The sequence below is a fragment of the Salarchaeum japonicum genome (genome assembly GCF_049705945.1).
In the GTDB taxonomy this organism is placed as follows: Archaea; Halobacteriota; Halobacteria; order Halobacteriales; family Halobacteriaceae; genus Salarchaeum; species Salarchaeum japonicum_A.
Genome location: NZ_JBNAMV010000004.1, coordinates 159,180 through 269,849, shown reverse-complemented (window position 1 = coordinate 269,849; position 110,670 = coordinate 159,180). Strand labels below are relative to the sequence as shown.

Below are 110,670 nucleotides of genomic sequence, written 5' to 3'. Positions count from 1 at the left end.
AGCGCCTTCGCCCCACACTGGTAATCAGACAGGGAGACCGGAAGGAGGAGTCGGCTCCCCCACGCGAACGCGTCACCGAGCTTCCGCCGCACCACGCTCTGATGCGTTCGAATCGTCGACGCGGGATGGCGCCGCGACCCGACCGCCACATCCGCGGAATCGAGCGCATCGACTACGTCCGCTATCGACTCCGCGGGCGTACTCCCGTCCGCGTCCGCGAACGCCAGCACGTCCGTGTCAAGCGCGTCAAACCCCTGCGTGATAGCGAGCCCCTTCCCCCGGCGCTCCCGCACGACATTGACCTCTACTGCGTCGTAGTCGGGAAAGGCCAAGCTGGAGCCACCGGGCGCGTCCAATTCAACACGCACGACAGCCGGCTGCAGCACGTCGCGGAGGGCATCCACGTACGACCGGAGCGTCTCCGTGTCCGGCTCGTACACAGGGAGGACCAAACCAACCGTCACACTCCCGCGTATTCGGACTCAGCGAATAAGAATTGTGTTCTGGGAGGGCCGGGCGTTATTCGAATGTGATGACCACGACAGTACCGTATGCGTTGTTCGTTGCGGTGGCGACGACGCGGTATTCTCGATTGAGTGTGTCAAGTTCGCTGGGACGAAGTATCGCAGCCGGGTATCCCGAGTAGTCGTGGTTGGAGACGACGGCGGCGTTCCCTCCGGTGTAGAACGTGTATGGGAACAGCGGACCTGAGATGTCGTCGGAGAGCGCGACCACCGCGTCGTGGGAAACGACTGTCGCGGTCTGCTCTCCGAGTTGTTTCTGCTGGGCGTTCCAGGTCAAGTCAGCGTCCCCGTTTCCACCTGTTGGAGAAAGAACTGCACAGGGAGCCGCCAACCCAGTAATAAGAACGAGTGCAAGTACGCCGCCCAGAACGGTACGCACGTCGTACGAGAGTACATTTGAGAGAGCAATATCCACTTCGGAAATTACGATAGCCGCTAGTGGGAGCGAGATAGCGACGGCAATGAATACAGCACCGGTAGGGACGTTCCCACCGATAACAGCGTTATCAAGCTGTTCTGCGGCGAATGGGAGTGGAAGGGTGTCGAGCGCTATGCCGGGAAGCCTGTACGAAAACAATCCAAAAACGACCAGGCCGCAGAAGATCCCGTACCGAGCGAGTCGATTACGAACGGTATCGCGGAACAAGAGCGCGACGAGTAGAGCGGTCGCGGGGAACATCGGAAGTACGTACCAACTGTGGTTCCCAGTTAGGGCGAAGAACACGAAGACTATGCAGACCCACCATGTGAGAAACCCGAGTGTTCGCAGTTGTTTCCATCGGTTCGTTCTGTACGCGGTGTATCCGAGTACGAGGACGGCGAACGGAACGTAGTAGATCCATGGGTCGAGCGCTATCGGGAGGAGTTTGACGTACGGGTACTGCATGAATCCGAACAACGCCCACGACCCGCTCGACGAAAGGCTGCCGGACGCTCGTCCGAGAACTTGCGTGATGAAGATATCGTGGATGAACCGAGAGCCGAAATGCACGTACATCGCAGCCGCCCACGGGAGAGTAATACTGATAGTTACGGCAACCATTCCGGCTCCGTGACGTGTGAGGAATCGACGTAGTGTGGACGCGACGATGGGAAGGACGATTAGAACGAATATCCCTGCTGCGAATCCCTTCGTCAACACCGCAAGCCCTCCTGCAATTCCAGCGACCCATAGCCAATGTTGTTCGTCGTCGGCCACTGTTCGCCACACCGAATACACGAACAGTGTCCCGAACAACAGCATCTCCATGTCTACGCCACCTGTTCGTCCAGCATTTTGTCCGGCATACACGAACGGCGTCGTGAAGAACACGACACCTGCAAGTAAGCCCGCCCAGTCATCACGGAGCCGTCGACCGAACGAGTACACCACAATACCGGTACCCACGGTGGCCAGCGTTGACGGCAACCGAACCGCGAATTCACTTGGCCCGAGAACACTGATTGAGGCCCCTTCTATCCAGAACGCGAGCGGTGGTTTCAGTAGGAATGGTCCGACTGAACCACCCCAGAGACCTGAGGGAATCAGCCAATGCCCGCCGTCCGCCGCTCGGAGCGCGATAACCGCGTAAATCCCCTCATCCCACGACTGCAACGGATACGATCCGAGGTCCCAGACGAACAGATACAGCGCCGCGAGTAACAACGTGGCGAGGAACACACTGGTTCGCCGTGTCAGTGCGCTTCGTTCGACCCTCCCGAAGACCATTACCCGGAATCGTCGGTACGGTCATAATAACTTCGCGGTTCGACTCAGCAAACCACAACTTTACTACGGAGTCAGGGAATTCAAACGCACGTGCGTCCCGACATCTCCGCCGCCCTCTCTCGAATCCGCTCACACCTCCTCGGACTTGTCCACGCAGACCGGTTCACGCGTTTCCTCTCAGTCGGCGCTCTCGGTGCACTCGTCGACAACGGCGTCCTCTTCTTCCTCGTCAACGGTATCGGTCTAAGCTTGGTCCCATCGTCTCTCGCTGCGAAAGAGCTCTCCATCACCGTAATGTTCGTCATTAACGACTTCTGGACGTTCGCCGATTTCGGGGAGAGTACACTCCGCAGCCGACTCAAACGATATGTAACCTCAAACATCGTCCGGGCCGCGGGTGCGCTCGTCGGAACTGCTGTTCTCTACATAGTCACTACGCACTTCGACACGTGGTACATCCTCGCCAATATCATCGGTATCGGTGCAGGGTTCGTATTCAACTACGTTCTCGAAAGTCTCGCCACGTGGCGGACAAGCACGAGACGATAACGACCCGAGATCGTCTCCTCAGTGCTCTCCCGTCTCCCGTACGCACCATACCTATGTGGGATACCTTCTGCCGCCCTTGGAATCTGTCTAAAACGCTCAAGCGCCGTACCGGACTTCGCTGAGGTGGTCCCAGACTTCGACGCAGCCAGAGTCGTACTCGACGTTTCGGAGGTATTCGGGACGCGCACCCCCGAAGTCACTCGTCGGAGTCTCTGTGGTCCGGGGTGGGTTGCGGAAGAGGGCGTCGGGGATGAGTGCGAGGGCGACGACCGAACTCACGCTGAGGGCGAGCGTGCTTGATGCAGGAGTGAGTCCGGCGGCGCCGACGCCGGTGAGGACGGCTGCCGCGATGGCTGTGAGCGTGTAGTCGGGGCGTTCGAGCCGACTGGCGGTCGCTCGGAGCGGGTCGCGGCGACTCATGGGTGTCGTGGCGTATGCGGTGTGAAAAAACGTTGTGGGTTAGACGAGGCTTTGGCCGTCGAACGCGCGGGTGTCGTAGTCGACGTCCAGCAGGTCGAGGAGGGTGGGCGTGATGTCGTAGAGGTTCGCGCCCGCGAGGTCGGCGGTGGCGTCTTCGACGAACAGCGTGGTGTCGTCAAAGGAGTGCATGCCATTCCGAGGGCCAGTGGAGAATACGTCCTCGCGGCCGTTGAATCCGGCCTTGAGGTCGAAACCTTCTGCGGGGATGGCGACGAGGTCGGGCGCGATGTCGTCGTGCGTGCCGTCGAACGCTGCTTCCTTCTCGACGACGCGCTCGACGACCGGCTCACCGTCCGGCCCCTCGAGACTCTCGATAGCGGTCTTGAGTTCGTCGCGAATCTCGTGGTACTCCGATTCGGGGACGCTTCCGCGCGGTTCGCGGCTGTCGAGGTTCAGGTAGAATCGGCCGGGAATGAACGAGTACGCCCGGGTGTCATCGCTGATGTCGTCGAGGTTTTCCGGGTCGTCGGTCTCGTAGTCGAGCCAGCCCTCGCGCTGGAGCCACGCGTTCAGGTGGACTTCGTAGCGTTCGGGCTGGAAGCCGTGGTCGGACGCGACGACGAGCGTCACGTCGTCGGGAATCTGGTCGCGTAGTCGGCCGATGTAGTCGTCCACTTTTTCGTAGAACTTGAGGAACTCTTCCTTGTACTCGCCGTCGTTGGCGTAGTCCCCGTAGAGGAAGTGATTCACTCGGTCTGTAGTCATGAACACCCCGAAGAACAGGTCCCAGTCGTCTTCCTGGATGTAGTGGCTGAACGCCTCGTAGCGCGCGTCCAACGTCTCGTGCGCGTTCTCAAGGAACTCCGTCTTGTCCTCTTGGTGTCCGAGTTTCGCGTTCGCGTCGATTTTGTAGTCGATGGATTCCAGATACTCCGCGACTGTCGAGTCAGACGACGCCCTCTCGATGTCGGGTGAGAGGAATCCGGACACCATCCGCTGGACGTTCCGCTGCGGCGGGAACGTCACAGGAACGTTCAGGACGGTGGCGTCACGGCCTGCATCGGTGACACGGTCCCAGACGCGTGTCGCTTGGACGTCGTTACTCATCGGCACGTACGTCTCGTACGTGCCGCTCTCGCGGTCTTGGAAGCCGTACACGCCCGTCTCACCGGGGTTCACGCCCGTCGTGAGGGACGGCCAGCACGCACTCGATTCGGGTGGAACGATACTCTCGATTTCGCCACTCGCGCCGTCGTCCGCGAGCGCGTGGAGGTTCGGGAACGTCTCGGGATTGTTCTCGATGAGGCTGTAGGGGACGCCGTCGATACCGATGAACGCAACTCGAGGGTCGTCGCTGTCGCCGCGGAGTTTGTCGAACAGCCCCATCGTTACATGTACCCGAGGTCGCGCAGGCGCTCCATCAGGTCTTCTTTGTCCTGTGCGCGGCCCGCGCGCTCGGTCGTCTCCTCGAGGTCTTGGAGCCACGCCGGCTCCTCCTCGGCCTTCTCCGTGCTGACCTCGCTCCCGAGACTGCGGAAGCCCTCGAAGTACTTCGGACTAATCGGGATGTCCGCGTGCGTCAGGTCGTTCGGGAGGTCGTCGTAGCTCTGCGGGACGTAGCCATCGTCCGGGAAGCCCTCGACAGTCTCTGGAACGACGTAGTACCAGAACGCGTCCCAGACGGCGCGCTCATCGAACTGAAGGATCGGCTGAATGCGATCGTGGGGCGGATAGATGTCGGGGTCGTGGCGCGGGCTGAAGAACGTCTCGTCCGCCCGCGCGTCCTGCTCGTCCCACCGAATCCCACTGAAGATACCGTCGACGTCGTACTCTTCGAGCGCGTCGTTCAGCGCGACCGTCTTCAGGAGGTGATTCCCGACGTACGTGTCGAGGAGGAATGGAAAGCTGTCTTCCTCGTACTCCAAGAGGTCGCGGACGTGATGCTGATTGTGTTCGTTCAGGGCGTCGATGGGGATGTCGTCGCCCGGCGTAAGATCGTGCTCGTCTACATACTCGCCGACATCCTCGTTCCGCGCGAAAATGACTTCGAGATCCCACTCGTCAGCCCAGTGCTCGACGAAATCGAGGAGCTCGTCGAAATGCTGGAAATGATCGATGAAAATCGTCGGCGGCATCTCGTACCCGAATTCCTCCACCACTTCATTCACGAAGTAGAGCGTGAGCGTCGAGTCCTTCCCACCCGTCCACATAATCGCGGGGTTCTCGTACTCCTCAAGACCCTGCAGGGTAATCTCAACAGCCTTCTCGATTTTGTCCTCCAAGGATGGATAGTCCTCTGGACTCTCGTTCTCGCCATCTGTGTAGTCGATATCGAGATATTCGGGGAACGAAGTCATGTGACTCTACCGGCGTGGTGGTGTGGTGAGGATAAAGGTTTGTTCATGGTTGAACGGACTGACGGCGCTCTCCTCGATTCACAAACTGTTATCACGCCCCGGGGCGGAGAGTCAGGGAACTGGCCGACAGGGAACTACGATGAAAATCATTCAGGTCACGCCTCGATACGCACCGAACAGCGGAGGTGTGGAGACACACGTCCAGGAGATTAGCGAGCGGTTCGTGGAGCGGGGTCACGACGTCGTCGTTCTCACGGCAGATTACAGTTCGGACTGTCCGTCGGTCGAAAGTCAAGCAGGCGTCAAGATTCGACGCCACCGAAGCGTGGCTCCCGGAGGGGCGTTTCATCTCGCTCCGGGGATCGTCTCGTCGATACGACAGGTGGAGGGGGACGTCGTTCACGCCCACAACTATCACTCGCTCCCCGTGTTCTTCACGGCGCTTGCTGTCCGTGACGAACGGTTCGTCGCCACTCCACATTACCACGGTGGGAGTGCGAGCGATTTCAGGGACGTTCTCATCTCGTTCTACCGGCCGCTCGGCTCTTTTGCCCTTCAGGCTGCAGACCGAGTAGTCGCGGTGAGCGAGTGGGAACGGAATCGGCTCCGGGAGGATTTCGGAATCGAAGCGACAATCATCCCGAACGGGCTCAACCCCGACCAGTTCCGGAACGCGGAGCCATACGCGCACGACCGACCGTACCTCCTGACGGTAGGGCGCCTCGAAGCGTATAAAGGCGTCCAACACGTGATTCGAGCACTCCCGGACCTTCCCGGGTTCGACCTCCTCGTCGCGGGAAGTGGACCATATCGTGACGAACTCGAACGAATCGCAATAGATACTGAGGTAGGCGAGCGTGTCGAGTTTCTCGGATACGTATCAGAGGAGAAGCTCCCCCGATTGTACGCGGGTGCAGACGTCTTCGTCACGCTCTCGGAATTCGAGGCGTACGGAATGACCGTCGCTGAAGCACTCGCAGCGGGAACGCCGTGTGTCGTCCGCGAGGCCGGCGCCCTGACGGAATGGGCCGAAAACCCCTCGGTCATTGGAGTGCCCGAGGGATCACCTCTCCGGATCTCCAATGCGATCTGCGAGGCCCTCCACGCAGAACCACACAGCTGGTCGCCGTCCACTTGGGATGACGTGACGACGCACCTCAAACGAGTATACTCAGCGTCCGACCCGTAGGGCACGTCTGGATGCGCAGGGTCTAAATCCATTCCGGGTCAACGACGAGCATGTACCTCGTTTGGGCGGCTGTTGTTCTCGCCGTCATCACGGCCATCCCGTACGTCCTCTATCTTGGACTGTACGCGTGGATTCGCCCCTCCGGTTCGCCAGCAGACAAACAGCCAGCCGAACCGATGGTAAGCATCGTCCTCCCCACCTACAACGAGGAACGCATCGTGGAGAAGAAACTCGACGACCTACTCGAACTCGACTACCCGATGGAGAACATTGAGGTCGTTGTCGTCGACTCGTCCGACGATGCCACCCGTGAGATTATCCGGGACTACTTCAAGGACCTTGACGCGCCGTCCCTGACTCTCATCGAAGAAGACGAACGGAGGGGACTCGCACCCGCACTCAATGACGCGTACGCCGCTGCGGAAAACGAGATGGTCGTCAAGACAGACTGCGACTCATACCTCCCGAATGACGTACTCCGGGAAGCCGCCGCGAACTTGGCTGACGACGATGTCGCAGCGATCACTGGTCGAAACGTCGAAGTCCTCGGTGGAAGCGGTGTCGAAGAGGGATATCGAGGGATTCAGGGGCACATCCAGACACTCGAATCACACCTCGATTCCACCTTCATCTTCCACGGTCCGTTCAGCGCATTCGACAACGACGCACTGCTACCCATCGATTCAAACTCGCTCGCCGACGACACAGAATTGGCACTTCGGATTCGTCGAGAAACCGGCAAACGGGTGATTTTCGATCCCGCAGTCCAGTACAAGGAAGCCTCTCACTCCGGGTTCGTAAAACGCCGAAAACAGAAGGACCGCCGCGGCATGGGACTGATTCGACTGCTAGTGCAGCACCGAGCTGCGCTCGGAAACTGCGGGAACTACGGACGAATCGTGTTACCGTTCAACTGGTGGTTCATGATCGTCTCGCCGTGGTGTACGATGACGACGATTATCTTTGCTTCTCTGGGAGCAGTCTCCGTGAGCGGGATTGCGGGATTATCTATCCCTATCCTTCTCGGAGTGTTCGTGTTTCTGGGTCAACGTGACGTACTGGGGCCGCTGCAAGCGATTTATTCGCTGTTCGATACCCAGGTCTCTCTCTTCAGGGCAAGTATCGACTTACTTCTCGGGAATGGAGACGGAACGTGGGAAGTCGACACCGAACTGAGAGAAGCTTTCGATTAGAATAGGTACGGTACTACCGGCCCGTCATTTTACAGCACGTACGTGATAGATCGATCCGTCCGTTTCCTTGAATCGTTGAACGTCGGTGAAGCCTGCGTCGACGAGGAGTTCTTCCACCACTCCAGGGTTTCCTTGAATCCGGTCAGGATGTACCTCTACATAGACCAGTCTCACCGATTCATTCAACATTCGATCGAGGCCTCGAAGTGCGTTGATCTCCTCTCCCTCAATGTCGATCTTCACAATTGTAGGATTCGGGATGGCGTTCTCAACAGCGATCGAATCTCCCTTTACGAGCTCTACTGGATCTCCGGTCCCGTCACCACCTTCTTGGACTTCCCATCCAGCCATCTCCCCTTTCTCATCGCGATCGGATACGGCGTGCGGAAGAACTGTAACATTACTTAGCTCATTGTGTGCCACGTTTGAATTGAGGCGCTGACGCATCGTTGGATTCGGTTCGAACGCAACGACCTCGCCCCGATCGAGGACACTCCCCACGAGACACGTGTAAATCCCGATATGGGCTCCCACGTCCCAAAAAACGTCTTTCGGGCTGGTTTTCTCTACTACATCTCGTATAATACCTTCTTCGAATTCGGAATCCAGATGGCGGAAATCGTTCCAGTCTACTGGCCAAAATTCGCTTCGCGCGTCTCCGATCTCCAACTCGATCTTTTCACTATTACTCACCCACCATGCAACACGCCAATAGGTCCGATACACGACATCAAGAACTCCTATCGAGTCGAGAACTCCAGTAATTCCGAGCTTGTTCGAAATCCTTCGAGCTCGGTCCAAGAGCGAGTATACTACCATATCTATAACAGTGCCGCGGATATTAAGTCTTTTCCGACACTCTCCGACTCTGATAGAATTGACAATAATCCCGCAGGTAACTCAATAGAACAATAACCGTAGACTCCAATAACTCCTTGGTGAATGTCAATTCATATTTTGGTATACTTCACCTACTCCTTGACGAGGGCTTCGAAGAGAGACTCGTATTTTTCGGCAATAGCGGACCACGAGTAGGATTCTGCACGCGACCGCGCGTTCTCACCGAGGCAAGAAACGAGATCGGGATGACGGGAGAGGTCGTCCAGTACATTCGCAAGTTCGTCAGGTTCCGGCTCCACTACACGGCCGATTTCAGAATCGACGAAATCTGTTGCTGCTCTCGGTGAAGCAACAACCGGAGTTCCCGACGCAGCTGCCTCAAGAACAGTGAGTGGCATGCCCTCGTAGGAAGACGGAAGAACGTAGACATCGCTCTTCGCGTACCGCTCGGGTAATTCGTCGTCGGGAACGTATCCGAGAAATTCGATTCGACTACCGACTTCGAGGTCCTCTGCTCGCTTTTCTAGATCCTCCCTCAGTGGACCGTCCCCTCCGATTGTCACTCGCCACGTCCCGTTTGACTTCGCGACTGCATCAATCAGTACACCGGGATTCTTCATCTCAACGAGCCGCCCCTGAAAGTGAACCGTGAATTCGCTGTACCGTTCGTCAACTGGGTGGAATCGCTCAACATCAACTCCATTCGGTATTGAGTGAATCTTTTCCTCGATGTCGGCGATGCGACGAATATCCTCTTTCATCCCCGGGGAGATGCTAATTATTGCATCAGACTTCTCCGCTATTTTGTTTTCCATCTGCCGATAGAGCAAAGATTGTGGTTTCTTGAATAGTATATCGTTAATCGGATTATGTCGGTTACACCACCCATGCCACACGAAATGGAATACCATCACTGTGGGTATAGGCAAATCGACAGCCCTCCACGCACTCCCATCGGTTAGGAGGGCAACATCGGATGCTTGCGTGGCGTCAAACGCTCTCTGTGCTAAAATAATCTCGGCAATGGGGTTAATATCGAAGGGGACTTGATATTCTATGATTTTGAGGTCTGAAATGCCTGGCCTTCTATATTTTGGTGTCGAGGTATGTATCACCACACTATGGCCTAGCCTCTGGAGTGCTCGAGCTAGATTTTCGGTGTGGATTTCGCCGCCGCCAGCACCTTTGGAAGCAAATCGAGTCTGTATAATTGATATCTCCACAGGTCAACCCTCACTTTAGTATGACCTGCGTTAAGCGCTTCGGGCTGTTGACTACATCGTGCTCAACATGATTCGAGAGTTGCTGAGAAAACCGTAAGAGTGTCTGATGCGTAGTCGGGTTTAATCACCCTAGTGGAGCTATTAATGAATAACGAACCAACAGTTTCGGTAATCATTCCGAATTACCAGACAGACGAATACCTCGGCAAAGCAGTTGACTCTGTTCGTGATCAAACGTACTCAAGGACAGAGATCATTCTCGTAGACAGTTCTGGGACAAAAAAAGCTGAACAAATAGCAGATGGGGAAAAAACGACCTACGTATATCAGGATCCAGAAGGATTAGCAGCCGCTCGTAATCGGGGAGTTACTGAATCCTCGGGGGACATCATCGCATTCCTCGACGCTGATGATTGGTTACCCCCGGATTCGTTAGAAAAGCGAGTTAGAGCCCTCGAGAAACACGAGGCGTGTGCTGTTTATACTGACTGGTACACCGCTACTGAAGAAGGCAAGAAGACAGAAGTTCACTCCGCAATAGATTTGAAGAAAAACGGACAGCATTTTGTTGACTTTTTCCTCAATGAAGGTATCCGCGTTCCCACCGTCGCAGTACGGCGTGCCGCACTGGAAAAATTGGAAGGTCCATTCAATGAGTCTCTCAAGGCTGCAGAGGATTTCCATTGCTGGACAAGGCTTTTTGCGGAGTCTGAACACCCTCCTGTCAAAATCGACGACCCTCTAGCTGTGTATCGTATTCGCGATAACTCTCTCTCGCACGGAAACAGAGTGCAGTTCTTCAACGAGAAACGCAAGGCCGTTAATGAATTGATTGAACAGTATCCGGAGCTTGCTAGAGTAGCACGAAAGCGACGAAGCATTGACGACTACAGTCGTGCAAGAGCTGCTCTTCTTGATGATGACCTCGACGAAGCCCGATCATTTATCTGGAGATCAGTCTCTGAAGATCCCACTCAACTTAAGTCATATGTGTTGCTACTAATATCGGTGATACCCAATGACGCACTTCAAAAATGGAGTCAAACTTCCGCCGAATCATTATATCAACATATTAAGCAATCGGAGTAGGCTATCCTAAGACGATACAAGTTTATTTTGTTATAATCCACTTTAATTTATGGCTTCTATTGTTGTTCTGGACATCTTTCGACGTGACAACTTCCAGGAGAATACCTCTGAGCTAAGCGAGAACTCACGGGATAGAGCCGGGTGCGGAGACGGCAAGTGTGCACCAAGAAGCCCCCCCTCATTGAGAATCGTGCGTCCGCTGACTACTCTGCTCTCCTCTGAGTTCACACGCAATAATAGTCTCGTAGTCCTTGACCACCGCCAGCTACTTCTACATATATTTTTATTCCTCGAAATTAAGTCTTTGAATATAGGGACAAGAATAATCTGCGAAAGATTGAAATGCAGTTTACGACAGTAACAAGGGAACTCTTGGCAGGGCGCCAAAATATTGTTTGACGGTCACAACAGGGAATACGCAGTCTCGTAAATTAAGCCGCATATTCGGAAGTGGACTGGATCCGTTACCTTCCAAGGAGTTGTGAAATTGATCTAATTGGATATTCTGGTCGGTTATCTACCCGGGCCGGGTGTCACAAACCTTTTGCAGAGCGTATGCATAATTCGGCCATGTCGAACTTGCCACTTGTGAGCATAGTAATCCCGACTTATAACCGACCTGATATTTTCCGCGAAACTGTCGCTTCAGCTGATGCGCAATCGTATTCCAATATTGAAATAATCTGTATCGATGATTCCGACTCTGAATATGGAGCATCAGTTGATGTAGACAACTTTGTCCATATTACGGACCACCCACACCAAAACTATGGGGATGCACTTAACACGGGATTAGACTATGCAACAGGTGAATACGTAATGATATTAGACGACGATGACACCGTTTCGGAGGATCACGTTCAGACAATGATGGATGGACTGTCGAATGGTGATTATGAGGGGGCGTTCGCTAATCTGAATTTAGTTGACTCAAGCGGGGATGTCATCGGAGTTCAGGACATCGCAGAAGAAATAGAACTCCAGCCACCACTAAAAGAGTTGCTGCGTGGACGCCAGGTGTATCGAACGCTTTCCGGGTTCGTTGTCAATCGCAATGTAGTCGAATCGATGGGGGGTTTCATGACGGAGATACCGTATTGGATAGACCTTGAATTCTATATCAGATTTTTATCCCGACACTCGATTTACGTCTCTGACACCCGCTCAATCAACTATCGGATTCACGAAAAGCAAATCAGCGGAACGCTATCACTCGAAGAGAAATTGGAAGGGTATCAGACGATAGTTGATCGGAACCGAGATACGTTCGATTCTTTCGGAAAGGACTACTATCGGTACTGTCGAGCGAGGCACTACTTGTTGGTCGCCCTTGACGCGAGTGAGAAATCAAGGATGGCTGCCCTTCCGTACTTGATTAAGATGCTGAGAGTGTATCCGGAGCAGTTGATAAACCCAGACAACTGGAAAATGAATGCCTATCATATATATGCGTATATACTATCAGTTGAGAACGATAACGAATTCGAACTCCGTCCCATACCGTGAGTCGGTCGCTTCGTAGCATACTGTCGTCCGGACGCAACGTATCCATGAAGTCCTCTCTGAACAATGTGGGGCGGTAAACCCAATCGTTATACTCTCTCCCTTTCAATTGTTACTATGGTTGGACTTCAACGCAGTACAAACGCTCGGATCACACTATTTGAGCGCTCCTAACAGCTATGAGCACTCCTCCGAACGTCCTACTCATCGTCTTAGACTCCGTCCGACGGGACTCGGTCAGTGCTTACGGATACGAGCGCGAAACCACTCCGTTTCTCGAAAAGTTCACGAAGTCAGCGACTATCTACACCGAAGCCCGCTCCTCAGCTCGGTGGAGCCTCCCTTCCCACGTTAGCATGTTCACGGGACGTAACCCGTACGAACATCAGGCATTCGAAACACCGACGTCTATCGATACGAGTCAATTTGTCTTTTCGAATCTTCCGACGGCGTACCAGACTGGTTTGTTCACCTACAACCCACATCTTACCAGCTGGGCAATTCCGCAAGCGTTCGACACGGCGGCCACATTTGAGTACGAACTTCCGTTTCCTGAAGCTCGGGATCCGCAGGCCGAGACTACACTTTTCGACCTCGCAACCGGTGAAGCACCCGTTCGAAGTCTACTGAACCAAGCGTATCTCAAAGCGTTCTGGGACTATCCGTGGCTTGTGGATCGATACCCGCCACAGGACAAGTATATCCCACGGGAAGTGAATAAATGGATCCGGGAGAGGGAGCGCCCTTGGTTCGCGTGCGTGAACCTGATGGACGCCCACAGCCCATATACGCCCGAACCGGAGTACGACCGCTGGTCTGATGGGGCTTCGTTCGACCAGTTGTTCGAAACTTCAGAAGCTCCCTACGATATGCAATACTACCGCGGAAAATTCTCCGACGAAACGGTCCGTACAGCGAAGAACCTGTATGACGGTGCAATTCGACAAGCGGATGCACGGGTCGAAAGCATCATTGACACGCTTCGAGACACAGATGCTTACGATGACACGCTCATTATCGTCACGTCGGACCACGGCGAAGGATTCGCTGACGCATCCCATCTGTATCCGGAGAGCGTTGACATCTGGGCACACCATGTCGGGTGCCACGAACGACACTTGGAAGTCCCACTCTTGGTGAAGCATCCGGGACAAAGAGACGGTAATCAGATAGACGAATTAAGCGCCCTCGAAGAGTTCCCGTCGGTTTTTATTGATGCTATTGACGGGATTAACTCTGACTTCACAACTTCCAGACTGTACGCGTATTCGAACGGCATTCATGCCGTCAAAGAGTGGTTTCCGGCCATTGAGGGGCCCTACGACACCCCGATGCTGATAAAGTACGAAACCGCCGAAGGCCGTTTAACGCGTAAATCCCACTGGGATGGGCAGTCGGGAGTGTTGGATATCTCCACGGGTATGTTTGAGTTCCGCGACACTGTTACAGGGGAGTTACAAGAGGACTTTGACCGTATGGAGGTTCGTCCTATTACGTCGGATTCAGCCGAGATGGATGTGCAGACCCAGGAGCGGTTGAAAGACTTGGGGTACTTATAGAGCGGAACATCTCTTTCGGTCGCTAAGATTTTCGTAAGGTTAGTTCAATTCATCGAGGCAGTTGAGCCAGTCTATCATGTACTCGCCGACGTGGTTGAAGAATTCGCCATTATTATATTCGCTCCAGTCGCCGTCTGCAAGAGTCTCGCCCGCGGTGGCGAAGAACTCTGCATAATCGTCCGCGTCCTCCCCGACACTGTCTACAATCTCCCAGAGGTGTTCGTTAAGTTCGAGTCCTGGAACTTCGTTGTTCAGGTCGTCGAATGTGGAGCGCGGTGCTTTGTTGTGCTCGCACAGTGGTGCACCGTTGTAGATCTGTTTGCCAAAGATGTCCGCGGCGCGTTTGAGGAAGACTCCCGACCAGATATCGTCGAATCGACCCACGGCCCATTTATTGTCGTCCATCGGGAGCTGGTAGAACGCCGGAATCACTTCGCGCTCGAATGCGAGATTCATTGAGCAGACGGTGAGGTACTGCCCGGAACCGGCGACAAAGTCACGCTCGAAATCTTCGACGCTCGTTCGGGTTTGCGCTTGGCCTTGGAGGTCGCCGTCCATGAGAATCCGAACCGCGTCAAGGTCCGGGACGTTCGTCCAAAGCCCCTGTGATGCGATAACGTCGTTAACGACAGTCGTGTCTGTTTCGACCGTTTCGTTCATCGCCGCGTATGGATACCCACGGGGGTACAGCTCCCCATCGTAGTTCTGATAGAGAACATTCACCCAGCTTGAATCGGACTGTACACGCTCTATCTCGCCATTGAAATGGAGATTATCGAAGTGTCTTCCGAAGAAGTCGAACTCGTCTATCGGGAGTGTATCGTCGTCAATAAAGAACCCGTACTCGAACTGAGGATTCGCCCACATGTAGAGAAGTCCGAAACTGGTTTCGGCGTGACTTGCTGCCGGGACGACATCCGCGTAGTCAGAGATTTCGTGGGCATCGTACCACTCTTCTCGGCGTGTTCCGTCGAAGACCTCTCCGGAAACTCCTTCGTCGTCAAGCATCGCCTTCATTTCTTCTGTGTCGCAGAAATCCTCGGTTACGAGAAGGACGTGCACCCGACTAAGATCAAAGTCGTGGGTGCGCGCGTTCTCGAAGTACATCCGCATGTTCTCGTACTCTCGAATAGTTGGCACGATGACGCAGGTGTCTTGAATGGCCATCCGTGTTCGGTTTAGCTGAGAAACCAAGAGACTGCGCTCTACTGACGAAGTTATCGGCGTAGACCGCGTGGGGAGAGGTTGTGCTGAAGGAACTCTCCCCGGACCTCATACGACGGCGGCTCACTTCCCTGTTTCCAGCCGAACGTATCGAAGACATCGCGCGCGAGCGCGATGTCGTCCAACGCCACCGGACAATCGACATCACGATGCTCGTTTGGACGCTCATCATGGGCTTCGCCGTCGATGGCGAAGCCCGTACCATCGCCGGATTTCAACGGGCGTACTCCGCAGCAACCAACCAGACCGTTGCCCGCTCCAGCTTCTACGACCGGTTCACGCCGGCACTCGCAGCACTGTTGAGCGACCTCCTCGAGCACGCTCTCGAGGAGGTCGCGGTTCCTCACACGATCGCGCCACAGTTCGAGCTGTTTCGAGAAGTGCTGATCGCCGATGCAACCGTCTTCAGGTTGCATCGGCTCCTCAACGAGTTTCCGGCGACTCACGCGGATCAATCCGGCGCGAAACTCCACCTCGTGCAGAACGCGACCAAGCAGACGATCGAGCAGTTCCAGCTCACCGATGAACGCACCCACGAGAGCAGCCAACTCCGCACCGGGAGTTGGCTGCGAGGGCGGCTGTTACTGTTCGATCTGGGCTTCTACAGTTTCCGCCGGTTCGCGTTGATCGAAGAGAACGGCGGCTTCTTCCTGACTCGGCTGAAGTCGAACGCAAACCCATTGATCGTCGGAGAGCGGCGGAAATGGCGCGGGCGCGCCATTTCCTTGCCAGAGCGTCGTCTTCGGGACGTTCTAGGAGATCTCAGTCGGGAGATTATCGACGTAACCGTGGAGATCGAGTTCAAACGGCGGGCATACGCTGGGAAGCAGTCAACCGATTCGGTGGAGTTTCGCGTCGTCGGTGTCCGCAACGAGGACACCGACGACTACCACCTGTACGTGACGAATCTACCCGATGAGTTCACTCCAAGGCAGGTCGCAGCGCTGTACGGGTTGCGGTGGGAAGTGGAGTTGCTGTTCCGGGAACTGAAGTCGCTGTATGGGCTGGAGAAGTTCCAGACGAGTGATCCAGCAATCGTTCACCTGCTGGTGGTGGCGGCTCTGCTGACGCTGACGGTCAGCAGAGCCTTACTCGGCGTGTTTCAAGAGCTATTCCCGGAGACGGTGTTTCCCCGCGAACGCTGGGCGAAGACCTTCCGGTCTGTCGCCCAGATCATTCTCGAAGATTTGGCCCAGTCGTTCGGACATCCACCGCCGAATCTGCCGGAGTTGATGTTCCGTGACGCTCGCCAGCCAGAGAAATCACGCCTCTTACTCGGCGAACGAGTGGCTGAAGCCTTCATGAGGCGATCCAGTGCTTAACCGAACACCGATGCTTGAATGGCCATAGGTTGATTTCGACCGAGGTCTCTGAATTGCTTTTCGAATCTGTTTACTCTCCGGTGCGATGCTTGAACTGCTCTCTGACGACGACCTCGTCCAAGAGATGGTTCGAAACGCTTGCGAGAAAATAGTGGGGTCACGATTACGCTAACATCGGACAATACCTCGAAATCTACCGGATGTTAGCGATGTCCGGAACCCCCCTCTTACTAAACACCAGCACTGCAAAAATGCGCACAATGGCCCCTCTATTCCAATTTAGCGATCCAATTTGCGGCCGGAGTGTCGAACCATTAAGCCTATTTTCCGAGACTAACGCTGGAATCCGAGTACTCTGCGGTTCTGGAGGTACAAGTCAGAGGTACACATGAGCGCAGGTGAGGCGGACTTTGGATTCGAAATCTCGAAGGGCGTGATCGCCAAGTTCCTTATGGGGGCGATCGGTTTCGCGGGCTCAGTTGTATTCGCCCGTGTTCTCGGTCCCGCAGGATACGGAGCGTTCTACGTCGTCCTCACGCTCGTCGATGTCCTGGACAACCCCGTAACGGGCTGGGGGATGGCGTGCAAGAAACGGCTAACGGAGGTTGACTTCCCACTCGGGGAAGCACTCGGGTCCAGTCTCTTGGGAGCGCTCCTCTTCCCGATAGTGATTCTGCCAGCAGCGTATCTCCTCCACCGATCCACAGAACTATACGACCTGTCGGGGCTGTTCGTCCCGTTTAGTGTTCTCTTCGTTACGCTCTGTCTGTTCGTCGTCTCTACTCAAATCCTCTCAGCGCGCGCGAATTTCTCCGCAGTACAATGGGCGGATACACTCCGTTCGATCTTCACGACGCCGCTCCAATTGGCGTTCGTCCTTCTTGGATTCGGTGCAGCAGGGATGGTGTACGGACTCGCTGTCGCTACAGCGCTCACGGTTCCGTATGTCCTCTACCGAATCGATGTCCATCCGGTTCTTCCAACTCGCTCGTCCGTATTTCGCATCGCGTCGTACGCGAAGTACAGCGTCCCGAACGGATTCATCGGGACTACACAGTCACGCATCGACATCCTCCTACTCGGAGCACTCCTCACGTCCGCCTCGGTCGGGAAGTATCAGGTCGCGATGCAACTCACGTTGGCGGGTACCTTCATCGGAGAGGTCACGTCGACGGGGCTGATGGCGCGAGTGAGCGAATACTGGAGTCGGGACGACGTGTCCGCGACCAGTAACGATGTGGCGAACGCGCTCGGATTCGCGAGCATTCTCGCGATACCGCTCTTCTTCGGTGCTGCCGCGATGCCGAACGACTTGCTGGTGGCCGTGTTCGGACCGCAGTACGGTGGCGTCGGAATAGTTCTTGTCGGTATCGCGTTCTTCCGGGTGGTGAATATGCAATCGATCCAGCTCGGCTCGACAGTCGCTGGGTTAGACCGCCCTGACCTCAATACCCGGATCGGACTAGTCGGACTCGTCCTCAACGTCGGACTCGGCTACCTCTTGCTGCTCGAGTTCGGCATCGCCGGCGTCGTCGCCGCGACCATCGTTTCCGAACTCGTGAAGTACTTGATTCTCGAGTACGTCGTCAAACAATACCTCCCTGAAGTCCCACTTCTCACCCGGCCGCTCCGACACCAACTCCTCTCCGGCGCGATTATGTTTGCGGTGGTCGACGGTCTGCATTCACTTATGTTCGTCTCGTGGTGGGGTGACCTCGTTGTCCTTGTGGGGGTTGGTGCCGCAGTGTATTCCGTCACCCTCACAGCTATCAGCGAACCCGTGCGAACCACTGCTCGAGGAATTCTCTCTGACGCACTCGACCGATAATCTCCCACGCTTTCACAAACCTTATCCTCGCTTTCCCCGACGCACGTGTATGAGCGACGACGACGGTCAGTCCAGCGAGGCTCTCCAGCGCGCTGGTGGCTGGCTCAGACAGTATTATCAGTATCCTGCGCTCTTGCTCGTTCTGGCGTTCATGTTCTGGGTGCGGGCGAAGTCGTGGGATGCGTTCACGCAGAATGGTGAGGTGTATTTCTCGGGGAACGACGCGTGGTATCACTTCCGGATGGTTGAGTATACGGTAAGTGAGTGGCCGTCAACGATGCCGTTTGACCCGTGGACGTACTATCCGTTCGGGACGACGACGAGCCAGTTCGGGACGTTGTTCGACCAGCTTATCGCGACGGCGGCTCTCGTAATCGGTCTCGGAAGTCCGAGCGAGAACACGGTCGCATTGAGCGTGCTGTTCGCACCACCCGTCTTCGGGACGTTCATCGCGGTTCCGACGTACTTTATCGGAAAGCGACTTAGCGGGCGTCTCGGCGGCGTTATCTCAGCGGTCATTCTCGGCCTCCTGCCAGGACTGTTCCTTTCTCGCTCCCTGGTGGGGTCGGCGGACCACAACATCGCGGAGCCGCTGTTCATGTCCGTCGCGGTGCTCGCGATGATGGTTGCACTCTCAGTTGCGGAGCGCGAACGCCCTGTCTGGGAGCAGGTCGTGGAACGCGAGTTCGCCCCGCTCCGCAAGCCCCTCGGCTGGAGCGTTCTCGCCGGAATCGCGACCGCGCTCTACCTTTTCGTCTGGCCACCGGGCGTCCTCCTCATCGGCATCTTCGGCGCGTTCTTCGTTCTCCAGCTCTGCTCAGACTACTACAACAGCACCAGTCCCGATCACGTCGCGTTCGTCGGCGCGGTAAGTATGACGACAACTGGACTCTTTGCGCTGATGCCTCTCGGATACGTTGGCTTCGGTGCCGTCCAGAACTCTCTCCTCCAGCCGCTGTTCGCGTTCGCGGTCGCGTTCGGCGCGGTCTTCATGGCGTGGCTCGCCCGGCACTGGGACGCAGAAAATATCGATACCTCTCTCTACCCGGTGACGGTCGCGGGCGTCATCGTCGTCGGCAGCGGACTCGTCGCGGTCGCGCTCCCGAGCCTGTTCTCGATGGTGCAGTCGAACCTCCTCCGCTTCGTCGGATTCGGCGCGGGCGCGGCCCAGCGCACCATCAGCGAGGCGCAGCCGTTCCTCTCGCAGGCGAGCCGGTTCGGTATCAGCGACTTCGCGGTCATCTTCCTCGATTACGGTTTGACGTTCTTCATCGCGGTGCTCGCGGGCGCGTGGCTGCTGTGGCGGCCGACGTTCCGTTCCCGTAACCTGAACCGCGTCGGATTCGCAATCGGCTCCGCGCTCGTCGTGATCGGGATTCTGGCGTTCCCGGGCGTGATGCAGGGTCTCGGAGACTTCGTGGGCGTCGAGTCCCAGCTCATCGGCGTCGCGGTCATCGGCCTGATTCTCGCGGTGTCCGCCATCATGGACGACCGGCCGGCCGAACACCTCCTCATCGTCGTCTGGGGCGTGTTCCTCACGTCCGCGGCGTTCACGCAGGTGCGGTTCAACTACTATCTCGCGGTTCCGGTCGCAGTCCTGAGCGGGTTCGCGGCGGTCGAAATCCTCCGGATGGTCGGCGCGAACGCGAGCGCGATGCAGCGCCTCGAAAACGTGGACGCGAGCCAAGTGTTCGCGGTCGCGCTCGTCCTGCTCGTACTCGTCGTGCCGCTCGCGGTGCCGTTCACGTTCCAGAGCACGACGTACGGGAACGTCTCCTCCAGTACGGCCGTCGCCACCGGCGACACGGGGCCGAGTTCGTCCGTGCTGTCCTGGGATTCGCTGCTCGACTGGATGAACGAGAACACGCCCGCCGAAGGGAACTTCGGCGGTGCGGACAACGCGGACCAACTCGACTACTACGGGACGTACGCACAGACCGACGATTACGCGTATCCGAACGGGTCCTATGGCGTGATGAGCTGGTGGGACTACGGCCACTGGATCACGGTGGAGGGCGAACGCATCCCGAACGCGAACCCGTTCCAGCAGGGCGCGGGAACGGCCGCGAACTACCTTTTGAGTCAGACCGAGGCGGACGCGAACGACATCCTCCAGAACCTCGGAAGTCCGGGTGAGGAGACGCGGTACGTCGCGGTGGACTGGCAGATGGCGTCCCTGAGCGCGAAGTTCAGTGCGCCCACGCAGTTCGCGGACAACACCAGCGCGTACGACTTCTACAGTCCGTTCTACGTCCTGAACAGCGAGGGCGCAGTGCAGCAGCAGACCCAGCTTCGGAGTCAGGCGTACTACGAGAGCATGATGGTGCGGCTCTACCGCTACCACGGCAGCCGGGTGGAAGCGACCGGTACCACGGTCATCGACTGGGACCGTAACATCCCGCTGTCCGACGGCGGCTACCTCCGCGTGTACGAACCCGACGGCGCGAACGACTCCCCGACGCGGTCGTTCGACACGCGCGCCGAAGCTGAGGCGTTCGTCGCGAACGACTCGACGAGTCAGGGCCAGCCCACCAGCCAGATCGGCGGGCTCGGCGGGACACCCGTCGAGGACGTGGAAGCCCTGGACCATTACCGGCTCGTCGGCACCAGCGAGGCCTCGGTGAGCTTCCAGCAGATCCTCCGGGGGTCGCAGTTCACGAACCTCCCGAGCGCGGTGAAGCTGTTCGAGAAGGTTCCGGGCGCGACCGTTCAAGGCACTGGGCCCGCGAACACGACCGTGACGGCGTCCGTGACGCTGAACGCGACGACCTACCAGGGCAATCAGCTCATCGGGAACCAGACGACGTACACCCAGCAGGTCACCACGGACGAGAACGGCGAGTTCACGATGACGCTCCCGTACTCGACGACGGGCTACAGCGAGTGGGGGCCGGAGAACGGCCATACGAACGTGAGCGTTCGCGCGGCCGGTCCGTACACGTTCAGCACGCCCGCGACCGTGAACGACTCCGCGTACACGGTGGCGTACAACGCGACCGAACACGTCTCCGAGGGCGCAGTTATCGGTGAGACCGAGCAGACGGTTGAGGTCGAACTGACGAAGGAAGTCCTCGACACGCCCGGCGGCGCGGAGAACGACACCAGCGAGAACGACAGTACGAACACGTCCAGCCTCGTCTCGCCGTCCACGCTCGATGCGTTCGAGACGAACGGCGACGCATCGACGACGACCGCGGTCGCGTCCGTCGACACCACCGCGTTCGCCGCGCGGCCCGCGTAGATGTCCGCGCGCGACTGGGTCGCCGTCTACCTGAAGGGCGTCGCGATGGGGGCCGCTGACGCCGTTCCGGGTGTCTCCGGCGGCACCATCGCGCTCATCACGGGCATCTACGACCGCCTCATCTCGGCGCTTGCGGGACTCGACCCGCGCGAGGCGTGGGCGCTCCTCCCGTTCCTCGCGCGCGTCCACCAGGACGACGCCCGCTCGGAACTCCGCGCCGGTCTCGGCGTGCTCGACGTACCGTTCCTCGTCGTGCTGGGATTGGGCGTCGTCTCCGCCGCGGTGACGGTCGCGAACATCGTCGAAGCCGCGAGAACGACCGCGCCAGCGCTGACGTACGCTTTCTTCTTCGGCCTCATCGCGGCCTCCGTGGTCGTCCTGTGGAGCGAACTCGACCTCAGCACGCAAAACAGGAAGTTCGTCGCGCTGCTCGGGTTCGCGCTCGCGTTCGCGGTGAGCGGCGAGGCGTCCGCGACGCTCCCGACCGGCCTCGCGACGATGTTCGTCGCGGGCGCCATCGCCATCTGCGCGATGGTGCTCCCCGGCGTCTCCGGCAGCCTCCTCCTCCTCACGCTCGGCCAGTACCACGTCGTCACGGGCGCGGTCGAAACCGCCACCGACGCCGTGCTCGGCGGAAATATCGGTGACGCGATTGACCCGGTAACGACGCTCGCGGCGTTCGCGGCCGGCGCGGCCGTCGGCATCGTGTCGTTCGCGCGCGTCGTCGCGTGGGGGCTCGACACCTACCGTGCCGCCACCCTCACCTTCCTCGTGATGCTGATGGCGGGCGCGCTCCGCGCCCCCGCAGAAGTCGTCATCGACGAAACCGCCGCGTGGACCGCGGAGACCGTGCTCGCGCTCCTCGCCGTCGCCGCGGTCGGCGCGCTCGCCGTGGTCGCGCTCGAACGCGCCACCGGCGACATCACGTACTGAGCACGTCCGAATCCGCCGGCCCGCCCGCGTCGAACTCCCGAACGAACGAATCCAGTTTCTCCGCGTCGTCCGCGCCCGGTAGGCGCTCCTCAGCGGTTCGACAGTCCGCATCGACGCCCAGTCGGTGGGTGACGTGGTCGGCGGTCGCTTCCGCCATCAAGCGATACGTGGTGAGTTTCCCGCCGACGACGCTCGTCAGACCCCGCATTCCGTCGCGCTCCGCGTGGTCGAGCACGAAGAACCCGCGACTGATTCCTCTGCCTTCGGCCATTCCGCTCGGTTCGTAGAGCGGCCGCACCCCCCAGTAGGCGTGATCGAGCGGCGCGTCGGCGACCACGGGGAGGAGCGCCGAGCACTCCGCGCGCATCCGCTCTACCTCCTCGCTGTCCTCCAAGTTCCCGTCGGGGTCGTCGACCTCGACGCTCGTCGTCCCCAACACGACCGTATTATCGTGGGGAACGATAATGTCGCCGTCCGCGGGCGGCCGACACCGATTCAGCACGGTATCGAGGGCGTCGTACTCCACGGTCACCATCGCGCCCTTGGTCGGCGTCATCTCCAGTTCGATGTCGGCGGTGGCGGCGAGGTCGCCCGCCCACGCGCCCGTCGCGTTCACCACGTGCTCCGCGCGAATCTCTCCGTCCGGGGTGGACGCGCCCACGACGGTGTCGCCGCTGGTGAGAAGTCCGTCGATTGGCGTGTGCGTCAGGATGCGAGCGCCGTGCTCGCGCGCGCTCGCGGCGGTCGCGGCCACGAGACGCGACGGATAGATGACCGCGTCCGGAACGTCCATCGCGCGCTCGACGGTGTCGGGGAGGCCCGGGACGAGGTCGCGGGCGTCGTCGCCGTCGTGGACGGTCGCGGGAATCGAGAGGTCGCGACACGCCGCGAGCTTCTCGTCGAAAAAACCGGGGTCGTCCGATTCGAGTTGGACGAACAATCCTCGCGTGTCGCGAACCGCGTCGCCCGCGATGTCCCTGAGGACGCGGTTCTCCCGGATGCACTCGCGCGCGCCGTCCGGGTCGTGCTCGGCGTACCGCGCGCCCGAGTGCAGGAGGCCGTGCGACCGCCCGCTCGTCCCCGCGTTCAGCCCGCCGCGCTCCGCGAGCACCACGTCCACGCCGCGCATCGCGAGGTCGCGCGCGACCCCCACGCCAGTCGCGCCGCCGCCCACGACCAGTACTTCGGTGTCCATATCGGGGATGGCGTCGCCAGCACCTTAGAGGCCGCCGTCACGCGCCGCGGGACCCGATGAAGTCGGCGTAGATGCCGCGCACTGTTTCGCGGTGGAATCGCGAGACGGCGAACAGCACGAGGAAGTAGACAATCGCGCCGAGACCGACGACGGCGACGACGGCGGGCCACCCGGCCAACGGCACGACGGATTTCGCCGCGAGAACGACGACGCCCATCACTGCACCCGCGCCGATTTGTGCGAGGAACGGCCGCGTCACGACTGTTTCGACGTCCGTCAGTCGGCGGACGAGCACGGTGTTCGCGACGTACGCGAACGCCTGCGTCACCACCGTCGCCGCGACGATGCCGAGCGGGCCGTACGCGTACCAGAGCGCGAGCCCGAGCGCGACGTTGATGGTGAGTTCGGCGAGCGACACCCAGAACCCGAGGTCGGGGCGGTCGAGGCCGCCGAGCACGGCGCCCCCGGGGTGCGGTCTGCGTTTCGAGGAGCCGGTAGGCCGCGAGACCGACGAGGAACGCGCCCGCGCCCGCGTACGCTCCGCCGAACGCCGTCACGACGATGCGCTCCGTGAGCACGAGACTCCCGACGAAGATGGGGACAGCGAGGACGCTCCCGGTCGAGAGCGCGTTCCGGAAGTCGGGCGTCCAGTCGCCGTCGGTTCGGCCCGCGAGCGCCGACACCCGCCCCATCAACCCCGCCGTGATAGCGCCGGAGACGAACGTCGCGGGCATCGACACCTTGAGCGCGACCTGATAGTTTCCGGCCGCGCCCGCCGCCGCCAGCCACCCGAGGAGCACCACGTCCATCTGGGACAGCCCCGTGCCGACGAACCCGCGCGGAATCGACCACTTCGAGAAGGTCCCCACCGACCGCAGCGACTTCCGGGAGGGGAGACGCGCCCGTACACCGAGCCAGCGGTACACGACCGGCAGCACGACCACTGCGCCCGTGACGGCGCCGCCGACCATCCCCCAGAGGCCGAACCCGAGCAGAACGAACGCGACCTGCGCGAGCGTCGTCACCGCGGTTTCGACGACGAGAGCCCACTCGGCGAGCGCGAAATTCGCCCGCCCCGACAGCAGGGTCGTGGACGCTCGGTACGCCGCGAGTGGCACGAACAGAGCCGGAACCGCCAGCGGAAGCACCGGGTTCGCCGTCAGCGCGTCCACCACGACGTACCCCAGTGGCGCGCCGAGGACGGCGAGCACGGCCACCGCGAGCACGAGCGACCCCACCGCCTCGTCCGCCGCGAACCCCGGTTCAGTCAGGCGCTTCTTACACGCCGTCGCCCATCCGTTCACGGGGTTCTCGAAGAACGCGGCGACGCTGAGCGCGACGTAGAACAGACCGTAATCGCTCGGCCCCAAGGCGCGCGCTAGGAACACCGACCCGACAAGTCCAACGACGGCCGTCGCGGCCTTCCCCGCGAACCCGAACCCGGCCTGCACGCCGAACGCGGTGTCCCCGATGTCGCCCTCGTCGCTCATTCGAACGCGGGTTCGAGAGCGAGACGGATATGAATACCCGTCCGCCGCGACGGCCAACTGCTGAAAAAACAGATTAGGACTCTTTCCGTACGTCGGTCGCGTCGAACACGCCCTGCATTTCAGTCGCCGTTGCGGTGACCTGGAGTTCGTCGCCTTCCTCGTACTCGTCGTCGGTGATGACGGTCACGGCCTCGATGGGGTCGCGGCGGAGGAACGCGAGGACCCGGTCGAGCAGGGACGGCGTCCCGCCCTTCCGAACGACGAGGACGTAGCGGTCCTCGCTGATGCGTTCGAGGTAGGGCGTGAGGTCGTGGTCGTCGCGCTCGTCGGGCCCGACGACGTGCATGACTTCCGCGCTGAACGTGGTCATTCTGGTCGATAGGGGTTGGTGGCGTTCGTGAGTCGATACACGTCGTCCGCGGCGTCGAAGTCGTCGTCGAACGCGTACAGGTAGCCCAGGCCCTCGGACTGCATGTACGCGACGAGGCTCGCGTCGACGAACGAGAATCCGGAATACTGGCGGAAGACGGATTTCGCCGCCGCGCGGCCGTCCGCGGTCAGGGCGTCGACGTGGACGCGCGCGTTCTCCTCGATTCTGTCGAGGAAGTCCACCGCAGCGTCGTGGCCGGCGTGCGCGGTGAGGCCGTTCAGGGTCTCCGCGAGCACGTAGTCGAGGACGACGGCCTCGGGGAGCGTGCCGCCGTCGATGCCGCGGAGGATCGGGAGCGCGTCCTCGTGGCGGGCGTCGCGGCGATACGCCGCGGCGAACAGCACGGACGTATCGACGAGCGCTCGCGGCATCTACTCGGGTGAGACGCCCCACGCGTCGTGGTCGGCGGTGGCGTCGGTGTCCGTCGCGCCGTCGTACCCCTCGAACTCGCTGAACGTTCCGGTTCGGCGCTGCACGACCGCGACGCGGACCTCGCCGTCCTCGACGTGCCAGCGGAGTTTGTCGCCGTCGTCGATGTCGAGTGCGCGGCGGACCCGCGCGGGGATGTTCGCCTGATTCCCCGACACCTTGCTCTCCGCGTCGACTCGGTCGCTACTCATACGCTCCGATTCGCCTGCCAGCGCTAAAAACCTAGTGTGATGGCACACTACTCCCCGGCTTTATCCGGGTTCGGTGCGCGTCCACGGGTATGTACGTCGGGGCGATAGACCAGGGGACGACGGGCACGCGCTTCCTGGTGTTCGACCGGGACGCGTCCGTCGTCGCGAGCGCGTACGAGACGCACGAACAGCAGTATCCGGAGCCGGGTTGGGTGGAGCACGACCCGAGCGAACTCTGGGCGAACACGAAGCACGTGGTGGAGTCGGCTCTCGCGGACGCCGGAATCGCGCCCGGCGACCTCGCCGCTATCGGCGTGACGAACCAGCGCGAGACCACCGTGCTCTGGGACGCCGAAACCGGTGAGCCCGTTCACGACGCCATCGTCTGGCAGGACCGCCGCACCACGGACCGAATCGAAGGGCTGCGCGACGAACTCGGCGACTACATCCAGTCGACGACGGGGTTGGAGCCGGACGCGTACTTCTCCGCGTCGAAACTGGAGTGGTTGCTGGAGAACGCCGACCCCATCGAGCCGACGCGCTCGGCCACCCGGAGCGTCCGCGAGCGCGCCGAATCCGGGGACGTGCTGTTCGGCACGGTCGATTCGTGGCTTATCTACAACCTCACCGGCGCGCACGTCACCGACGTGACGAACGCCAGCCGGACGATGCTGTACGACATCCACGACTGCGCGTGGGACGACCGCCTGCTCGCGGAGTTCGACGTGCCGCGCGCCTGCCTCCCCGAGGTCCGGCCGTCATCGGACGACGAGTTCTACGGATACACCGACGCCGACGGCTTCCTCGGTGCGCGCATCCCGGTCGCGGGCGCGCTCGGCGACCAGCAGGCCGCCCTGTTCGGCCAGACGTGCTTCGACCCCGGGGACGCCAAGAACACCTACGGAACCGGCTCCTTCTTCCTCCTCAACACCGGCGAGACGCCCGTCGAATCCACGCACGGCCTCCTCACGACCGTCGGCTTCCAGCGCAGCGGCGAACCCGTGCAGTACGCGCTCGAAGGCTCCATCTTCGCGACCGGCGCGGCCATCGAGTGGCTGAACGACGTGTCCCTCGTCACGGACGCGGGCGAGACGGAATCGCTCGCGCGCGCCGTCGACGGCACCGACGGGGTGTACGTCGTCCCCGCGTTCACAGGACTGGGCGCGCCGCACTGGGACCCGCGCGCTCGCGGCACCATCGTCGGCCTCACCCGCGGCACGCGCCGCGAACACATCGTGCGCGCGACGCTCGAAGCCATCGCGTACCAGACGCGGGACGTTGCGGAGGCGATGCTCGCGGACAGCGACGTGTCCCTCTCCCGCCTCCGCGTGGACGGCGGTGCGGTGAAAAACGACTTCCTCTGCCAGCTCCTCGCAGACGTGCTCCAAACCGACATCGACCGCCCCGTCGTGGACGAGACGACCGCGCTCGGCGCGGCGTACGCCGCCGGACTGGCCGCCGACTACTGGCGCGACCTCGACGAACTCCGAGAGAACCGCCGCACTGACCGCGCGTTCACCCCACGGAACGGGGACTGGGACGCGAAGTACGACCGCTGGGGGGACGCCGTCGACCGGGCGCGCGACTGGGCGACAGAACAGCCTTAAACAGGTACGAGGTCGCTAGACGCGATTTACCCATACCTCCAGAAAACGCTTAAACTGGAAGGAAATGCAATCAGGTACGGCGTGCGAACCTGCCTCCCCCCGGGGCGTCCGCACCCGTCAACCATTGGTACACCGCGCCCACTTCGGGCGCTTTTCGCGTCAGTCGAAGTCCGGGAGGTCGTCCGGCGCCTCGTACTCCGCGTTCCAGTCCACGTAGTCCGCCTTCAAGCGGTCCGAGACCGTGCGGCCGAGTTCCGTGAGCGAGGCGTTGATGGCGGAGACGGTGCTCCAAGAGTCGAGGTCGGGATGAAGGTCGCGTTCCTGCCAGTCCTCGGGCAGGCCGGGTGCGTGGTACCCGACCCGGTCCGCGAAGTCGTCCCAGAAGAAGTCGAAGGCATCGAGCATGTCGAGGTCGAGGACGATTTGGTAGTCCTCCTCGGTGAGGTCGGTGTGTTCGGCCCACTCCGCGAACGCCTCCTCCCACGCGCCCTCCCGGAGGAAGGTTTCGAGGTCCTCGCGGTGGTAGTCGTTTCCACCCACGTCGAGGTCCTCGTAGTCGTCCACGTCGGCTTCCGTGTCGAGTTCCGGCGGGTCCGGCACCTCGCCCGTCGGGATGTCGAGACTCATTCTCCTTCGCCCTCCAGCGCGACCTCGCGGTACTCTTCGCCCTCCGCGGTCTCGACGATGAGGTCGGGGACCGTGGTCGGCCGTCCCTCGTCGTTCACCGCGACGTACACGAAGTAGGACTCGGTGGTCTGCTCGCACTCGCTCGTCCGCGGGTTCTCCCGGAACGCCCGCAGGCGAACGCGCATGCTCGTCGACCCGGCCGCGTACACGTACGCCTCGATAAGCGCCGTGTCCCCCACGGGAATGGGGCGGTCGAAGTTCACCTGATTCATGCGCGCCGTCACGACCTCCTCGCCCGCAAAGCGCATCGCGCTCATCGCGCCGATCTCGTCCATCCACTTCATCACGTTCCCGCCGTGCGCGGTGCCGTGCGTGTTCGCGTGGTTCGGCTGCACCATCTCCCGGTTCTCCACGTACGTTTCCATCACCGAAGGCATACCCCGGTTTACTGGCGTCGGCGGGAAGAACGTGCCGACCCCCGACCGACACCTGTAAGGCCCGCCGACCGACTACTCCACCGTAATGAGCGACGAGTCCCGCGAGGGGTCGGTCCACCTCGTCGGCACGGCGCACGTCTCCTCCGAGTCCGTCGAAACCGTCGAACGCGAAATCGAGGAACGCGACCCGGACGTGGTCGCCGTCGAGCTAGACGAGGGCCGCTACCGGCAGATGAAGGGCGACGCGCCCGACGACATCGACCCGAAGGACCTCCTCCGCGGGAGCATGGCGTTCCAGTTCCTCGCGTACTGGCTGCTCTCCTACGTCCAACAGCGGATGGGCGAACGGTTCGACGTGAGCCCGGGCGCGGACATGCTCGCCGCCGTCGACACCGCGGAAGCGCTCGGCATCGACGTCGCCCTGGTGGACCGGAACATCCAGGTGACGATTCAGCGGTTCTGGACGCGCATGGGGTTCGTCGAGAAACTCCGGATGGTCGGCGGTCTCGCGTTCGGCCTCGCCGACCCGTGGACGCTCGGCCTGGCGCTCGGGTTCACCGGCGGCGGCCTGCTTGGACTCGCTGTCGAACTGCTTGCAGGCCCGTTCGTGCTCGCGGGCGGCGGCCTGCTCGGCGTGCTCACGATGCTCGTCGAAGTCGTCGCCATCGCCGCGGGCGGCGCGCTCGTCGGCGGTGCCGTACTCGGCCTGCTGTTCGCGCGCACCGGCGCGGACGACGAGTACGAGGAACTCGACATGGAGGACCTCACCGACACGGACGTGGTGAGCGCGATGATGGAGGAGTTCCGGCGGTTCAGCCCCCGGGGCGCAGAAGCCCTCATCGACGAACGCGACGCCTACCTCGCGCACAACATCCTCGCGCTCCGCCAGCAGGGCAAGGACGTGCTCGCCGTCATCGGCGCGGGCCACGTCGAGGGCGTCAAGGGCTACCTCGACAACCCCGAGACCCTGCCGCCGATGGAGAGCCTGCAGGGCCGCGAGGAGAAACGGTTCTCGATAGCGCGACTTATCGGCGCGCTGATGTCCGTGAGCGTGCTCGTGTTCTTCGTTCTGATGGCGATGTCCGGCCTGAGCACGGACATCCTCCTCAAGGCCTTCGGCGTGTGGTTCATCGTCAATGCCATCTTCGCCGGCGGGTTCGCCCTCGCAGCCGGTGCACACCCGTTCAGCACGCTCGCGGGCGCGGGAAGCGCGTGGCTGACGAGTCTCGAACCGACCCTCGCTCCGGGCTGGATCGCGGGCTACGTGGAGCTCCGCTACACGCCGGTATCTATCAGCGACATTAGCACTCTCAACGAAATAATGAGCGACGAGCAAGCCCCGATTCGGGATCTCCTCGCTCGAATGCGCGAAGTCCCTCTGTTCAAACTCATTGCTATCGTCGCGCTCACGAACGTCGGTAGCATGATCGGTTCGCCGGTCGCACTCGCGCTCATGACGGGTGTCAGCCCGAAAATAGATTCGTTCGGTGAAATCAAGCACTACCTCGGGCAGGGATTCAACAACATCGCGGACATACTCTTGGCGCTCATATGAACTACAGCCGGCGCGAACTCAAGGACCTCGCCGTCGCGTGGCTGGCGCTCGGCCTCGCGTTCGGCCTCCTGCTCTCCCCGATTAGCGCCACCAGCCTCGACGTCGTGGTGTCGGCGGAGTTCGTGTTCCTGTTCGCCGTGAGCCTCGTCACCGCCGGCGTCGGCTTCCTCGGGCACGAACTCGCGCACAAGGCCGTCGCCGTCCACTTCGGTCAGCACGCCGAGTTCCGCGCCGACTACGGTATGCTCCTCCTCGCCATCGCGGGCGGCCTCGCCGGCTTCCTGTTCGCCGCGCCCGGCGCCGTCCACCACGCCGGCCGCATCACGCCCCGACAGCGCGGCCTCGTCGCGCTCGCCGGCCCCGTCTCGAACCTCGCGATGGCCGCCGTCTTCTGGGCGCTCACCCCGCTCTCCGCCATCGCCGAGTACGGCGTCCTCATCAACGTCCTCCTCGCTGGATTCAACATGCTCCCGTTCGGCCCGCTCGACGGCAACACCGTCCGAAAATGGAGTCTCGGAGCGTATCTCGCGGTCGCCGTTCCCTCGATACTGCTCGCGCTCAGGCTGCTCGGCTTCCTCTAGCTGTTCTCCTCGCCGAATTCGCTCAGCCGCTCCCAACCGAGTTCGTCCCCGATATTCTGGATTACCTCGGTGACGCTCGACTCCGCAGTGCTCCGCGTCGACTCCGTGACTTCGGAGAGCAGCTGGCGCTCCACGTCGGTCTCCGCGCGGAACACCTCGTTGCGCTCGCGGTCGAGGAACACGGGCATCCCGGGCGCGCCCTCCGTACCCGTGGTCGCGGTGGTGCCGAGCCACTCGACGTCGTGCCGGTGTTGCTCCTCGAACTCCCACTCGTCGTACTGCGGTCGGTCTGACATATTCTCGGCTACCGCACGAAGCGTGTAAACGGTTGTGGCGGCACGACGCACTCGTGCATACACCGGTGGGTTTTTCGCCACGTCCTACCCATCGTCGTGTATGACTGACGAGGAGGAACTCACGTACGCCGACGCCGGAGTCGACATCGACGCGAGCGAGGCCGCGACCGCCGCGCTCGTCTCCGCCGTCGGCGGGAACGACACCACCGAGTACGCCGGCCTCATCGACATCGGCGACCGATACCTCGCGCTCGCCACCGACGGCGTCGGCACCAAACTCCTCGTCGCCGACGCGCTCGCCGACTACTCCACCGTCGGCATCGACTGCATCGCGATGAACGTCAACGACCTCGTCGCCGCCGGCGTCACCCCGGTCGCGTTCGTGGACTACCTCGCCGTCGACGAACCCAGCGAGACGTTCTCCGAACAGGTCGGCCGCGGCCTCTCCCAGGGCGCGGAGGACGCCGGGGTCGCGCTCGTCGGCGGCGAAACCGCCGTGATGCCTGAAGTCGTCTCCGGCCTCGACCTCGCCGGCACCGCCGCCGGCCTCGCGACCGATGACGAGGTGTTCCCCGGAGAGGCGGAGGCGGGCGACGTGCTCGTCGGCTTCGAATCCTCCGGCATCCACTCGAACGGCCTCACGCTCGCCCGCGAGGCCGCGACCCGGGACGGCGACTACACCGACCCCTATCCCTACGACGGCTACGACACCGTCGGGGAGGCGCTGCTCGAACCGACCCGGCTCTACACGTACCTTCTCGATGACCTCCACGCGCACGACGTGCACGCCGCCGCGCACGTCACCGGCGGCGGGTGGACGAACCTCTCTCGGATGGGAGAGTACAGATATTCGATTCTCGACCCGTTCGACGCGCAGGACGTGTTCACGTTCGTCCAGGAGCGCGGGAACGTCTCCGACGCCGAGATGCATCGGACGTTCAACATGGGGACCGGATTCGTCGTCGCGCTCCCGCCCGAGGACGCGGAATCGCTCGCGGACGCGACGGACGGCCGCATCATCGGCTCCGTAGAAGAGGGCGAGGGCGTGGCGGTTCGTGGCCTCACGCTCGACTGAGGGACCCGCGAACGCGCTCGCGGAACACCCAGACCGCACCCCCGACTAGGCCGAGCGCGGCGACGATGACGGCGGCCATCGTGTAGTCGCCGGCGGCGGCGTTCGACCCGGCGAGCGCCGCGAGGAAGAACCCGGGAAGCCGGCCGAGCGCGGCGGCGGCGGTCATTTTCTTCAGGTCGAGGTCGGTGAGGCCAGCGACGAAACAGAGTACGTCGTCCGGGAGACCGGGAATCAGGAAGACGAGGAACAGTGCGAGCAGTCCGTTGTCGTCCGTCACTGTCTCGAACCAGTCGAAGGCGTCCTCGGCCACCACGCGCTCGACGTACGGCCGGCCGTAGGTCCGGGAGAGACAGAACGCGGCGTAACTCCCGATACTCGCGCCGAGCACGCTGTACGCGGTCCCCCAGAGCGGGCCGAAGAGGTAGCCGGAGACGAACGTGAGGACTTGCCCGGGAACGGGCGCTGCCACCACCTGCACGGCCTGCAGGACGACGAACGCAACCGGGGTCGCCGGGCCGAACGCGGCCAGGAACGCCTTGATTTCCGCGGGCGTCGAGAGCGCGTCGAACTGGGAGAGCACCGCCGCGAACACGATAAGAACCGCGAGCACCGCGGTGAGCGCGACGAGCGCGCTCCGCCGCGCCTCGTGCGACTGGAACAGTCGAATCGACCGCATCCTCTACGAGACGCGGGCCGCCACGTCCGCCTGCGTGATGATGCCCACCGAGGACCCCTCCTCGGTGACGATGACGGCCGTGTAGTGGTCAAGGAGGCTCGACACTTCCTCGAGCGTCGCGTCCGGGGAGACGGTCGGGAAGCTCTCGCTCATCACGTCCCGAACGGGCTGTTCACCGACGTCCTCGCCCGCGTGCACGATGTCGCTCTCGCTGATGCTGCCCACGGGCACGCCGTTCGTGATAACCGGGAGTTGGCTGTACCCGGCGTCCTGCATCTTCTCCACGGCGCGCTTCACGGGGTCGTCGGGGTCGACGTGCACGACCTCGTCGTGCATGAGCGTCCGGGCACGCACCACGTCGCCTTCCGCCTCGTTCAGCGCGTCGACGATGCGACGCAGGGTCGACAGCCGCGGGTCCACGTCGCCGCCCTCGATGCGGGCGATGAGGGGCTGAGAGACACCCGCGCGGTCCGCGAGTTCGCTCTGCGTGAGCTCCAGGGCGTTCCGACGTTCCCGGAGGTCCTGGGGGGTCGGCAGATGCATACCCGTGATTACTCGAGGTTATCAATAAAGGTTTGGTCGTCCGCGCGCCGCCGCCCGTGCCGGCTTACCGCTCGTCGTCCTCGGTGTCTTCGGCCTCCTCGACGACCTCGATGACTTCGAGGGGAACGTCGCGGAGCGCGCCGCCGACCTCGGACTTCGCGATGCGGGACGCGTGCTCCTCCGAGTCCGCGCTGAACACGGTGAGTTCGAGCACCAGTCCGACCAGCGCCGTGCTCGCCGCGAGGAACGACGCGTCCAGCGGCTCGCCGCACGCGGGACAGCTCGTCAGCCCCGCCTCAACCTCGACGTAATCGAGGTCCTGTTGGTTCAGTCGCTTCCCCGCTTCGCTCACGGCGACACCGATGGCGTCGTCCGAGTTGTCAACGTCACGAACCAGCCACGCAGCCTCCATCGCCACGACGTAGTTGCTCATACGTACAGATTTCGCGCCGGGTAGTCGTGTCTTGTGGTTCGTCCGCCGGTGCGGACGTTACGCCGAGTATTCGTATAACTTAGCGCTCACCACCGCCGAAGCCAGCGCCCACCCACACTCTCCTGTCACGCGTACGAAAACACAGTTGCCGCCACCGCTACTCGAGTTTAATCGCACGACTGCGGTGACTTCTCCCCCGCCGCTCGGGAGTAACGCTTATATAGGGGGCGACGTTCTGGACGGCTATCGAGATGACAGCGCTCACGCGCATTACGACCGCCGCCGCGTACCAGACGACGCTCGCTCTCGGCATCGCGCTCCTCCCGCTCGCGGTGCTCACCAGCAGACTCGGTCTCACCCTCCCGATTCACCGGCTCGTCGCCCGCACGGAACACGCCTACGAGAACGCTCGCTAACAGACCGCCGCAAGGACTGGTTTTATAAGTCGGCCGCCTCTACGAACTGGTAATGTATAACCCCAGTAGAGGCTCCGACTTCGCGCGGAACAACGCGAAATTCGAGGACCCCACGCAGAACCCCTACGAACCCCAGGTCGGGGAACTCCCCCAGAACGACATGACCGAATCCGAGGTCAATCAGATCGAATCCGAGACCACCATCGTCGGCATCGCCGCCGACGACGGCGTCATCATGGCGTCCGACCAGCGCGCGAGCCTGGGCGGCCGCGTCATCTACAACAAGGACGTCCAGAAGGTCGAAGAAATCCAGGAGAACGCCGCGCTCGCCATCTCCGGCAGCGTCGGCGGCGCACAGTCCTTCATCCGCAGCCTCCGCGCCGAAGCGAACCTCTACGAGGCCCGCCGCGGCGAGAAGATGAGCATCAGCGCGCTCGCCACCATCTCCGCGAACATGCTCCGCGGCGGCCCGTTCTTCGTCGTCGTCCCCATCCTCGGCGGCGTCGACGAAGAGGGCTCCCACGTCTACAGCCTCGACCCCGGCGGAAGCAGCATGCAGGACGACTACACCGCACAGGGCAGCGGCATGCCGTACGCGCTCGGCAGCCTCGAAAACAACTATCGCGACGACCTCACGATGGACGAAGCCGAAACCGTCGCCGCACAGGCCGTGAAAGCCGCCAGCGAACGCGACGCCGCCTCCGGTAACGGCATCCACATCACCCGCATCACCGAGGACAACGTCGAAATCGTCGGCCACGAAGACTTCGACGCGCTACTCTAGCGGACTTTTTTCTTCGTCGGGCGCGCTTCGCGCACCTCTCCTCGAAAAACCTCCACTAAAAACACCGGTCGGCTTCGCCGACCGGAGAACCTCGCGCGGCGCGCGAGGATGCGTTTTCGACTATTGCTCCGCGTCCGCGTACCGCTCAGACTCGTGATCGTTAATCGTCGAGGCCGTCGCCGCGGCCGACCCAGTCCGCGAAACTGCCTTCCAAGATGGTTTCGCGTTGGTTCTCGATGTACTCGCACTGCATGGCGTAGACGGCGTTCTGGAAGGTGTCGCCGTCGTCGAGTTGGTCGCGGACGCGGTCGCGCTTCCACGCGGCGGGGGTGACGCCGTGGCGGGCGCGCTGGCGGAGCGGCCAGAGGTACTTCGCGGCGGCTTCCTCGGCGAGGCCGCAGTCCATCAGGCCGCGTTCGGCGTGCGCGAACAGGTCCTCGTAGATGGCGTGGGAGTCCGTGGTTTCGTCGCCGTCGGCGGTGACGTACGTGAAGTCGGCGTCCAGTCCGTGCTCAACGGCGGCGTAGAAGTTGTCGCGGGCGTCCTGCCAGTCGAGCGCGTAGAGGTCGTGGTCGCGGCGCACCATCGACTGCAGGAGCCCCGCGAACATCGCCTGGAACGCGACGGTGTCCCTGACCGTGGGCTGGCCGGGGAGCGGCCGGAACTCGATGCGGGCGTTCGCGGACTCTCTGCTACTGCCGCCGAGCACGGGCCGCACCCACCGCCAGTACGTGCCGTGTTTCATCCGGAAGTGCGCGAACTCGTCGTCGAACCGCCCGCCCGTCTCGACCGGCATCGGGACGATGGTGTTGTCCTCGACGATGCGGTCCACGGCGTCCTCGATGCGCTCGATGTCCCGCGGGAACCGCACCTTCTCCTGCTCGCCGGGGACGTTCAGGACCGTCTCGAACACGCCCACGCGGTGTTCGTCGTGGCCGTCCGCGAGAATCTCCTCGGGCGTCGCGTCGTCGTCGTAGAGGTCAGGCGGATAGAACGGCGAGTTCACGCCGAGCGCGAGCAGCGGGCCGGCGAGCCGGAGCGCGTACCGGAAATACGTCGGGAGGTCGACGGCCTGCGGAACCTGATAGTGCGGCTGAATCGACGTGATGAGCGCCTCCGGCATCACCGTGTTCGCTTCGAGGGAGACGTGCGGCGCGTCGAGCGTCATCCCCGCGGGCTGGTCGGTGTTCGCCATCGCGTGGTACCGCGTCGACGCGCTCATGTTCGTCGCGAGGTCGATACCGCCGTCGCTGATGCTGTCCGTGAGGTACTCCCGCGCCGTCTCGCCTTCCGGTGGTATTGTCCACATCCCGTCGCTGACGAGATGCAGGCCTTCGGCGTCCATCGGCTCGTACGCGGCCTTCAGGCGCGCCTGCACCTCCGATTCCTGCGCGTCGAGTCCGTACTCGTTCAGGGGCTGCGGGCTCGTCGTCATCTCCGCGTTGTGCAGGCCGAGTTCCTTCTCGAACCCCACGAACTCGAGGAGCCTGCGGGGAAGGCGAGCGAGCGACCCCTCGTCGCTCACCGCGTAGAACTCGTACTCCAGGCCGACGATTGCCTGCGGGTTGTCGAACGTCCCGGCCGCAAGTTCTTCCTTGATGACGTCGGCGTCCTCTCGGACGCGTGACTGGAACGCCTCCGCGTCCACGTCGAGGACGTCGTCGACCGCGGCTGCGAGGTCCGAGCGAGTCATAGTCTCGGGTTCGTGAGCGAGCGTATAAAAGGCGGTGGGCCGTCGAACGGTGGTGGCCCTTCGGTCGGTTTAAGCACGGACGCCGTGAACGGGCGCGTAATGGAGTTCGCGGAGTTCGCCGAGCGCGCGGCCGCCATCGAGGCCGAACCCGCCGACCTCGACATCGTCTCCTTGGTCGCCGATTTGTTCGAGGCGTCGGGCGACGACCTCGCGGTGGTCGCGCGGTTCGTACAGGGACGCGTGTTCCCGGCGTACAGCGAGACGAAACTCGACATCGGCCCGAACTACTGCTACGAGGCCATCGCGCGCGCCGCCGGCCCGAACACGGACAGCGCGGACGTGGAGGACGCGCTGGCGGACGCGGGCGACATCGGCGCGGTCGCGGCGTCCTACGACCTCGGCGGCCAGCAGGGACTGGGGGCGTTCACCAGCGGCGGCGGCCGCGACACGCTCACCGTCCGCGAGGTGTACGACGAACTGACGGCGCTCGCCGCGGCGGAGGGCGCGGGGAGTCAGGACGAGAAGATAACCGTACTCTTCGGACTGTTCAATCGGTGTTCGAGCGAGGAGGCGCGCTATCTCGCCCGCCTCGTGCTCTCCGAGATGCGCATCGGCGTCGGCGAAGGGACCGTTCGGGACGCCATCGCGGAGGCGTTCGACGCGCCCGTCGACGCGGTGGAGCGCGCGCTCCAGGTGTCGAACGACTACGGATTGGTCGCCGAAACCGCGCGCGACGACGGCGAGAGCGGCCTGAACGACATACATCTCGAAGTCGGGCGGCCGGTGCAGGCGATGCTCGCGCAGGCCGGCACCATCACGGACGCCGTCGCGGAGTGGGGGACGGTCGCGGTGGAGACGAAGTTCGACGGGGCGCGCGTCCAACTGCACTACGACGGCGACGTCTCGCTCTACTCGCGGAACATGGAGGACGTGACGCGCGCGCTCCCCGAAGTCGTGGAGTTCGCCGAGGACGAACTCTCCGAGCCCGCAATCTTGGACGGCGAAGTCATCGCCACCGACGAAGCCGGCGAGCCACTGGCGTTCCAGGAGATACTGCGGCGGTTCCGCCGCAAGCACGACGTCGACCGGATGCGCGAGGAGGTCGAGGTGGAACTGCGAGCGTTCGACTGTCTCCACCACGACGGCGACGACCTGCTCGACCGACCGCTCACGGAGCGCCACGACCGCCTCACGGACGTGCTCTCCACCGGGGTCTCCGACCTCCACCTCACCGACGACCCCGACGAAATCGGAGATATCGAGGCTGACGCGCTCGAAGCCGGCCATGAGGGCATCATGCTGAAGAACCCCCAGTCCGCGTATTCGCCGGGCAAACGCGGGAAGAACTGGCTGAAGCGAAAGCCCGACGTGGAGACCCTCGACCTCGTCGTCACCGGCGCGGAGTGGGGTGAGGGGCGGCGCGCGTCCTTCCTCGGGACCTTCCTCCTCTCCGCGTGGAACGACGACACCGAGGCCTACGAGACGCTCGGGAAGGTCGCGACCGGAATCACCGACGAGGAACTCGCCGACCTCACCGACCTCCTCGAACCCCACATCCGGAGCCAGGACGGCCAGACCGTCGACCTCGAACCCGCGGTCGTCTTCGAAGTCGGCTACGAGGAAATCCAGGAATCACCCACGTACTCCGCGGGGTACGCGCTCCGGTTCCCGCGGTTCCTCGGCGTGCGCGGCGACAAGGACCCCGCGGACGCCGACAGCATCGAGCGCGTACGCCGACTCGCGGACACCCAGTAGAGCCGGGAGAGTTACGCCGCGGGCGCCCGAACCCCCGGGTATGAACCGGAGTGTCCACGATTGGTGACGCTCGAATCCCTGCTCTCGCAGTACCACGAGTGGTTCGAGAGCGTCGGTCTCTTCCTCGCGACGCTCGTCGTCGTCTCCCTGCTCGGCCACTTGCTCGTCCGACCCGCGGTGAGCCGCGTCGTCACCGCGCGCAACCCGAACAATCCGACGCTCGTGAACGCGCTCGAACAGTACACGACCGTTCTGTTCGTCGTCGTCGCGATACCCATCGCCACCGCTGCCGCCGGGTTCGGCGGCCTCGTCGCGGGGTCGACAGTTATCGTCGCCGCGGGTACGCTCGCAGTCGGCGTTGCCGGTCAGGACGTCATCGGGAACCTCGTGAGCGGTCTCTTCCTCGTCGCCGACCCCGACTTCAACGTCGGGGACTACATCGAGTGGAACGACGAATCCGGCACGGTCGAACGCATCGACCTCCGCGTCACGCGCGTCCGAACGCCCGCGGACGAAGTGCTCACCGTCCCGAACACCCAGCTTTCCACGAACGCCATCCGCAACCCCTTCTCCCGAGGGAAGTACCGGCTCACCGAGCGCGTGCTCGTCGGGTACGACGCCGACCTCGACACCGCCACGGACGCCATCCTCGACGCCGCCGACGAGGACGACAGACTCGCGACCGACCCCGAGCCGACCGTGCACGTCACGTCGCTCGGCGGGAACGCCGTCGAACTCGCGGCGCGCGTCTGGGTGGACGACCCGCGCTCCGCGAACGTCGCCGACGTGGACAGTTCGTTCGCGACCCGTGTGAAAAACCGCCTACAGGCCGCTGACGTCCCGATAGCGCCCGCGAGCCAACAAGCCGTCAGCGGCCGCCTTGACGTGTCGATGGAGGGTGAGCGATGACGTACCGCGGCGTCGTCGTCGACCTCGACGGCACCGTGCTCTCCGGGGACGCGCTGCTCGACGGCGCGGCCGACGCGCTCCGAGAGATTCGGGGCGCGGGCGCGGGCGTGCTCTTCCTGACGAACAACCCCACGCGGCCGCCGGCCGAGTACGCTCGGCGGCTCGCCCGCCTCGGCGTCGACGCGCGCCCCGACGAGGTGCTCACGGCGACGAGCGCGACTATCGACTACCTCCGAGAGCACCATCCGGACGATGCCGTGTTTGCCATCGCCGAGGAGTCCGTCACCAGCCAACTCCGGGACGCCGGCGTCACGCTCGTCGCGGACGCCCGACGCGCCGACACCGTCGTCGTGGGCTACGACCGCGAGTTCGGGTACTCCGATATGGTCGCGGCGCTCCGCGCGTTCGACGCGGGCGCGGACGCGCTCGTCGGCACCGACCCCGACATCACCGTCCCGACGCCCGACGGCCCCGTCCCCGGGTCGGGCGCCATCATCGACGCCGTCGCGAACGTCGTGGAACGCGACCCCGACGCCGTCCTCGGGAAACCCTCGGACGTGACCGCGCGGCTCGCGCTCGACCGCCTCGACGTTCCGCCCGCCGAGTGCGTGCTCGTCGGCGACCGCCTCGACACCGACATCGCGATGGGCGAACGCGTCGGCATGACCACCGTACTCGTCCGCACCGGCGTCACCGACGACGAAGCGCTCGCCGCGAGCACGATACAGCCCGACTACGTCCGTGACTCGCTGGCCGACGCCCGCGACCTCCTCTAACTTTTTCCGAGCGTCACTCCAACTTCGGGTATGGTCTGCTACCGCGACATCGACGTGTCCTGGCTCGGATACGCGACGATACGACTCCGCGGCGACCGCACGGTCTACCTCGACCCCGGCCGATATTCGGTTCTGGACGACTACGACGAGCGCGACGGCGACGTGGTGTGCGTCACGCACGACCACCACTACGACCCGGACGGCATCCGGCGGGTCGCGAAACCCGACGCGACAGTCGTCGTCTACGACGCCGTCGACGCCGACAACATCACGCGGGACGTGACGCCCGTCGACGACCTCGACTACGATGTGGTGCGCGTCGGCGAGCGCGAGACGCTGTCCTTGGACGGCGTGCGCGTGCGGTCGCTCCCTGCGTACAACCGCCCCGACGGCCCGCGCGACAACCACCCGGAGGGCTTCGGCGTCGGCTACCTCGTCACCGTGGGCGACGCGCGCGTGCTCTGGACGGGCGACTCGGACGCCCTCCCGCACCACGACGAGGTGGACGCCGACGTGCTCTGCCCGCCCATCGGCGGGTCGTTCACGATGAACCGCGAGGAAGCCGCCGCGCTCGCCGAACGAATGCAACCGGACCTCGTCGTGCCCGTTCACTACGACACGTTCGACGCGCTCGAAACCGACGCGGACGCGTTCGTCACCGACGTGGCGAATCGAGAAATCGGCGTTGCCCTCAACAACCCCCGCGGCCAGTAGGTGTCCGTTCGGCCCGCGTGACCCTCGTCCTTGATGGGCGACTACGATAGCTCGCCAGCAGTAGCTGAGAAGACGCTTTCTTCATCTAGAGTACCAATCGAAAATACCGCGAGGTTAGTGTCCGGCGACCGAGCGGCCCGTAGGGCCCGGTAGGTCGCCGGTTCACTCGCCGTAGGCGAGGCCGACGACTGAGGGGAGCGAACGTAGTGAGCGAACCGAAGGAGGAGTGCTTTTAGTGCAGGTTTTGCAGAGCGCGGCCGGAGGCCGCGCCCAGTGGTTCGAAAGGCGACGTGCGCCTTTCGTCATCACGAAAGACGGATCTGCCGTCTTTCGAACGACAAAACGTGCTAGATGACGCCCATCTCGTCGAGGCGCTCGGGGAGGTAGGTGTCGGTCACGAAGTCCAGGCCGCGGGACGCGAGCGCCTGCTGTTCGGCCTTCTTGTTGATGTCGAGCTGGAGTTCGATCTGTTCCGTCCAGTACTCCGTCTGGAACCGGGGGTCTTCGAGTTCGCTCTCCAATGCGTTCACGTCGGAGTCGCTGAGGGGGTCGGTCGGCAGGTCGTACTCGACGATGTCCTCGGGGCGGATGCCGACGAACTGCGCGTCCGGCGTCGCGAGGTACTCGGAGAGGTGTGCGGACTTGATGGAGCCATAGGCCACAGAACCGAAGATGCGGTAGCTCCAGGGGTCGCCGTCAGTGAACACCACGACCGGGAGGTCGAGTTCGTCCCGCAGGCGCTTCGTGAGGCGTCGGGTCGCCCGAGCGGGCTGACCGCCGAGGTGGACGACGATCGCGTCGTACTCGTCGTCGAACCCGTTCTCCACGAGGCGGTCGCGCATCCCACCGGTCTCCACGCAGAGCACGAACTCCGCGTCGTTGTCGAGGAACTCGATGGTGTCCGGGTCGTTCGGAATCTGGTAGCCGCCTTGTCCTACGTCCTCCTGGCAGTGGATGTCGCGGTCGCCCCGACGCGTCTGCTCGCGCAGGAGGAGCGGCCCCATCACCTTCGCGCCGGACTCCTCCGGACGCATGTGGAAGTCCTCGCGCTTGACGCCGGAGACGATTTCGAGGTCCTCCACGAGCTTGTTCGACTCCGACTGCGTGCTGAACTGCGCCTCCTCCTCGTCCCAGGACTCGCTGAGGTAGTAGAGTTCACGCAGCGTCGACGAGCGATTCTCCTCTAGCTGCTGGGCGAGGAACTCCATCGTGTACACGGCCTTCAGGAGCTTCCGCGCGCCCCGCACGCTGTTCGCGCTGCGCGTGCTCGTACGGTCGCCATACACCCAGACGCCCGCGTCCTCGTCGAACACGATGTTCGACTTCGAGCGCGTCGGCACGTCCATGTGGGGGATGTCGCCGCCCGCGAACTGGTCGTAGAACTCCGCCGCCATGTCGATGAGGCGCTCGCGCGCCTTCGCGTCAGTGATGTCGCTCATTGGTTCACCGTGAGTTTCTCCGCCTCTACGCCGTCCACGCTCAGTTCACAGTCGGTTCCGTCGGGCACGGTCGCCGTCAGTTCGGCGTCCTCGCCGCCCGACACCGTGGGTTCCCACTTCAGGAAGTACTCGCCGTCCATCTCCACGACGCTCCCCGCCGACACGTCGCTCGGTTCCGCGTCCACGATAGCGGTCACGTCCAGGTCGGCGTTCGTGTCCGCGTGGTTCTCCACGGACACCGTCAGCGAGCCCTCCGTGACTTCGGACTCGACGAGGACGTTGTTCATGATGCGAGCGAGCGAGTCCTCGATGACGAGGTCCTCGCGGTCGGTCATCTCGCTCACCTTGTGCGCCATCTTCGGGAGGATGTCCGCGATGACGTTCTGCTTCTCCCGGCGCTTCTCCATCGAGCGCTTCTTGTTCAGGTAGGATTTGAGTTCGCGCGCGGCCTCCCGGACCGCGAGCTCGATTTCGTCCTCGATGGCGGGCACGGACGCGAGCGCGTCCTTCGACTCGCTCGTGAACGGCACGTTCGTGGACGCGACGTGCACCATGATGACGCAGGGGCCGCTCGGCAGGCCGCTCCCACCTGGCTGGTCGAGGCCGTAGTTCCGCCAGCCGATTCCCTTCAGGGTCTGCGTGGTCGCGCACGCGCCGCGCTGGTAGACGAGCGGCACGCGGTTCGCAAAGCGCATCAGTTGGACCGTTCCGTCCGCGGGGATGTCGCCGCCGTACGCGATACCGGCCTCGACGACGAACGGGTCGCCGCCGTGCACATCTGCGTCGCGGGTCGCCGCCGCGTAGAAGTCCGCGTCCACCTCCTTGCGCAGACCGGCTTCGATGAGTTCGGGCGTGATGGGCGCGAGGCAGTTCGTGGGCGGCGAGATGACGTCAACGGAGGTCATCGCGTCGAGGAGGTCGCGGGCGGCGTCCCGGTCGGACGCGACCTCGCGCGCGAGCGGCACGTCGTCCTCCACGCGCCGCATCGCCTCCCAGAGCCGTTCCGTGATGTTCTCCCGCGAGGTCTCGCCGACAGTAACGCCATTTCGTTCCTCAATCGATTCAGCCGCTCGAACAACGAAGTCACGCAGGTCTTCACGGAGAAGACGGTCTCGCGGGGTTTCCTCTCCAAACTTCTCTGCGATACGCCATGAGATTCCGTTGACGGTCGCGTCGTCCTTCTGGACGCTCGTCGCGTCGTCCACGAACCCGTACAGGTCGTCGTCGCGGTTCTCCGTCACCGCCGTCCAGACGGCGTCCACGACGTTCTCGCGGACAGTGTCGCCGAACGTCGTTCCCGTTTCCTCGCTCGCCGCGTCCGCGGCCGCATCGACCGCGTTCTCGATGTCCGTGAAGGAGACGCGGTCGGCGTCCGCGAGTTCCTCGCCCAACGCGTCCGCGAACGCCTCGGTGTCCGCGCCCGACTTGTTCGACACCGCGTCCGTGACGGCCTCGGAGACACCCTCGCGGGGCACCGACCAAGTCATCTCGCGACCGTAGTGCCGGTCGCGGAACGCGTCCAGAATCGAGTCCGCGGTCTTCGCGCCGACCCGCGTGAACTCCTCCTGCAGGAACCCCCGCAGGCTGTGGGAGTCGGTCGCGTTCAGCATCTTGATGACCGTTCCGAGTTCCACGCCGTGCGGGTGCGGGCGGATTTCCTCGGTCTCCGCGGGGAGTTCCGCGCCCTCGGCGCGCTCGTACTTGAAGTGGTTCTTCGGCTCGCGGAGTTCGAGGCGGGCGTGCGGGTTCACGACCGCCGTGTGCTGCATGTAGTCGTGAAGCTGACTGCGCGCCCGCATGTTCGCCTCCATCTCCAGTTCGATGCGGGTCCCCTGCGAGCGCTCCCACGTCGTCTCGGACTCGTCCTGGATGACCGGTTCGTTCGTGTCCGTGTCGATGGTGAGTTCGAAGTACTTCGCCGTCTCGCTGCCCTTCGTTCGACTCGTGATTTTCGCGGGCGTCCCGGACGTGAGTTGACTGTAGAGCACGGCCGCGGAAATCCCGATTCCCTGCTGGCCGCGGGACTGCTCGCGCGCGTGAAACCGACTCCCGTACAGCAGCTTCCCGAACACCTTCGGCACCTGCTCCTTCGTGATGCCGGGCCCGTTGTCCTCCACGATGAGCCGGTAGTAGTCCCCGGATTCCTGGATTTCGACGTAGATGTCGGGGAGGATGCCGGCTTCCTCGGTCGCGTCGAGGGCGTTGTCCACGGCTTCCTTCACGGCCGTGACCAGCCCGCGAGCGCCCGAGTCGAACCCGAGCATGTGCTTGTTCTTCTCGAAGAACTCGGCGATGGAGATCTCTCGCTGGCTTTCTGCCAGCTCCTCCGCGATGCCCTCCTCCTCGCCGAGCGTAGACTGGAAGGACGTCATTCAGTGCCCGACCCTATCCCCTTCGCGGATAAAACACTCCCGGTGGCACGGTGAAAGTGAAACTAGATTCCGGGGCCGTCCGGGATTCGCCCCTCGTTCGGAGTCCATGTGTGGCTCGCGCGCGTGCGTGTGCGAGCCTTCTTAAGTGAGGAAGTACTAGACGAGAGCAAGTTCATATGAGCGACCAAAACGAGTACAGCGCCGGGCAGATTCAGGTCCTCGAAGGCTTGGAAGCGGTGCGGAAGCGGCCGGCGATGTACATCGGTTCTACCGACTCACGCGGCCTCCATCATCTCGTCTACGAGGTCGTCGACAACGCGATCGACGAAGCGCTCGCGGGGCACTGTGACTCCATCGAGGTCACGCTCCACGACGACGGGTCCGTCAGCGTGCACGACGACGGGCGCGGTATCCCGATCGACACCCACGAGGAGTACGACCGCCCCGCCGTCGAGGTCATCCTCACCGTCCTCCACGCGGGCGGGAAGTTCGACAGCAAATCCTACCAGGTCTCCGGCGGCCTGCACGGCGTCGGTGTCTCCGTCGTGAACGCGCTCTCCGAGCGCCTCGCCGTCGTCGTCGAACGCGACGGCGCACGCTGGCAGGAGAAGTTCGAGCGCGGCGAACCCGTCACCGACCTCGAACAGCTCGACGAGATTCCCGCGGACCAGACGGGCACCCTGATTCGGTTCCGGCCGGACACGGAGATCTTCGAGACGACGGAGTTCGAATTCTCCACGCTCGAAAACCGGCTTCGCGAGCTCGCTTTCCTCAACAGCGGCGTCGAAATCACGCTCACCGACGAGCGAACCGACGAGGAGCGCGAAGTCTCCTTCGAGTACGAGGGCGGCATCCGCGAGTTCGTCCGCTATCTCAACGAGACCCGGGACGCACTCCACGACGACGTCATCTACCTCGAAAGCGAGGCGGACGGCGTGCAGGTCGAGATCGCGATGCAGGCGACTGACGACCTCCAGTCCTCCACGCACGCGTTCGCGAACAACATCAACACCCGCGAGGGCGGCACGCACCTCACGGGATTCAAGACCGCGCTCACTCGCGTGGTGAACGACTACGCGAACAGCCAGGGCTTGCTCTCCGAACTGGACGGCGAGAACCTCAAGGGCGAGGACATCCGCGAGGGACTCACCGCCGTCATCTCGGTGAAACACCCCGACCCCCAGTTCGAGGGACAGACGAAAACGAAACTCGGAAACTCGGAGGTACGCGGAATCGTCGAGTCCGCGGTCCACGAGGGCGTGAGCACGTACTTCGAGGAGAACCCCGACACGGCGCGCGCCGTCATCCACAAGGCCGTCGAAGCCGCGAAGGCGCGGAAGGCCGCGAAGAAGGCCGAGGAGTTGACGCGCCGGAAGAGCGCGCTCGAATCGAGCGCACTCCCCGGGAAGCTCGCGGACTGCCAGACGAAAGACCCCGAGGACGCGGAACTGTTCATCGTCGAGGGTGACAGCGCGGGCGGGAGCGCGAAACAGGCGCGCAACCCCGAGTTCCAGGCCGTCCTCCCGATCAAGGGGAAGATTCTGAACGTCGAGAAACACCGGCTCGACCGAATTCTGGAGAACGAGGAAGTGCGCGCGCTCATCACGGCCGCCGGCACCGGCATCGGCGAGGAGTTCGACATCGACGAACTCCGCTACGACAAGATCATCTTCGCGACGGACGCGGACGTGGACGGCGCGCACATCCGCACTCTCCTCCTGACGTTCTTCTACCGCCACATGCGCCCACTCCTCGAGGGCGGGCACGTGTACGCGATTCAGCCGCCGCTCTACCGCGTCCGGTATCGCGGAGAGACGTACGACGCGATGACGGAGGACGACCGCGAGCGCATCATCGAGGAGAAGTGTAACGGGAACCCGACGCAGGTCCAGCGGTTCAAGGGCCTCGGAGAGATGAACCCCCAGCAGCTCTGGGACACGTCGATGAACCCCGAGAACCGAATCCTGAAGAAGTTCACCGTCGAGGACGCCGCGCAGGCCGACAAGATGTTCTCCGTCCTGATGGGTGACGCCGTCGAACCCCGCAAGCGGTTCATTCAGGAGAACGCGACCGACGCGGAGTGGGTGGACATATGAGCTCGGACGCACCTGACGTCCCGGACGAGGTGGCGGAGCGCGTGAAGAACGTCCGCGTCGAGGACGAGATGGAGCAGTCCTACATCGACTACGCGATGAGCGTCATCGCGGGTCGCGCGCTCCCAGACGCCCGTGACGGCCTGAAGCCCGTGCATCGCCGCATCCTGTACGCGATGCACGAGGCCGGCGTCACGAGCAACGCCGGCCACCGGAAGAGTTCGAGCGTCGTCGGCGAGACGATGGGTGACTACCATCCCCACGGCGACTCCGCGATCTACGACACGCTCGTGCGGATGGCGCAGGACTTCTCGATGCGCTACCCGTTGGTCGACGGCCAGGGGAACTTCGGGAGTATCGACGGCGACCCCGCCGCGGCGATGCGGTACACGGAGTCCCGGATGTCCCCCATCGCGGAGGAACTGCTCGCGGACTTGGAGAAGGACACGGTTGACTTCCAGTCGAACTACGACGACCGCACCACCGAACCCACCGTCCTCCCCGCCGCGTTCCCGAACCTCCTCGTGAACGGCAGTTCCGGTATCGCGGTCGGGATGAGCACGAACATCCCGCCGCACAACCTCGGCGAAGTCGTGGACGCGAGCATCGCGCTCCTCCAGGACGACTCCCTGTCGAACCTCGACCTGATGGAGTACGTGAAGGGGCCGGACTTCCCGACCGGCGCGAACATCGTCGGCCGGAACACCATCAAGGAGGCGTACACGACGGGCCGCGGCCGCCTTCGCGTGCGCGCCGAGTACGAAATCGAGGAAGGCGAGCGCGGCGACAGCATCGTCATCACGGAGATTCCCTTCCAGCAGAACAAGAGTCGGCTCGTCGAACGCATCGCGGACGACGTGACCGACGGCACGCTCGAAGGCGTGCGCGACCTCCGCGACGAATCCGACCGGAACGGCGTGCGCGTCGTCATCGAACTGAAGTCGAACGCGAACACGGACATCGTGGAGAACCGCCTCCTCGAATCCCACCTCGAACGCACGTTCGGCGTCATCAACCTCGCGCTCGTCGACGGCGAACCGAAGGTGCTCACGCTGAAGGAGATGATCGCGGAGTACCTCAGTCACCGCCGGGAGGTCGTTCGCCGCCGGAGCGAACACGACCTCGCGGAGGCCGAAGACCGCGCGCACATCCTCGAAGGCCGCCTGAAAGCGCTCGACAACGCCGAGGATGTCGTGGAGACGATTCGAAACGCCGAAGACCGCGACGCCGCACGCGAGGCGCTCGAAGCCCAGTTCGACTTCTCCGAGGCGCAATCGAACCACATCGTCCGGATGCAGCTCGGGAGCCTCACGTCGATGGAGGCCGCCGAAATCCGGGAGGAGTACGAGGACGTGCAGGCCGAAATCGAACGCCTCGAAACCATCCTCGGCTCTCAGGAGGAACTCGACGCGGTCATCGTCGAGGAACTCCGCGACCTCAAGGAGGAGTACGCGGACGACCGCCGCACCTCCATCATCGAGGACGCGGGCACGGTGACGGACGAGGACCTCATCCCACGCGAGGACGTGGTTGTCGTCCTCACCGAGGAGGACTACATCAAGCGCGTCCCCACGGACACGTTCAGCAGCCAGCACAGGGGCGGAAAAGGCGTTATCGGCTCCGACCTCAAGGACGGCGACAGGGTGTCGACGGTGTTCACCGCGAACACCCACGACTACCTGCTGTGCTTCACGAACCAGGGCCAGGTCTACCAGTTGAAGACCTACGAGATACCCGAGATGAGCCGCACCGCGAGGGGGAAGTCCGCCGTGAACCTCCTTGACCTGGACGACGGCGAGGAACTCACCGCCGTCGTCAACACGGACGACTTCGGCGAGGACGAGTATCTCACGATGGTCACGCGGAACGGCAAGGTGAAGCGCACGTCCGCCGGCGAGTACGAGGACGTGCTTTCCACGGGCATCATCGGCATTCGCCTCGAACACGGCGACGAACTCGTGGATGTGGAGGTCACCGACGGCGAGAACGACCTCGTCATCGCGAGCGCGCACGGCATGGCCATCCGATTCGACGAATCGGAGGCGCGCGCCACCGGCCGCGCGACGAAGGGCGTGAACGGCATCAAACTCCGTGATGGCGACGCCGTCGCGGGACTGGTCGCGACCCACGAGGGCGACGACCGCGCATTGGTCACCGTCACCGAGAACGGCTACGGCAAGCGCACGCCCCTCACCGAGTACCGGCCGCAGTCCCGGTACGGCTTCGGCCTCACCGACATCAAGACCGGCGAGCGTAACGGGAACGTCGCCACCGTCAAAGCCGTCACCGACGACGACCACCTCATCGCCATGAGCCAGAGCGGCCAAATCCTCCGCACCGTCGCGGGCGAAGTCTCCACCGTCGGCCGAAATACCAAGGGCGTGAAAATCATGGACCTCGACGACGGCGACCACGTCGCCTCCGTCGACGTCTACACGCCGAGCGAAGACGACGAGTAACCCCCACAGTTCTTTTTACCGGCGGGTACGCAGGACACGGAAGTAGTGCAGATGCCGCGCGGAAGCGGCGCCGTCGCGGCGTTACACCGACGCCGTACCGCGAGCGCCGGCGGCGCTCGCGGCCTTTTTTGGGAGCGATTTTTTGCGCGAGCGGTCAGCGAAGCTGACCCGAGCGGAAAAAAGGGCTTAGAGCGCGTCCCACGCTTTGATTGCGCGGGTGGGGCTGGTGATTTTGGCGATCCAGCGGGCGGCGGCGCCTTTCTTCAGCATTTTGGCGGGGAGGCCGTTGAAGGTGCGGATGGGGGCGTCGATGCCGTAGACGGTGACTTCGTGGGCGATGGCGGTGTCGCCGATGCTGATGAGGGTGCCTTCGTCGTGGTACGTCCAGGTTTCGAGGGGGTGGTCGTCGATGGCGTTCGAGACGTTTTTCGCGGCGACTTCGGCGGCTTGCCAGGCGGCGAGCGCGGTGGGGGGTGCGGGGTGTTCGCCGGGTTGTTCGACGACGGCGGAGTCGCCGATGGCGAACACGCGGTCGTCGCTGGTCTGGAAGTCCTGGCCGGTGTTGAGGCGGCTGTGTTCGTTCTCCAGCGTGGTGTCGTTGAGGGCGTCGCGGCCGGTGATGCCGCCCGTCCAGACGAACACGTCGTAGTCGAGGCTGTCGCGTTCGTCGAAGTGAATCTCGTCCTCGTCCGCGGACGTGATGGGGTCGTCGGTGAGGATGTTCACGTCGGCTTCTTCGAGGTGGTGGCGGAGCGCGCCTTGGACTTCGGCGTCGCCCGGCGGGAAGATTTCGGGGAGGGCTTCGACGAGGTAGACGTCGACGGGGGCGTTGTGTTTGTCGCGGAACTCGGCGACTTCGCCGGCGCTCTGGATGCCGGAGAGGCCGGCGCCGCCGATGACGACCGTCGCGGGGTCCTCGCGGGTGGCTTCGCGTGCGGCGTCCTTCACGCGTTCGTGGATGTCGAGCGCGTCGTCGAGGCTCTTGAGGGTGAGCGCGTTCTCCGCCATTCCCTCGATGCCGTAGTACGCGGTCTGGGAGCCGAGCGCGACGAGGACGTAGTCGTACTCGACGTCGTCCGCGCCGTCGAGTTCGACGACGCGGTCGTCCGTGTCGAGGCCCGTGACTTCCGCCTGCACGAACTGCGTGCTCGGCGACTTGATGTCCGTGACGGGAATCGTTATCTTCTCCCGGACGGCGGGGTCGCGGATGCAGCGATGGGCCTCGTGGAGCACGAGGTGGTAGTCGGTATCGGAGATCCAGACGAGGTCGGCGTCGTCCCCGAGGCGGTCCTCGAGTTCGGGGATGGCGCCGGCGCCGGCGTACCCGGCACCGAGAACTGCGACAGTCGGTGACATATCCGAGAATCCGACGCCCACCGATACAAAGCCTTTGGATTAGTGTTCCAGCGTCACGAACCGTCTCCGGTCGACTGTTCGTCGCAGGCGGCGAGCGAGAAGACGGACGCGGCGCTCGTGTCGTACCCGGCGTCCGCCAGTGCGGTTGCGGCCTCTTGGGGCGAGTCGGTGCGGAAGTACACCGTCCAGTACGCGGTGCTCGCGGTCTCCGCGCGGTACGTCGCGACCGCGTCGGGGAACGCCTCGTTCGGCGGCGTCACGTCGTTCTGCGTTGGGAGGCGTGCTTTGACGCGGGCGTCACAGAGCGGTTCGCCGCAGTAGTCGAACGACGCGAGCGAACGCAGCGAGAGACCGGCCTCGGCGACCGAGGAACGCACGGCGTCGCGAGTGCTCTCGACGACTGCGGCGTACGTGCCGGTCGCCGAAACCGAGCGGAGCGCGATGAACTCGCCGCCGATGACGGTTCGAACCTGGGACGCCGATTCCGCACTGACGCTCAGGTCGACGACCTGTCGGCACGTCGGCGTTGTTGTGGTTGCAGAGGCGGCGTTGGTGGTAGTCGCGGTGTCGGTCGGGTCGCTCGCCGCGGTTGGCGGCGTGCTCGACGAGTCGGTGCACCCGGCGAGCGACGCGAGGGTGAGTCCGCCGACGGCGAGGGCTCGGCGACGTGTGAGCGAGGCCGGCATCAACTGAACAACTGTCGAATATTCACAAAATATTGTCGGTTGGAGAGATGCGAGAAGACTTCGAGACGTTAGTGGTCGGGCGTCTCCGCGGGCGCTTCCATCGACTCGATTTTGAGGATGAGGACGTTGTTCGTGTCGTCCACGCCGTCCACGATACCCTCGATGACGAGTTTGGAGAGCGGGGTCGGGCCGACGACGACGTGGTCGCCCTCGTGGAACTCGCGGAGGCTGCCGCGCATGTGGATTTCGGCCCGGCAGAGGTCGGGGTGGTGGACGCTGGAGAGGTCTATCTCCTGAACGTTCGCGTCGTCCACGCTCTCGCCCTCGTGGGTGACGGGGACTTCTGCGGCGCTCTCTATTTCCTGCACGTCGAGCGCGTTGTACGCGTTCGACGTGGGTTTGTACCCGCCCTTCGGGCCGGGGACGCCTTCGACGAGCTGAAGCGCTTTCAGGGACTGCATCTGGTTCCGGATGGTACCCGGGTTCCGGTTTACCTCGTCGGCGATGGCCTCCCCCTTGATGGCTTCCTCGCGCTCCGAGTAGAGGTTCACGAGCGCCGTCAGGATGGTTTTCTGGCTGGGTGTCAGCTCGATGCTCGACATAGAGTCTGTTTCGCACAGCCAGCGCATAAAACCCGCGACCCACGTACGTCCAGAAATCGACGGGCTTTATCCGCGCGACCGGGTGGCTTCGCGTATGCAGGGAAAGCGGGTTCTCGTGACGGGTGGTGCGGGCTTCATCGGCTCGAACCTCGCGAACCACCTCGCCGAGTCGAACGACGTGATAGCGGTGGACAACGAGTACTTGGGGACGCCGGAGAACCTCAGCGACGACGTGGAGTACGTCGAGGCGGACGTGCTGGACGACGACCTCCCCACCGACGTCGATGTCGTGTTCTTCCTCGCGGCGCTGTCCTCGCGGCAGATGCTGGAGGACAACCCCCGGGAGGGCGCTCGCGTGAACATCGAAGGGTTCGTGAACACGATCGAACAGGCGCGCGACGACGGCTGCGAGACGTTCGTGTACGCGTCCACGTCCTCGATTTACGGCAGCCAGCAGGAGCCGTGTCCCGAGGACATGCCGGTCGAGGCGTCGACGGGCTACGACGCGTCGATGCTCGGCCGGGAGCGCTACGCCGAGTACTTCTCGAACTTCCACGACCTCACGCTCGCCGGAATGCGCTTCTTCTCGGTCTACCAGGGCTATGGCGGAAACGAGGGCCACAAGGGCGAGTACGCGAACACCATCAGTCAGTTCGCGGACCAGATCGCGGACGGCGAGTCGCCCGTCCTCTGGGGGGACGGCAGTCAGACCCGCGACTTCACGCACGTCAGCGACATCGTTCGCGGCCTTGAACTCGCCGCGGAGAACGAACTCGACGGCGTCTACAACCTCGGCACGGGCGACGCGTACTCGTTCAACGAGATGGTGGCGATGATCAACGACGCGCTCGGCACCGACATCGAACCCGAGTACGAACCCGTCCCAATCGAGAACTACGTCTACCACACGAAGGCCGACCCCTCGAAGTTCAAGGACGCGACAGGCTGGGAGCCCGAAGTCGACTTCGAGGACGGCGTCGAACTGGTGTGCGAGCCGTACAAGAACGACTAAACCCGGCCCTGGCGTTTTTTGCCGTATGTCTCGTTCAGTTCGCATCATCGGCGCGCCCTCCGACTACGGCGCGAACCGACGCGGCGTCGACATGGGACCGTCCGCCATCCGGTACGCGGGCCTCGCCGACCAGATAGCGACGACCGGCGCGACAACGACCGACGCCGGCGACCTCGCGGTGCCGCGCGCGGAGGAGCGCGACCCCGACCGCGACCGCCCCGCGTCGGGCCGCGCGAAGTTCCTCCGGGAGACCCGCGAGGTCTCGGCGGAACTCGCGGACGCAGTCGCCGACGCGATCGACGACGACGACCTTCCGCTCGCGCTCGGTGGCGACCACTCCATCGCCATCGGCAGCCTCGTCGGGAGCGCGCGCGACGCCGAAATCGGCGCGATCTGGTTCGACGCGCACGGCGACTTCAACACGCCCGAGACCAGTCCGTCCGGGAACGTCCACGGGATGCCGCTCGCCGCCGCGCTCGGGAAGGGGTCGTTCGCGGACACCGAGTGGGCGAACGCCACGGGCCTCCGGGAGGAGAACGTCGCCCTCGTCGGCTTGCGGTCGCTCGACGCGGACGAGCGCGCTGACATTTTGGAGAGCGAGATGACGGCGTTCACGATGAGCGACATCGACGAACAGGGACTGCTCTCGGTCGTCGACGAAGCCATCGACATCGCCAGCCGCGGTGTGGACGGCGTGCACGTCAGCCTCGACCTCGACTGGCTCGACCCGAACGAAGCGCCCGGCGTCGGTACGCCCGTCCGCGGCGGCGTCACGTACCGGGAGGCGCACGCGGCGCTCGAACGCGTCGCCGCCCGCGACCGCGAGGAGGACCTCCTGCGTAGCTTCGAACTCGTGGAAGTGAACCCGATTCTGGACGAACGCAATCGCACGGCGGAGATGGCGGCCGAACTCGCGGCGAGCGCGCTCGGCAAACGCATCCTCTAAGCGCGCCGTCACGCGCTTGCGCTAAGCGCAGTCCCTATACTCGTCTATCCCTTCCGCCTAGCTATGACACGCGTGAGTGTGATCGGCTGCGGGAACATGGGCGGGGCGTTCGTCCGCGGACTCGCACGGACGGACGGCTACCACGTCACGGCTATCGACCTCGACGAGGACGCGCTCGCCGAGGTCGCGCCGTTCGCGGCCGAGACGACCACCGATATCGGGGCGGCACGGGACGCGGACGTCGTGGTTATCGCGGTGAAACCCGACATCGTCCCGCACGTCCTCGACGACCTCGACCTCCGCGCGGGACAGACGCTCGTCACGCTCGCCGCGGGCGTCTCCCGCGGTTTCGTGGACGCGCGAACGGACGCGGACGTGGTGCGGGTGATGCCGAACCTCGCGGCCGCCAGCCGCGACATGGCCGCGGCGGTCACCGAGACGGGCGTGACGGACGAGGTGCGCGCCATCCTGGACGCGCTCGGCGAGTACGTCGAGGTGCCCGAGGAGCTGATGGACACGGCGACCGCGGTGAACGGGAGCGGGCCCGCGTTCGCGTTCTACCTCATCGAGGCCGTGAAGGACGCGGGCGTGGACGGCGGACTCGACCCCGAGCAGGCGGAAGTGCTGGCGGCGCAGACGTTCAAGGGCGCGGCCGAGACGGTGCTCCGGGACGACCGGAGCGTCGACGAACTCATCGAAGCCGTCTGCTCGCCGAACGGGACGACCATCGAAGGGATGGACGTCCTCTGGGACAGCGACGCCGACGCCGCCGTCCGGAAGGCGGTCGAAGCGGCCGAGAAGCGCTCTCGGGAACTCGCGGACGACTACGATGAGTGAGGAACGCGCCGTCGCACGAGTCAGTTCCGAGAGCGTGGAGCGGGCGCGCGAGCGGGCGGCGAGCGCCGACCGCGTCGTCGTGAAGGCGGGCACGAACTCGCTCACGGACGAGGACTCGCGGCTCGACCGCGAGAAACTCGACAAGCTCGTGGACGACATCGTCGCCCTCCGCGAGCGCGGGACGGACGTGTTGCTCGTATCCTCTGGCGCGGTCGGCGCGGGTATCGGCCGCATCGACGCCATCGAGGACACCGACCGGGAGAGCCATACGCTGGAAGAGAGTCAGGCGCTCTCGACGGTGGGTCAGAGCCACCTGATGCGTCACTACACGCAGAGCTTCGAGCGCTACGACCAGAAGATAGCCCAACTCCTCCTCACGGAGCACGACCTCTCGAACCCCGAGCGGTTCACGAACGTCCAGAACACGGTCGACACCCTCCTCGACTGGGGCGTCGTCCCCATCATCAACGAGAACGACGCGGTCGCGACTGAGGAGATTCGCATCGGGGACAACGACATGCTCTCCGCGTCGGTCGCCATCGGCGTCGGCGTCGACCTCCTCGTCACCCTGACGGACGTGGACGGCGTCTACACGGGGAATCCGAAGCGGGACCCAGCCGCGCACCGCATTGAGGCGGTCGGCGAGAACTACGCCGAAGTTCAGCGGGTCATCGAGGAGACGGCAACCGGGTCGTTCGGCGGCATTCTGACGAAGGTCGAACGTGCGCGCGCCGCCGCCGAACACGGCATTCCCGCGATTATCGCGGGCTCCGAGACGCCGGACGTGCTGGAGCGAATCGCCACCGGGAAGCCCACGGGCACCGTATTCGTACCCATCCAGAACGATGACTGAGAGCACACGCGAGAAGGTGGACGCGGCCGAACGCGCTGCGCTCGACCTCGCGAACGTCCCCGAGGACGAACGCAACGACGCGCTCCAATCCATCGCGGACGCGCTCCGCGAGCGCACCGACGAGATACTCGACGCGAACGAAACCGACGTGGCGGCCGCAGAAGCGGCGCACGAGCGCGGCGAGTACTCCGCGGCGCTCGTCGACCGCCTCCGCCTCGACGAGTCGAAGGTCGAGGACATCTCGGGGATGGTGGAGTCCGTCGCGGGCCAGGACGACCCGCTCGGCCGCACGCTCTCCGCGCGCGAACTCGACGACGGCCTCGACCTCTACAAGGTCTCCGTGCCCATCGGCGTCGTCGCCACCGTGTTCGAGTCGCGGCCGGACGCGCTCGTCCAGATAGCGGCGCTCGCCTTGAAGTCCGGGAACGCCGTCCTCCTGAAGGGCGGGAGCGAGGCGAGCGAATCGAACCGCGTCCTCTACGACATCATCACCGAAGTCGCGGACGACGTGTCGCCGGGCTGGGCGCAGCTCATCGAGGCCCGCGAGGACGTCGACCGACTGCTCGACATGGACGACAGCGTCGACCTCGTGATGCCCCGCGGCTCCTCCGCGTTCGTCTCCTACATCCAGGACAACACGCAGATTCCCGTGCTCGGACACACCGAGGGTATCTGTCACGTGTTCGTGGACGACGCCGCGGACCTCGACATGGCCGCGGACGTGGCGTTCGACGCGAAAGTCCAGTACCCCGCCGTGTGCAACGCCGTCGAGACCCTGCTCGTCCACGACTCCATCGCGTCCGAGTTCCTCCCGGAGATTGTGTCGCGCTACCGGGACGCCGACGTGACGCTGCGCGGCGACCAACGCACACGCGAAATCGTTGATATCGACCCCGTGACGGACGACGACTGGGACAGCGAGTACGGCGACCTCGAACTCGCAATCAAGGTCGTCGAGGACGTGTACGACGCCGTCGACCACGTGAACACGCACGGCTCGAAGCACACGGAGTCCATCGTCACCGAGGACGACGAGCACGCCGCGGTGTTCATGCAGGGCATCGACGCCGCGAGCGTCTTCCACAACGCCTCCACGCGGTTCGCGGACGGCTACCGGTACGGTCTCGGCGCGGAAGTCGGCATCAGCACCGGAAAGACGCACGCCCGCGGCCCCGTCGGATTGGACGGCCTCACCACCTACAAGTACTACTTGGAGGGGGACGGCCACCTCGTCGCCGCCTACTCGGGCGAGGACGCCCAGCCCTTCACGCACGAGGACTTCGACGGCGAGTGGACGCCCTAACGGACACCAACGACTTTACGCGTTCTTCTGAAAATTCCGGGGTATGGACCGCCGCCCCGCCCTCCAGTTGAGCGACGACGAAGTAGACGCGTTCCTCCGCGAGCACGGCGTCGGCGTGCTCTCCCTCGCCGCCGACGGCGACGCGTACGGCCTCCCGATATCCTACGGCTACGACGGCGACGACCGCCTCATCTGCTTGCAGTTCGCGGACGCCCCGTGGAGCAGGAAGCGCGACTTCGTGACGACCACCCGCACGGCGTCGTTCACGGTGTTCGAACTGCGCGACGACTTGCGCGCGACGAGCGTCGTCGCACAGGGCCCGCTCTCCCCGGCGGACGACGATGAGGTCCCCGACGCGCTCTCCGCGCTCGCCGACAACGCCGTGTTCACGGCGCTCGACGAGTCCGGCGTCCCCATCGAGGAAGCAGACCTCCGCTTGTTCTGGCTGAAACCGCGGACGCTCACCGGCCGGCGGTTCGACCCCTTCGGCGATTAGTCCGTCCGGGTGACGGCGGCGTCCGTATACCGCGTCCAGACCGCGAGGAGGCTCGGGAGGACGAGGACGCTCGCGAGGAACGCGTACGCGATGGCGACGCTCGTCACGAACCCGAACCGCTGGAGGGATGGGACGAGCGCGAGCGCGAGCACGCCGAACCCGGCGACGGTCGTGCCCGCGCTCGCGAGGAGCGCGCCACCGGTTCCAGTGAGCGTGCGCGAGAGCGCTTCGGGGGCGTTCTCGCCGTCGTACTCGTCGACGAACCGTTCGCCGATGTGGATGGCGTAGTCGACGCCGATACCGATGCCGATGGCGGCGATGATGGCCGTCTCGGTCGTGTAGGGGAGGCCGGCGAGGTACATCGTGCCGAACAGCCACGCCTGCGCGGCGACGACGGGCGCGAGCACGACCGCGCCGAGCGTCAGGGAGCGGTAGCGCGTCCAGAAGATGACGGTGAGGAAGGCGAGGATGACGCCGGCGGTGATGAGGAAGCCCTCGACGAGCGTCCGGAGCACGCTCTGCTGGACGAGGTAGTTCACGACGGGCTGGCCGGTGGCGATGGTGGCGACGCCGCTCTCGTCTTCGACGGTGGTGGCAACGTCACGGAGTTCGCCCGTGACGGTTCCGGGTTCGGCGCTCCCGGCGATGGAGACGGCGACGCGGAGCGCGCCGTACTCGCCGTTCTCGCGGGCGATGACGGCGGCCGCGTCGTCGGGCGCGGCGGCGTAGACTGCGTCGTACACCGCTGCGAGGTCCTCGTCGGGTACGCCGTCGCCGTCGGTGTCGGCGTCCGCGACGACGGCGGCGACGGTGTCGTTACGCGCGGCGACGGTGTCGATGGTCTCCAGCGGCCCCGTCGCGGACAGGGTTCCGTCGGCGAGCGTCACCGTCGAACTCGCGTTCCGGAGGTCGGCGCGCCCCGCGTCGAGCGCGTCGAGCATCCGCGGGTTCGTCACGTCACCGCGAACGAGGAGAAGGCCAGTGGACTGGTCGCGGTCCTGCACGAAGGAGTCCTGGAGGTACTCGGCGTTCTCCACGAGACTGTAGTCGCTCGGTTGGAAGGGGCCGGGGAGGGAGTCCATCCAGTCGGGCGAGTCGCGCGGGAGGAAGTCGGTCTGATCGGTGGTGGTGTCGATGTCCGTGACGACCGCACCACCGGCGACGGTGAGGACGAGTGCGACGACGAGAATCGCCCGCGGTGAGCGGCGGGCGGCGGTCGCGCCAACGCCGAGCAGGCGGCCCGCGACGCCGCCGCGACCGAACGGCGACGCCCGGCGGTCGAGGCCGACGCGGGCGAGCAGGCCGTCGAGTTCGAGTTTGAGCGCGGGAAGGAGAAGCGCGAACACGAGGAAGGCGGCGGCGATGCCGGCGGCGCTCACGACGCCGAAGTCCCGGATGGAACCGACGGGACTGACGGCGTTGGAGAGGAAGCCGACGGCGGTAGTGAACGTCGCGGCGGCCAGCGCGACGGCGACGCCGGCGAGGCCGCGCCGCATCGCTTCGCGCCGGGAGCGCGTGGGGTCGTCGGCGCGGGCTTCCCGGTAGCGCATCACGACGTGAAGGGCGTAGTCGATGGAGAGGCCGACGAGGAGGAACGGAACGGCGATGAGTATCTGGGTGAGGCCGATGCCCGCCCAGCCCATGAACCCGAACATCCAGACGAGCGTGAGCGCGACGCCGAGCAGGCCGTACAGCACGTCGAAGACGTCGCGGTACGCGAGTCCGAGGACGAGGATGATGAGGAGGAAGGCGACGGGCGAGATGATGGCGAAGCTCTCGCCGGTGGCTTGCGTGCTCTCCTCGCTCACGATGCCCGCGCCGAACACGAAGCTCTCACCGGGCAGGGTGTCCGCGGCGATGGCCTTGAGGTCGAGTTGGGCGGCGGCGATGCGCTCCGGGAGGTCGTCGCCGGTCGCGCCCGTGGTGTCCTGGAAGACGTAGACGACGCGTGCGTCGGCGGTAGTCGCGCCCGGCGTGTAGTCCGTCGGGAGGAGCGAGTACGGGTCGGCGCCCGGTATCGAGGCGTCGGGGTCGAGCACGCGCGCGACCGCGTCCTCGACTTCGCCCGCCGTCATCGCCTCCAGTTGCGCCCTCTGCGCGTCGAGCGACGGCGTCCCGGTCGCGTTCGCGCCGTCCTCCGCGTGGATGGCGGCGGTGGCGACGACGGACGCGAGGTCGACGAACGCCCGGTCGTCGCGGAGGGTTTGATTCACGCTCGCGGCGGCGCGCGCCTCCTGCTGGAAGCGGAGGCTGGCGAGCAGGCTCTCCTTCGAGAGCGCGTTCTCGTCCCGTATCACGACCTGCACGACGGTCGTGTTCTCGCCGTCGGTTCGGAAGTTCTCTTGGGCGTAGTCGTACGCGTCGGCCTCGGGTGAGTCGCTGCTGAACCCGGCGATGGTGAGGCCGCCGTCGACGTTCGCCGCGCCCGCGCCGACTGCGAGCGTCGCGACGAGGAGGACGGCGACGACGACCTTGCTGTGGTCCGTGACGAACCCCGCGAACCGCGTTGCCAGTGACATACCCCACCCTACCCCCACCTAGAACATAAATATTGTATTATTCTACTATATTTATCGAGGTTGGAGCGCGGTACTGAAGAACCCGCCCGGCGAACACTCACATCCGACGCGAGACACCATGAGCACACGAGACGCAGTCGCCGCCCTGAAACGCCTCGGCCTCCCGAACTATCAGGCGCGCGTGTTCGTCGCCCTCCAAGAACTCGGCACCGGCACCGCCCAGGACGTAAGCGACACGTCCGAGGTGCCGCGCTCGCAGGTGTACGGCGCCGCCGACGCCCTCGTCGAACGCGGTCTCGCCGAACTCGTGGAGTCCTCGCCCAAACAGTATCGCGCAGTGAGCCTCGACGCCGCCCGCAGCCAACTCACCGAACGCCTCGAACGCGAACGCGACGAGGCCTTCGACCACCTCGAAGCCCTCCGCACCAGCGCCCCCGACCGGGAGACGGACGGCGCGGTCGCGACCCTCCGCGGCCGCCGCCCAATCGACGACCGCATCGTCGACCTCGTCGCGGCCGCCGAGGATAGCGTCTTCCTCGTCGCGCCCGCCGAGCGCTCCATCACCGACGACATCGAGGCCGCGCTCCGCGACCGCGCCGACGCCGGCCTCGCCGTCACCGTGCTGAGCGCCGAACCGGACGCGCGCGAGCGGTTCGCGGACGCGCCGATTCGCGTGCTCGTGATGGACGACGACCACCCCGCGGACTTCGCCGGACGCGCGCTGATGGTAGACGACGAAACCGTGCTGCTCGCCGCCGCCACCGACGGCGGGAGCGGCGAGGAAGCGATGTGGACCGAACACAGCAGCATCGGCCGTATTCTCGCGCGATTCATGCAGTCCGGCGTCGACTCCGGGATGAATCGAAACTGAGTCGCGTTCGCCCCTTACCGAACCGTTATTCGGCCGAAGACCCGACCTCCGCCATGCAGCTCTCCGTCGTCGACCTCTCGCCCGTTCCGCGCGGCGGCACCGCGACCGACGCCTACGCGAACACCGTCGCGGCCGCACAGCAGGCCGAACGACTCGGGTTCGAGCGGTTCTGGGTCGCGGAACACCACGGCCGCGCCGACCGCCTCGCCGGCACCACGCCCGAAGTCCTCCTCGGCCACCTCGCCGCGCACACCGACAGCATCCGCCTCGGGTCGGGTGCGGTGCTCCTGAACCACTACAGTCCGTTCAAGGTCGCGGAGCAGTTCGGGGCCATCGACGCGCTCGCCCCCGGCCGCGTCGACATCGGCCTGGGCCGCGCGAACGGGTCGCCGGCCGCCGACCGCGCGCTCGGCACCGAACGCCACGTCGAGAACCCCGACGAAGACCACCGCGAGAAGATCGAGGCCGTCCTCACCCACCTCTACGACGACTACCCACCCGGCCACGCGTACGCCGACCTCCAGGTCCCTCGCTCGGGCGCACACCCGCCCGAACCCTGGGTGCTCGGGTCGAGCACCGCGAGCGCGACCATCGCGGGCGAACTCGGCCTCCCATTCTGCTTCGCCTCCTTCATCCGCCCGGGGTGGGCGCCGGACGCCCTCGACGCGTACCGCGAGCACTTCGAACCGTCCGCGCTCGCCGCCGGCGTCGACAGTCCGCGGTCGATGGTCGCCGTGAACGCCGTCGCCGCCGAAACCGACGAGGAGGCCGCGCGACTGCGCGCGGTGTCGATGGCCGCCCGGAAGCGCCTCCGCCGCGGCGACCTCACCACCACGCCGACCGTCCCCGAGGCCGTCGACGAACTCGGCGGCGTTCCCGACCCGACGCCCGAGACGCTCCCCGAAAACGAGTGGCCGCGCGCGCTCGCCGGCACCCCCGACCGCCTCGAATCGGTGTTCTCCCGACTCGAAGACCGACTCGGCGTCGAGGAAATCATGATTCAGCACACAGTTCCCGACCACGAAACCGGGATGCGCTCGCACGAACTGCTCGCGGAACTGCTCTAGTTCGCTATCCCTGGCCGACCATGCTGTCCTCGTCGTCCCACTCGCGCTCCCGGAGTTCGTACTTCTGAATCTTGCCGGTCGCCGTCATCGGAATCGACTCGACGAACTCCACTTCTCGGACTGTCTTGTAGTCCGCGAGGCGCTCACGGGTGTGCTCGGTGAGTTCCTCCGCGGTGACGCCGGGGTCCTCGGGCGTGCCGTTCGCGGGCACGACGAACGCCTTCGGCGTCTCTCCCCACTTCTCCGAGGGCGACGGAATCACCGCGACCTCGCCGACCGCGTCGTGGCCGAACAACGTGTCCTCTAGCTCCACCGAGGAGATGTTCTCCCCGCCCGAGATGATGATGTCCTTCTTCCGGTCCTTGATGGAGATGAGGCCGTCCTCGTCCACTGTCGCGAGGTCGCCCGTGTGGAAGAACCCCTCCAGTCGTCCGCTGAACGCCTCCTCGGTCTGTTCGGGCTTGTTCCAGTAGCGTTCCATCACTTGGTTCCCGCGAACCACCACCTCGCCGATGGTGCTGTCGTCCCGCGGAACGCGCTCGCCGTCCTCGTCCACGACGCGGAGGTCGGTCGCGAGCGGCGCGACGCCCTGGCGCTGCTGGGCGGCGTACCGCTCCTCGCCCGACTCGGGCAGGAGGCGCTCCGCGTCCGACGTTGCGATGAGCGGTCCCGTCTCAGTCGCGCCGTACAGCTGGAGGAACTCCCAGCCGAACTCCTCCTGGACGGCGCGAATCGTCGCGGTCGGCGGCGCGCTCCCCGCCGCCGTCACCCGAATCGGGTTCGCGCCCGTGAAGTCCGGGTCGTTCTCCTCCGCGTACTCTTGGAGGAGCGTGAGCACGGTCGGCGCACAGCAGAGGAAGGACACGTCCTCCGTCGCGATGGCGTCGAACACCGTCTCGGCGTCCACGCCGCGCGTGCAGACGTGCGTCGCGCCCCGGCCGGTGACGGCGTAGATGTGCCCCCAGCCGTTGACGTGGAACATCGGGAGCGTCCACAGGTAGGTGTCGTCGTCCGCCAGGTGGTGATGAATCGTCGCCAGCTGCGCGTGCAGGGACTCCGTGCGGTGGGTGCGGCAGACGCCCTTCGGGTCGCCCGTCGTGCCGGACGTGTAGTTGATGGTCGCGAGGTCGTCCTCGTGCATCTCGGGGCGCTCGTAGTCGTCGGGGTCGTCGAGGAACTCCTCGAAGTCGAGCCAGTCGCCCGCGACGGCGTCCGGGTCGTTCGTCACGAACGTCTCGACGGGCACGTCGTCGCGCACGGCCTCGACCTTCTCCGCGTACTCGTGGTCCGCGAACACCACGTCCGCGCCCGAGTCCGAGAGGAGGTACGCGTAGTCGTCGGCCGTGAGCCGGTAGTTCAGCGGGACGTGAACCGCGCCCGCGCTCATCGCGCCGAACGCGGCTTCCAGGTGGTAGTGCGTGTTTGGGTCGACGACGGCGACCCGGTCGCCCGATTGGATGCCGCGCGCTTGGAGCGCGGCGGCGAACGCGTCGACGCGCTCGCCGAACTCCCCGTACGTGAACCGACTGCCGTCCGCGCCGACGACGCCCTCGCGGTCGCCGTAGTAGTCGCGGGCGCGGTCGAGGAAGTCGGTCACGAGTAACTGTTTCTTCATTCGTGATAGACTGTCCGGTGGTGGCGAAGTAAGCCCACCAGTTCCGGCAAAAATACGACCGGCTACTGTGGCGTTTCCGGCGGCTCGTCCGGCGTCGCGTACGCGTCGTCCCGGAGGCCGCGCTGCACGCCGACCGTCGCGATGCGCTCCGCGTGGTCCGCGACGGACCGCACGGCGTTCACGGCGTGCACGAGCTGGTAGTCCGCGTCCGACGCCTCGAACAACCGCCGGTCGAGGTCGTCGATGTCGTCGCGGAGTGCTTCCACTGCTGTCAGTGCGTCGTGCGCGGCGTCCACGCCCGCGTCACCGAGCACGCTCCGCGTCCCGGCGTCCACCGCCTCGCGCGCCGCGCCCGCCAGCGACGCGACTTCGCCAACGAACGCGCCCGCGGGGTCCGCGTCGCCCGCGACGGCTGCGAGGCGGTCCGCGTCCGACGCGACCCCGTTCAGTTCGTGCGCCGTCGTCCGGAGTTCCGCCAGCCGCGGCCGCGTCAGTCCGAGCGCGTCCACCTCGTCCAGCCGGGAGAGCGCGCGCGAGAAGTGTCGCTCGACCATCGCGGTCAGCCGGGCCGCCTGACTCGTCCGGTCCCCGAACTCGACCGCGCGACCGTCGGCGAGCGCGTCCGCGGCGTCCCGGCTGACGCTCCGCGCGACGAACGCCAACTGCCGGACCGACTGGGACACGGACACCTCGGCCGGGTCGAGCACGTACCGGAGTCGAACCCCGCTGTCGTCGTCCACGACGCTCAATCCGGGGAGGCCGCGGACCGCGCGGTCGAGCGCGCGGCGCTGGTCCGTCGACAGGCCGCCGTCGGCGTCGAACGCTATCGTCCGGTAGCCGGCCGTGTACGCGGAGCGAACCACCGCCGCGATGCGGTCCGCGTCCACGGCCGGCACGGTGACGTGGCTGGTGTCGTCGGCCTCGCTCGCGCCGGGCTGGAGGACGAGCACGCCGTCGAGGTGCGCGTGCAAGTCGACCGAATCGCCGGCCGCGATTCCGGTCGTGTCCGCCCACTCGCGCGGGAGCGAGACGGTGAGCGTGCCGCCGCCGACGGACTGGACTTTCCGGGACTCCATCAGTAGATGAGTGCTGGGTCGTTCTCGGTCATGTACAGCGTGCGCGCCGCGATGTTCACGGCGTGGTCGGCGATGCGTTCGAGGTCGCGGACGGTGAGCAGAACGCGGGACACGTCGTCCAGCAGGCTCTCGACCGTCCACGCGTCCGCGTCGGCCTCGCGCTCGATGAGGTCGCGAACGACGGTCTCGTTCGCTCGCGCGCACAGCGCGTCTATCTCGTCGTCGTCGTCCGCGATGGCGCGACACGCCGCCGGGTCGGTGTCGATGTACGCGTCGAGCGCCCGCTCCACGAGGTCTCGCGCCCGCTCGCCGATGGTCGTGAGGTCGTCCGCGGGTACCGCCGTGTTCGACGCGGTGAGCGAGTACTCCGCGAGGTTCGTCGCGAGGTCGGCGACGCGTTCGAGGTCGGTGAGTATCTTGAAGGACGCGACGACGAACCGGAGGTCGCCCGCGACGGGCTGCTGGAGCGCGATGAGGTCGATGCACGCGTCTTCGAGCGCGAGGTAGCGCTCGTTCACGTCCGCGTCGCCCTCGATGACCGCGCGCGCCAGCTCGTCGTCTCCATCGCCCGTGAGGCACGCGAGCGCGTCATCGAGCCGGCCGAGCACGAGGTCGCCCATGTCCCGGACCTCCCGCCGGAGGTCGTCGAGTTCCTCCTGGTACGTCTCCCGCGTCATCCGAATTTGCCGCTGATGTAGTCTTCGACGCGCTGGCTCTCGGGGTTTTCGAAGATTTGGTCGGTGTCGCCGTACTCGACGAGTTCGCCGCCGGTGAGGAAGACGGCGGTCTGGTCGGAGATACGGGCGGCTTGCTGCATGTTGTGGGTGACGATGACGACCGTGTACTGCTCGGAGAGTTCGTCGATGAGGTCTTCGATTTTGGCGGTGGCGATGGGGTCGAGCGCGGATGCGGGCTCGTCCATCAAAATCACTTCGGGGTCGGTCGCCAGCGTCCGCGCGATGCAGAGGCGCTGTTGTTGACCGCCGGACAATCCGAGTGCGTTGTCCCCGAGGCGGTCGCTCACTTCCTCCCAGAGCGCCGCCTGCGTCAGCGCGCGCTCGACCAGTTGTGCTTCCGTCTCCTCGCCGCTCCGCCCGAGCAGCCGCGAGAACAGCCCAGTTTCGATGTCGCCGTGTTTGCGGGGGCCATAGGAGACGTTGTCGCGGATGGATTTCGGGAACGGATTCGGCTGCTGGAACACCATCCCCACCCGCTTGCGGAGCTCCACCAGATTGGTGCCGTCCTGATAGATTTCTTCCCCGTCGAGTTTCACCGACCCGTCGATGTCGGCGGCCTTGATGCGGTCGTTCATCCGGTTCAAGCACCGGAGGAACGTCGACTTCCCACAGCCCGACGGACCAATCAGGGCCGTCACGGACTCCTCGGGGATGTCGATGGAGATGTTCTTGAGCGCGTGGTCACTCCCGTAGTGGACGTTGAGGTCCTCGACGGCGAGTTTCGTCTCGCCGTCGAACGAGTGATTGCGCCACTCTTCCTGTACTTGTTCGGTTGTCTCACCGCTCGTGGTTTCGAGGGGCTGGTCGGCCGTGGACTGTGTGGTTTCGCTCATGACTGGATTTTCCGCCGGAAGTACTGTCGCATCGCGATGCCGATGGCGTAGAAGCCGAGGACGACGATAAGGAGGATGAGCGCGGTCGCCCACTTGAACGCCGCAGCGTCGCCGATGTTGCTGGACTGACCGACGCCCGCGGCGATGAGCGCCCAGAGCTGGTAGGGGAGCGCGCTGGTCGCCTGCAGGAGTTCGGGGTTGGTGACGAACGGCGGCGACGCCTGGAACGCGAACCCGCCGATGACGTCGACCGTCTGGCCGCCGGGGACGAACGTCCCGCCCGCCATCGTCAGCAGGAGGGGCGCTGTCTCGCCGGCGATGCGGCCGACGCCGAGGATGACGCCGGTGACGATACCGGGTATCGAGGCGGGGACGACGACGCTCTTGATGGTCTGCCACTGGGAGACGCCGAGCGCGGCGCTCGCGTCCCGGTACTCGTCCGGCACGGCGAGCATCGCCTCGCGGCTCGTGATGAGCACGAGCGGGAGGAGCATGAACCCGAGCGTGAGCATGCCCGCGAGCAGGCTCTTGTTCCCGCCGAACCGGGGGACGAGGAACGCGAAGCCGAACAGGCCGAACACGATACTGGGCGTGCTCCAGAGGCCGTTCGTCGCGATTTCCACCACCTGGGTGAAGCGGCCGCGTTCCGCGTACTCGGTGAGGAAGACGGCGGCGCCGACGCCGAGCGGTATCGCGAACAGGGACGCCCCGACGACGAGCCAAATCGTGCCGACAATGGCCGGGAGGACGCCGTTGAAGTCGTTCAGGAGGCCGACGCCGTTCATCGCGAACGGCAGGTAGAACGGCCAGTCGAAGCTGAAGGAGAAGCCGGGTGCGAAGTCGAGGAACGGCAGATGGAGGAAGTATTCGAGGGTCGTCGTCGGACCGACGCCGAGGCCGACCTCGAACCCGCGCGTGAGCCCGGGGAAGCCCTTGACCGCGGTGAACGCGACGAGGCCGAACAGCACGGCGATGATGGCGAGCGCGTTCATGTAGATGAGGAGGTAGGCGCCGGCGTGCCGGCCGCGCGCCCCGAACCCGCCGTAGGCTTTCGCGGACGCCCAGCCGGAGACGAGCGCGCAGAACAGCGTCAGACCGGGAATCGCGACTTCGGCCGTAAAGGAGGCTTTCTGCTCCCACTGGAGGTTCCACGCCCACGAGGCGTCGATGACGCCGAGGAGGAAAACGAGGCCCGCGAAAACGGTTATCGCGCCCGCGGGAATCGTCGAGCCGACGTCCTCGCGCGTGAACGTCGAAATGCCGAACGCGACTGCGCCGAAGCCGAGCGCGACGGCGAGCCAGCCGGCGGTGCCGAGACCGAGCGTCTGGGAGGCGACGAGGCCGCCCGTGACGAACCAGATGGCGGTGAACGCGAGGCCGGCGACGAGGCCGGCGCTCGAACGCGGCTGGGTTTCGACGTAGCCGAGGCGGGAGCCGACGCCGAACGAGACGACGGCGACGCCGAGCACGACGAGCAGGCCGCCGAGCGCGAGCAGTACGTCGACGCCGAGGATGGTGTCGGTGAGGCTGACGATGCCGAACATCGCGGCCGCGGCGGTCGCGAACACGACTGCAGCGACGCCGACCGCGACCGCGGCGACGGCGTCAGTGCCCGAGGTGTCGCCCGCGACGAGCGCGGTGCGGGAGTCGGTCGCCATCAGGCCTCACCCCCGAGTTTGCGGCGCATCCGCCACTCGATGTACTGTGAGACGATGGAGATGGCGAGCACGGTCACGAACAGGATGACGCCCGCGACGAACAGCGCGTCCATCTGGAGGCCGTCCGCCTCGCCGTAGTTCCGCGCGATGAGCGAGGTGAGCGTTTCCTGGCCGTAGAAGACGTTGTAGATCGGTTCGGTGAGCCGTGGGACGCCGCGGAGCATCACGGTCGCGGCCATCGTCTCACCGATTGCGCGCCCGACGCCGAGCAGCACGGCGGCGGAGACGCCGGAAATCGCGGCGGGCAGGGTGATGCTCGTCATGGTCTGCCAGTCGGTCGTGCCGATGGCGAGCGACCCGGACTTCATCGACTCGGGGACGGCCGCGAGCGCGTCCTCCGCCACGGAGACGACCGTGGGGAGCGCCATCATCCCGACGACGATGCCGACGAAGAGGTAGGTTCCCTGTCCGAGGATGTCGAACTTATCGGACGCCCACGGCCCGAGGAGCGTGAATCCGATGAAGCCGTACACGATGGAGGGGATGCCGGCGAGGATTTCGACGCCGGGCTTCACCGTCTCGCGGACCGCCGGGGGCGCGATTTCGGAGAGGAAGAGCGCCGCGGCGACGCCGAGCGGGCCGGCGACCATTGTCGCGATTATCGTGACCATCACGGTGCCGTGAATCATCGGCACCATCGAGTACCGGATGGGCGGCGAGACCGCGTCCCAGTTCGGCTGAATGAACATCCGGAGACCGGGGACGCTCACGCCGAATACGGTCGCGCTCTCGTACCGAATCATCGGGACGGATTCAGCGAAGATGAACACGATGATGAGCAGCAGTATCAGTATCGTTGAGACGGTCATCGCGAACGTCAACGCGCGCGCGGTGAGTCCCTGATGGAACACCCAGCCGTACGCCGCGCTCGCGAGGAACACGACGAACGGCACCGCCGTCAGCGCGGAGACGAGGAGGAACCCGACGAGCGCGCCGAGCAGCGAAACGGTCATAATACCGACGACGGCCAACGCGACGGGGTCCGTCTCCGCGACGAACTCCCGACTCCGCCGGAGCGCGCGCGAGAACGCGCCCGGAACGGCCGCCACACGGTCTTGTAATGATGACATCAATGAATGAAATAGGGGAGGTCGGGTGCCGCGTTAGGCCTGGTCGGGCAGCTTCGCCTTCTCGGACTCGATGTCCTTCGTCGGAAGCGGGATGTAGTTGTTCCCCTCGACGAAGACGGTCTGTCCGAACGTCGTCAGGAACATGTTGATGAACGCGGCCTCACGCATGTCCGTGCCGTTCGGCGTGTCGTCCGTGATTTTCGTGTACTGGTGGAGGTCGCGGTTCAGCGGGTAGTCGCTGTCGAAGATGGTGTGCTCCGCGTCCTTGTCCGGCTTGTACACTGTCCCCTCGAAGTTGATTGCGACGGGCTGGACCTGCGGGCCGGTGAACGCGAGCGCCATGTACGCGATTGCGCCCTCGTTCTGCTGGACGGCCTGCGCGACCTGCTGGTTCTGGCCGAACCGCGTGTTCACGCCGGGCATCGGGGCGTCCGCGCTCCCGAGCATGTTCAGGCGGAACGAGGTGTCCGTCCCCGAGCCCTCGGCGCGACCGATGACGTAGATCTCCTGGTCGTGACCGCCGACTTCGCTCCAGTTCGTGATCTCGTTCTGGTAGATCTTGCGGACCTCCTCGCCGGTGAGCTCGGTGACACCTGCGTCGTAGACGTCGCTGCTGACGACGACCGGCTGGCCGTCGCGGCCGACGACGTGGTCGACGACGCGCTGGTCGCGCTGCGACTCGCTCCAGCCGAGTTCGGCCGTGATGGGGCCGGAGGAGTTCCCGATGTCGACGAGGCCGTCCCAGACGGACTTACAGCCCGTGCCGGAGTGACTGAGACCGATGGACGTCATGAACGGCGGCGTCGCCTGCTGACCGGTCGGTTCGAAGCCGTAGAGGCTCGCGAAGTAGTCCGCGAGTCGCATGTCCGGGCTGCCGAGGTCCTCCCAGCCGGGAACCGTGCTCTCGTCGTTCGACCCCCAGTACTCGCCGTCGCTGTTCGGCGGGTTGGAGTTCCAGTAGGAGCTGCCCGTGTTCGCGATGGGGTACACCGTCGAGGACCCCTCGGCCGTCAGCATCTCCGGCTCGCTGCTGCCGGACTGCGTCGTCGTCTGCGTGTTCTGGTTGTTGTTTCCGCTGGTCGTCGTCTCCGTCGTGTCGTCGCCCGAACTCTCGCTCTGACAGCCAGCGAGGCCGGCTGCGCCGACCGCACCGGTCGCCGCGATGAACTTACGCCGTGATACGCCCGCTCCCGTGCCCGCTTCGTCCTGAGGCATCACGTGAACGGATGCGGTTTCCTATAAAGACCCTTTATAATAGTCTACTATTCGTGGACGTACCCCCACGTACGACTACGAACCCTCAGTACCCGAACTATCCGTACGTCCTGCTATATAGACGTACGTCCGCCACAATCCGCGTAAACAGCCGGTAGCGGCGTTCTCTGTCGAAAATTATATCCTCGTGCGTCCGGTTCCGTCAGAGTATGCGTGAACGCGCGGACACCGAGGGTATCGACGGAACACCGGTCGACGACGCGACCGACGCCGTCGCCGACGAAGTGGACCGCGACCCCGCCGTCGTCCGGGCGGCGCTCGGCGCGGTCGCCGACGAGGACGGCCGCGTGACCTGGGACGCCGTGGACGCCGAACTCGCCGAAGCCTCGAAGGTCGTCGCCACTCCCGAGACGCGCGTCGAACTCGCCGCGCGGGCCGTCTCGGACGCCCGCGACGCCGCTGCGGACGCGCCCGACCTCGACAGCGTCGACGCGCGACTCACCACGCAGGAAGAACGCCTGACCGCGCTCGAAACCACCGTGGAGGAACTCGGCGCGCGCCTCCAGGACATCGTCGGGCGGACCGGCGAACCGGGCGCGCTCGCGGAGGTCGCCCTCGCCCTGCACGACCTCCGGGAGGACGCGACCGCTGCGCAGTGGAACGCCGACGAACTCATCGACGACGCCGAGTCATTCGAACGCTGGCTCACGACCTCCGAGGTTCGCCGCGAGGAGTTCGCCGCGGACCTCGACGACGTGGCGGACTCGCTCTCCGCGCTCGCCGACGCCGCGGACCGACTCAACGCGGGCGACGCGGACGGGACCGCGTGGGTCGGTGCATCACTCCAAGCGCGCGTGATTTCTCTCCTTCTTGCGGACCTCGCGGCCGAACTCGACGACCTCCGGGAGTGGACTGGCGACTACGAGATCGAGGCCGACCGCCTCGCCGACCTCCGCGAGCGCCACGGCGCGCTCGCCGACCGCATCGCCGCGAGCGCCGGCGACGACTGGCGGGACGCCCACGGCGACCGCGTCGAAGCCTTCGAAGCCGAAGTCGTCGGCCTCGAACCCCCGATCGACTGGGGAGTCGTGCAGGCCGAACTCGACGCCGCGCGGCCGTGACCCGGCAGGCGTCGCCCCGGCCAGAGACGCTTACCTGCTGGCTCGACTACGTGTCTGTATGAGCGAGTACGTTCCAGGGACGTGCAACATCGGGGAGCGAGAGCGCCGCCGCCGCTACCGAGTGGCGTACGCCGCGTTCGCGCTCGCCGCCGCCTACGTCCTCGTCGTTTCGATAAGCTCGACGCCCGCCGTTCTCGTGCTCGGCGCGTTCGCGCCGCTCGCGGTCGGCGTCGAGTGGTACGTCCAGGGCCGCGAATCGTTCTGCGTGCGCCTCGCGTGGCGGGGCGCGTTCTCCTTCGGCGGCGACCGCGGGAGCGTGAACGGCGCGGACGCGCGCCGCCGCGATCGCCGACACGCCGTCGAACTCACTGCACTTTCTCTCGTCGCCGCGGCCGCCATCACCGGCGTCACGTACGCCGTCGTCGCGACCGTCTAACGGCGGCGGACCGCGACGGCGAGCGCGAGCAGCACGCTCACGAGCGCGGCGGCGACACCGAATCCGGGCGTGCTTCCGGTAGACTCGCTCTTCGGCGTCTCATCCGCGACGACGGTGAACGTGCGGTCGCCGACCTGGATAGTGTGCGAGCCGGTTTCCTCGAACGTCACCGTCGTCTCGAAGGACGCGGTCTCGTTCGGGCCGAGCGCGGCCGTCCAGGTTCCTACTGTTTCTCCGTCAACAACGACTGGATACGTCGCGTTCGCCGGATAGTCCGCGGGGTTCGACGCGTCCAGCGACACCCGAACCGCGTCACCGGGCGCGACCGTGGTGGCGTCCACGCCGACGGTAGCGTTCGGTGAGGCCGGCGCTCGAACCTGTATCGTTCGCGTCTCGTAGCCGTACGTCAGCGTGTACTCGCCCGGTTCGGCGAACGTTCCCGACAGAGTCACCTGCCGTGTCTCCCCGGGCGCGACGGACACCTCAGCGGTGTCGAGCGTGCTGTCTGCGCCGCTGAGCGCTGCGGTGAACGACCCGTCAGCACCGCCCTCGTTCGTCACCCCGACGGAGATAGCGGCCGTCTCGCCCGTCACGAGCGTCGGAACGCTCCCGGTCGTGGTGTTCCGGTACGGGCCGGTGACCCGCACGCCGTCGCTCGGCACCGACGCCACCAGTTGCGCGACCGGTCCCTCGAACGCCTCCACGTGCGCCGTCCGAGTCCACATGTCCGGGACGCCGCGGGTCTGCGTGTACCGCTGTGCGTACGTCGCCACGTCGTCCGACCCCGCGGCCGCGATGGCCGCCAGGAACTCCGACTGCGTCACCGTGCCGTCACTATCCACGTTCAGCCGCCCGAGCACGTCCATCGCCGTGTGCTCGCCGTTCGACACAACTCGAATCGCGCGGTCGACGTTCCCGTAGACGAGCGGTCCCTTCACGTAGTTCGCGTATGTCCACGTGTAGGGGTTCGCGAGCACGGCGCTCGCGTACGGCGACCGCGTCCCGCGGTCGAGGTGGTCCGCGAACGCGTCGAACCCGATGCGGCCCTGCTGGAGCGTGAGGAGCGCGCCGTAGTACTCCGCGGTCGCCTCCGTCACCCACTGGGTTGCGCTCGTCGTCGAGAAGTCCTGACGCGTGTGCACGTACTCGTGGAGCCAGACGTTCCCCGCCGTGTCGAGGCGTCTGTCCGCGAGCACCCAGGAGTCGCTCCCGCCGTACTCCAGGCCGGCCGGCCCCCAGTTCACGCTCGTCGGCGCGGCGATGGTCATCACGTGCTCGTCGCGGTCGCCGACCTGGAGGAGTGCCGAGGCCTTCGTGAGCGACGCGAGCACGTCGTCGGGCGACTCGGCGAGCGACGCCGCGGCCGGGACGACGAGCCGGAACTCCTGACCGTTTCCGGTCGCCGAGTACGTCGTCTCCGGGCCGAGGTAGGCGATGGTGCCGCCGACTGCGCCCTCACCCGCGACGACGACCGAGGAGGAGAGCGTCACGCTCCCGCTCCCGTACCACGTCCACTGCGAGGAGAACTGGGGGACGGGCAGTATCGCCCACTCGCCCACGTCCACGAACGAGTACCCGCCGGACTCCTGCGCCGCATCGGCTCGCGGTGTCGCGTGCACCTCACCGGGGAGCGCGCGCGACCCGGAGATAGTCTGGTTCACCTCGACGGAGAGCGTAAACGACGGGTTCGCGGTCTCCTCGTCCCACTGAAGGCCGCTCTCCGTCTCCGTGAAGCCGTTCGTCGACGCCACCGTTCCCGTCTGCGCATTCACCGTGAGCGACGCGAGGTTCGACGGCGTGTCGTACGCCACGACCGCCTCAACGGTTCCCGGGTCGTTCGGGGTCAGGCGGAGCGTGGTGGTTCGCACGAGTTCGTCCGTCGACTGCGTCGCGGCCGGCGAGGGCGACGCGGGCGACGCGGCGGATGCGGTTGCTCCCGGCCCGGTCGCGCCGGCGACGCCACCCGTCACTGGCGCGACCGCCGCGACGAACAACACGACGACGAGAACCGTGACGCGTCTCATATCCGCCCTGGGAACGCCGCCGGCTTTACTCTGTGGGCGGATGAAAAGTAACATATCTGTCGGGCCGCCCTCCCACGAGTAACGGATGCTCCCGCTCTCGCCCGCGGACGAGTACCTCGTCGCTGTCACCGCGGCGACGGCGCTCGGTCTCCTGTTCGCCGCGGCCGTCCTCCTCCCGCGGCGGCCGACGTGGTACGTTCGCGAGTTCCTCCGGACCGACTGGAAGTACCTCGGGGTCGCCTGGCTCGTCGCCGACCGCCTCCCCTCGCTCGCCGAGGCGAACCACGTCGCCCGGACGTACACGGACGCCGTCTACGCGTTGGACGGCGGACTGGTAGCCGGAGTTCAGTCGGTCGCCAGCCCGCCGCTCACGTGGGCGCTCGCCGGGTTCTACCTCGTCGTCTTCCCCGTGCTCGTTCCCCTGACGTACCTCGTCCTGAAGTCGTACGCGTCCGAGCGGGCGGCGCGCCGATACGCCGTCTCCTACGTCCTCGTCGTCCTGCTCGCCACGCCGTTCTTCCTCCTCACGCCGGTCTCCATCCCCGCGCTCTACCCGCCCGCGAACGTCGACCCGCTCGTGTTCGTCACGCCCGAAGTCGAGGCGGGAATGCTCGCGACGGACTCGATGCTGAAAGCGTTCCCGAGCCTCCACACCGGCCTCTCGGTGCTCGCGGCGCTGTACGCCCGGAAGACGACCCGCGGGTACGCGCGCGCCGCGGGCGCGGCCGCCGCCGTCATCGTCGTCTCGACGGTCTACCTCGGAATGCATTGGCCCGTAGACGCCGCCGCCGGTGGCGTTCTCGCCGGCGTCGCGTACGTGCTCGGCCACCGGATTCCGCCGGAGTCCGTGCTGCCGTTCCCCGGCTACCACAGAATCGTCGCCCGGCTCCGCGACTAATCGGTTCGGACGCCGGTCGCTCCGGGGCGGCTCGGTTCGCCGTTGCGCACCGCGGCGACGACTTGGTCGGCGGGCGCGTGCGGCGCGTCGAGCGCGGTCGTCTCGCCCGCGACGAGCACGCGGCCCGCCAGCAGTTCGCGGTTCCGCCCGAGACCGAGTGCGTCGCTCGAAACGACGGTCGCGTCCGCCTCGGCGACGAGCGCGCGGGCGTCCTCGAACGCGTCGCCGTCGACGCTCGCGAACGGCTCGACGGTCACGCAGTCCGCGGCGAGCGCGCGCGCCGCCCGATGGTCGGCGTCCCCGGCGACGACGGGGCCGGCCGTCACGCGGAAGCCGGCGTCCGCGAGCTGCCGGACGAGCGCGGCCGCCGTCCCGCCGCCCCCGAGCACGTGCACGGTCTCCGGGCGGTCGTCGGCGCGTTCGGAGAGCGGCGTCACCGAGGGCGACCCCGTGACCGGGTTCTCGCTCACCGCGGTGCGCGCGTCGAACGCCTCCCGGAGCGTCCCCGTCGTCAACACGTCCTCGGGCGGGCCGTACGCGAGAACGCCGCCCTCTGAGAGCACGAGCAGCGCGTCGCAGTACCGGGCGGCGAGGTCGAGGTCGTGGATGGCCGCGAGCGCCGTTCGCCCCTCGGCGACGAGGCCGGAGACGAGGTCCAGCGTGCGTATCTGGTGGTTCACGTCGAGGCCGGCGGTCGGTTCGTCGAGCAGGAGAATCGGGGCGTCCTGCGCGAGCGCGCGAGCGAGGAGTACGCGCTTTCGCTCCCCGCCGCTCACCGCGGTGATGGAGCGCTCCGCGAACTGCGCGACTTCCGTGCGTTCCATCGCCTGCTCGACGATGTCCGGGTCGGGGTCAGCGCCGAACCGCGCCTGGTGGGGGTGGCGTCCCATCTCCACCACGTCGCGGACGGTGAAGTCGAAGGAGATGGTGGTCTCTTGGGGGACGACGGCGATGCGCTTGCTCGCTGCGCGGGAGGAGAGGTCGTGGACGGCGGTATCGCCCGCGTACACGGTTCCGGCGTCCGGCGTCAAACCGCCGGTGATGGTTCGGAGGAGCGTCGTCTTCCCCGCGCCGTTCGGGCCGACGAGGCCGACGAGCGACCCCTCCTCGACGGTGGCGGTCACGCCGTCCAACACCCGGAGGTCGCCGAAGGACTGCTCGATGGCGTCGATATCGAGTCTCACAGCTCGTGCACCTCGCGTTTCCGGAGGAGGTAGAGGAAGAAGGGCGCGCCGAGGAAGGACGTGATGACGCCGACGGGGAGGCCGCCGCCGAACACGCCGGTGACGCCGAGCGCGCCCAGCGGGAGCCCGTCTACGCCGACGCGGGCGAGTGTGTCGGCGAGCACGAGGAAGGTCGCGCCGGCGAATGCGCTCGTCGGGAGGAGAATCCGGTGGTCGGGGCCGACGACGAGGCGGAGGACGTGCGGGACGATAAGCCCCACAAACCCGATGACGCCGGCGTACATGACGGCCGCGCCGGTGACGACGCTGGCGACGGCGAGCAGGAGGCGTTTGGTGCGTTCGACTTCGACGCCGAGCGAGTGGGCGTCCTCCTCGCTGAGGAGGAGGAGGTTGAGTTCGCGGCTGTACCCGTAGAGGACGAGGCCGCCGAGCAACGCGACGGGGACGACGAGGGAGACTTCGCTCCAGTCGGTGTCGGCGAGGCTGCCCATGAGCCAGTGGATGGCGCGCTGGAGGCTGTGCTGGTCGGAGCGCACCATCAGGAGACTCACGACGGACCCGAGGAAGGTCTGGACGGCGACGCCGGCGAGGAGGAGGGTGGCGACGGGCGTGTGGCCGTTCTGGGTGGCGATGAGGTAGACGAAGAAGGCGGCGGCGAGCGCGCCGATGAACGCCGCGGCGGGGATGCCGCCGGGGACGGTGAGCGGGAGGACGATGAGGGCGACGGCGGCGGCCGCGGCGCCGGAGGAGACGCCGATGATGGAGGGGTCGGCCATCGGGTTCCGGAAGAAGCCCTGCATGACGGTGCCGGCGACGGCGAGCGCGAACCCGACCGCGGCGCCGAGGACGATGCGGGGGAGGCGGAGGTTCACGACGACGAACGGGTAGGGGTCGGGGACGTCGAAGTGGAAGACGTGCGCCCACGTCACGTCGAGGAATGGGAAGCCGGCGGTGGCGGTGACGCCGGCGGGGACGACGACCGCGTTCAGGATGGCCTGCGCGACCTCGGCGGGCGGGATGGATATCGGACCGAGGGTCGCGCTTGCGACGATGCTCGCCACTGTGAGGGCGGCGAGGGCGAGCGTCGCGGAGACGACTCTGGCGCGGGCGGCAGGCATACGAGAACAACCAGGGTTGGGTTAGGTAAATATTTATTGAACAAGCGTGGACGGGATGACGTGCACAGACGCCTCTTCACCGTAGTGCTGGTCGTACTGCTCGCAACCGCGGGCGTTCCGGCCCTCGGCGGCACCGTCGCCGCCCAGGACGACGCCACGAACGCCACGTGTGGCTATCCGTTCACCGCGACGGACGCCACCGGAACCGACGTCACAGTCTCCGATGAACCCGAGCGCGTCGTCGTCGTCGGTGCCAGCGGCACCCAGACGATGTGGGAAATCGGCGCGCGCGAGAAGGTCGTCGGCATCTGGAAGAGCCCCTACACGACCTACCTCGACGGCGCCGCGGACGTGCCGAACGTCGCGACCGACTTCGGGTACGCGAACGTCGAGAAAGTGCTCGCACAGGACCCCGACCTCGTCCTGCTCGCGAACATCCAAGAGGACAGCGCTGCCGAAAAACTCCGGCAGAACGGCACGACCGTCTTCAAGTTCGACGCCGCCACGAGCTTCCAGGACATCTACGAGAAGACCCGGCTCACCGGCAAGCTCGTCGGGAACTGTGAAGGCGCGAACGAGACTGTGACGTGGATGCAGAACCAGGTGCAAAAAGTGAAAGCCGCGACCGACGAGGTCGAGGCGAAGTCGATGCACTACCCGATGGGGAGCGGATACGCGCCCGGCCCCACGTCGTTCATCACGGACATCATGAACACCGCCGGCGCGCACAACATCATCCTCAACGGTGACTTCTCCGGCGCGACCGCGAGCGGCGTCTCCGGCGAGTTCGTCCTCCAGCAGAACCCCGAGTGGCTGCTCGCGAGCTACACGCCCGCGATGGTGAACGAGACGCCCACCGGAACCGAAGCCCTCGAATCCGTCGCGACGGACGCCCTCAAGCAGACGCAGGCCTACCAGAACGGGAACATTGTCGTCGTGAACGGTAACTACCTCAGCCAGCCCGCCCCCCGCGTCGTCTACCCGCTCGTGAACATCACGAAGGCCCTCCACCCCGACGCGTGGGAGTCCGTGAACAGCACGACGACCACGACGACTTCGTCCGGCACGATGACCGGACCAAGCACGACGACTACGAGCGCAGCGACCACGACGACCACCAACGCCGAAGGTAGCACGCCCGGGTTCGGCGTGCTCGCCGCACTCGCCGCACTCGCCGGCGCGCTCGTCGTCGCCCGCCGTCGCTAGGTTCAACAGGGTTTAACCGCCCCGTCGACTTCGTTTTCGTATGGTCGAGAACGTCATCTATCCCGCCTACCTCGACAGCGAGTGCTCGCGCACCGAGGGGCGGCGGGTCCCCGAGAGCCTCGCGGTCCCCGACCCGACCGTCGACGAGATAGCGAAGGCCGTTGGACAGGTCGGGTACGACGCCGTCATCGAACGAGACAAGGCGTACAGTCGGGAGAGCTGGCGCGAACGCGGCCGCGTGCTCGTCGAGAACGCCGACGACGCCGGGAAGTCCGACCTCCTGCAGGCCGTCGGCGCGTACGTCACGGCGCTCCGCGAGTAATGCGGCGCGCAGGCACCGTCACCAGGACCGCGCAAGGCCTCGCCATCGTCCGCTGCGAGGACGACGACCACCCCGACATCGGCGCGACCGTCGTCGACTCCTCGCTGGACGACGTGGGTCGCGTCGTGGACGTGTTCGGTCCGACCGACCGCCCCTACCTCGCGGTCACGCCGACGGGCGACGCCCACCTCCCCGCGCTCCTCGGGGAGACACTCTACCTGCGATAAGTCGGAACGACGAAAACCCCCGGCCGTCTCTGTGCCGACATGAAGCAGCGCACGCGTGCCCTCCTCGCGGGTGCAGCGACCGTCCTCCTCTTCGTGCTCGTCCAGGCGGGCGCGCTCGCGCTCGTCGAGCCCTTCGAACGCTACCAGACCATCGAGGACCCCACGAACCCGCTCAACAGCGTCCTCTACATCGGCCTGCTGCTCGTCGCGACCGCCGTGATGCTCGCCGTCATCAAGTACGGCAAACAGCAAGCCATCCGGTACGTCATCATCGCCACCGGCGCGCTCGTCACCTACTACGTGTTCAGCGTCGTCGGCGGAGCACTCGCCGGCGGCGGCGCGGCCGCGCTCGTCGTGCTCGGCCTGCTCGTCTACCCCGAGTGGTACGTCATCGACGCCACCGGCGTCGTCATGGGCATGGGCGCGGCAGCCCTGTTCGGCGTGAGTTTCGGCGTCCTCCCCGCGCTCATCCTGCTCGTCGGCCTCGCCGTCTACGACGCCATCAGCGTCTACCGCACCAAACACATGCTCACGCTCGCCGAGGGCGTGATGGACCTCAACGTCCCCATCCTCTTCGTCGTCCCCACCCGCCTCGACTACTCCTTCCGGGACGACAGCACGCCCGGCGCCGCCGGCGACGACGATGACGGCGAACGCGACGCCCTCTTCATCGGACTGGGCGACGCCGTCATGCCGACGATTCTCGTCGCGAGCGCCGCGTTCTTCCTCGACGCCGACGCCATCCTCGGCGTCCCCATCCCCGCTCTCACCGCCGCCGCCGGAACCCTCGTCGGCCTCGTCGTCCTCCTCCGCGAGGTTTTGGCGGGCGAAGCGCACGCCGGCCTCCCACTGCTCAACGGCGGCGCCATCCTCGGCTACCTCGTCGGCGCGCTGTTCGCCGGCGTTCCTCTCGATGTCGCGCTCGGCATCGCGGACTACCTCTAGGACTCATCCTCGCCACTTTCCAGTCTGGACAGCGCGCTCCCGGTCGCGCTGTAGTCGGCGACGAGGTTTTTGTGTCCTCGCCTCCTACATAGAAACATGAAGTCCCGAATCAACAGGGCCGTGAGTCGTGCGAAGTACGCAGCCATCGGTGCCGCCGTCGGCGCCGGGCTCGGCGGACTGCTCGGTCGGAACACCGCCAGCACGGGCGGCGCGGTCGGCGGCCTCGTCGGCGCCATCGTCGGCGAGAAGAGCGTCGGCGTGATAGAGCGCGTCGACCGCGTCCGCGGCCGCGACGAGTAGTTACTCCCCCGTCAGCGCTTCGCTCGCGGGCGAGATATCGATGGTCGTTCCGCGACCCGCTTCTTCCGCGCGCTCGTACAATAGGTAGGCAGCGGCGGCCGTCTCGATACCGGTGCCGCCGGAGTCGAACACCGTGATTTCGTCGTCGCTCGTCCGACCGTCGGCGGTCCCGGCGATGACGTCACCCAGTTCGGCGTGGATGTGGTCCTCAGTGACAACGCCTTCATCGAGCGCGTGGAGGAACGAGCCGGCGTCCTTCGTCGCGCGGTCGCGGAGGTCGGGCACGTAGGTCGCGCGCTCGATGGTCGTCGCGTCGAGTTCGCGCTTGTTCGGGTTGTACTGCCCCATCGCGGTGACGTGCGTCCCGGGTTCGAGGTGGTCGCCGTCGAACACCGGTTCGGCGGCGTTCGTCGCGGTGATGACGATGTCCGCCTCCTCGATGGCTGCGTCCGGGGACGCGACCGCGGCCACGGACGCGTCGAGTGCGGTGTTCATCTCACCCGCGAACTCTTCTCTGTGTTCCTTGGTCGGGGAGTACACCCAGACGGTTTCGAGGTCGCGGACGGTGGCGGTGCAGCGGAGCTGGCCGCGCGCCTGCGCGCCGCTCCCGATGACCGCGACGGAGGTGGCGTCGTGGCGCGCGAGCGCGTCCACGCCCACCGCGCCCGTCGCACCGGTCTTGAAGGGATTCATGCTCGCGCCGTCGATGAGCGCGAGCGGTTCGCCGGAGTCGGCGTCGAACAGCGGCGTCATGAACCACGCGTCGCGCTCGCCGAACCCCGCGCTGTACATGTAGCCGCCCATCGCGCCCGTGTCCGGGAGGACGGCGGCGTACGTCGTGAACATCCCGGGCGGGTCGCCGTTCACGAGTTTCGTGCGCGGTTCGGCGGGCGCGCCCTCGCCGCGCTGGCGGTAGGCGTCTCGCACGGCCTCGACGTAGTCTGCGGGTGTCGCGAGGTCGGATACGTCGTCGCTCGCGAGGTAGCGTGCGTCAGTCACGTCTGCGAGTTCGCGCGGCGGGAGGAAAAGCGTTGAGGGACTATTCGGCGTCGACGGGCGCGTTCATCGCACCGGAGACGTTCTGTGCGGCGGGCGCTCCGGTGGCGGGCGTCGTGGCGGGCGCGTCCGGCGTGGACGTGCTGTCGACGGGGCCGTTGACGAAGAGGGCGTGACCGACGAGCGCGACGCCAACGAGGCCTGCGGCGGTGACGGCGGTGGTGAGGGAGAAACCGGAGAAGCTGAAGCCGCCGATGGTACCCAGGAACGCGAGCGGGATGATGCCGAGGATGACGTCGTAATACTCACTCATAATATGATGTATACTATGCGAGATAGTCATATAAGTGTTTCCCACAGGTGAAGCGTGGCTAATCGATTACTGACCCATAACTTATGAGTCGAGCACGGTTGTCGCGGCCACTCGCCACGCCAGCAGGAACAACGCCCCGAACGTCGCCGTGACCGCGAAGAACACCGGGGACGCGTCACCCGGGAAAAACGCCGTACTCCGCAGGAGTTGCCCGATGACGTCCGCGACGAGCCAGCCGCCGACCGTCGCGCCGCCAAGGCGAAGCCACGAGTCGGTCACGCGCCCGCCGTACGCGCCAAGCGCCCACGACCCCACCAGCCAGCCCGCGAGGAACGGCACCGCCGCACCCGCGAGCTGGACCGCAAGGTCGCCCGCCTGCGACGGCTGGAAGAGGAACGGATTGTGCTGGTACTCGCCCACAGTCACGAACGCGAACACCGCGAGCACGTCGCCCGCGGCGAACCGCCGAACCGTCCGCCGGTCGAACTCGAACATACCTCGCGCTTCGACGCCCTCCCTATTCGCTCCTCTGCTCTCGAACGCCCGCCACCGTGTACGCGAACCCGCGCTCGACGACGTGCGCCGCGAATCCCGCGTCCGCCAGCAGATTCTGAAGAGCGTCCGGCGCGTAGAACGTGGAGTCGAACCGAATCGCGTGCTCGGCCGCTTCGAGCAGCCGTCCCCGAACTGTCGATGGGTCGAACTCGCGAACCACGAGCACGCCGCCCGGACGGAGGACGCGCGCGGCCTCGGAGAGCGCCGCGGGAACGTCCGGGAAGTGGTGGAGCGCGTCCACGACCACTGCCGCGTCCGCGGCGTCCGACCGAACCGGGAGCGCGCCTACGTCGCCCTGAACTACGGGAAGGTCGTCCGCAGCAGCGCGTTCGAGCATTCCGCGGGAGGCGTCCACGACGGTCGCCCCGCCGAGCGCGCGAGCGGCCCGCCCGGTTCCGCCGCCGAGGTCGAGCACGCGCTCCACGTCCCGCTCGGCGTTCGCGAGGCCGGCCGTGAGCGGCGCGCGCTCCGCAGCCGGCATCACCAAGTCGTACACCGGCGCGAACGCGTCGAAGTACGGAACGTCGTGCACACCCGTGGAGTCGCGGGCGTGCGACATAAGCGTCCGCCGCCCCAGCCACGAGCATGGAGTTCGACGTCCTCGGCTGGCCCGCCGATGAACCCACGCTGCGCCTCGACTGGCAGCGCTTCGCGTACGCCGGGAAGTTCGTCATGTCGAACACGGGGAAAGCGGTCGCGCGCGACGACGGCGACGTGGTGGGCGCGGTGTCGTTCAACGCCGACCGAACCGACGACTCTGTGGGGTGGCTGCGGTACGTCACCGTCCGCGAGGACTACCGCGGCCGCGGAATCGGCCCGCGGCTCTGCGCGTTCGCGACAGACCGCCTGCACGAGCGTTTTCCCACCGTCCACATCGCCGTCAACAATCCGTTCGCGTACCACGCGCTCCACAAGGCCGGGTTCGGCTGGACGGGCGACCGAACCGGGCTCGCGGAACTCGTGCTCGCGCATCCCGCGCCCGCAGACGCCGATTACCGCGCCGGCCTCCGCGCGTACCGGGAGCGCGACCTCGCCGACGAGGAAGCCGCGTTCGTCGCGGAGAAACTCGACGCCGGCGCGCCCGACCCGCGGGAACCGCCAGCCTGAAGCGCGCGCTCACCCCTACCACCACGCATGAACCCCGTCTTCCTCGTGCTCGGCGTGCTCGCGCTCGCCACGGGCACCGCGGCGCTCCTGAAACCGGACCTCGTCTTCCGGCCCGAGAACGCGATGTACGACGGCGACGACGACCTCACCGACCGCGAAGCCGTGCTCGTCCAGCGCGGCGCGGGCGCTGCCACCATCCTCGTCGGCCTCGTCCTCCTCGCCGTCGGCCTCCGCTGACTGGGGCGTGACGAAGCCTTAACGTCGAACGCGTCTAAGCACGAGTAATGGGACTCTCGGACCTGCGGCAGCTCGCCGCCATCGAGGAAGTCGCGGTCGCCGACCTCGACGGGGACGCGGTCGCCGTGGACGCGCACAACTGGCTCTACAAGTACCTCACCACGACCGTGAAGTGGACGAGCGACTCCGTCTACACCACGAGCCAGGGGACCGAGGTGGCGAACCTCCTCGGGGTCGTGAAGGGGCTCCCGAAGTTCTTCGAGAACGACCTCACGCCCGTGTTCGTCTGGGACGGCGGCGTCACCGAACTCAAGGACGACGAAATCGCGGAGCGCCGCGAACAACGCGAGAAGTACGAGGAACAACTGGAAGAAGCGCGCGAGGCGGGGGACGCGGTCGCGGTCGCGCGCCTCGAATCCCGGACGCAGCGGCTCACCGACACGATTCACGAGACCACGCGCGACCTGCTCGACATCCTCGGCGTGCCGCAAGTCGAAGCGCCTGCGGAGGGCGAGGCGCAGGCCGCGTACATGGCCCGCGTGGACGACGACATCGATTACGCGGGGAGCGACGACTACGACACGGTGCTGTTCGGCGCGCCGTACACGCTCCGCCAACTCACCTCGAAGGGCGACCCCGAACTGATGGACTTCCAGGCCACGCTCAACGAGCACGACATCACGTGGGAGCAACTCGTGGACATCGCCATCCTCTGCGGCACCGACTTCAACGACGGCATCAGCGGCTACGGCCCGAAGACCGCCCTGAAGTCCGTGAAGGAACACGGCGACCTCTGGGGCGTCCTCGACGCCGACGACGCGTACATCGAGCACGCGGACCGCATCCGCACCCTCTTCCTCGACCCGGACGTGACCGACGACTACGCGCTCGACCTCGACGTCGACCCGGACGTGAGCGCCGCCCGCGACTACGTCTGCGAGGAGTGGGAGATACCCGCGAGCGAGGTCGAAACCGCGTTCGACCGTATCGAGGAGTCGATGGTGCAGACGGGCCTCGACCAGTGGACTTAGGCGAGCGCTAGCCCGCCGAGGAGGACTGTTCCGACGGCGACCATCACGAGCCCGGAGAGCTGCTGGAGGGCGACCCGCCACGGCTTCGGTTCCACGCGCTCGCCGCCCCGTGTTCCGATGAGGTCGAGCGCGAGGTCGAGGCGTTCGAGGCCGCGCGGGAACGCGAGCGCCGGAATACCGACCGCGACGAGGAGGATGCCGAGTGCGCCGACCGAACCAGCGAACTGGACTGGGGCGACGGCCGGAACGAGGAAGCACGCGCCCGCGACAGCGGCGACGGTGCCGGCGCGCCGCGACGACACGCCGAACGCGGTCTGCCAGGACCGCCACCAGACGACCGCGGTCCACGCAGCGGTCGCGGCGACGAGCGCGAGCCAGACGGGTGAGTTCGGCGTCAGCGCGTCGGCGGCGAGCGAGCGCGCCGCCTCGATGCTCGCCGGCGTGAGAGTCGCCGTCTCCATTTCGACGAGGAGCGGGCGCGCGGCGTAGCGGAGCGCGGCCGGCACGAGTCCGATGGCCGTGACGGCGAGAACGACCGAGAACCGCACGCGGTCGTCGTAGTCGTCCGCCGTCGCTCCGCCGATGAGCAAGTGAATGAGGCCGCTCACGACCGCCCAGACCGCGAACGGAACGAGGAACGCGGCGAACACGAGGTCTGATATCGTGTCCGCGGCGTAGCTGGCGAGCGGTTGCTGGACGGTCGCGGGTTCGTTTTTGCACGTTTCGTGGTGGTACTCGTAGAAGAAGTCGCCGGGCGACTGCGCGTCCTCACAGACTGTCTCGGCCGGCCGTGCGGGGTTGTCAATCTGGACGCTTCCGGTAGTCGCGTCGGCGACGACGCCGGACGCGTACAGCACGCCCGCGGCGTTCAGCGCGCACAACAGGACGACGACGGCGAGGCCCACGCGGAACGGCACCGAGCGCGAATCGCCGAACATCGCTCGTGGCCGGACGAGCGCGCGGAGGACGCGTCGGAGGGCTTCGAGCATGTCCGGGTCGATTCGATGGACTGTCAAAAATCCGTGTGATTCGCCGCGGGGTTCCACGACCGGGCGGTTTTTCCTCGCGACCTTCCTTCTGCCTCCATGGACCTCTCCGAAATCGAGGCGCTCATCGAGTCGAACATCGAGGACGCGGACGCGGAGGTCTCGCGCACGCGCGGCCCGCAGGACGACGACCACCTCGGCGCGGTGGTGGTGTCGCCCGCGTTCGAGGGGCTCTCTCTCGTGGACCAACACCAGCTGGTGTACGACGCGCTCGACGGGAAGATGACGCGGGACATCCACGCGCTGGAACTGAAGACCTACACTCCCGAAGAGTACGACGCGTAGCCTGGTGTCAGCGGGCCGCCATTCCTTTGTCGCGTCGCGTGCTATCACGAGTCATGGCCGAGACGACCTACGTCCATCGCGACGACTTCGGCGAGCGCCTGGTGGACCGACTCCACGACCGGGTCGGCGAGACGCTGCGGTCGGTCGTCGCGTACACCACGGACGAGTACGCGCTCTGGTACCTCCGGGAGGACGTGGAACACCGGTACACGCCCGAAGACGTGGCGGCCGCCGTCGAGGAGATGCGTCTCGAAACCCTCCACCGCGACTACATCAACGACGTGTTCGCGGAGCGCTGCGGCGACCTCCGCTGCAGCATCACCTACTTCACCGAATCCGTCGAGATGAACTTCCCCATCTCCGAGGGCGAAGGACTCGCCATCTCCGTCGACGAACACCACTTCACCGAACAGACCGACCTCGTGAAGAACGTCACCACGTTCCTCGACGAGGAAGCCAGCTCCGAGTTCTTCGAACCGTAGGCCGCGGCGAGCGCGCGCGGTTCCGGTGGGTTTTACGCTGTCCGCGACGACCCCCCGCGTATGGCAGACGATTACCGCGTCGAGGAGGACAGTCTCGGAGAGATGGAGGTGCCGGCGGACGCGTACTGGGGCGCGCAAACCCAGCGCGCGGTGGAGAACTTCCCCATCAGCGGAGAGACGTTCAAGCCGCGGTTCGTGCACGCGCTTGGCGTCGTGAAGAAGGCGGCGGCGCAGGCGAACCGCGACCTCGGAACGATTCCCGAGGACAAAGCTGACGCTATCATCGAGGCCGCGGAGGAGGTCATCGCGGGCGAGCACGACGACCAGTTCCCCGTGGACGTGTTCCAGACCGGGTCCGGTACCTCGTCGAACATGAACGCGAACGAGGTCATCGCGAACCGCGCGACCGAGATTTACGGCGGCGAAATCGGGACGCGCGAGATTCACCCGAACGACCACGTGAACTTCGGGCAGTCCTCGAACGACGTGATTCCGACCGCGATGCACGTCGCCGCGCTTTCGGCGCTCGTGGAGGACGTCCAGCCCGCGCTCGAAACGCTCGTGAGCGAACTCGAAGCGAAAGAAGACGAGTTCGACGACATCGTGAAGACGGGGCGCACGCACCTGCAGGACGCGACGCCCGTCCGCCTCGGCCAGGAGTTCGGCGGGTATCGCGCGCAGATAGAGAAGGGCCTGGCGCGCGTGGAGAACGTGAAGCCGCACCTGCGCGAACTCGCGCTCGGCGGGACCGCGGTCGGCACGGGGCTCAACACGCACCCCGAGTTCCCGACGACCGCCGCGGACTACATCAGCGAGGAGACGGGTATCCAGTTCCGCGAGGCGGACAACCACTTCGAGGCGCAGGCCGCACACGACGCGATGAGCGAGGCGCACGGCGCGCTCAAGACCGTCGCCGGCAGCCTGAACAAGATAGCGAACGACCTCCGCCTGCTCGCAAGCGGCCCCCGGAACGGCCTCGGCGAACTCGAACAGCCGGAGAACCAGCCCGGCTCGTCCATCATGCCCGGGAAGATAAACCCGGTCGTCGCTGAAGCCGTGAACCAGGTGCACAAGCAGGTCGTCGGGAACGACGCCGCGGTCGGCGCGGGCGCCGCGGAGGGCCAGATCGACCTGAACCTCTACAAGCCGATTCTCGCGCAGAACTTCCTCGACTCCGCGGCGCTCGTCGCGAACGGGAGCGAGACGTTCGCCACGAAGTTCGTCGCGAAACTCGAAGCGAACGAGGAGCACTGCGAGACCCAAGTCGAGCAGTCGATGGCGCTCGCCACCGCGCTCAATCCCGCAATCGGCTACGACAAGGCGAGCGAGGTCGCGAAGGCCGCGCTCAAGGAGGACAAGACGGTGCGGGAGGTCGTGCTCGAACGCGGCTACCTCACCGAGGAGGAGGCGGACGAAGTGCTCGACCCGGAGGCGATGACGCACCGCGTCATCCTCGGCGACGACTAGAGGCTTTTTCACCGCAGGCGTTCCCCCAACTGATATGGAACGCCTGAATCCCCGCGTGCGACTCGTCTGGGCGGTCGGCGCGCTCGTCACCGCGCTCGTTCTCGGCGGTATCGTTGCCGGCATCGCGCTGTTCGCGGACACGAGCGACTTCCCGTGGTTCACGCCGCTCTACGGCGTCGCCGTCTTCCTGCTCGTCGGCGCTATCGGCGTCGTGTTCGCTGTGCTCCGGTACAGGGTCTTCCGGTTCGAAGTCCGCGAGGACACGCTGTTCCTCCAGCGCGGCGTCATCACGCGAGTGCGGACTGTCGTCCCGTACGTCCGCGTCCAGCACGTCGACACCCAGCGCGGCCCCCTCGAACGACTCGTCGGCCTCTCCTCGGTCGTCGTCTACACCGCCGGAAGCCGCGGCGCGGACGTCTCGATTCCCGGACTGACGCCGGAGCGCGCCGACGAACTGCAGGCGTCGCTTCGCGAACTCGCAATCGAGAGCGAACCCGAGGACGCAGTATGAAACTCCACCCGTTCAGCGTCCCGTACCGCGTCGTCGACCGCGGCGTACGGTTCGGCTGGGCGGCCGTCATCGGCGTCGCCGCGACCTCCGGCGGCACGTTCGCCGAGTTCTGGCCGTTCGTCCTCGTCGGCGCGGTCGCGCTCGCCGTCCTCGTGCTCGCCTACCAGTACGCCTACTACCAGCGGTTCTCGTACGAGCTCGCGGGCGACACGCTCGACATCGACTCCGGCGTGCTCAGCCGCCGCGAGCGCGAAATCCCCCTGCGTCGCGTGCAGAACGTGGACGTGACGCGGAACGTCCTCCAGCGCGCGCTCGGCATCGCCACGCTCAGCGTCGAAACCGCTGGCGGCGGGAGCACCGAGGCGAAACTGGAGTGCGTGAGCGCCGAGGAAGCGGAACGCCTCCAGACCGAAATACGCCGCCTGAAAGCCGGCGAAACCGCCGACACCGAGGGCGAAGACATGGGGGACGTTCTGTACGAACTGGACGACCGGTCGCTGCTCGCGTACAGCTTCCTCTCCTTCGACGCGCGGGTCGCGTCCGGCCTCGCCGTCCTCTTTCCCCTCCTCGGTCCCGTCATCGCGACGCTCGGGTTCAGCGACGCCGCGTCAGGCCTCGGCGCCGCGCTCCTCGTCTTCGTGGTCGGCGTCGGCGCACTCGCCGTCCTCCTCGCGCTCTGGATCGCGAGCGCGGCAATCCGGTTCGTTCGGTTCTACGGCTTCCGCTTGCGTCGGGAGGGCGACGACCTCCGGTACGAGCGCGGCCTCCTCAAGCGCTACACGGGCACGATTCCGCTCGACAAACTCCAGTCCGTCTCCCTCACCGAGAACGTCCTGATGCGCCGCGTCGGCTACGCCACGCTCGCGGTCGAGACCGCCGGGTACGCGCCCGGCGACACGCCCTCCGGCGGCTCCGAAGCGGCCGTGCCGTTCGCGCCCAGAGAGGACGCGCTGGCGCTCGCGCGCACCCTCGAACCGTTCGACGAGGTCGCGGTCGAACGCCCGCCCCGGCGCGCCCGTCGGCGATACATCGGCCGATACGGCATCCTCGCCGGCATCGTCACCGCGTCCGCGTTCGCCGCGAGCACTCTCTGGGGGCTGCCCTACTGGTGGCTCTCCCTCCTCCTGTTCCCGGTCGCGGTCGCCGGTGGCCACTACCGCTGGCTCCACCTCGGCCACGCGGAAGGCGACGAGTACGCCGTCACCCGCGGCGGGTTCTGGTCGCGCTCCACCACGGTCGTCCCCTACTACCGCCTCCAGACCGTCATCGAATCCCAGTCTATCTTCCAGCGACGCTGGGGGCTCGCGTCCGTCGTGTACGACACTGCCGGAAGCAGACGGCTCACGGGCGGCGACGCCACCGCACACGACATCGAAGAAGAGACCGCCCGCAGTCTCGTCGAGCGCGCGGTCAACCGCCTCCGCGCGACGCTCGGCAGACAGTAACCGGCAGACGGACCCTTTCTTCTTTTACCGTGTCGCGCCGAGGCGCTGGAAGCAGACCGCGGCGCACGCGGTCAGCACGCCGAGCACGAGGAATGACTCGTCGAAGAGGTCGGCGTCCGCCATCGCGCCGACGAACGCCGACCCGGTCGCGCTCACGAGGAAGAAACACGTCCGCAGGAACCCCCAGGACGCGCCCTGCGCGTCCGTCGGGAGCGCCGCGATGACCGAGGAGTTCGCGACCGGCGCGATACCCATTCGCGTGCCGAGGAGGAAGGAGAGCACCGCCCACGCCGCGAGCGAGTCGACGAACGGCACCGCGAACAGCGTGAGCGCGCCGAATCCTGCGGCGACGACGAGCACGGGCACGGTACCGTATCGGTCGGAGAGCGACCCCGCGGCGAGCTGGGTGAGACCGCCGCCGACGAACAGCAGCGCGAACACGCCGGAAGCGACGCCCTGCCCGATTCCCTCCACGTCCACGAGGTAGGTCGGGAGGAACGCGGTCAGTCCCTGGAACGCGAACAGGTAGAACGTCAATCCGAGGATGGCGAGCACCACGTCGCGGTCGCGGACGGCGTCCGGAACGCGGCGGACCGCCTCCCGGAGCGTGAACGTCGGGCCGGTGTCGATGGTAGTCTCCGCGTACTCGTCGATCGGCTCCGGAAGGACGCGGTAGGCGAGCACGGAAACGGCGAGGAACAGCGGGACCGCGCCGCCGACGAGCATGCGCCACCCGAGTTCGTCCACCGCGACGCCCGCGACCAGCGGGAGGACGGCGGAGCCGAAACTCCCCGCGGCGAGCGTGATGCCGAACGCCGCGCCCGCGCGAGCCGGGAACGCCCGCGAGAGCGCGGTGCCGCGCGCCGGCCCGTAGAACCCGGAGCCGATGCCGAACAGCGCCGCGCCCACGAGGAACACCGCGAACACTGGTGCGCTCGCGAGGAACGCCAGGCTCGCGGCGCTCATCGCGAGACTCCCCGCGAGCGCCGTTCGCTCCCCGATGCGGTCCGTGATGAGGCCAGCGGGGAACTGCGTGAGCGCGTAGAACGCCCACACCACCGTCACCGCGATACCCGCCGTCGCGTTGTCCACGACGAACGTCTCCTTCACCTGCGGAATGACTGCGGGAACGAGGAAGCGCAGGCCGAGCGTGAGCAGCCAGCCGGACGCGATGCTCGCGAGAATCCAGCCGCGGCCGTCGCCACGCAGTCCCCGGACCGACTCGACGATTCGACGACGAACCTCTGACACGAGTAGTGAGAAACGAACCGCAGATAAGAAACCCCTGAAAGACGGCAGGGGTGGCCGGTGCTTGCGTCGCGCTATTCGAGGTCGAAGCGGTCGGCCCGCATGACCTTACTCCACGCCGTGGCGAAGTCCTCCACGAACTTCTCCTCCGCGTCGTCAGCCGCGTACACGTCGGCGTGCGCGCGGAGACGGGCGTTCGAGCCGAAGATGAGGTCGAAGCGCGTGGCCTCCCAGACCTTCTCGCCGGTGTCGCGCTCGAAGCCCTCGAACACTTCCTCGTCCTCAGTGACGGGCTCCCACTCGTAGTCCATGTCGAGGAGGTTCGCGAAGAAGTCGTTCGTGAGCGTGCCCGGGTCGTCCGTGAAGACGCCGCGGTCGGTGTCGTCGTAGGTCGCGCCGAGCGCGCGCATCCCGCCGACGAGCACCGTCAGCTCCGGCACGGAGAGGTTGAGGAGTTCGGCCTTATCGACCATGCGCTCCTCGAGACTGCCGTAGAAGTCGTTGAAGTCGCCGTCGCCGATGTAGTTCCGGAAGCCGTCCGCCTTCGGCTTCAGCGGCTCGAAGGAGTCGGCGTCCGTCTGCTCGGCGCTCGCGTCCGTGCGTCCGGGTTCGAACGGCACGTCGATGTCGTAGCCGGCGTCGGCCGCGGCCTGTTCGACGGCGACGTTCCCGCCGAGGACGATGAGGTCCGCGAGCGAGACGCGCACGTCGTCGTCACGCGACTCGTTGAACTCGGCCTGGATGTCCTCGTAGGTGTCGAGCGCGTCCGCGAGCCGCTCGGGCTCGTTGACCTCCCAGTTCTTCTGGGGTTCGAGGCGGACGCGCGCGCCGTTCGCGCCGCCGCGCTTGTCGCTGTCTCGGTACGTCGAGGCGGACGCCCACGCGGTCTTCACGAGCTGCGAGCGCTCGATGTCCGCGTCGAGAATCGCGGCTTCGAGCTCCGCGATTTCGTCCTCGCCGACGATGTCGTAGTCGGCGTCCGGAATCGGGTCCTGCCAGACGAACTCCTCGTCCGGCACTTCGGGGCCGAGGTAGCGCTCCGGCGGGCCCATGTCGCGGTGAAGGAGTTTATACCAGGCACGCGAGAACGCCGCCTGGAACTCGTCGGGGTTCTCCTTGAAGTTCTCGAGGACCTCGCGGTAGTCGTCGTCGCGCTTCAGCGCGACGTCCGTCGTGAGCATCATCGGCTCCTCGGACTCGTCGAAGTCCTGCGCGTCCGGGGCCTTCTCGATGTCCTCGCGCTCTTCCTCGGTGGCCGGCTGCCACTGCCACGCGCCACCGGGGCCCTTGTGCGGCTCCCACTCGTACTCGAGGAGGTTGTCGACGTAGCCCGTGTCCCACATCGTCGGCGTGGAGTTCCACGGCCCCTCGATGCCGCTCGTGATCATGCCGGCTTTCTCGAAGTCGTGGTCCCAGCCGAGGCCCTGCTGGTCGATGGGCGCGGACTCGGGGTCGGGGCCGACTTCCGTCTCGTCGTCGGCGCCGTGGACCTTCCCGAACGTGTGGCCGCCGGCGATGAGCGCGACGGTCTCCTCGTCGTCCATCGCCATGCGGTCGAACTCCTCGCGGATGTTCGCCGCGGACCCTTCGACGTCCGGTTCGCCGTACGGGCCCTCGGGGTTCACGTAGATGAGCCCCATCACGGTGTTCGCGAGCGGGTCCTTGAGGTCGCCGACCTCGCCGTCCTCGAAGCGCTCGGGCGACGTGGTCTCCCACTCGGTCTCGGGACCCCACTCGACGGCCTCGTTGGACTTGTACTCGTCCACGCGGCCGCCCGCGAAGCCGTACGTCTCGAAGCCCATCGATTCGAGCGCGACGTTCCCCGCGAGCACGATGAGGTCGCCCCACGAGAGCTGTCGGCCGTACTTGTGCTTCACCGGCTGGAGGAGGCGGCGGGCCTTGTCGAGGTTGACGTTGTCCGGCCAGCTACTCTCCGGCGGGAGGCGCTGGAGCGCGCCGGACGCGCCCGCGCGGCCGTCGAGCGTGCGGTAGGTACCGGCGCTGTGCCACGCCATCCGGATGAACAGCGGGCCGTAGTGGCCGTAGTCAGCGGGCCACCACTCCTGCGAGTCCGTCATCACGTCGGCGATATCGGACTTCACTTCGTCGAGGTCGAGCTTCTCGAACTCCTCGGCGTAATCGAAGTCCTCGCCGTAGGGGTCGAGTTCCGCGGCGTTGTCGTCGAGGATGTCGAGTCGGAGCAGGTGCGGCCACCAGTCCTGATTGGACCACGTCATTCGTCGGCCACCTCGCCGTCGAACGCCAGCTCGTCACGTACAGCCGTTCCGGGATTGGATGCGTCTTCCATTGTTGTCCGTCACATGAGTACTGAGCAGATATCTTGATAAATCCACCGATGGTATTCCCATTTCCAACTTTTGAATTCGCTAATAGCCCACAATTCTTCTCGAAATACAAACTGGGTGTGTCTGGTCGCTCGGCCGTTCGACGCCACACGTGCTGGGGGCCACCGGATATATGTCCACGCATCTACTCGGTAGCGGTATGTCACCGGCGCCGACCGTTCGCCCCCGCGTCCTCTGGGTCGCGTCGAACGAGGGGGAGGAGGCCGGCCGCGTCGCCGACCGAACCGACCGCTTCGAGGTGGGCCGGAGCACGCCCGCCGACGCCATGGACCGCCTCGCCGCCGGCGAGTACAGCGCAGTCGTCGCCGACGCAGACCGCGACCGCGAGGGACTCAGCGTCCTCCGCGCCGTCCGCGACCGCCACGACGCCCTCCCGCTTGTCCTCCTCACGTCCGCCGACGCCGACGCCGATATCGCGCGGTCGGCCGCCCGCGCCGGCGTCACCGCCACCCAACCCGCCGGCGACCCGGACGCACTCGCCGCCCGACTCGAAACCCTCCTCGACACCTACGAGGGCGGCGACCGACACTCCCACGAGCACGCCGTCTCCGTGCTCGCCGACCTCAACGACGTGGTCTACCGCGTCGTCGACGCCGCCTTCCGACAGAGCACCCGCCGGGACATCACCGCGCTCGTCTGCCGGGAAATCGCCGCCACCGACTCCTACCGGTTCGCGTGGGTCGCGGAACGCGACGAGAGTGACGACACCCGCGTCACCGCGGAGGCGAACACGGACGGGTACACGGACGACATCGACCTCCGCCTCGACGCCCCGCCCGCGGAACGCGGCCCCACCGCCAGCGCGTTCCACACCGGCGACGTCAACGTCGTCGACGACACGCTCACCGACGACGCGTTCGCCGAGTGGCGCGACCGCGCCCGCGAACACGGCGTCCGGTCGTCCGCCGCCGTCCCCATCCGGACGGACGACGAGACGTACGGCGTACTCAACGTCTACTCGCAGCGCCCGCATGCGTTCGCCGACCGGGAACGCGAAGCGCTCTCGCGGCTCGGCCAGCTCGTCGCAAACGCCATCGCCGCGGTCGAACGCCGCCACCGCTACGAGACGCTCGTCCGAAACCTCCCGAACGGCGCTATCGCCCTGTTCGACGACGATAAACGCTGCCTCACCGTCGGCGGCGAAGCCTTCGCCGACAGGGAAGACATCGACACGGACACGGTCGAAGGCACCCGAGTGGACGACCTCGACATCGTGCCGGCGGCGTTCCGAACCTGGTGGGAGGACGCCATCGACGACGCCATCGACGGCGAGCGCGTGGGCGGGGAAGTCGAAACGAGCAACGGCGTCTCCCGCGTCCAAGTCCTGCCCGTGCACGCGGGCGGGAGCGTGGAGAGCGCGCTCGCACTCACGCAGGACATCACCGAACGCAAGACCCGGCAGCGACAAGTCGAAGCCGAACGCGAACGTCTCGAGTTCCTCAACCGCCTCATCCGCCACAACCTCCTCAACGGCCTGAACGTCATCAACGCGCGCTGCCAACTCCTCGCGTCCGCCGTGAACGACCCGGACGCGGCCGAGCACGTCGAACACATCCGGAACCGGGGCGCGGACCTCGCCGAACTCATTGAGCAGATGCGGCCGCTCATGGACGCCATCGTCGGGGACGCCGACCACTCGCTGCGCCGCGTGTCGCTCACGGACGTGCTGGAGACGAAGCTCTCGCTCGCCGCGGAGATGCATCCGGACGCACGGTTCCACGCCGACCTTCCCGAGGACGTGTCCGTGCTCGGCGACGAACTGCTCGGCGAGGTGTTCGAGAACGTCTTCGACAACGCCGTCACCCACAACGACGCCGACACCCCGGTCGTCGAGGTGACCGTGACGGAGACCACGACGACCACGACCGTGACCGACGACGACGTCCACGTCCCCGACCCCGACCGCACGTACGCCGGCGACGAGGTCGAGTGTCCCGCCGTCACGGTCGCGGTCGCCGACAACGGCCCCGGCATCCCCGAAGACGAACGCGAGGGCGTGCTCGAAACCGGCGTCTCACAGCTCAGCGAACCCGGGAGCGGGTTCGGCCTCTATCTCGTGAAACAGATGCTGCAGTCGTACGGCGGCGGCATCGAAATCCGGGAGAACGAGCCGCGCGGCACCGTGTTCGAACTGACGTTCCTCGCCGAGCACCCCGAGCGCTAGACGAGGCGACTGTCGCGTTCGAGGTCGGCGACGTACGAGCGCAGGAATTCGGCGTCCGCGTCCGAGAGCCGGTCGATAGCCTCCGTCGCCGCCGGCCGTACGTCCTCGAGGCGTTCTTCGAGGGCGGCGTACGCGTCCGATTCTGTGAGTTGCTCCCGTGAGTGCGTGGCTTCGAGTTCGGAGAGACGAACGAGCACGCTCACGTACTCGCGGACACTGTCGGGGTACGCGTGCTGTCGCTTCAGGGTCGCGACGACCTCCCGAATCTCGTCCTGGTCGAGGGGTTTCTGGAGGTACTCGTCGAACGGGAGCGCCGCGGACTCGACGCTGAGTTCGGACGCCGTCATCATCGCGACCCGCACGTCCGCGTCCCGGTCGCGGAGTTCGCGGAGCACGTCGTCGCCGGAGACGGTCGGCATCCGGCGGTCGAGCAGTATCACGTCCACCGCGGGCGTGTACGCGTCGAGCGCCTCGTCGCCGTCGTACGCGACCTTGACCTCGTAGTCGTCCAGCCAGAGCGCGACGGCGTCCGCGAACCCGCGCTCGTCGTCCACCACGAGCACGGTCCCGTCACTACAGCGGTCGTCGTTCGCGCTTTCGGTACGCGTTCCGGTGTCCGTGGCGGCGTCCCGCGCCGACCGCTCCTCGTCCGTGGACCGTCCGCCGACCCCCGGATTCGCCCGGAGCGTCGCCCCGGGCGACCCCGCCGTCGGCCCGTCGAAGCGACCGCAGGCCGTCGTCAAGTACATTGGCCGCATTATCGTTTCCAGGGTGATTAACCCTCTGATGACTTCGTCGCCGACGGAGAGCGTCCGGCCGCGGGCGTCCGCGGGCACGTCGGCGATGAGCATCAGGGCGTAGTAGTGGTCGAACGCGTCTCGGTCCACCCAGTCGGGAAGCGTGGCCTCGCGGCGCTCCACGAACCGCTCGCGGAACCCGGGGTCGCGCTCGCCCGTCTCGGGGTCGCGCTCCGGGACGACACAGCGTCCGCAGGGTTCGACGCCCTCGAAACGCACGTCCCCGGCGCGGAACCCGGGCGCGTCCGCGCCGACGAACCGGTCCTCCCAGAACGCCGGTACGCCCGCGACCTCGACGTTCGCGCGCATCCGCCGCCGCACGCTCTCCACGGTGAGGTCGTCGTACCAGCCGGCGACCGTTTCGAGCGTCGCCGTGCTGATGACTGAGGGACCGGCCGACCGTCGGTCCACGAACCCGAGGTCCGTGTCGCGCTCGACCGAGAGGTCGCAGTCGAAGAACTCGCCGAGCCACGCCGCCGCCTCCCCAGGGTCGTCCCGGAGCGAGAGCACCGCGGTCTCGCCAGCCGAGGTTTCGACCGAGAGCGTCCCCGCCTCGCTGTCGTACGTCGTCGTGAGGTCGTGGACGCGCGGCGTGCGCTTGCCGTTCACGAGGTCGCCCTCTGCGTCCACGAGCTTGTACTCGCGGTCGCCCGCGAGCGTTCCGCCCGCGGTGATGCCGACCTCGGTCACGTCCTCGCCAGAGAGAGCCTTCACCGGATATCGCGTGAGTCGCGCGACCCGAGCCATACCCGAGAACGCGGCGGCCGCCGACAAAGACGTGCCGGTCGCACCAGCGGCGACGAAACTTTCGCGTCGCGTCGGGTGCACAACGCCTATGGGTTCCTCGCGTCGACTGCGAGTGTGTCCGCCGCAGGCCGCCTCCGTCGGTTCCTCGCCGCCCGCGCCGCCATCGACGCGCGAGCGCTCGCCGCGTTCCGCATCGGCCTCGGGAGCGTGCTCCTCCTCGACCTCCTCCTCCGACTGCGCAACGTCCGCTCGTTCTACACCGACTACGGCGTCCTCCCCCGCGAGACGCTCTACCGGGAGTTCCCCGGGTTCGCGTCCGTCTCGATTCACGCGCTCTCCGGCGGCCTCGCTCTCCAACTCGCGCTGTTCGCGGTCGCCGCGGCGCTCGCGGTCTGCCTGCTCGTCGGCTACCACAGCCGGCTCGCCGCCTTCCTCTCGCTCGTCCTCCTCGTCTCCCTGCAGGCGCGCAACCCCGTCGTGTTGAACGCCGGCGACAGCCTCCTCCGCCGCCTCCTGCTCTGGAGCGTCCTCCTCCCGCTCGGTCGCGCGTGGAGCGTCGACGCCGCCCGAACCAGCGAGAGCCGCACGCTCGGCCCGCTCGCGAGCATCGCGACCGCCGGCCTGCTCGTGCAGGTCGTCGCCGTGTACGCGGTGAACGCCGCGCTCAAACTTCAGGGGGACGCCTGGCTCTCCGGCACCGCCGTCCGCTACGTGTTCAGCCTCGACCAGTTCCTCCGCCCGCTCGGCGAACTCCTCGCCGGCTTCCCGGCGCTCCTCACCGCCGCCGACTACGCCTGGGTCGCGCTCCTCCTCGCGTCCCCGCTCCTCCTGCTCACCACGGGCCGCGTCCGCGGCGCAGTCGCCGCCCTCCTCTCGCTCGGCCACCTCGGAATGCTCGCGACGATGACGCTCGGCGTCTTCCCGTTGGTCACCGTCACCGCACTCCTCGTCTTCCAGCCCCCGCTCGTGTGGGACCGCCTCCCCGACCCCCAGCCGCGCTTCGACCGCCTCGCCGCCCGCCTCCCCGAACTCCCGCGGCCGCAGACGCCGTGGGCGCTCGTCCGACGCGGCACCCGCGTCGTCGCGGCGCTCCTCCTCTGCTTCGTGCTCGTCTGGAACGCCGCCGCGGTCGGCGTCGTCCAAACGCCCGAGAACGCGCCCGTCCAGCCGAGCGAGCGGAGTTGGGACATGTTCGCGCCCGAACCCCTGAGCACCGACGGCTGGTACATCGCGCCCGCGTTCACCACCACCGGCGAAAACGTGGACGCGTGGAACGGCGGCACCGTCTCGTACGCGAAACCACCGGACGTGTCGAAAACCTACCCGAGCGCGCGCTGGCGGAAGTACCTCGCCACCGTCGCGCTCTTCGACGGCCGGTCGCTCGCCGGCGAGTTCGCGGGCTACCTCTGCCGCGAGTGGAACGCCACCCACGACTCGAAACTCGCGCGAGTCTCGGTCGTGTTCGTCGCGCAACCGACGCGACTCGACCGCCCGGAACCGACGGAGAACCGGACGCTCGCGAACCGCACATGCGGGCGGTGACAACTCTGCGTGGATACCTGTGCGTTTATACTCGTCCACCTACTCCCCACACCTAATGGCAAATCGAGCCCGGACCCGCTACACAGCGGACGACTTCCCGGACCCGGCATCGACGGACCACATCAGACACAATCCGAGCCTCGACGACCTCCGCGCCTTCTCTGCGCACCTCGAAACGACCACGGAATACGGGTCGCCCTCCTACGTCAGCGACTACCGCTCCCGGAGTTCCGAGCAGACTCGGAACGCCGTCGACCACGAGTTCGGCGACGACGATTACGTCGCGTTCGAGAGCGCCCTGGACTTCGTCGAGGACGCGTCGAACGACGTGGTCGCCGTGGACCGCGTCGTCGGCCGCCACCCCGACACGTCCTTCGTCTGCCGGCTGTTCGTCCCGAAGGAGTACGGCCGCATCGCGCTCTCGTGGGCGAAACTCCTCGAACCCGCGCCCGCGGACGCCGACCCCGACTTCGTGACGGTGCAGGTACCCGACCGCGACGAGACGACCATCCGCATCCTCCCCGAAGAAGGCGTCACCGCCGTCCTCGGCAGCGACTACACGGGCGAGGCGAAGAAGTCCTTCCTCCGGCTCTACATGTATCGCGCGAAACAGCAGGGCGGCCTCGGCCTGCACGCGGGCTCGAAGCGCGTCCACCTCGACGACGACGCGGGCGAGCGCGACGTCGGCCAGCTCTTCCTCGGCCTGTCCGGGACGGGGAAGTCCACGCTGACGAGCCACGGGCTCTGGCTCGACGACCCCGAGGGCGCGGAGATGCTGCAGGACGACGTGTGCGCGCTCCTCCCGAACGGCACCGTCACCGGAAGCGAAGGGAAGGGCCTCTACATCAAGACCATCGGTCTCGAAGCGGACGAACAGCCCGAACTCCACGGCGCGGCGACCTCTGAAACCGCCGCCTTGGAGAACGTCGCCGTCGACGACGACGGCACCGTCCACTTCGACGAACCCCGGTACGGCTCGAACAGCCGCGCGGTCGTGCTGCGCGACGAACTGGAGAGCGCCGCGGACGACATCGACCTCCCGTCCGTCGACCAGGTCTTCTTCATCACCCGAAACCCCCTGATGCCGCCGGTCGCGAAACTCGACGAGGCGCAGGCGGCGGCCGCGTTCATGCTCGGCGAATCCGTCGAGACGAGCGCCGGCGACCCCTCGCGGGCCGGCGAATCCATCCGCGTCGTCGGCACCAACCCCTTCATCATGGGCTCGAAGGGCGAAGAAGGGAACCGCTTCCGCGACCTCATCAGCGACCTCGGCGTCGACTGCTTCGTCCTGAACACGGGCGTCGTCGGCACGGACACGCCCGCCGACGTGGGCGTCGAGGAAACCGTCGCGCTCCTCGAAGCCGTCGCGCGCGGCACCGTCTCGTGGACGACCGACGACGACCTCGGACTCACCGTCCCGAGCCAAGTCCCCGGAATGGACATCGATTCGTTCTCGGTCGCGGACCGCACCGCGGACTTCGCGGACGCCCACCAGTCGCTCACCGAGGAGCGCCGCGAGTACCTCGAATCCTTCCCGGCACTCGACGACGACATCGTGGACGCGACCTACTGAGGTCTCCCGAGAGTTATTTTCACGAACGCCGAATAGAGTTATAGTCGTCCGGGGCGTCCTGTCTGTAGGTGCGTTCGCGCACCTGCTCCCGTCTGTCATCCCCGACATAGTCCGGCCCGACGACTCCCCGCGGGCCGTTTTTCCTCACTCGTCCACCAGCGGGAAGCGCGCGAGCCGCGCCGCCGCGATGGAGGTCAGGCCGCGCGACGTGACGGAGTCGCCGCCGCGGACGTTGTGCGCGAGCTCCATCCCCGTAATATCGGCCACCGGAATCAGTCGAACCTCGGTGCCGTCCGGCCCGACCTCGAAGAGGAGGTAGGACTGCGGGAACGAGCACGTCGTCGGCGACATCACTTCGCGAATCCCGTCGATTGTCGCGACCGCGGGGAGGTGGAGGTGCCCGGTGAGAACGACGGGGTCGGTGCCCGCGGAGAGCGCGTCCACGAGCGCGTCGGTGTTCCGCGTGACCGGCGGAATCGCCATCTCCGATTCGACCTCGTCGCGGTGCGAGCGCAGCTGGTCGTACGTCGGCGGGAGGTTGTGGTGCAGCAGTACGAAGACGTTCTCCTCCTCGGCGAGCACGTCACGGAGGAAGTCGAGTTGGTCGTCGGGCACGTCGCCCTCGTGGGAGTCGAGCAAGCGGTCGTCGCCGCCCGAACTGTTCAGGCCGACGACGGTCACGTCACCCACGTCCACGCGGAACGGGAGGCTGCCGGACGTGTACCGCTCGACGAACCGGTCGAGCGATGGCGTGTCGTGTTCGTCGCCGTCCTTCCGCACGTCGTGGTTCCCCGGGACCGAGTAGAACGGCACGTCGAGCGACTCCAGAATCTCGTCCACCGCCTCGTAGTTCCAGGGTTCGCCGTCCTTCGTCAGGTCGCCGGGCGAGAGCACGGCGTCGAGGTCGCGGCCCGCCATGTCCTCGACGGCGGCGCGGAAGTGGGCTTCCGTGTGCTCGAAGAGCTTCGACGTGCCCTCCGCCTCGGTGGCGACGTGGGGGTCGGCGACGACGGCGAACCGTGTCGTCGTGTCGGTGCGCGGTCGTGCGAACTGTGCCATCAGACTACCGGCGTGTGTCTCAGTCATCGAAGAATAGGTCGGGACTGTCGAATTCGACCGTTCCGTAGTGCGTTTCGTCAAGCGCGCGAACGTGCGCGTGAAGCACGCCTTCAGAGCGAGCGTGGGCGGCGAGTCCGGTCGCGGCGTCCTCGGGGAACGCGCCGACGAGCAGGACGGCGTCCTCGCTGTCGGCGTTCCGCACCTCCACCACGAGGTAGCGCGTCCCGCTCGCGGACTCCGCGAACACGACGTAGTCGGTGACGCCGTCCGTGACGAGCGCCTCGAAGTCCTTGCCCTCCTCGCTCGGCACGATGAACACGAGGCCCACGGTGTCGGTTCCCTCGACGTCGGGACCGACGGGCGCGAGGTGGCCGGCCCGCACCGTCGTCGCGTCCCAGCCGTCCTCGCTGAGGGCGTCAGCGCGCTGTTCGGCCTCGCTCAGGGTTCGTCCCCAGGCGTTCGTCTCCCGGATGTCGTTCGCATCCGGTGAATCCTCAGCCATCAGTTCGTGCGTCACGTCTCCGACACTCCAATCTTCCGCCATTACCCACACCATAACTATATACTTATATTTATCACTACGTTCTACACAGTACCTTATATATAATGCGTGGGAAAGAGTCAAGTGGATTGTTATGAGTCTATTACACGATGTCGGGAGACACCACCCGTCGAGGCTTCTTGACCGCTGCAGGAACTGGCGTAGCCGCCGCTATCGCCGGCTGCTCGAGTTCCAGCGACACCACGACCAGCGACGACGGAGGAGGGGGCAGTACGCTCGAAATGATGGCGACCGGCTCCATCCAGACGCTCGACCCCGTCAACGCCAAGGGATCCGGCGCTGGATACAACCAGTACGGCGCGCCCCTGATGCGGTTCCCCGACGGGCTCTACCCGCCGGAAGCCGCGCTCGTCGAGGACTACAGCATCTCCGAGGACGGCCTCACGTACACGTTCAACCTCAAGCAGGACCTCACGTTCCACGACGGCCAAGAGTTCACCGCGCAGGACGCCGTCTACACGTACCGCCGCATGGCCGAGTCCGAGAACTCCCAGAACAAGGACGACATCATCGGCCAGACGATGACCATCGAACACGAGAAGGACGCGAGCATCGCCTCCCCCGAGGACGAGGAGACGCTCGACGACATCGTCCCGCAGAGTCTCGCAGTTCGCGCTCCCGACGACTACACGTTCGAGTTCGACCTCGCGTCCCCCTTCGAGTACACGCTCTTCCAGATCGCGGGCGGGAACTGGGCGATGCTCCCCGAGAACTCTGTCGGCGACATCGAGGGGTACGACGGCGAGTACTCCTACAACGAGTTCTTCAGCACCGCGAACGGCGGCCCGAAGTACGCCGGACTCGGCGCGTTCACCGTCGACTCCTGGACGAAGGGAAGCGAAATCACGCTCTCCGCGTTCGAGGACTACTGGAACGGCGAACCCGAACTCGACGAGATTCGGTTCACCGTGGTTACGAGCGGGAACACGCGACTCAATCGCTTCAAGGGAGAGAACGCGCACATCCTCGAAGGAATGCCGACCGCCTCGTTCAACCCCGATAACGTCTCCATCGAGGAGACGAAGGGCAGCCGCGAAGTCGGGACGTACACGTTCGGCGACGGAACCGAGGTCAACTACGGTCGGATTCCCGCGCTCACGACCGAGTACCTCGTGTTCAACGCGCTCGAGGTTCCGATTCCGGTTCGGAAAGCGTTCGCGTACGCACTGAACCAGCACGACGTCGCTGAGAGCGTTTACAAGGGCGTCGCGACCCCGGCCTACCACATCACGCCCCCGGACCCCTACCCGACGTTCGAGGATGGCGTCTCGTCCCCGGAGACGTACACCCGGCACGCCGAGGAGGGCTATCAGTCCAACACGGAGTGGGCGGAGAACGGCTACCCGTACGGCTACGGCGAAACCCTCCTCGACGAGGCGCGTCAGGTCATGGAGACCGCTGGCTACGGCGACAGCAACCGGTACTCCGTCAGCGCGACCACCATCTCCGGAAACGACGCGTACACGCAGGTTCTCACCACGCTCCAGTCCAAGCTCCGCTCCGCCTACATCGACATGGAGATCACGGAAGCGAGCTTCGGCACCATCATCAGCCAGGCGGTAAACGGCGAGATGGAAGTGTTCGCGCTCGGTGACGGCATGGAGTACCCCGGCCCGCAGAACTTCCTCCGCTACCTCCACGGGAAGAACCCGAGCGGTCAGTTCACCCGCTGGGGCGCCGAAGGGAGCTACTACGACGAAGACATCTACCAGCTCGCCCGTAACACGTGGGACGAGAAGTACGCCGCGGACGACGCGACGGACGAGACCCGGAAGGAGGCGTTCCAGACCATCGAGGAAGTCAACTGGGCGTCCGTGCAGGAACTCCCGCTCGTCAACCCCATCAGTCAGCGCTTCTGGCATCAGAACGTCGACGTGGAGATGTACGGCGTGATGGAGAACCAGACGTTCGACGACGTCACCATCCAGTAGCGACCGAGGCGAATCCCCGCCTTTCAAGCGACGCGAAGTTCCAATCTCTCGATACCCTATATGCATTCATACGGCGCGACCGAACGCTGTCCTGGTGTCCACAGGTTCGGTCCAGCACCGAATACGACGACTCGACGGAGGGTGAACCGTGAGTAGACTCAAGTACCTCGCTAAGCGGGTGCTGATGATGATTCCCGTCGTCTGGCTGGGCGCGTCGATGACGTGGTTCATCATCTTCATGGGGCCGATCGACCCCGCCGCGCGCCTCTTGAGCGAGGGACAGACGCGGAACCCCGCCGCGTACGAACGCGCGCAGGAACAACTCGGCCTGAACCAACCGCCGCTCCAGCACTACATGGACTGGATGTGGAACCTCATCACGTTCGACCTCGGCCAGACGTGGTTGCTCTACCAGGGGTCGAGCGTGAACGCGCTCATCCTCGACTTCCTCCCGCGCACGCTCTTCCTCGGGTTCTGGAGCGTCCTCGTCGCCGTGCTGGTCGGCGTGCCGCTCGGGTTCTACGCGGGAATGCGCTCGAACACCGTCATGGACTACGTCGCGTCCATGGGCGGTATCGTGTGGCGCGCGATGCCGAACTTCTGGCTCGCCATCATGCTCCTCGTCCTCCTCCAGAACTCGGAGGCGTACTTCTTCGGGTTCAACTGGCAGACGTTCGGCGTGAACCTCGACGCGCTCACCGGCGCCCCCGACATGTCCCGGCTGGCGAGCGTCGACGGCTTCCTCGCGGCGACGAAGAAAGTCCTCCCCGCGGCGCTCGTGCTCGGGTCCGCGAGCATGGGCAACGAGATGCGTATCGGCCGCACCGCCGTCCTCGAAGTGAAGAACCAGGAGTACGTCGACCTCGCGCGAGCGAAAGGCGTCTCCGACCGCGCCATCGTCTGGAAGCACATCTTCCGGAACGCCCTCATCCCACTGGTCCCCGTTATCACGAGCGAGGCGTTCCTCCTCATTGGCGGGAGCGTCCTGGTCGAAACGGTCTTCGGCATCAACGGTATCGGCTGGCTGTTCTACCGCGCCGCCATCCAGGGCGACCTCCCGCTCGTCGGTTCGCTAATGTACATCTTCATCCTCATGATCGTCGGAGTAAACCTACTGCAGGACGTCCTGTACACGTTCATCGACCCGCGTGTCGGACTGGAGGGTAACTAACATGTCGGAGACAGCCACACCGGAGGCGCCCGACGCTACGGGAAGCGAACGCAGCGCGCTCACGGACTCGCGATTCCTCGCGTGGGTGCTCGCCGGTCTCGTGCTGTTCGCGGTGGAAGCACCCGCGCTCGTCACGTTCGTCGCGGGCTTCCTCGCGGACGCCGTCGCGACGTTCCCGACGTCGTACGCCACCACTATCGCCGACGCGCTCGTCGGCATCGAACACGCCGCGACCGACCTCCCGACGCTTCTCTCCCGGGAGGTCGTGCCGAACAGTGGGTACTGGAACGGCGACCAGTGGGTCGGCACCTTCCTCGGTCTCTCGCCCGCCGCGTCCTGGGCGATCCGCGTCGCGCTCGTGTACGCCTATGCGTTCGCGTGCCTCGGCTGGTTCGCCGCCGGCTACGAACTCTATCGGCGGCGCTACCGCACCGCGGACTGGACGCCGCGCGACGACGTGGTCGACCGCTTCCGCGGGCACTCCTGGGGGAAGTTCGGATTGGTCGTCGTCTTCCTCTTCGTGACGATGGCCGTCTTCGCGCCGACGCTCGGCCCGACGACGGTCGACCAGAACATGCGGGACTCCTACTCCTACGAGATGCAGTACTGGAACGCGGACGCCCAGGAGGTGCAGACCATGCTCGTCGGGGAGGCGAACCGGAACTCGCAGTCCGCCGGTGACTCCGCGAACGTCGGCCCGCTCTCCTACGACGACTACGGCCGCTACCATCCGTTCGGCACGATGCCGACCGGGAGCGACCTCTTCACGTTCATCGTCGTCGGGTCGCGGATATCCCTCATCATCGGCGTGCTCTCCGTCGCGTTGAGCGCGCTGCTCGCCACGTCGCTCGCGCTGCTCGCGGCGTACTACAAGGGCCGCGTCGACCTGAGCCTCGTCCTGCTGTCGGATGCGGTGATGGCGATGCCCCAACTCCTCCTGCTCATCATGCTGAGTACCGTGCTCGCGGACACGTGGATCGGCGGTATATACAGCGGCGGGTTCGTGCTCGCGCTCATCTTCGCGGGAACGGGCTGGACGTACATGTGGCGGTCAATTCGCGGCCCCGCTCTCCAGGTGTCCGAGCGCTCCTGGATCGACGCCGCGCGCAGTTTCGGTCAGACACCAACCACCATCATGCGACAACACATGCTTCCGTACGTCACCGGCTACCTGCTCATCTACGGGTCGATGACGCTCGGCGGCGCCATCATCTCCATCGCCGGTCTCTCCTACCTCGGGCTCGGCGTCGCGCCGCCGACCCCCGAGTGGGGGCGCGCAATCAACCTCGGTCAGGACTACGTCGCCACCGGCTCGTGGCACATCTCGCTCATCCCCGGCGTCCTCATCACCATCGTCGTCACCGGCTTCAACGCGCTCGGCGACGGCATCCGTGACGCCATCGACCCGCAGTCCGACAGCGCGACCGGCGAAGCCGCCGGCCGCGGGGGTGGCGCATGAGCCGAACGCAGCGCGTCACCGACGCGCCCCTGCTGTCGGTGCGTGACCTCCGGACGGTGTTCCACACGGAACGCGAGGACATCCACGCCGTCGACGGCGTCTCCTTCGACATCTACGAGGGCGAATCCGTCGGACTGGTGGGTGAGTCCGGCAGCGGGAAGTCCGTCACCGCCCGCTCTATCCTCGGACTGGTCGACGAACCCGGCCACATCGAGGACGGCAAAATCACGTTCCGCGGCGACAACCTCGTGGAATCGGGCTGGGACGCCCACCGCGGCGACATCTCCATCATCTTCCAGGACCCCAGTAACGCCCTCAACCCCGTCTACACGGTCGGTAACCAGATCGAGGAAGCGCTCTCCATCCACCAGGGACTCTCGGGGAGCGACGCCCGCCAGGAGGCCGTGAACCTCCTCGAAACCGTCGGCATCCCGGACGCCGACCGCCGCGTGGACGAGTACCCGCACGAACTCTCCGGGGGAATGCAGCAGCGCGCGGTCATCGCCATCGCGCTCGCCTGCGACCCGGACGTGCTCGTCTGCGACGAACCGACGACGGCGCTCGACGTGACGATTCAAGCCCAAATCCTCGACCTCCTGGACGACCTGCGACGCGAGGAAGGCCTCGCGCTGCTGTTCATCACGCACGACATGGGCGTCATCGAGGAAGCGACCGACCGCGTGAACGTCATCTACGCGGGCGAAGTCGTCGAGCACGCGTCGACGGAGACGCTGTTCGAGAACCCGAAACACCCCTACACGCAGGCGCTCCTCGAAAGCATCCCCGGCCGCACCGACCCCGGGCAGGAACTCCCGACGATTCCGGGCGAGGTGCCGACGCCGACCGAACCCGCGACGGACTGCCGGTTCGCGCCGCGCTGCCCAAAGGCGTTCGACGCCTGCACGCAGGTCCACCCCGAACCGATCGACATCGCGGAGACGGAGACCGAACACGAGGCCGCCTGCCTGCTCTACCCGGAGGACCGCCCGCGGGAGGAGGCCGTTTCACTGCACCAGTCGAAGACGGAGGACGACCGATGACGCAGAACACGCTCGACGCACGCGACGCCGGAACCGAGGAACCGCTCGTGTCGGTCCGCGATCTGAAGACGTACTACACGGACGACTCCATCATCGCGTCGAAACCGCCCGTGAAGGCCGTCGACGGCGTCTCCTTCGACATCTACGAGGGCGAGACGCTCGGATTGGTCGGCGAGTCGGGCTGCGGAAAGTCGACGCTCGGCCGGACGATGCTCGGCCTCGAAACCGCGACCGACGGCGACGTGCTCGTCGACGGGACGGACGTAGCCGACCTCTCCGGCCGCGAGCGCCGCGAGTGGGCGCGGAACGCCGGGATGGTGTTCCAGGACCCCGAGGAGAGTCTGAACGACCGGATGACCATCGGGGAAATCGTCCGCGAGCCGCTCGACGCGCACAGCGTCGGCACGCCGGACGAACGCCGCGACCGCGTGCGAGACCTCCTGGATACGGTGGGACTGCAGCCGGAGCACTACTACCGCTACCCCCACCAGTTCTCGGGCGGCCAGAAACAACGCATCGGCATCGCCCGCGCGCTCGCCCTCGAACCCGACTTCCTCGTGCTGGACGAGCCCACATCCGCGCTGGACGTGAGCGTGCAGGCTCGCATCATCAACCTCCTGAACGACCTCCAGAACGACCTCGGGCTCACGTATCTCTTCATCAGTCACGACCTCTCCGTGATGCAGCACATCGCGGACCGCATCGCCGTGATGTACCTCGGGAACATCGCGGAACTCGGCCCCTCCCGCGAGGTGTTCGCGAACCCCGAACACCCGTACACGGTCAGCCTGCTCTCCGCGGTGCCCGGCCGACACGGCACGGACCTGGACCGGATTTCGCTCCCCGGAACACCGCCGAGTCCGCGGAACCCGCCGAACGGCTGTCCGTTCAACACGCGGTGTCCCGCGAAAATCCGGCCCGCCGAACACGACGACCTCTCCGTGGACGCCTGGGAGGCCATCGAGGCGTTCCGCGAGGTCTTGCGCGGCCGCGCGCTCGACCAGGACGGCGTGTTCGCGGAAGTGAAGCGCCGCCTCGGGTTCGTGGACGCGGACGTGACCGAGAGCGTGGACGAACTGTTCTCGAACGTCGCCATCGACGGCGCGGCCTGGGAGACCATCGAGGATGCAATCGTTCTCGCCGACTCCGGCCGGTACGCGGACGCGGAAGCCCTGCTCGCGGACGAGTTCGGCGGCGTCTGCGAGGAACAGGACCCGACGAACGAACTCGACGACGGCCGCGTCAGTCGCTGCCACCGCCACCGCGACGAGTACGACGACGTAGCCACCGTCATCGAGCGCCGCCGCGCCGACGACTGAGGCCCGCAGATTTACACGTCCCACCGACATATTGCGAGCATGACCGGTTCGTTACGTCGGTACGTGGCGGGTGGCGCCATCTCCCTGCTCGGCGTTCTCACGCTCCTCGTACCGCTGTACGACATCTGGGACGACATCACGGACCTCTCCTGGGGCGTCGCGACCACGCTCGTGGAGAACTCCCCGCTCATCGCGCTCTCGCTCGGCCTCGTCGCCGCCGGTATCTGGCTCGTCCGCCAAGACTGGCGTGACGACGACGTGGTGCGCGTCGCGTCCTGGAACGTCGCCGGCGCGGCCGCCGTCCTTCTGCTGTACGCGTGGGTAATGGCGCTCCAACTGTGGGCGATGGGCGAACTGAAACCCGTCGTGCTCGCGCTTGACGGCGTGCTGTTCGGCGCGGTCGCGGCGTTCGCGGTCGGCGTCTACCACACGCGACAGCGCCGCACGATGGACACGCTCCGGGACCGCGAACGAAACCTCCGCGACCTCCACGACGTCATCTCCGACGATACCGCGACGTTCGACGACAAACTCGACCGCGTGCTCGACATCGGCCGACGGCTGTTCGGCGCGGAGTTCGCCTCCTTCGCGCACGTCGACCCCGAGAAGAACGAGTACACGCTGAAGGCCGTACAGTCCGACGACATCGAGCTCGAAACGGGCGACGTGGTGCCGTACTCGCAGACGCACTGCCAGGAGATGATTCAGGAGGAAGAAACCCTCCAGTTCGCCGTGCGACCGTTCGACACCGACGAGAAGTCGTACGGCACGACGGACGGCTTCGAGATGTACATCGGAACGCCGGTGCACGTCGGGGACGCCGTCTACGGGTCGCTGTGCTTCCTCGACCGCGAGGAGTCCGACGCGTTCGCGGACTGGGAGCTGACGATGGTGGAACTGATGGGGGACTGGATCGGGTACGAACTCGACCGAACGCAGTACATCGAGGCGCAGCGCGAACACCTCCAAGAGCGCGAACAACGCTTTGAGTCCGTCGTCGACGCGGTGGACGAGTACGCCATCTTCGCGCTGGACGAGGACGGGTACGTGAAGAGCTGGAACGACGGCGCGCAGAAGATCAAGGGCTACGAGCAGTCCGAAATCATCGGCGAGCACATCCGGACGTTCTACCCGGCGGAGGACGCCGAGGACGGGAAGCCCGAGCGATTGCTCGCGGAGGCCGCGGAGAGCGGCCAGGTGCGCGACGAGGGCTGGCGGGTGCGCAAGGACGGCACGGAGTTCTGGGCTGACGTGACAATCAGCGCGCGCTACGAGGACGGCGAACTCCAGGGGTACACGAAGGTGACGCGGGACATGACCGACGAGCGGTCGTACGAGCAAGCGCTCGAACGCGAACGCGAACGCCTCGAATTCATGAACCGCGTCCTCCGGCACAACCTCCTGAACGGCCTGAACCTCGTGAACGCGCGCGCTCAGCACCTCGAAACGACCGCGGACCTCGACGAGGACGACCGTGAACACCTCGACATCGTCCGGGAGCGCGTGGAGGACATGTCCGACCTCATCGACACGATGCGGACGTTCATGGACGCCATTGTCTCCGACACCGACCACGACCTCCGGAAGATGGCGCTCCGCGAGCACCTCGACGCGAAGGTCGAACTCGCTCGCGGGACGTACGACGAGGCGGCGTTCGACGTGCACGACCTGCCGGACGAGGACGTACTCGTGTACGGGGACGAACTGCTCGGCGAGGTGTTCGAGAACGTCCTCTCGAACGCGGTCGTGCACAACGACTCGGCGACGCCGCGCGTGGAGGTATGGACGACCACGGGGTCGACGACGGTGCCGGTGGACGCGGAGACGGGTGAACCGCTCTCCGAGTCCGCGGACCCGATGCGGCGCGACGTGGACCGCCGCGAGCATCCGGCTGTCACTGTCCACATCGCGGACAACGGCCCCGGGATTCCGGACGAGGAGAAGCGC

General features: G+C 65.7%; 101 protein-coding genes and 3 pseudogenes (2 of these 104 running past the window's edge). 55 read left to right on the top strand and 49 right to left on the bottom strand.

The window, feature by feature from the left end; genetic code table 11:
- Window positions 1-464: the 5' portion of a glycosyltransferase gene (locus ACOZ4O_RS03030; protein ID WP_424523839.1), read on the bottom strand. The gene continues 265 nt to the left of window position 1, outside the view; 464 of the gene's 729 nt are visible here — the first part of the coding sequence; its start codon is at window positions 462-464; the stop codon falls past the left edge of the window.
- Between the two features lie 55 nt (window positions 465-519).
- Window positions 520-2,232 carry an ArnT family glycosyltransferase gene (locus tag ACOZ4O_RS03025; RefSeq protein ID WP_424523838.1) on the bottom strand — a complete coding sequence of 571 codons (1,713 nt, stop codon included), beginning with the start codon at window positions 2,230-2,232 and terminating at the stop codon, window positions 520-522.
- Between the two features lie 90 nt (window positions 2,233-2,322).
- Between ACOZ4O_RS03025 and ACOZ4O_RS03020 the strand changes: the two genes are divergently transcribed.
- On the top strand, window positions 2,323-2,781 hold the full coding sequence (locus tag ACOZ4O_RS03020) for a GtrA family protein (protein WP_424523837.1): 459 nt from the start codon (window positions 2,323-2,325) through the stop codon (window positions 2,779-2,781).
- A 96-nt stretch (window positions 2,782-2,877) separates the two neighbouring features.
- Here the strand turns inward: ACOZ4O_RS03020 and ACOZ4O_RS03015 are convergent, their stop codons facing one another.
- The 3 genes from ACOZ4O_RS03015 to ACOZ4O_RS03005 are packed head-to-tail and all read right to left on the bottom strand — an operon-like array spanning window position 2,878 to window position 5,558.
- On the bottom strand, window positions 2,878-3,201 hold the full coding sequence (locus ACOZ4O_RS03015; protein WP_424523836.1) for a hypothetical protein: 324 nt from the start codon (window positions 3,199-3,201) through the stop codon (window positions 2,878-2,880).
- Window positions 3,202-3,240: 39 nt separating this feature from the next.
- On the bottom strand, window positions 3,241-4,587 hold the full coding sequence (locus ACOZ4O_RS03010; RefSeq protein WP_424523835.1) for an alkaline phosphatase family protein: 1,347 nt from the start codon (window positions 4,585-4,587) through the stop codon (window positions 3,241-3,243).
- Between the two features lie 2 nt (window positions 4,588-4,589).
- A complete protein-coding gene (locus tag ACOZ4O_RS03005; RefSeq protein WP_424523834.1) occupies window positions 4,590-5,558 on the bottom strand; it encodes a phosphoadenosine phosphosulfate reductase family protein in 969 nt (322 codons plus the stop codon).
- A gap of 139 nt (window positions 5,559-5,697) precedes the next feature.
- Between ACOZ4O_RS03005 and ACOZ4O_RS03000 the strand changes: the two genes are divergently transcribed.
- Both ACOZ4O_RS03000 and ACOZ4O_RS02995 read left to right on the top strand, forming a co-directional pair.
- Complete coding sequence (locus ACOZ4O_RS03000; protein WP_424523833.1) at window positions 5,698-6,747, top strand: glycosyltransferase family 4 protein; 1,050 nt, start codon at window positions 5,698-5,700, stop codon at window positions 6,745-6,747.
- Between the two features lie 50 nt (window positions 6,748-6,797).
- Complete coding sequence (locus ACOZ4O_RS02995) at window positions 6,798-7,940, top strand: glycosyltransferase (protein WP_424523832.1); 1,143 nt, start codon at window positions 6,798-6,800, stop codon at window positions 7,938-7,940.
- A 24-nt stretch (window positions 7,941-7,964) separates the two neighbouring features.
- On the opposite strand, the gene ACOZ4O_RS02990 is transcribed toward ACOZ4O_RS02995, so the two are convergent.
- Complete coding sequence (locus ACOZ4O_RS02990; protein WP_424523831.1) at window positions 7,965-8,759, bottom strand: FkbM family methyltransferase; 795 nt, start codon at window positions 8,757-8,759, stop codon at window positions 7,965-7,967.
- Window positions 8,760-8,911: 152 nt separating this feature from the next.
- Window positions 8,912-10,003 carry a glycosyltransferase family 4 protein gene (locus ACOZ4O_RS02985; protein WP_424523830.1) on the bottom strand — a complete coding sequence of 364 codons (1,092 nt, stop codon included), beginning with the start codon at window positions 10,001-10,003 and terminating at the stop codon, window positions 8,912-8,914.
- 144 nt (window positions 10,004-10,147) lie between these two features.
- Between ACOZ4O_RS02985 and ACOZ4O_RS02980 the strand changes: the two genes are divergently transcribed.
- The 3 genes from ACOZ4O_RS02980 (at window position 10,148) to ACOZ4O_RS02970 (ending at window position 14,154) form a co-directional block, all read left to right on the top strand.
- The gene (locus ACOZ4O_RS02980; RefSeq protein WP_424523829.1) at window positions 10,148-11,092 is read left to right on the top strand and encodes a glycosyltransferase; all 945 of its coding nucleotides are present in this window, start codon (window positions 10,148-10,150) and stop codon (window positions 11,090-11,092) included.
- Window positions 11,093-11,662: 570 nt separating this feature from the next.
- Window positions 11,663-12,598, top strand: a complete 936-nt coding sequence (locus tag ACOZ4O_RS02975; RefSeq protein ID WP_424523828.1) for a glycosyltransferase family 2 protein — start codon at window positions 11,663-11,665, stop codon at window positions 12,596-12,598.
- Window positions 12,599-12,774: 176 nt separating this feature from the next.
- Window positions 12,775-14,154, top strand: a complete 1,380-nt coding sequence (locus ACOZ4O_RS02970; RefSeq protein ID WP_424523827.1) for a sulfatase-like hydrolase/transferase — start codon at window positions 12,775-12,777, stop codon at window positions 14,152-14,154.
- 39 nt (window positions 14,155-14,193) lie between these two features.
- On the opposite strand, the gene ACOZ4O_RS02965 is transcribed toward ACOZ4O_RS02970, so the two are convergent.
- Window positions 14,194-15,321, bottom strand: coding sequence for an alpha-1 4-glucan-protein synthase (locus ACOZ4O_RS02965; protein WP_424523826.1), 1,128 nt, complete (start codon window positions 15,319-15,321; stop codon window positions 14,194-14,196).
- Window positions 15,322-15,401: 80 nt separating this feature from the next.
- On the opposite strand from ACOZ4O_RS02965, the gene ACOZ4O_RS02960 reads away from it, so the two are divergent.
- The 4 genes from ACOZ4O_RS02960 to ACOZ4O_RS02945 all read left to right on the top strand — a co-directional run bounded on the left by ACOZ4O_RS02960 (window position 15,402) and on the right by ACOZ4O_RS02945 (window position 22,702).
- On the top strand, window positions 15,402-16,700 hold the full coding sequence (locus ACOZ4O_RS02960; RefSeq protein ID WP_247010716.1) for an IS4 family transposase: 1,299 nt from the start codon (window positions 15,402-15,404) through the stop codon (window positions 16,698-16,700).
- Window positions 16,701-17,088: 388 nt separating this feature from the next.
- Entirely contained in the window at window positions 17,089-18,528 is a 1,440-nt protein-coding gene (locus ACOZ4O_RS02955; protein ID WP_424523825.1) for a lipopolysaccharide biosynthesis protein, read from the top strand.
- Window positions 18,529-18,577: 49 nt separating this feature from the next.
- The gene (locus ACOZ4O_RS02950) at window positions 18,578-21,769 is read left to right on the top strand and encodes an oligosaccharyl transferase, archaeosortase A system-associated (protein ID WP_424523824.1); all 3,192 of its coding nucleotides are present in this window, start codon (window positions 18,578-18,580) and stop codon (window positions 21,767-21,769) included.
- A complete protein-coding gene (locus tag ACOZ4O_RS02945) occupies window positions 21,770-22,702 on the top strand; it encodes a DUF368 domain-containing protein (protein ID WP_424523823.1) in 933 nt (310 codons plus the stop codon).
- Here ACOZ4O_RS02945 and ACOZ4O_RS02940 read toward each other — a convergent pair.
- The 6 genes and pseudogenes from ACOZ4O_RS02940 to ACOZ4O_RS02915 all read right to left on the bottom strand — a co-directional run bounded on the left by ACOZ4O_RS02940 (window position 22,692) and on the right by ACOZ4O_RS02915 (window position 26,437).
- Window positions 22,692-23,897, bottom strand: coding sequence for an FAD-dependent oxidoreductase (locus tag ACOZ4O_RS02940; RefSeq protein WP_424523822.1), 1,206 nt, complete (start codon window positions 23,895-23,897; stop codon window positions 22,692-22,694). The genes ACOZ4O_RS02945 and ACOZ4O_RS02940 overlap by 11 nt on opposite strands.
- Before the next feature lie 37 nt (window positions 23,898-23,934).
- On the bottom strand, window positions 23,935-24,354 hold the full coding sequence (locus tag ACOZ4O_RS02935; RefSeq protein WP_424523821.1) for a polysaccharide biosynthesis C-terminal domain-containing protein: 420 nt from the start codon (window positions 24,352-24,354) through the stop codon (window positions 23,935-23,937).
- A 133-nt stretch (window positions 24,355-24,487) separates the two neighbouring features.
- Window positions 24,488-25,387: pseudogene (locus ACOZ4O_RS02930) on the bottom strand (lipopolysaccharide biosynthesis protein); the annotation flags it as partial.
- Between the two features lie 73 nt (window positions 25,388-25,460).
- Window positions 25,461-25,757 carry a DUF7526 family protein gene (locus ACOZ4O_RS02925; protein WP_424523820.1) on the bottom strand — a complete coding sequence of 99 codons (297 nt, stop codon included), beginning with the start codon at window positions 25,755-25,757 and terminating at the stop codon, window positions 25,461-25,463.
- Window positions 25,754-26,188 carry a type II toxin-antitoxin system VapC family toxin gene (locus tag ACOZ4O_RS02920; RefSeq protein ID WP_424523819.1) on the bottom strand — a complete coding sequence of 145 codons (435 nt, stop codon included), beginning with the start codon at window positions 26,186-26,188 and terminating at the stop codon, window positions 25,754-25,756. The genes ACOZ4O_RS02925 and ACOZ4O_RS02920 overlap by 4 nt, the downstream gene beginning before the upstream one ends.
- Window positions 26,189-26,437 carry an AbrB/MazE/SpoVT family DNA-binding domain-containing protein gene (locus tag ACOZ4O_RS02915; RefSeq protein ID WP_424523818.1) on the bottom strand — a complete coding sequence of 83 codons (249 nt, stop codon included), beginning with the start codon at window positions 26,435-26,437 and terminating at the stop codon, window positions 26,189-26,191. It lies immediately after the preceding gene.
- Window positions 26,438-26,526: 89 nt separating this feature from the next.
- Between ACOZ4O_RS02915 and glpK the strand changes: the two genes are divergently transcribed.
- Window positions 26,527-28,044 (top strand): glycerol kinase GlpK, encoded by a 1,518-nt coding sequence (glpK, locus tag ACOZ4O_RS02910; RefSeq protein WP_424523817.1) that lies wholly within the window; start codon window positions 26,527-26,529, stop codon window positions 28,042-28,044.
- 159 nt (window positions 28,045-28,203) lie between these two features.
- On the opposite strand, the gene ACOZ4O_RS02905 is transcribed toward glpK, so the two are convergent.
- Together ACOZ4O_RS02905 and ACOZ4O_RS02900 are read right to left on the bottom strand one after the other, a co-directional pair.
- Entirely contained in the window at window positions 28,204-28,671 is a 468-nt protein-coding gene (locus ACOZ4O_RS02905) for a hypothetical protein (RefSeq protein ID WP_424523816.1), read from the bottom strand.
- Window positions 28,668-29,108 (bottom strand): acyl-CoA thioesterase, encoded by a 441-nt coding sequence (locus ACOZ4O_RS02900; protein ID WP_424523815.1) that lies wholly within the window; start codon window positions 29,106-29,108, stop codon window positions 28,668-28,670. The genes ACOZ4O_RS02905 and ACOZ4O_RS02900 overlap by 4 nt, the downstream gene beginning before the upstream one ends.
- An 85-nt stretch (window positions 29,109-29,193) precedes the next feature.
- Between ACOZ4O_RS02900 and ACOZ4O_RS02895 the strand changes: the two genes are divergently transcribed.
- Together ACOZ4O_RS02895 and ACOZ4O_RS02890 are read left to right on the top strand one after the other, a co-directional pair.
- Complete coding sequence (locus ACOZ4O_RS02895) at window positions 29,194-30,663, top strand: TraB/GumN family protein (RefSeq protein ID WP_424523814.1); 1,470 nt, start codon at window positions 29,194-29,196, stop codon at window positions 30,661-30,663.
- Complete coding sequence (locus tag ACOZ4O_RS02890; RefSeq protein WP_424523813.1) at window positions 30,660-31,244, top strand: metalloprotease; 585 nt, start codon at window positions 30,660-30,662, stop codon at window positions 31,242-31,244. Before ACOZ4O_RS02895 ends, ACOZ4O_RS02890 begins: the two co-directional genes overlap by 4 nt.
- Here ACOZ4O_RS02890 and ACOZ4O_RS02885 read toward each other — a convergent pair.
- On the bottom strand, window positions 31,241-31,540 hold the full coding sequence (locus ACOZ4O_RS02885) for a hypothetical protein (RefSeq protein ID WP_424523812.1): 300 nt from the start codon (window positions 31,538-31,540) through the stop codon (window positions 31,241-31,243). The genes ACOZ4O_RS02890 and ACOZ4O_RS02885 overlap by 4 nt on opposite strands.
- A 100-nt stretch (window positions 31,541-31,640) precedes the next feature.
- On the opposite strand from ACOZ4O_RS02885, the gene purM reads away from it, so the two are divergent.
- Window positions 31,641-32,615 (top strand): phosphoribosylformylglycinamidine cyclo-ligase, encoded by a 975-nt coding sequence (gene purM, locus ACOZ4O_RS02880; protein WP_424523811.1) that lies wholly within the window; start codon window positions 31,641-31,643, stop codon window positions 32,613-32,615.
- Here purM and ACOZ4O_RS02875 read toward each other — a convergent pair.
- From ACOZ4O_RS02875 to ACOZ4O_RS02865, 3 genes are all read right to left on the bottom strand, one after another.
- Window positions 32,602-33,291, bottom strand: a complete 690-nt coding sequence (locus ACOZ4O_RS02875; RefSeq protein WP_424523810.1) for a TVP38/TMEM64 family protein — start codon at window positions 33,289-33,291, stop codon at window positions 32,602-32,604. The genes purM and ACOZ4O_RS02875 overlap by 14 nt on opposite strands.
- 3 nt (window positions 33,292-33,294) lie before the next feature.
- Window positions 33,295-33,834, bottom strand: a complete 540-nt coding sequence (locus ACOZ4O_RS02870; protein ID WP_424523809.1) for a CBS domain-containing protein — start codon at window positions 33,832-33,834, stop codon at window positions 33,295-33,297.
- 64 nt (window positions 33,835-33,898) lie between these two features.
- A complete protein-coding gene (locus tag ACOZ4O_RS02865) occupies window positions 33,899-34,267 on the bottom strand; it encodes a DUF555 domain-containing protein (RefSeq protein WP_424523808.1) in 369 nt (122 codons plus the stop codon).
- 251 nt (window positions 34,268-34,518) lie between these two features.
- Between ACOZ4O_RS02865 and ACOZ4O_RS02860 the strand changes: the two genes are divergently transcribed.
- Both ACOZ4O_RS02860 and psmB read left to right on the top strand, forming a co-directional pair.
- Entirely contained in the window at window positions 34,519-34,683 is a 165-nt protein-coding gene (locus tag ACOZ4O_RS02860; RefSeq protein WP_424523807.1) for a hypothetical protein, read from the top strand.
- A gap of 52 nt (window positions 34,684-34,735) precedes the next feature.
- Window positions 34,736-35,467 (top strand): archaeal proteasome endopeptidase complex subunit beta, encoded by a 732-nt coding sequence (gene psmB, locus ACOZ4O_RS02855; protein WP_424523806.1) that lies wholly within the window; start codon window positions 34,736-34,738, stop codon window positions 35,465-35,467.
- 160 nt (window positions 35,468-35,627) lie between these two features.
- On the opposite strand, the gene ACOZ4O_RS02850 is transcribed toward psmB, so the two are convergent.
- Entirely contained in the window at window positions 35,628-37,160 is a 1,533-nt protein-coding gene (locus tag ACOZ4O_RS02850; RefSeq protein WP_424523805.1) for a hypothetical protein, read from the bottom strand.
- Window positions 37,161-37,259: 99 nt separating this feature from the next.
- Here ACOZ4O_RS02850 and ligA point away from each other — a divergent pair, with 99 nt between their 5' ends.
- From ligA to ACOZ4O_RS02830, 4 genes are all read left to right on the top strand, one after another.
- Window positions 37,260-38,915 carry an ATP-dependent DNA ligase LigA gene (gene ligA, locus ACOZ4O_RS02845; RefSeq protein ID WP_424523804.1) on the top strand — a complete coding sequence of 552 codons (1,656 nt, stop codon included), beginning with the start codon at window positions 37,260-37,262 and terminating at the stop codon, window positions 38,913-38,915.
- Window positions 38,916-38,978: 63 nt separating this feature from the next.
- Complete coding sequence (locus tag ACOZ4O_RS02840; RefSeq protein ID WP_424523803.1) at window positions 38,979-39,824, top strand: mechanosensitive ion channel family protein; 846 nt, start codon at window positions 38,979-38,981, stop codon at window positions 39,822-39,824.
- The gene (locus ACOZ4O_RS02835) at window positions 39,821-40,600 is read left to right on the top strand and encodes an HAD-IIA family hydrolase (protein WP_424523802.1); all 780 of its coding nucleotides are present in this window, start codon (window positions 39,821-39,823) and stop codon (window positions 40,598-40,600) included. Before ACOZ4O_RS02840 ends, ACOZ4O_RS02835 begins: the two co-directional genes overlap by 4 nt.
- 30 nt (window positions 40,601-40,630) lie before the next feature.
- Complete coding sequence (locus ACOZ4O_RS02830; protein ID WP_424523801.1) at window positions 40,631-41,314, top strand: MBL fold metallo-hydrolase; 684 nt, start codon at window positions 40,631-40,633, stop codon at window positions 41,312-41,314.
- A gap of 347 nt (window positions 41,315-41,661) precedes the next feature.
- On the opposite strand, the gene ACOZ4O_RS02825 is transcribed toward ACOZ4O_RS02830, so the two are convergent.
- Window positions 41,662-42,753, bottom strand: coding sequence for a DNA topoisomerase IV subunit A (locus ACOZ4O_RS02825; protein WP_424523800.1), 1,092 nt, complete (start codon window positions 42,751-42,753; stop codon window positions 41,662-41,664).
- Window positions 42,750-45,125: a DNA topoisomerase VI subunit B gene (locus tag ACOZ4O_RS02820; RefSeq protein WP_424523799.1), complete on the bottom strand. Its 2,376-nt coding sequence runs from the start codon at window positions 45,123-45,125 to the stop codon at window positions 42,750-42,752. Before ACOZ4O_RS02820 ends, ACOZ4O_RS02825 begins: the two co-directional genes overlap by 4 nt.
- 176 nt (window positions 45,126-45,301) lie before the next feature.
- On the opposite strand from ACOZ4O_RS02820, the gene gyrB reads away from it, so the two are divergent.
- Together gyrB and gyrA are read left to right on the top strand one after the other, a co-directional pair.
- Entirely contained in the window at window positions 45,302-47,221 is a 1,920-nt protein-coding gene (gyrB, locus tag ACOZ4O_RS02815) for a DNA topoisomerase (ATP-hydrolyzing) subunit B (protein WP_424523798.1), read from the top strand.
- Window positions 47,218-49,677, top strand: a complete 2,460-nt coding sequence (gene gyrA, locus ACOZ4O_RS02810; RefSeq protein ID WP_424523797.1) for a DNA gyrase subunit A — start codon at window positions 47,218-47,220, stop codon at window positions 49,675-49,677. The genes gyrB and gyrA overlap by 4 nt, the downstream gene beginning before the upstream one ends.
- Window positions 49,678-49,863: 186 nt before the next feature.
- Here gyrA and ACOZ4O_RS02805 read toward each other — a convergent pair whose 3' ends face one another.
- The 3 genes from ACOZ4O_RS02805 to ACOZ4O_RS02795 all read right to left on the bottom strand — a co-directional run bounded on the left by ACOZ4O_RS02805 (window position 49,864) and on the right by ACOZ4O_RS02795 (window position 52,321).
- Window positions 49,864-51,033 (bottom strand): NAD(P)/FAD-dependent oxidoreductase, encoded by a 1,170-nt coding sequence (locus tag ACOZ4O_RS02805; protein WP_424523796.1) that lies wholly within the window; start codon window positions 51,031-51,033, stop codon window positions 49,864-49,866.
- Window positions 51,034-51,086: 53 nt separating this feature from the next.
- Window positions 51,087-51,719 carry a hypothetical protein gene (locus ACOZ4O_RS02800; protein WP_424523795.1) on the bottom strand — a complete coding sequence of 211 codons (633 nt, stop codon included), beginning with the start codon at window positions 51,717-51,719 and terminating at the stop codon, window positions 51,087-51,089.
- 68 nt (window positions 51,720-51,787) lie between these two features.
- Entirely contained in the window at window positions 51,788-52,321 is a 534-nt protein-coding gene (locus ACOZ4O_RS02795; protein ID WP_424523794.1) for an Rrf2 family transcriptional regulator, read from the bottom strand.
- 94 nt (window positions 52,322-52,415) lie between these two features.
- Between ACOZ4O_RS02795 and ACOZ4O_RS02790 the strand changes: the two genes are divergently transcribed.
- From ACOZ4O_RS02790 to ACOZ4O_RS02765, 6 genes are all read left to right on the top strand, one after another.
- Entirely contained in the window at window positions 52,416-53,333 is a 918-nt protein-coding gene (locus tag ACOZ4O_RS02790) for an NAD-dependent epimerase/dehydratase family protein (protein ID WP_424523793.1), read from the top strand.
- A 25-nt stretch (window positions 53,334-53,358) separates the two neighbouring features.
- Window positions 53,359-54,279 (top strand): arginase, encoded by a 921-nt coding sequence (rocF, locus tag ACOZ4O_RS02785; protein WP_424523792.1) that lies wholly within the window; start codon window positions 53,359-53,361, stop codon window positions 54,277-54,279.
- Between the two features lie 63 nt (window positions 54,280-54,342).
- A complete protein-coding gene (proC, locus tag ACOZ4O_RS02780) occupies window positions 54,343-55,116 on the top strand; it encodes a pyrroline-5-carboxylate reductase (RefSeq protein WP_424523791.1) in 774 nt (257 codons plus the stop codon).
- Window positions 55,109-55,969, top strand: a complete 861-nt coding sequence (proB, locus tag ACOZ4O_RS02775; protein ID WP_424523790.1) for a glutamate 5-kinase — start codon at window positions 55,109-55,111, stop codon at window positions 55,967-55,969. Before proC ends, proB begins: the two co-directional genes overlap by 8 nt.
- Window positions 55,962-57,272 carry a glutamate-5-semialdehyde dehydrogenase gene (locus ACOZ4O_RS02770; protein ID WP_424523789.1) on the top strand — a complete coding sequence of 437 codons (1,311 nt, stop codon included), beginning with the start codon at window positions 55,962-55,964 and terminating at the stop codon, window positions 57,270-57,272. Before proB ends, ACOZ4O_RS02770 begins: the two co-directional genes overlap by 8 nt.
- Window positions 57,273-57,315: 43 nt before the next feature.
- Window positions 57,316-57,768: a pyridoxamine 5'-phosphate oxidase family protein gene (locus tag ACOZ4O_RS02765; RefSeq protein ID WP_424523788.1), complete on the top strand. Its 453-nt coding sequence runs from the start codon at window positions 57,316-57,318 to the stop codon at window positions 57,766-57,768.
- Here the strand turns inward: ACOZ4O_RS02765 and ACOZ4O_RS02760 are convergent.
- The gene (locus ACOZ4O_RS02760; protein ID WP_424523787.1) at window positions 57,765-60,287 is read right to left on the bottom strand and encodes an efflux RND transporter permease subunit; all 2,523 of its coding nucleotides are present in this window, start codon (window positions 60,285-60,287) and stop codon (window positions 57,765-57,767) included. The genes ACOZ4O_RS02765 and ACOZ4O_RS02760 overlap by 4 nt on opposite strands.
- 118 nt (window positions 60,288-60,405) lie before the next feature.
- Between ACOZ4O_RS02760 and ACOZ4O_RS02755 the strand changes: the two genes are divergently transcribed.
- Together ACOZ4O_RS02755 and ACOZ4O_RS02750 are read left to right on the top strand one after the other, a co-directional pair.
- Window positions 60,406-61,158 (top strand): TrmB family transcriptional regulator, encoded by a 753-nt coding sequence (locus ACOZ4O_RS02755; RefSeq protein WP_424523786.1) that lies wholly within the window; start codon window positions 60,406-60,408, stop codon window positions 61,156-61,158.
- A gap of 53 nt (window positions 61,159-61,211) precedes the next feature.
- Window positions 61,212-62,225 (top strand): LLM class flavin-dependent oxidoreductase, encoded by a 1,014-nt coding sequence (locus ACOZ4O_RS02750; RefSeq protein ID WP_424523785.1) that lies wholly within the window; start codon window positions 61,212-61,214, stop codon window positions 62,223-62,225.
- Window positions 62,226-62,229: 4 nt separating this feature from the next.
- On the opposite strand, the gene ACOZ4O_RS02745 is transcribed toward ACOZ4O_RS02750, so the two are convergent.
- The 7 genes from ACOZ4O_RS02745 to ACOZ4O_RS02715 form a co-directional block, all read right to left on the bottom strand.
- Window positions 62,230-63,840, bottom strand: a complete 1,611-nt coding sequence (locus tag ACOZ4O_RS02745) for a long-chain-fatty-acid--CoA ligase (protein ID WP_424523784.1) — start codon at window positions 63,838-63,840, stop codon at window positions 62,230-62,232.
- A gap of 62 nt (window positions 63,841-63,902) precedes the next feature.
- Window positions 63,903-64,916, bottom strand: coding sequence for an AbrB/MazE/SpoVT family DNA-binding domain-containing protein (locus ACOZ4O_RS02740; protein WP_424523783.1), 1,014 nt, complete (start codon window positions 64,914-64,916; stop codon window positions 63,903-63,905).
- Window positions 64,916-65,593 carry a phosphate signaling complex protein PhoU gene (gene phoU, locus ACOZ4O_RS02735; RefSeq protein ID WP_424523782.1) on the bottom strand — a complete coding sequence of 226 codons (678 nt, stop codon included), beginning with the start codon at window positions 65,591-65,593 and terminating at the stop codon, window positions 64,916-64,918. Before phoU ends, ACOZ4O_RS02740 begins: the two co-directional genes overlap by 1 nt.
- Window positions 65,590-66,486, bottom strand: coding sequence for a phosphate ABC transporter ATP-binding protein PstB (gene pstB / locus ACOZ4O_RS02730; RefSeq protein ID WP_424523781.1), 897 nt, complete (start codon window positions 66,484-66,486; stop codon window positions 65,590-65,592). The genes phoU and pstB overlap by 4 nt, the downstream gene beginning before the upstream one ends.
- Window positions 66,483-68,144 carry a phosphate ABC transporter permease PstA gene (gene pstA, locus ACOZ4O_RS02725; protein ID WP_424523780.1) on the bottom strand — a complete coding sequence of 554 codons (1,662 nt, stop codon included), beginning with the start codon at window positions 68,142-68,144 and terminating at the stop codon, window positions 66,483-66,485. The genes pstB and pstA overlap by 4 nt, the downstream gene beginning before the upstream one ends.
- Window positions 68,144-69,274: a phosphate ABC transporter permease subunit PstC gene (pstC, locus tag ACOZ4O_RS02720; RefSeq protein ID WP_424523779.1), complete on the bottom strand. Its 1,131-nt coding sequence runs from the start codon at window positions 69,272-69,274 to the stop codon at window positions 68,144-68,146. Before pstC ends, pstA begins: the two co-directional genes overlap by 1 nt.
- Before the next feature lie 33 nt (window positions 69,275-69,307).
- Window positions 69,308-70,489, bottom strand: coding sequence for a substrate-binding domain-containing protein (locus ACOZ4O_RS02715; protein WP_424523778.1), 1,182 nt, complete (start codon window positions 70,487-70,489; stop codon window positions 69,308-69,310).
- A gap of 209 nt (window positions 70,490-70,698) precedes the next feature.
- Between ACOZ4O_RS02715 and ACOZ4O_RS02710 the strand changes: the two genes are divergently transcribed.
- Both ACOZ4O_RS02710 and ACOZ4O_RS02705 read left to right on the top strand, forming a co-directional pair.
- Window positions 70,699-71,610 carry a halo transducer protein gene (locus tag ACOZ4O_RS02710; protein WP_424523777.1) on the top strand — a complete coding sequence of 304 codons (912 nt, stop codon included), beginning with the start codon at window positions 70,699-70,701 and terminating at the stop codon, window positions 71,608-71,610.
- 58 nt (window positions 71,611-71,668) lie between these two features.
- Window positions 71,669-72,046 (top strand): hypothetical protein, encoded by a 378-nt coding sequence (locus ACOZ4O_RS02705; protein ID WP_424523776.1) that lies wholly within the window; start codon window positions 71,669-71,671, stop codon window positions 72,044-72,046.
- Here the strand turns inward: ACOZ4O_RS02705 and ACOZ4O_RS02700 are convergent.
- Window positions 72,043-74,070 (bottom strand): CARDB domain-containing protein, encoded by a 2,028-nt coding sequence (locus tag ACOZ4O_RS02700; protein ID WP_424523775.1) that lies wholly within the window; start codon window positions 74,068-74,070, stop codon window positions 72,043-72,045. The genes ACOZ4O_RS02705 and ACOZ4O_RS02700 overlap by 4 nt on opposite strands.
- A gap of 85 nt (window positions 74,071-74,155) precedes the next feature.
- Between ACOZ4O_RS02700 and ACOZ4O_RS02695 the strand changes: the two genes are divergently transcribed.
- Entirely contained in the window at window positions 74,156-74,968 is an 813-nt protein-coding gene (locus ACOZ4O_RS02695; RefSeq protein WP_424523774.1) for a phosphatase PAP2 family protein, read from the top strand.
- Here the strand turns inward: ACOZ4O_RS02695 and ACOZ4O_RS02690 are convergent.
- Window positions 74,965-76,152 (bottom strand): ATP-binding cassette domain-containing protein, encoded by a 1,188-nt coding sequence (locus ACOZ4O_RS02690; protein ID WP_424523773.1) that lies wholly within the window; start codon window positions 76,150-76,152, stop codon window positions 74,965-74,967. The genes ACOZ4O_RS02695 and ACOZ4O_RS02690 overlap by 4 nt on opposite strands.
- Window positions 76,149-77,270, bottom strand: coding sequence for a vitamin B12 ABC transporter permease BtuC (gene btuC, locus ACOZ4O_RS02685; protein ID WP_424523772.1), 1,122 nt, complete (start codon window positions 77,268-77,270; stop codon window positions 76,149-76,151). Before btuC ends, ACOZ4O_RS02690 begins: the two co-directional genes overlap by 4 nt.
- 60 nt (window positions 77,271-77,330) lie before the next feature.
- Between btuC and ACOZ4O_RS02680 the strand changes: the two genes are divergently transcribed.
- From ACOZ4O_RS02680 to ACOZ4O_RS02660, 5 genes are all read left to right on the top strand, one after another.
- Window positions 77,331-78,476, top strand: a complete 1,146-nt coding sequence (locus ACOZ4O_RS02680) for a PGF-CTERM-anchored ABC transporter substrate-binding protein (RefSeq protein ID WP_424523771.1) — start codon at window positions 77,331-77,333, stop codon at window positions 78,474-78,476.
- Between the two features lie 40 nt (window positions 78,477-78,516).
- Window positions 78,517-78,798 carry a signal recognition particle subunit SRP19 gene (srp19, locus tag ACOZ4O_RS02675; protein WP_424523770.1) on the top strand — a complete coding sequence of 94 codons (282 nt, stop codon included), beginning with the start codon at window positions 78,517-78,519 and terminating at the stop codon, window positions 78,796-78,798.
- Window positions 78,798-79,025, top strand: a complete 228-nt coding sequence (locus ACOZ4O_RS02670; RefSeq protein WP_424523769.1) for an H/ACA ribonucleoprotein complex subunit GAR1 — start codon at window positions 78,798-78,800, stop codon at window positions 79,023-79,025. Before srp19 ends, ACOZ4O_RS02670 begins: the two co-directional genes overlap by 1 nt.
- Window positions 79,026-79,064: 39 nt before the next feature.
- A complete protein-coding gene (locus tag ACOZ4O_RS02665) occupies window positions 79,065-79,970 on the top strand; it encodes a presenilin family intramembrane aspartyl protease PSH (protein WP_424523768.1) in 906 nt (301 codons plus the stop codon).
- A 96-nt stretch (window positions 79,971-80,066) separates the two neighbouring features.
- Complete coding sequence (locus ACOZ4O_RS02660; RefSeq protein ID WP_424523767.1) at window positions 80,067-80,270, top strand: hypothetical protein; 204 nt, start codon at window positions 80,067-80,069, stop codon at window positions 80,268-80,270.
- Here the strand turns inward: ACOZ4O_RS02660 and ACOZ4O_RS02655 are convergent, their stop codons facing one another.
- The 4 genes from ACOZ4O_RS02655 to ACOZ4O_RS02640 all read right to left on the bottom strand — a co-directional run bounded on the left by ACOZ4O_RS02655 (window position 80,271) and on the right by ACOZ4O_RS02640 (window position 82,666).
- Complete coding sequence (locus ACOZ4O_RS02655) at window positions 80,271-81,269, bottom strand: ornithine cyclodeaminase family protein (RefSeq protein ID WP_424523766.1); 999 nt, start codon at window positions 81,267-81,269, stop codon at window positions 80,271-80,273.
- 40 nt (window positions 81,270-81,309) lie between these two features.
- Entirely contained in the window at window positions 81,310-81,579 is a 270-nt protein-coding gene (locus ACOZ4O_RS02650; RefSeq protein WP_424523765.1) for a hypothetical protein, read from the bottom strand.
- An 81-nt stretch (window positions 81,580-81,660) separates the two neighbouring features.
- A complete protein-coding gene (locus tag ACOZ4O_RS02645) occupies window positions 81,661-82,074 on the bottom strand; it encodes a DUF3054 domain-containing protein (protein ID WP_424523764.1) in 414 nt (137 codons plus the stop codon).
- Window positions 82,075-82,096: 22 nt separating this feature from the next.
- The gene (locus ACOZ4O_RS02640; RefSeq protein ID WP_424523763.1) at window positions 82,097-82,666 is read right to left on the bottom strand and encodes a class I SAM-dependent methyltransferase; all 570 of its coding nucleotides are present in this window, start codon (window positions 82,664-82,666) and stop codon (window positions 82,097-82,099) included.
- A 53-nt stretch (window positions 82,667-82,719) separates the two neighbouring features.
- Here ACOZ4O_RS02640 and ACOZ4O_RS02635 point away from each other — a divergent pair, with 53 nt between their 5' ends.
- From ACOZ4O_RS02635 to fen, 3 genes are read left to right on the top strand one after another with little or no spacing between them, the layout of a single operon-like run.
- Window positions 82,720-83,241, top strand: coding sequence for a GNAT family N-acetyltransferase (locus ACOZ4O_RS02635; RefSeq protein ID WP_424523762.1), 522 nt, complete (start codon window positions 82,720-82,722; stop codon window positions 83,239-83,241).
- Between the two features lie 27 nt (window positions 83,242-83,268).
- Window positions 83,269-83,478: a hypothetical protein gene (locus ACOZ4O_RS02630; protein WP_424523761.1), complete on the top strand. Its 210-nt coding sequence runs from the start codon at window positions 83,269-83,271 to the stop codon at window positions 83,476-83,478.
- Between the two features lie 47 nt (window positions 83,479-83,525).
- A complete protein-coding gene (fen, locus tag ACOZ4O_RS02625) occupies window positions 83,526-84,509 on the top strand; it encodes a flap endonuclease-1 (RefSeq protein WP_424523760.1) in 984 nt (327 codons plus the stop codon).
- Here the strand turns inward: fen and ACOZ4O_RS02620 are convergent.
- Entirely contained in the window at window positions 84,506-85,498 is a 993-nt protein-coding gene (locus tag ACOZ4O_RS02620; RefSeq protein ID WP_424523759.1) for a hypothetical protein, read from the bottom strand. The genes fen and ACOZ4O_RS02620 overlap by 4 nt on opposite strands.
- A 96-nt stretch (window positions 85,499-85,594) precedes the next feature.
- Between ACOZ4O_RS02620 and ACOZ4O_RS02615 the strand changes: the two genes are divergently transcribed.
- The 5 genes from ACOZ4O_RS02615 to ACOZ4O_RS02595 are packed head-to-tail and all read left to right on the top strand — an operon-like array spanning window position 85,595 to window position 89,745.
- Complete coding sequence (locus ACOZ4O_RS02615) at window positions 85,595-85,840, top strand: BolA family protein (protein WP_424523758.1); 246 nt, start codon at window positions 85,595-85,597, stop codon at window positions 85,838-85,840.
- A gap of 53 nt (window positions 85,841-85,893) precedes the next feature.
- Window positions 85,894-86,322: a hypothetical protein gene (locus ACOZ4O_RS02610; RefSeq protein WP_424523757.1), complete on the top strand. Its 429-nt coding sequence runs from the start codon at window positions 85,894-85,896 to the stop codon at window positions 86,320-86,322.
- Window positions 86,323-86,382: 60 nt separating this feature from the next.
- A complete protein-coding gene (locus ACOZ4O_RS02605; RefSeq protein ID WP_424523756.1) occupies window positions 86,383-87,789 on the top strand; it encodes a class II fumarate hydratase in 1,407 nt (468 codons plus the stop codon).
- A gap of 34 nt (window positions 87,790-87,823) precedes the next feature.
- Complete coding sequence (locus ACOZ4O_RS02600; RefSeq protein ID WP_424523755.1) at window positions 87,824-88,300, top strand: PH domain-containing protein; 477 nt, start codon at window positions 87,824-87,826, stop codon at window positions 88,298-88,300.
- Window positions 88,297-89,745: a PH domain-containing protein gene (locus tag ACOZ4O_RS02595; RefSeq protein WP_424523754.1), complete on the top strand. Its 1,449-nt coding sequence runs from the start codon at window positions 88,297-88,299 to the stop codon at window positions 89,743-89,745. The genes ACOZ4O_RS02600 and ACOZ4O_RS02595 overlap by 4 nt, the downstream gene beginning before the upstream one ends.
- A 24-nt stretch (window positions 89,746-89,769) precedes the next feature.
- Here ACOZ4O_RS02595 and ACOZ4O_RS02590 read toward each other — a convergent pair whose 3' ends face one another.
- Entirely contained in the window at window positions 89,770-90,996 is a 1,227-nt protein-coding gene (locus tag ACOZ4O_RS02590; RefSeq protein ID WP_424523753.1) for an MFS transporter, read from the bottom strand.
- Between the two features lie 71 nt (window positions 90,997-91,067).
- Window positions 91,068-93,230, bottom strand: coding sequence for a catalase/peroxidase HPI (gene katG, locus ACOZ4O_RS02585; protein ID WP_424523752.1), 2,163 nt, complete (start codon window positions 93,228-93,230; stop codon window positions 91,068-91,070).
- A 268-nt stretch (window positions 93,231-93,498) separates the two neighbouring features.
- Here katG and ACOZ4O_RS02580 point away from each other — a divergent pair, with 268 nt between their 5' ends.
- On the top strand, window positions 93,499-95,523 hold the full coding sequence (locus tag ACOZ4O_RS02580; RefSeq protein ID WP_424523751.1) for a GAF domain-containing protein: 2,025 nt from the start codon (window positions 93,499-93,501) through the stop codon (window positions 95,521-95,523).
- Here ACOZ4O_RS02580 and ACOZ4O_RS02575 read toward each other — a convergent pair.
- The 3 genes and pseudogenes from ACOZ4O_RS02575 to ACOZ4O_RS02565 all read right to left on the bottom strand — a co-directional run.
- Entirely contained in the window at window positions 95,520-95,768 is a 249-nt protein-coding gene (locus ACOZ4O_RS02575) for a HalX domain-containing protein (protein ID WP_424526138.1), read from the bottom strand. The two genes, ACOZ4O_RS02580 and ACOZ4O_RS02575, sit on opposite strands and share 4 nt — an antisense overlap.
- A gap of 18 nt (window positions 95,769-95,786) precedes the next feature.
- Window positions 95,787-96,074: pseudogene (locus ACOZ4O_RS02570) on the bottom strand (response regulator); the annotation flags it as partial.
- A gap of 237 nt (window positions 96,075-96,311) precedes the next feature.
- Window positions 96,312-97,067, bottom strand: a pseudogene (locus ACOZ4O_RS02565) (MOSC domain-containing protein); the annotation flags it as partial.
- A 114-nt stretch (window positions 97,068-97,181) separates the two neighbouring features.
- Here ACOZ4O_RS02565 and ACOZ4O_RS02560 point away from each other — a divergent pair.
- Together ACOZ4O_RS02560 and ACOZ4O_RS02555 are read left to right on the top strand one after the other, a co-directional pair.
- Entirely contained in the window at window positions 97,182-98,609 is a 1,428-nt protein-coding gene (locus tag ACOZ4O_RS02560; RefSeq protein WP_424523750.1) for an HTTM domain-containing protein, read from the top strand.
- A 55-nt stretch (window positions 98,610-98,664) separates the two neighbouring features.
- Window positions 98,665-100,182, top strand: a complete 1,518-nt coding sequence (locus tag ACOZ4O_RS02555; RefSeq protein ID WP_424523749.1) for a phosphoenolpyruvate carboxykinase (ATP) — start codon at window positions 98,665-98,667, stop codon at window positions 100,180-100,182.
- Between the two features lie 144 nt (window positions 100,183-100,326).
- On the opposite strand, the gene ACOZ4O_RS02550 is transcribed toward ACOZ4O_RS02555, so the two are convergent.
- Entirely contained in the window at window positions 100,327-101,268 is a 942-nt protein-coding gene (locus tag ACOZ4O_RS02550; RefSeq protein WP_424523748.1) for a metallophosphoesterase family protein, read from the bottom strand.
- The gene (locus ACOZ4O_RS02545; RefSeq protein ID WP_424523747.1) at window positions 101,261-101,743 is read right to left on the bottom strand and encodes a DUF7529 family protein; all 483 of its coding nucleotides are present in this window, start codon (window positions 101,741-101,743) and stop codon (window positions 101,261-101,263) included. The genes ACOZ4O_RS02550 and ACOZ4O_RS02545 overlap by 8 nt, the downstream gene beginning before the upstream one ends.
- 149 nt (window positions 101,744-101,892) lie before the next feature.
- On the opposite strand from ACOZ4O_RS02545, the gene ACOZ4O_RS02540 reads away from it, so the two are divergent.
- The 6 genes from ACOZ4O_RS02540 to ACOZ4O_RS02515 form a co-directional block, all read left to right on the top strand.
- Window positions 101,893-103,734 carry an ABC transporter substrate-binding protein gene (locus ACOZ4O_RS02540; protein WP_424523746.1) on the top strand — a complete coding sequence of 614 codons (1,842 nt, stop codon included), beginning with the start codon at window positions 101,893-101,895 and terminating at the stop codon, window positions 103,732-103,734.
- Window positions 103,735-103,882: 148 nt separating this feature from the next.
- Complete coding sequence (locus ACOZ4O_RS02535; protein ID WP_424523745.1) at window positions 103,883-104,905, top strand: ABC transporter permease; 1,023 nt, start codon at window positions 103,883-103,885, stop codon at window positions 104,903-104,905.
- A 1-nt stretch (window position 104,906) separates the two neighbouring features.
- Complete coding sequence (locus ACOZ4O_RS02530) at window positions 104,907-106,364, top strand: ABC transporter permease (protein WP_424523744.1); 1,458 nt, start codon at window positions 104,907-104,909, stop codon at window positions 106,362-106,364.
- Window positions 106,361-107,404 carry an ABC transporter ATP-binding protein gene (locus ACOZ4O_RS02525; protein WP_424523743.1) on the top strand — a complete coding sequence of 348 codons (1,044 nt, stop codon included), beginning with the start codon at window positions 106,361-106,363 and terminating at the stop codon, window positions 107,402-107,404. Before ACOZ4O_RS02530 ends, ACOZ4O_RS02525 begins: the two co-directional genes overlap by 4 nt.
- Window positions 107,401-108,723 (top strand): ABC transporter ATP-binding protein, encoded by a 1,323-nt coding sequence (locus ACOZ4O_RS02520; protein WP_424523742.1) that lies wholly within the window; start codon window positions 107,401-107,403, stop codon window positions 108,721-108,723. The genes ACOZ4O_RS02525 and ACOZ4O_RS02520 overlap by 4 nt, the downstream gene beginning before the upstream one ends.
- 39 nt (window positions 108,724-108,762) lie before the next feature.
- On the top strand, window positions 108,763-110,670 hold the 5' portion of the coding sequence (locus ACOZ4O_RS02515; protein ID WP_424523741.1) for a PAS domain S-box protein. It continues 162 nt past the right edge of the window; the window shows 1,908 of its 2,070 coding nt (coding positions 1-1,908); it begins with the start codon at window positions 108,763-108,765; its stop codon lies beyond the right edge, outside the window.

What these genes read in the sequence shown, in the direction of transcription:
- ACOZ4O_RS03025 (WP_424523838.1), bottom strand. Translation starts at nt 2,232, where the DNA reads ATGGTCTTCGGGAGGGTCGAACGAAGCGCACTGACACGGCGAACCAGT.
- ACOZ4O_RS03015 (WP_424523836.1), bottom strand. Translation starts at nt 3,201, where the DNA reads ATGAGTCGCCGCGACCCGCTCCGAGCGACCGCCAGTCGGCTCGAACGC.
- ACOZ4O_RS03010 (WP_424523835.1), bottom strand. Translation starts at nt 4,587, where the DNA reads ATGGGGCTGTTCGACAAACTCCGCGGCGACAGCGACGACCCTCGAGTT.
- ACOZ4O_RS03005 (WP_424523834.1), bottom strand. Translation starts at nt 5,558, where the DNA reads ATGACTTCGTTCCCCGAATATCTCGATATCGACTACACAGATGGCGAG.
- ACOZ4O_RS03000 (WP_424523833.1), top strand. Translation starts at nt 5,698, where the DNA reads ATGAAAATCATTCAGGTCACGCCTCGATACGCACCGAACAGCGGAGGT.
- ACOZ4O_RS02995 (WP_424523832.1), top strand. Translation starts at nt 6,798, where the DNA reads ATGTACCTCGTTTGGGCGGCTGTTGTTCTCGCCGTCATCACGGCCATC.
- ACOZ4O_RS02990 (WP_424523831.1), bottom strand. Translation starts at nt 8,759, where the DNA reads ATGGTAGTATACTCGCTCTTGGACCGAGCTCGAAGGATTTCGAACAAG.
- ACOZ4O_RS02980 (WP_424523829.1), top strand. Translation starts at nt 10,148, where the DNA reads ATGAATAACGAACCAACAGTTTCGGTAATCATTCCGAATTACCAGACA.
- ACOZ4O_RS02975 (WP_424523828.1), top strand. Translation starts at nt 11,663, where the DNA reads ATGTCGAACTTGCCACTTGTGAGCATAGTAATCCCGACTTATAACCGA.
- ACOZ4O_RS02970 (WP_424523827.1), top strand. Translation starts at nt 12,775, where the DNA reads ATGAGCACTCCTCCGAACGTCCTACTCATCGTCTTAGACTCCGTCCGA.
- ACOZ4O_RS02965 (WP_424523826.1), bottom strand. Translation starts at nt 15,321, where the DNA reads ATGGCCATTCAAGACACCTGCGTCATCGTGCCAACTATTCGAGAGTAC.
- ACOZ4O_RS02955 (WP_424523825.1), top strand. Translation starts at nt 17,089, where the DNA reads ATGAGCGCAGGTGAGGCGGACTTTGGATTCGAAATCTCGAAGGGCGTG.
- ACOZ4O_RS02950 (WP_424523824.1), top strand. Translation starts at nt 18,578, where the DNA reads ATGAGCGACGACGACGGTCAGTCCAGCGAGGCTCTCCAGCGCGCTGGT.
- ACOZ4O_RS02945 (WP_424523823.1), top strand. Translation starts at nt 21,770, where the DNA reads ATGTCCGCGCGCGACTGGGTCGCCGTCTACCTGAAGGGCGTCGCGATG.
- ACOZ4O_RS02940 (WP_424523822.1), bottom strand. Translation starts at nt 23,897, where the DNA reads ATGGACACCGAAGTACTGGTCGTGGGCGGCGGCGCGACTGGCGTGGGG.
- ACOZ4O_RS02925 (WP_424523820.1), bottom strand. Translation starts at nt 25,757, where the DNA reads ATGACCACGTTCAGCGCGGAAGTCATGCACGTCGTCGGGCCCGACGAG.
- ACOZ4O_RS02920 (WP_424523819.1), bottom strand. Translation starts at nt 26,188, where the DNA reads ATGCCGCGAGCGCTCGTCGATACGTCCGTGCTGTTCGCCGCGGCGTAT.
- ACOZ4O_RS02915 (WP_424523818.1), bottom strand. Translation starts at nt 26,437, where the DNA reads ATGAGTAGCGACCGAGTCGACGCGGAGAGCAAGGTGTCGGGGAATCAG.
- glpK (WP_424523817.1), top strand. Translation starts at nt 26,527, where the DNA reads ATGTACGTCGGGGCGATAGACCAGGGGACGACGGGCACGCGCTTCCTG.
- ACOZ4O_RS02905 (WP_424523816.1), bottom strand. Translation starts at nt 28,671, where the DNA reads ATGAGTCTCGACATCCCGACGGGCGAGGTGCCGGACCCGCCGGAACTC.
- ACOZ4O_RS02900 (WP_424523815.1), bottom strand. Translation starts at nt 29,108, where the DNA reads ATGCCTTCGGTGATGGAAACGTACGTGGAGAACCGGGAGATGGTGCAG.
- ACOZ4O_RS02895 (WP_424523814.1), top strand. Translation starts at nt 29,194, where the DNA reads ATGAGCGACGAGTCCCGCGAGGGGTCGGTCCACCTCGTCGGCACGGCG.
- ACOZ4O_RS02890 (WP_424523813.1), top strand. Translation starts at nt 30,660, where the DNA reads ATGAACTACAGCCGGCGCGAACTCAAGGACCTCGCCGTCGCGTGGCTG.
- ACOZ4O_RS02885 (WP_424523812.1), bottom strand. Translation starts at nt 31,540, where the DNA reads ATGTCAGACCGACCGCAGTACGACGAGTGGGAGTTCGAGGAGCAACAC.
- purM (WP_424523811.1), top strand. Translation starts at nt 31,641, where the DNA reads ATGACTGACGAGGAGGAACTCACGTACGCCGACGCCGGAGTCGACATC.
- ACOZ4O_RS02875 (WP_424523810.1), bottom strand. Translation starts at nt 33,291, where the DNA reads ATGCGGTCGATTCGACTGTTCCAGTCGCACGAGGCGCGGCGGAGCGCG.
- ACOZ4O_RS02870 (WP_424523809.1), bottom strand. Translation starts at nt 33,834, where the DNA reads ATGCATCTGCCGACCCCCCAGGACCTCCGGGAACGTCGGAACGCCCTG.
- ACOZ4O_RS02865 (WP_424523808.1), bottom strand. Translation starts at nt 34,267, where the DNA reads ATGAGCAACTACGTCGTGGCGATGGAGGCTGCGTGGCTGGTTCGTGAC.
- ACOZ4O_RS02860 (WP_424523807.1), top strand. Translation starts at nt 34,519, where the DNA reads ATGACAGCGCTCACGCGCATTACGACCGCCGCCGCGTACCAGACGACG.
- psmB (WP_424523806.1), top strand. Translation starts at nt 34,736, where the DNA reads ATGTATAACCCCAGTAGAGGCTCCGACTTCGCGCGGAACAACGCGAAA.
- ACOZ4O_RS02850 (WP_424523805.1), bottom strand. Translation starts at nt 37,160, where the DNA reads ATGACTCGCTCGGACCTCGCAGCCGCGGTCGACGACGTCCTCGACGTG.
- ligA (WP_424523804.1), top strand. Translation starts at nt 37,260, where the DNA reads ATGGAGTTCGCGGAGTTCGCCGAGCGCGCGGCCGCCATCGAGGCCGAA.
- ACOZ4O_RS02835 (WP_424523802.1), top strand. Translation starts at nt 39,821, where the DNA reads ATGACGTACCGCGGCGTCGTCGTCGACCTCGACGGCACCGTGCTCTCC.
- ACOZ4O_RS02830 (WP_424523801.1), top strand. Translation starts at nt 40,631, where the DNA reads ATGGTCTGCTACCGCGACATCGACGTGTCCTGGCTCGGATACGCGACG.
- ACOZ4O_RS02825 (WP_424523800.1), bottom strand. Translation starts at nt 42,753, where the DNA reads ATGAGCGACATCACTGACGCGAAGGCGCGCGAGCGCCTCATCGACATG.
- ACOZ4O_RS02820 (WP_424523799.1), bottom strand. Translation starts at nt 45,125, where the DNA reads ATGACGTCCTTCCAGTCTACGCTCGGCGAGGAGGAGGGCATCGCGGAG.
- gyrB (WP_424523798.1), top strand. Translation starts at nt 45,302, where the DNA reads ATGAGCGACCAAAACGAGTACAGCGCCGGGCAGATTCAGGTCCTCGAA.
- gyrA (WP_424523797.1), top strand. Translation starts at nt 47,218, where the DNA reads ATGAGCTCGGACGCACCTGACGTCCCGGACGAGGTGGCGGAGCGCGTG.
- ACOZ4O_RS02805 (WP_424523796.1), bottom strand. Translation starts at nt 51,033, where the DNA reads ATGTCACCGACTGTCGCAGTTCTCGGTGCCGGGTACGCCGGCGCCGGC.
- ACOZ4O_RS02800 (WP_424523795.1), bottom strand. Translation starts at nt 51,719, where the DNA reads ATGCCGGCCTCGCTCACACGTCGCCGAGCCCTCGCCGTCGGCGGACTC.
- ACOZ4O_RS02795 (WP_424523794.1), bottom strand. Translation starts at nt 52,321, where the DNA reads ATGTCGAGCATCGAGCTGACACCCAGCCAGAAAACCATCCTGACGGCG.
- ACOZ4O_RS02790 (WP_424523793.1), top strand. Translation starts at nt 52,416, where the DNA reads ATGCAGGGAAAGCGGGTTCTCGTGACGGGTGGTGCGGGCTTCATCGGC.
- rocF (WP_424523792.1), top strand. Translation starts at nt 53,359, where the DNA reads ATGTCTCGTTCAGTTCGCATCATCGGCGCGCCCTCCGACTACGGCGCG.
- proC (WP_424523791.1), top strand. Translation starts at nt 54,343, where the DNA reads ATGACACGCGTGAGTGTGATCGGCTGCGGGAACATGGGCGGGGCGTTC.
- proB (WP_424523790.1), top strand. Translation starts at nt 55,109, where the DNA reads ATGAGTGAGGAACGCGCCGTCGCACGAGTCAGTTCCGAGAGCGTGGAG.
- ACOZ4O_RS02770 (WP_424523789.1), top strand. Translation starts at nt 55,962, where the DNA reads ATGACTGAGAGCACACGCGAGAAGGTGGACGCGGCCGAACGCGCTGCG.
- ACOZ4O_RS02765 (WP_424523788.1), top strand. Translation starts at nt 57,316, where the DNA reads ATGGACCGCCGCCCCGCCCTCCAGTTGAGCGACGACGAAGTAGACGCG.
- ACOZ4O_RS02760 (WP_424523787.1), bottom strand. Translation starts at nt 60,287, where the DNA reads ATGTCACTGGCAACGCGGTTCGCGGGGTTCGTCACGGACCACAGCAAG.
- ACOZ4O_RS02755 (WP_424523786.1), top strand. Translation starts at nt 60,406, where the DNA reads ATGAGCACACGAGACGCAGTCGCCGCCCTGAAACGCCTCGGCCTCCCG.
- ACOZ4O_RS02750 (WP_424523785.1), top strand. Translation starts at nt 61,212, where the DNA reads ATGCAGCTCTCCGTCGTCGACCTCTCGCCCGTTCCGCGCGGCGGCACC.
- ACOZ4O_RS02745 (WP_424523784.1), bottom strand. Translation starts at nt 63,840, where the DNA reads ATGAAGAAACAGTTACTCGTGACCGACTTCCTCGACCGCGCCCGCGAC.
- ACOZ4O_RS02740 (WP_424523783.1), bottom strand. Translation starts at nt 64,916, where the DNA reads ATGGAGTCCCGGAAAGTCCAGTCCGTCGGCGGCGGCACGCTCACCGTC.
- phoU (WP_424523782.1), bottom strand. Translation starts at nt 65,593, where the DNA reads ATGACGCGGGAGACGTACCAGGAGGAACTCGACGACCTCCGGCGGGAG.
- pstB (WP_424523781.1), bottom strand. Translation starts at nt 66,486, where the DNA reads ATGAGCGAAACCACACAGTCCACGGCCGACCAGCCCCTCGAAACCACG.
- pstA (WP_424523780.1), bottom strand. Translation starts at nt 68,144, where the DNA reads ATGGCGACCGACTCCCGCACCGCGCTCGTCGCGGGCGACACCTCGGGC.
- pstC (WP_424523779.1), bottom strand. Translation starts at nt 69,274, where the DNA reads ATGTCATCATTACAAGACCGTGTGGCGGCCGTTCCGGGCGCGTTCTCG.
- ACOZ4O_RS02715 (WP_424523778.1), bottom strand. Translation starts at nt 70,489, where the DNA reads ATGCCTCAGGACGAAGCGGGCACGGGAGCGGGCGTATCACGGCGTAAG.
- ACOZ4O_RS02710 (WP_424523777.1), top strand. Translation starts at nt 70,699, where the DNA reads ATGCGTGAACGCGCGGACACCGAGGGTATCGACGGAACACCGGTCGAC.
- ACOZ4O_RS02705 (WP_424523776.1), top strand. Translation starts at nt 71,669, where the DNA reads ATGAGCGAGTACGTTCCAGGGACGTGCAACATCGGGGAGCGAGAGCGC.
- ACOZ4O_RS02700 (WP_424523775.1), bottom strand. Translation starts at nt 74,070, where the DNA reads ATGAGACGCGTCACGGTTCTCGTCGTCGTGTTGTTCGTCGCGGCGGTC.
- ACOZ4O_RS02695 (WP_424523774.1), top strand. Translation starts at nt 74,156, where the DNA reads ATGCTCCCGCTCTCGCCCGCGGACGAGTACCTCGTCGCTGTCACCGCG.
- btuC (WP_424523772.1), bottom strand. Translation starts at nt 77,270, where the DNA reads ATGCCTGCCGCCCGCGCCAGAGTCGTCTCCGCGACGCTCGCCCTCGCC.
- srp19 (WP_424523770.1), top strand. Translation starts at nt 78,517, where the DNA reads ATGGTCGAGAACGTCATCTATCCCGCCTACCTCGACAGCGAGTGCTCG.
- ACOZ4O_RS02670 (WP_424523769.1), top strand. Translation starts at nt 78,798, where the DNA reads ATGCGGCGCGCAGGCACCGTCACCAGGACCGCGCAAGGCCTCGCCATC.
- ACOZ4O_RS02665 (WP_424523768.1), top strand. Translation starts at nt 79,065, where the DNA reads ATGAAGCAGCGCACGCGTGCCCTCCTCGCGGGTGCAGCGACCGTCCTC.
- ACOZ4O_RS02660 (WP_424523767.1), top strand. Translation starts at nt 80,067, where the DNA reads ATGAAGTCCCGAATCAACAGGGCCGTGAGTCGTGCGAAGTACGCAGCC.
- ACOZ4O_RS02650 (WP_424523765.1), bottom strand. Translation starts at nt 81,579, where the DNA reads ATGAGTGAGTATTACGACGTCATCCTCGGCATCATCCCGCTCGCGTTC.
- ACOZ4O_RS02645 (WP_424523764.1), bottom strand. Translation starts at nt 82,074, where the DNA reads ATGTTCGAGTTCGACCGGCGGACGGTTCGGCGGTTCGCCGCGGGCGAC.
- ACOZ4O_RS02635 (WP_424523762.1), top strand. Translation starts at nt 82,720, where the DNA reads ATGGAGTTCGACGTCCTCGGCTGGCCCGCCGATGAACCCACGCTGCGC.
- ACOZ4O_RS02630 (WP_424523761.1), top strand. Translation starts at nt 83,269, where the DNA reads ATGAACCCCGTCTTCCTCGTGCTCGGCGTGCTCGCGCTCGCCACGGGC.
- fen (WP_424523760.1), top strand. Translation starts at nt 83,526, where the DNA reads ATGGGACTCTCGGACCTGCGGCAGCTCGCCGCCATCGAGGAAGTCGCG.
- ACOZ4O_RS02620 (WP_424523759.1), bottom strand. Translation starts at nt 85,498, where the DNA reads ATGCTCGAAGCCCTCCGACGCGTCCTCCGCGCGCTCGTCCGGCCACGA.
- ACOZ4O_RS02615 (WP_424523758.1), top strand. Translation starts at nt 85,595, where the DNA reads ATGGACCTCTCCGAAATCGAGGCGCTCATCGAGTCGAACATCGAGGAC.
- ACOZ4O_RS02610 (WP_424523757.1), top strand. Translation starts at nt 85,894, where the DNA reads ATGGCCGAGACGACCTACGTCCATCGCGACGACTTCGGCGAGCGCCTG.
- ACOZ4O_RS02605 (WP_424523756.1), top strand. Translation starts at nt 86,383, where the DNA reads ATGGCAGACGATTACCGCGTCGAGGAGGACAGTCTCGGAGAGATGGAG.
- ACOZ4O_RS02600 (WP_424523755.1), top strand. Translation starts at nt 87,824, where the DNA reads ATGGAACGCCTGAATCCCCGCGTGCGACTCGTCTGGGCGGTCGGCGCG.
- ACOZ4O_RS02595 (WP_424523754.1), top strand. Translation starts at nt 88,297, where the DNA reads ATGAAACTCCACCCGTTCAGCGTCCCGTACCGCGTCGTCGACCGCGGC.
- katG (WP_424523752.1), bottom strand. Translation starts at nt 93,230, where the DNA reads ATGACGTGGTCCAATCAGGACTGGTGGCCGCACCTGCTCCGACTCGAC.
- ACOZ4O_RS02580 (WP_424523751.1), top strand. Translation starts at nt 93,499, where the DNA reads ATGTCACCGGCGCCGACCGTTCGCCCCCGCGTCCTCTGGGTCGCGTCG.
- ACOZ4O_RS02555 (WP_424523749.1), top strand. Translation starts at nt 98,665, where the DNA reads ATGGCAAATCGAGCCCGGACCCGCTACACAGCGGACGACTTCCCGGAC.
- ACOZ4O_RS02550 (WP_424523748.1), bottom strand. Translation starts at nt 101,268, where the DNA reads ATGACTGAGACACACGCCGGTAGTCTGATGGCACAGTTCGCACGACCG.
- ACOZ4O_RS02545 (WP_424523747.1), bottom strand. Translation starts at nt 101,743, where the DNA reads ATGGCTGAGGATTCACCGGATGCGAACGACATCCGGGAGACGAACGCC.
- ACOZ4O_RS02540 (WP_424523746.1), top strand. Translation starts at nt 101,893, where the DNA reads ATGTCGGGAGACACCACCCGTCGAGGCTTCTTGACCGCTGCAGGAACT.
- ACOZ4O_RS02530 (WP_424523744.1), top strand. Translation starts at nt 104,907, where the DNA reads ATGTCGGAGACAGCCACACCGGAGGCGCCCGACGCTACGGGAAGCGAA.
- ACOZ4O_RS02525 (WP_424523743.1), top strand. Translation starts at nt 106,361, where the DNA reads ATGAGCCGAACGCAGCGCGTCACCGACGCGCCCCTGCTGTCGGTGCGT.
- ACOZ4O_RS02520 (WP_424523742.1), top strand. Translation starts at nt 107,401, where the DNA reads ATGACGCAGAACACGCTCGACGCACGCGACGCCGGAACCGAGGAACCG.